General features: G+C 65.7%; 98 protein-coding genes and 1 tRNA gene (1 of these 99 only partly in view). 35 read left to right on the forward strand and 64 right to left on the reverse strand.

The window, feature by feature from the left end; all coding sequences use genetic code 11:
- The 4 genes from ssuC to AC1Q7Q_RS12965 all read right to left on the reverse strand — a co-directional run.
- On the reverse strand, positions 1 to 162 hold the beginning of the coding sequence (ssuC, locus tag AC1Q7Q_RS12950; protein ID WP_043347110.1) for an aliphatic sulfonate ABC transporter permease SsuC. Its footprint begins 648 nt before the window's first position; the window shows 162 of its 810 coding nt (coding positions 1-162); it begins with the start codon at positions 160 to 162; its stop codon lies off the left edge, out of view.
- A 9-nt stretch (positions 163 to 171) separates the two neighbouring features.
- Entirely contained in the window at positions 172 to 1335 is a 1164-nt protein-coding gene (gene ssuD, locus AC1Q7Q_RS12955; protein ID WP_492371638.1) for an FMNH2-dependent alkanesulfonate monooxygenase, read from the reverse strand.
- Positions 1336 to 1347: 12 nt separating this feature from the next.
- Positions 1348 to 1491: a hypothetical protein gene (locus AC1Q7Q_RS12960; RefSeq protein WP_492371637.1), complete on the reverse strand. Its 144-nt coding sequence runs from the start codon at positions 1489 to 1491 to the stop codon at positions 1348 to 1350.
- 63 nt (positions 1492 to 1554) lie between these two features.
- The gene (locus tag AC1Q7Q_RS12965; RefSeq protein WP_492371636.1) at positions 1555 to 2562 is read right to left on the reverse strand and encodes a sulfate ABC transporter substrate-binding protein; all 1008 of its coding nucleotides are present in this window, start codon (positions 2560 to 2562) and stop codon (positions 1555 to 1557) included.
- Positions 2563 to 3000: 438 nt separating this feature from the next.
- Here AC1Q7Q_RS12965 and AC1Q7Q_RS12970 point away from each other — a divergent pair, with 438 nt between their 5' ends.
- Complete coding sequence (locus AC1Q7Q_RS12970; RefSeq protein ID WP_416050504.1) at positions 3001 to 3396, forward strand: cupin domain-containing protein; 396 nt, start codon at positions 3001 to 3003, stop codon at positions 3394 to 3396.
- Between the two features lie 85 nt (positions 3397 to 3481).
- Here AC1Q7Q_RS12970 and AC1Q7Q_RS12975 read toward each other — a convergent pair whose 3' ends face one another.
- Complete coding sequence (locus AC1Q7Q_RS12975; RefSeq protein ID WP_492371635.1) at positions 3482 to 4444, reverse strand: LysR family transcriptional regulator; 963 nt, start codon at positions 4442 to 4444, stop codon at positions 3482 to 3484.
- A gap of 198 nt (positions 4445 to 4642) precedes the next feature.
- Here AC1Q7Q_RS12975 and AC1Q7Q_RS12980 point away from each other — a divergent pair, with 198 nt between their 5' ends.
- From AC1Q7Q_RS12980 to AC1Q7Q_RS13000, 5 genes are all read left to right on the forward strand, one after another.
- Positions 4643 to 5617: a Bug family tripartite tricarboxylate transporter substrate binding protein gene (locus AC1Q7Q_RS12980; RefSeq protein WP_492371634.1), complete on the forward strand. Its 975-nt coding sequence runs from the start codon at positions 4643 to 4645 to the stop codon at positions 5615 to 5617.
- A 126-nt stretch (positions 5618 to 5743) separates the two neighbouring features.
- Positions 5744 to 6970 carry a CaiB/BaiF CoA transferase family protein gene (locus AC1Q7Q_RS12985; protein WP_492371633.1) on the forward strand — a complete coding sequence of 409 codons (1227 nt, stop codon included), beginning with the start codon at positions 5744 to 5746 and terminating at the stop codon, positions 6968 to 6970.
- Between the two features lie 14 nt (positions 6971 to 6984).
- Positions 6985 to 7764, forward strand: a complete 780-nt coding sequence (locus tag AC1Q7Q_RS12990) for an enoyl-CoA hydratase/isomerase family protein (RefSeq protein WP_492371632.1) — start codon at positions 6985 to 6987, stop codon at positions 7762 to 7764.
- Positions 7765 to 7821: 57 nt separating this feature from the next.
- The gene (locus AC1Q7Q_RS12995; RefSeq protein ID WP_492371631.1) at positions 7822 to 8805 is read left to right on the forward strand and encodes a tripartite tricarboxylate transporter substrate binding protein; all 984 of its coding nucleotides are present in this window, start codon (positions 7822 to 7824) and stop codon (positions 8803 to 8805) included.
- A gap of 3 nt (positions 8806 to 8808) precedes the next feature.
- Positions 8809 to 9306, forward strand: coding sequence for a MaoC family dehydratase (locus tag AC1Q7Q_RS13000; RefSeq protein WP_492371630.1), 498 nt, complete (start codon positions 8809 to 8811; stop codon positions 9304 to 9306).
- 135 nt (positions 9307 to 9441) lie between these two features.
- Here the strand turns inward: AC1Q7Q_RS13000 and AC1Q7Q_RS13005 are convergent, their stop codons facing one another.
- Positions 9442 to 10140: a peroxiredoxin-like family protein gene (locus tag AC1Q7Q_RS13005; protein WP_492371629.1), complete on the reverse strand. Its 699-nt coding sequence runs from the start codon at positions 10138 to 10140 to the stop codon at positions 9442 to 9444.
- A 162-nt stretch (positions 10141 to 10302) separates the two neighbouring features.
- Between AC1Q7Q_RS13005 and AC1Q7Q_RS13010 the strand changes: the two genes are divergently transcribed.
- The gene (locus tag AC1Q7Q_RS13010; protein ID WP_492371628.1) at positions 10303 to 11196 is read left to right on the forward strand and encodes a LysR family transcriptional regulator; all 894 of its coding nucleotides are present in this window, start codon (positions 10303 to 10305) and stop codon (positions 11194 to 11196) included.
- A gap of 13 nt (positions 11197 to 11209) precedes the next feature.
- On the opposite strand, the gene AC1Q7Q_RS13015 is transcribed toward AC1Q7Q_RS13010, so the two are convergent.
- The 6 genes from AC1Q7Q_RS13015 to AC1Q7Q_RS13040 form a co-directional block, all read right to left on the reverse strand.
- Complete coding sequence (locus AC1Q7Q_RS13015) at positions 11210 to 12175, reverse strand: LLM class oxidoreductase (RefSeq protein WP_492371627.1); 966 nt, start codon at positions 12173 to 12175, stop codon at positions 11210 to 11212.
- 366 nt (positions 12176 to 12541) lie between these two features.
- On the reverse strand, positions 12542 to 13177 hold the full coding sequence (locus AC1Q7Q_RS13020) for a glutathione S-transferase family protein (RefSeq protein WP_492371626.1): 636 nt from the start codon (positions 13175 to 13177) through the stop codon (positions 12542 to 12544).
- Between the two features lie 42 nt (positions 13178 to 13219).
- The gene (locus AC1Q7Q_RS13025; RefSeq protein ID WP_492371625.1) at positions 13220 to 13849 is read right to left on the reverse strand and encodes a glutathione S-transferase family protein; all 630 of its coding nucleotides are present in this window, start codon (positions 13847 to 13849) and stop codon (positions 13220 to 13222) included.
- 85 nt (positions 13850 to 13934) lie between these two features.
- Positions 13935 to 15236 carry a sulfatase family protein gene (locus AC1Q7Q_RS13030; RefSeq protein WP_492371624.1) on the reverse strand — a complete coding sequence of 434 codons (1302 nt, stop codon included), beginning with the start codon at positions 15234 to 15236 and terminating at the stop codon, positions 13935 to 13937.
- Positions 15233 to 16210, reverse strand: a complete 978-nt coding sequence (locus tag AC1Q7Q_RS13035) for a Bug family tripartite tricarboxylate transporter substrate binding protein (protein WP_492371623.1) — start codon at positions 16208 to 16210, stop codon at positions 15233 to 15235. Before AC1Q7Q_RS13035 ends, AC1Q7Q_RS13030 begins: the two co-directional genes overlap by 4 nt.
- Before the next feature lie 199 nt (positions 16211 to 16409).
- Positions 16410 to 17333 carry a LysR family transcriptional regulator gene (locus AC1Q7Q_RS13040; RefSeq protein WP_492371622.1) on the reverse strand — a complete coding sequence of 308 codons (924 nt, stop codon included), beginning with the start codon at positions 17331 to 17333 and terminating at the stop codon, positions 16410 to 16412.
- Between the two features lie 129 nt (positions 17334 to 17462).
- Here AC1Q7Q_RS13040 and AC1Q7Q_RS13045 point away from each other — a divergent pair, with 129 nt between their 5' ends.
- The 3 genes from AC1Q7Q_RS13045 to AC1Q7Q_RS13055 are packed head-to-tail and all read left to right on the forward strand — an operon-like array spanning position 17463 to position 20016.
- The gene (locus AC1Q7Q_RS13045; protein ID WP_492371621.1) at positions 17463 to 18140 is read left to right on the forward strand and encodes an RraA family protein; all 678 of its coding nucleotides are present in this window, start codon (positions 17463 to 17465) and stop codon (positions 18138 to 18140) included.
- Positions 18137 to 18799: an RraA family protein gene (locus tag AC1Q7Q_RS13050; RefSeq protein ID WP_492371620.1), complete on the forward strand. Its 663-nt coding sequence runs from the start codon at positions 18137 to 18139 to the stop codon at positions 18797 to 18799. Before AC1Q7Q_RS13045 ends, AC1Q7Q_RS13050 begins: the two co-directional genes overlap by 4 nt.
- Positions 18799 to 20016 (forward strand): pyridoxal phosphate-dependent aminotransferase, encoded by a 1218-nt coding sequence (locus AC1Q7Q_RS13055; protein WP_492371619.1) that lies wholly within the window; start codon positions 18799 to 18801, stop codon positions 20014 to 20016. The genes AC1Q7Q_RS13050 and AC1Q7Q_RS13055 overlap by 1 nt, the downstream gene beginning before the upstream one ends.
- Positions 20017 to 20103: 87 nt before the next feature.
- On the opposite strand, the gene AC1Q7Q_RS13060 is transcribed toward AC1Q7Q_RS13055, so the two are convergent.
- The 4 genes from AC1Q7Q_RS13060 to AC1Q7Q_RS13075 are packed head-to-tail and all read right to left on the reverse strand — an operon-like array spanning position 20104 to position 24249.
- Positions 20104 to 21264 (reverse strand): acyl-CoA dehydrogenase family protein, encoded by a 1161-nt coding sequence (locus AC1Q7Q_RS13060; RefSeq protein ID WP_492371618.1) that lies wholly within the window; start codon positions 21262 to 21264, stop codon positions 20104 to 20106.
- A gap of 59 nt (positions 21265 to 21323) precedes the next feature.
- The gene (locus AC1Q7Q_RS13065) at positions 21324 to 22172 is read right to left on the reverse strand and encodes an HTD2 family dehydratase (protein WP_492371617.1); all 849 of its coding nucleotides are present in this window, start codon (positions 22170 to 22172) and stop codon (positions 21324 to 21326) included.
- 48 nt (positions 22173 to 22220) lie between these two features.
- Positions 22221 to 23039 carry an HpcH/HpaI aldolase/citrate lyase family protein gene (locus tag AC1Q7Q_RS13070; protein ID WP_492371616.1) on the reverse strand — a complete coding sequence of 273 codons (819 nt, stop codon included), beginning with the start codon at positions 23037 to 23039 and terminating at the stop codon, positions 22221 to 22223.
- 31 nt (positions 23040 to 23070) lie between these two features.
- Entirely contained in the window at positions 23071 to 24249 is a 1179-nt protein-coding gene (locus AC1Q7Q_RS13075) for a CaiB/BaiF CoA transferase family protein (RefSeq protein ID WP_492371615.1), read from the reverse strand.
- 282 nt (positions 24250 to 24531) lie between these two features.
- Between AC1Q7Q_RS13075 and AC1Q7Q_RS13080 the strand changes: the two genes are divergently transcribed.
- Positions 24532 to 25455: a LysR family transcriptional regulator gene (locus AC1Q7Q_RS13080; RefSeq protein WP_492371614.1), complete on the forward strand. Its 924-nt coding sequence runs from the start codon at positions 24532 to 24534 to the stop codon at positions 25453 to 25455.
- A gap of 41 nt (positions 25456 to 25496) precedes the next feature.
- Here the strand turns inward: AC1Q7Q_RS13080 and AC1Q7Q_RS13085 are convergent, their stop codons facing one another.
- The 3 genes from AC1Q7Q_RS13085 to AC1Q7Q_RS13095 form a co-directional block, all read right to left on the reverse strand.
- On the reverse strand, positions 25497 to 26966 hold the full coding sequence (locus AC1Q7Q_RS13085; protein ID WP_492371613.1) for an aldehyde dehydrogenase: 1470 nt from the start codon (positions 26964 to 26966) through the stop codon (positions 25497 to 25499).
- 83 nt (positions 26967 to 27049) lie between these two features.
- A complete protein-coding gene (locus AC1Q7Q_RS13090) occupies positions 27050 to 27646 on the reverse strand; it encodes a thiamine pyrophosphate-dependent enzyme (RefSeq protein WP_492371612.1) in 597 nt (198 codons plus the stop codon).
- A 4-nt stretch (positions 27647 to 27650) separates the two neighbouring features.
- Positions 27651 to 28196 carry a phosphonopyruvate decarboxylase gene (locus AC1Q7Q_RS13095; RefSeq protein ID WP_492371611.1) on the reverse strand — a complete coding sequence of 182 codons (546 nt, stop codon included), beginning with the start codon at positions 28194 to 28196 and terminating at the stop codon, positions 27651 to 27653.
- Between the two features lie 133 nt (positions 28197 to 28329).
- Between AC1Q7Q_RS13095 and AC1Q7Q_RS13100 the strand changes: the two genes are divergently transcribed.
- The gene (locus tag AC1Q7Q_RS13100) at positions 28330 to 29259 is read left to right on the forward strand and encodes a LysR family transcriptional regulator (protein WP_492371610.1); all 930 of its coding nucleotides are present in this window, start codon (positions 28330 to 28332) and stop codon (positions 29257 to 29259) included.
- 16 nt (positions 29260 to 29275) lie between these two features.
- Here the strand turns inward: AC1Q7Q_RS13100 and AC1Q7Q_RS13105 are convergent, their stop codons facing one another.
- Both AC1Q7Q_RS13105 and AC1Q7Q_RS13110 read right to left on the reverse strand, forming a co-directional pair.
- Positions 29276 to 30238: a Bug family tripartite tricarboxylate transporter substrate binding protein gene (locus AC1Q7Q_RS13105; RefSeq protein WP_492371609.1), complete on the reverse strand. Its 963-nt coding sequence runs from the start codon at positions 30236 to 30238 to the stop codon at positions 29276 to 29278.
- 232 nt (positions 30239 to 30470) lie between these two features.
- A complete protein-coding gene (locus AC1Q7Q_RS13110; RefSeq protein ID WP_492371721.1) occupies positions 30471 to 31469 on the reverse strand; it encodes a tripartite tricarboxylate transporter substrate-binding protein in 999 nt (332 codons plus the stop codon).
- Between the two features lie 275 nt (positions 31470 to 31744).
- Between AC1Q7Q_RS13110 and AC1Q7Q_RS13115 the strand changes: the two genes are divergently transcribed.
- Both AC1Q7Q_RS13115 and AC1Q7Q_RS13120 read left to right on the forward strand, forming a co-directional pair.
- The gene (locus AC1Q7Q_RS13115) at positions 31745 to 32320 is read left to right on the forward strand and encodes a MarR family winged helix-turn-helix transcriptional regulator (protein WP_492371608.1); all 576 of its coding nucleotides are present in this window, start codon (positions 31745 to 31747) and stop codon (positions 32318 to 32320) included.
- Between the two features lie 155 nt (positions 32321 to 32475).
- Positions 32476 to 32817, forward strand: coding sequence for a zinc ribbon domain-containing protein YjdM (locus AC1Q7Q_RS13120; protein ID WP_492371607.1), 342 nt, complete (start codon positions 32476 to 32478; stop codon positions 32815 to 32817).
- 46 nt (positions 32818 to 32863) lie between these two features.
- On the opposite strand, the gene tam is transcribed toward AC1Q7Q_RS13120, so the two are convergent.
- Positions 32864 to 33634 (reverse strand): trans-aconitate 2-methyltransferase, encoded by a 771-nt coding sequence (gene tam / locus AC1Q7Q_RS13125; RefSeq protein WP_492371606.1) that lies wholly within the window; start codon positions 33632 to 33634, stop codon positions 32864 to 32866.
- A 24-nt stretch (positions 33635 to 33658) separates the two neighbouring features.
- Complete coding sequence (locus AC1Q7Q_RS13130; RefSeq protein WP_492371605.1) at positions 33659 to 34012, reverse strand: hypothetical protein; 354 nt, start codon at positions 34010 to 34012, stop codon at positions 33659 to 33661.
- A 98-nt stretch (positions 34013 to 34110) separates the two neighbouring features.
- Here AC1Q7Q_RS13130 and AC1Q7Q_RS13135 point away from each other — a divergent pair, with 98 nt between their 5' ends.
- Positions 34111 to 35049: a LysR family transcriptional regulator gene (locus tag AC1Q7Q_RS13135; RefSeq protein ID WP_492371604.1), complete on the forward strand. Its 939-nt coding sequence runs from the start codon at positions 34111 to 34113 to the stop codon at positions 35047 to 35049.
- Between the two features lie 297 nt (positions 35050 to 35346).
- The gene (locus AC1Q7Q_RS13140; protein ID WP_492371603.1) at positions 35347 to 37035 is read left to right on the forward strand and encodes a methyl-accepting chemotaxis protein; all 1689 of its coding nucleotides are present in this window, start codon (positions 35347 to 35349) and stop codon (positions 37033 to 37035) included.
- On the opposite strand, the gene AC1Q7Q_RS13145 is transcribed toward AC1Q7Q_RS13140, so the two are convergent.
- The 3 genes from AC1Q7Q_RS13145 to AC1Q7Q_RS13155 all read right to left on the reverse strand — a co-directional run bounded on the left by AC1Q7Q_RS13145 (position 37032) and on the right by AC1Q7Q_RS13155 (position 39595).
- Positions 37032 to 38198, reverse strand: coding sequence for a glycerate kinase (locus tag AC1Q7Q_RS13145; protein ID WP_492371602.1), 1167 nt, complete (start codon positions 38196 to 38198; stop codon positions 37032 to 37034). The two genes, AC1Q7Q_RS13140 and AC1Q7Q_RS13145, sit on opposite strands and share 4 nt — an antisense overlap.
- On the reverse strand, positions 38195 to 38578 hold the full coding sequence (locus AC1Q7Q_RS13150) for a VOC family protein (protein WP_183031298.1): 384 nt from the start codon (positions 38576 to 38578) through the stop codon (positions 38195 to 38197). The genes AC1Q7Q_RS13145 and AC1Q7Q_RS13150 overlap by 4 nt, the downstream gene beginning before the upstream one ends.
- A 117-nt stretch (positions 38579 to 38695) precedes the next feature.
- A complete protein-coding gene (locus tag AC1Q7Q_RS13155; protein WP_492371720.1) occupies positions 38696 to 39595 on the reverse strand; it encodes a LysR family transcriptional regulator in 900 nt (299 codons plus the stop codon).
- A gap of 222 nt (positions 39596 to 39817) precedes the next feature.
- On the opposite strand from AC1Q7Q_RS13155, the gene AC1Q7Q_RS13160 reads away from it, so the two are divergent.
- Together AC1Q7Q_RS13160 and AC1Q7Q_RS13165 are read left to right on the forward strand one after the other, a co-directional pair.
- Positions 39818 to 40795 carry a D-2-hydroxyacid dehydrogenase gene (locus AC1Q7Q_RS13160; protein ID WP_492387167.1) on the forward strand — a complete coding sequence of 326 codons (978 nt, stop codon included), beginning with the start codon at positions 39818 to 39820 and terminating at the stop codon, positions 40793 to 40795.
- A 189-nt stretch (positions 40796 to 40984) separates the two neighbouring features.
- On the forward strand, positions 40985 to 41653 hold the full coding sequence (locus AC1Q7Q_RS13165) for a hypothetical protein (protein ID WP_492376189.1): 669 nt from the start codon (positions 40985 to 40987) through the stop codon (positions 41651 to 41653).
- Between the two features lie 41 nt (positions 41654 to 41694).
- Here the strand turns inward: AC1Q7Q_RS13165 and AC1Q7Q_RS13170 are convergent, their stop codons facing one another.
- The 4 genes from AC1Q7Q_RS13170 to AC1Q7Q_RS13185 form a co-directional block, all read right to left on the reverse strand.
- Positions 41695 to 42018 carry an FmdB family zinc ribbon protein gene (locus AC1Q7Q_RS13170; protein WP_492376188.1) on the reverse strand — a complete coding sequence of 108 codons (324 nt, stop codon included), beginning with the start codon at positions 42016 to 42018 and terminating at the stop codon, positions 41695 to 41697.
- Between the two features lie 118 nt (positions 42019 to 42136).
- Complete coding sequence (gene fmdA, locus AC1Q7Q_RS13175) at positions 42137 to 43369, reverse strand: formamidase (RefSeq protein WP_492376187.1); 1233 nt, start codon at positions 43367 to 43369, stop codon at positions 42137 to 42139.
- A 151-nt stretch (positions 43370 to 43520) separates the two neighbouring features.
- The gene (locus AC1Q7Q_RS13180; RefSeq protein ID WP_174427428.1) at positions 43521 to 44033 is read right to left on the reverse strand and encodes an AmiS/UreI family transporter; all 513 of its coding nucleotides are present in this window, start codon (positions 44031 to 44033) and stop codon (positions 43521 to 43523) included.
- A gap of 231 nt (positions 44034 to 44264) precedes the next feature.
- Positions 44265 to 45479, reverse strand: coding sequence for a helix-turn-helix transcriptional regulator (locus AC1Q7Q_RS13185; RefSeq protein WP_492376186.1), 1215 nt, complete (start codon positions 45477 to 45479; stop codon positions 44265 to 44267).
- 323 nt (positions 45480 to 45802) lie between these two features.
- On the opposite strand from AC1Q7Q_RS13185, the gene AC1Q7Q_RS13190 reads away from it, so the two are divergent.
- Both AC1Q7Q_RS13190 and AC1Q7Q_RS13195 read left to right on the forward strand, forming a co-directional pair.
- On the forward strand, positions 45803 to 48553 hold the full coding sequence (locus AC1Q7Q_RS13190) for an ATP-binding protein (RefSeq protein ID WP_492376185.1): 2751 nt from the start codon (positions 45803 to 45805) through the stop codon (positions 48551 to 48553).
- On the forward strand, positions 48550 to 49839 hold the full coding sequence (locus tag AC1Q7Q_RS13195) for an EAL domain-containing response regulator (RefSeq protein WP_492376184.1): 1290 nt from the start codon (positions 48550 to 48552) through the stop codon (positions 49837 to 49839). The genes AC1Q7Q_RS13190 and AC1Q7Q_RS13195 overlap by 4 nt, the downstream gene beginning before the upstream one ends.
- Here AC1Q7Q_RS13195 and AC1Q7Q_RS13200 read toward each other — a convergent pair.
- The 4 genes from AC1Q7Q_RS13200 to AC1Q7Q_RS13215 all read right to left on the reverse strand — a co-directional run bounded on the left by AC1Q7Q_RS13200 (position 49836) and on the right by AC1Q7Q_RS13215 (position 54498).
- Positions 49836 to 51092: a serine hydrolase domain-containing protein gene (locus AC1Q7Q_RS13200; RefSeq protein ID WP_492376183.1), complete on the reverse strand. Its 1257-nt coding sequence runs from the start codon at positions 51090 to 51092 to the stop codon at positions 49836 to 49838. The two genes, AC1Q7Q_RS13195 and AC1Q7Q_RS13200, sit on opposite strands and share 4 nt — an antisense overlap.
- A 222-nt stretch (positions 51093 to 51314) precedes the next feature.
- Positions 51315 to 52304, reverse strand: a complete 990-nt coding sequence (locus AC1Q7Q_RS13205) for a Bug family tripartite tricarboxylate transporter substrate binding protein (protein ID WP_492376182.1) — start codon at positions 52302 to 52304, stop codon at positions 51315 to 51317.
- 69 nt (positions 52305 to 52373) lie between these two features.
- Complete coding sequence (locus tag AC1Q7Q_RS13210) at positions 52374 to 53528, reverse strand: CaiB/BaiF CoA transferase family protein (protein ID WP_492376181.1); 1155 nt, start codon at positions 53526 to 53528, stop codon at positions 52374 to 52376.
- Entirely contained in the window at positions 53518 to 54498 is a 981-nt protein-coding gene (locus tag AC1Q7Q_RS13215) for a hydroxymethylglutaryl-CoA lyase (protein WP_492376180.1), read from the reverse strand. The genes AC1Q7Q_RS13210 and AC1Q7Q_RS13215 overlap by 11 nt, the downstream gene beginning before the upstream one ends.
- A gap of 285 nt (positions 54499 to 54783) precedes the next feature.
- Between AC1Q7Q_RS13215 and AC1Q7Q_RS13220 the strand changes: the two genes are divergently transcribed.
- The 3 genes from AC1Q7Q_RS13220 to AC1Q7Q_RS13230 all read left to right on the forward strand — a co-directional run bounded on the left by AC1Q7Q_RS13220 (position 54784) and on the right by AC1Q7Q_RS13230 (position 59786).
- Positions 54784 to 55686 (forward strand): LysR family transcriptional regulator, encoded by a 903-nt coding sequence (locus tag AC1Q7Q_RS13220; protein WP_492376179.1) that lies wholly within the window; start codon positions 54784 to 54786, stop codon positions 55684 to 55686.
- 381 nt (positions 55687 to 56067) lie between these two features.
- Positions 56068 to 58797, forward strand: a complete 2730-nt coding sequence (locus AC1Q7Q_RS13225) for a UPF0182 family membrane protein (protein ID WP_492376178.1) — start codon at positions 56068 to 56070, stop codon at positions 58795 to 58797.
- A gap of 125 nt (positions 58798 to 58922) precedes the next feature.
- On the forward strand, positions 58923 to 59786 hold the full coding sequence (locus tag AC1Q7Q_RS13230; RefSeq protein WP_492376177.1) for a cytochrome c: 864 nt from the start codon (positions 58923 to 58925) through the stop codon (positions 59784 to 59786).
- Positions 59787 to 59834: 48 nt separating this feature from the next.
- On the opposite strand, the gene AC1Q7Q_RS13235 is transcribed toward AC1Q7Q_RS13230, so the two are convergent.
- Together AC1Q7Q_RS13235 and AC1Q7Q_RS13240 are read right to left on the reverse strand one after the other, a co-directional pair.
- Entirely contained in the window at positions 59835 to 60959 is a 1125-nt protein-coding gene (locus tag AC1Q7Q_RS13235) for an AAA family ATPase (RefSeq protein ID WP_492376190.1), read from the reverse strand.
- 77 nt (positions 60960 to 61036) lie between these two features.
- Positions 61037 to 61747, reverse strand: coding sequence for an RNA ligase family protein (locus tag AC1Q7Q_RS13240; protein WP_492376176.1), 711 nt, complete (start codon positions 61745 to 61747; stop codon positions 61037 to 61039).
- A 537-nt stretch (positions 61748 to 62284) separates the two neighbouring features.
- Between AC1Q7Q_RS13240 and AC1Q7Q_RS13245 the strand changes: the two genes are divergently transcribed.
- A complete protein-coding gene (locus tag AC1Q7Q_RS13245) occupies positions 62285 to 62926 on the forward strand; it encodes a hypothetical protein (protein WP_492376175.1) in 642 nt (213 codons plus the stop codon).
- A 109-nt stretch (positions 62927 to 63035) separates the two neighbouring features.
- On the forward strand, positions 63036 to 63398 hold the full coding sequence (locus AC1Q7Q_RS13250) for a hypothetical protein (RefSeq protein WP_459371228.1): 363 nt from the start codon (positions 63036 to 63038) through the stop codon (positions 63396 to 63398).
- 179 nt (positions 63399 to 63577) lie between these two features.
- On the opposite strand, the gene clpB is transcribed toward AC1Q7Q_RS13250, so the two are convergent.
- The 11 genes from clpB to AC1Q7Q_RS13305 all read right to left on the reverse strand — a co-directional run bounded on the left by clpB (position 63578) and on the right by AC1Q7Q_RS13305 (position 77705).
- The gene (gene clpB / locus AC1Q7Q_RS13255) at positions 63578 to 66166 is read right to left on the reverse strand and encodes an ATP-dependent chaperone ClpB (protein WP_492376398.1); all 2589 of its coding nucleotides are present in this window, start codon (positions 66164 to 66166) and stop codon (positions 63578 to 63580) included.
- A 197-nt stretch (positions 66167 to 66363) separates the two neighbouring features.
- A complete protein-coding gene (locus AC1Q7Q_RS13260; RefSeq protein ID WP_492376399.1) occupies positions 66364 to 67293 on the reverse strand; it encodes a MaoC/PaaZ C-terminal domain-containing protein in 930 nt (309 codons plus the stop codon).
- Positions 67293 to 69458, reverse strand: a complete 2166-nt coding sequence (locus AC1Q7Q_RS13265) for a D-(-)-3-hydroxybutyrate oligomer hydrolase (RefSeq protein WP_492376400.1) — start codon at positions 69456 to 69458, stop codon at positions 67293 to 67295. Before AC1Q7Q_RS13265 ends, AC1Q7Q_RS13260 begins: the two co-directional genes overlap by 1 nt.
- A 121-nt stretch (positions 69459 to 69579) precedes the next feature.
- On the reverse strand, positions 69580 to 71127 hold the full coding sequence (locus AC1Q7Q_RS13270; protein WP_492376401.1) for an acyl-CoA synthetase: 1548 nt from the start codon (positions 71125 to 71127) through the stop codon (positions 69580 to 69582).
- A gap of 62 nt (positions 71128 to 71189) precedes the next feature.
- Complete coding sequence (locus AC1Q7Q_RS13275) at positions 71190 to 72266, reverse strand: branched-chain amino acid ABC transporter permease (protein ID WP_043347191.1); 1077 nt, start codon at positions 72264 to 72266, stop codon at positions 71190 to 71192.
- Positions 72267 to 72283: 17 nt separating this feature from the next.
- On the reverse strand, positions 72284 to 73315 hold the full coding sequence (locus tag AC1Q7Q_RS13280; protein ID WP_174427409.1) for a branched-chain amino acid ABC transporter permease: 1032 nt from the start codon (positions 73313 to 73315) through the stop codon (positions 72284 to 72286).
- A 73-nt stretch (positions 73316 to 73388) separates the two neighbouring features.
- On the reverse strand, positions 73389 to 74153 hold the full coding sequence (locus tag AC1Q7Q_RS13285) for an ABC transporter ATP-binding protein (protein ID WP_492376402.1): 765 nt from the start codon (positions 74151 to 74153) through the stop codon (positions 73389 to 73391).
- Entirely contained in the window at positions 74146 to 74991 is an 846-nt protein-coding gene (locus tag AC1Q7Q_RS13290) for an ABC transporter ATP-binding protein (RefSeq protein WP_492376403.1), read from the reverse strand. The genes AC1Q7Q_RS13285 and AC1Q7Q_RS13290 overlap by 8 nt, the downstream gene beginning before the upstream one ends.
- Positions 74991 to 76175, reverse strand: a complete 1185-nt coding sequence (locus tag AC1Q7Q_RS13295) for a substrate-binding domain-containing protein (RefSeq protein WP_492376404.1) — start codon at positions 76173 to 76175, stop codon at positions 74991 to 74993. Before AC1Q7Q_RS13295 ends, AC1Q7Q_RS13290 begins: the two co-directional genes overlap by 1 nt.
- Before the next feature lie 148 nt (positions 76176 to 76323).
- Positions 76324 to 77103, reverse strand: coding sequence for an enoyl-CoA hydratase/isomerase family protein (locus AC1Q7Q_RS13300; RefSeq protein WP_492376405.1), 780 nt, complete (start codon positions 77101 to 77103; stop codon positions 76324 to 76326).
- On the reverse strand, positions 77100 to 77705 hold the full coding sequence (locus AC1Q7Q_RS13305; RefSeq protein ID WP_006161576.1) for a TetR/AcrR family transcriptional regulator: 606 nt from the start codon (positions 77703 to 77705) through the stop codon (positions 77100 to 77102). The genes AC1Q7Q_RS13300 and AC1Q7Q_RS13305 overlap by 4 nt, the downstream gene beginning before the upstream one ends.
- A gap of 229 nt (positions 77706 to 77934) precedes the next feature.
- On the opposite strand from AC1Q7Q_RS13305, the gene AC1Q7Q_RS13310 reads away from it, so the two are divergent.
- Complete coding sequence (locus AC1Q7Q_RS13310; protein ID WP_492376406.1) at positions 77935 to 78858, forward strand: alpha/beta fold hydrolase; 924 nt, start codon at positions 77935 to 77937, stop codon at positions 78856 to 78858.
- On the opposite strand, the gene crcB is transcribed toward AC1Q7Q_RS13310, so the two are convergent.
- From crcB to AC1Q7Q_RS13345, 7 genes are all read right to left on the reverse strand, one after another.
- Positions 78840 to 79220 carry a fluoride efflux transporter CrcB gene (crcB, locus tag AC1Q7Q_RS13315; protein WP_492376407.1) on the reverse strand — a complete coding sequence of 127 codons (381 nt, stop codon included), beginning with the start codon at positions 79218 to 79220 and terminating at the stop codon, positions 78840 to 78842. The two genes, AC1Q7Q_RS13310 and crcB, sit on opposite strands and share 19 nt — an antisense overlap.
- Positions 79220 to 79735, reverse strand: a complete 516-nt coding sequence (moaE, locus tag AC1Q7Q_RS13320; protein ID WP_492376408.1) for a molybdopterin synthase catalytic subunit MoaE — start codon at positions 79733 to 79735, stop codon at positions 79220 to 79222. The genes crcB and moaE overlap by 1 nt, the downstream gene beginning before the upstream one ends.
- A 1-nt stretch (position 79736) precedes the next feature.
- Positions 79737 to 79994: a molybdopterin converting factor subunit 1 gene (gene moaD, locus AC1Q7Q_RS13325; RefSeq protein WP_043347211.1), complete on the reverse strand. Its 258-nt coding sequence runs from the start codon at positions 79992 to 79994 to the stop codon at positions 79737 to 79739.
- A gap of 14 nt (positions 79995 to 80008) precedes the next feature.
- Positions 80009 to 81250, reverse strand: a complete 1242-nt coding sequence (locus AC1Q7Q_RS13330; RefSeq protein WP_492387168.1) for a molybdopterin molybdotransferase MoeA — start codon at positions 81248 to 81250, stop codon at positions 80009 to 80011.
- A gap of 217 nt (positions 81251 to 81467) precedes the next feature.
- The gene (gene thrC, locus AC1Q7Q_RS13335) at positions 81468 to 82916 is read right to left on the reverse strand and encodes a threonine synthase (RefSeq protein ID WP_492376382.1); all 1449 of its coding nucleotides are present in this window, start codon (positions 82914 to 82916) and stop codon (positions 81468 to 81470) included.
- Between the two features lie 8 nt (positions 82917 to 82924).
- The gene (locus AC1Q7Q_RS13340) at positions 82925 to 84235 is read right to left on the reverse strand and encodes a homoserine dehydrogenase (protein ID WP_006161584.1); all 1311 of its coding nucleotides are present in this window, start codon (positions 84233 to 84235) and stop codon (positions 82925 to 82927) included.
- Positions 84236 to 84289: 54 nt separating this feature from the next.
- The gene (locus AC1Q7Q_RS13345; RefSeq protein ID WP_183031328.1) at positions 84290 to 85522 is read right to left on the reverse strand and encodes a pyridoxal phosphate-dependent aminotransferase; all 1233 of its coding nucleotides are present in this window, start codon (positions 85520 to 85522) and stop codon (positions 84290 to 84292) included.
- 318 nt (positions 85523 to 85840) lie between these two features.
- Here AC1Q7Q_RS13345 and AC1Q7Q_RS13350 point away from each other — a divergent pair, with 318 nt between their 5' ends.
- The 5 genes from AC1Q7Q_RS13350 to AC1Q7Q_RS13370 all read left to right on the forward strand — a co-directional run bounded on the left by AC1Q7Q_RS13350 (position 85841) and on the right by AC1Q7Q_RS13370 (position 90309).
- Complete coding sequence (locus AC1Q7Q_RS13350; protein ID WP_150983650.1) at positions 85841 to 86221, forward strand: Mth938-like domain-containing protein; 381 nt, start codon at positions 85841 to 85843, stop codon at positions 86219 to 86221.
- Positions 86222 to 86366: 145 nt separating this feature from the next.
- Positions 86367 to 86831 (forward strand): peroxiredoxin, encoded by a 465-nt coding sequence (locus tag AC1Q7Q_RS13355; protein WP_150983651.1) that lies wholly within the window; start codon positions 86367 to 86369, stop codon positions 86829 to 86831.
- 371 nt (positions 86832 to 87202) lie between these two features.
- Positions 87203 to 88924 (forward strand): PhoH family protein, encoded by a 1722-nt coding sequence (locus AC1Q7Q_RS13360; RefSeq protein ID WP_043347227.1) that lies wholly within the window; start codon positions 87203 to 87205, stop codon positions 88922 to 88924.
- A gap of 209 nt (positions 88925 to 89133) precedes the next feature.
- A complete protein-coding gene (locus AC1Q7Q_RS13365) occupies positions 89134 to 89556 on the forward strand; it encodes a hypothetical protein (RefSeq protein ID WP_492376381.1) in 423 nt (140 codons plus the stop codon).
- Between the two features lie 75 nt (positions 89557 to 89631).
- A complete protein-coding gene (locus tag AC1Q7Q_RS13370; protein ID WP_492376380.1) occupies positions 89632 to 90309 on the forward strand; it encodes a C40 family peptidase in 678 nt (225 codons plus the stop codon).
- Between the two features lie 105 nt (positions 90310 to 90414).
- Here the strand turns inward: AC1Q7Q_RS13370 and AC1Q7Q_RS13375 are convergent, their stop codons facing one another.
- The 8 genes from AC1Q7Q_RS13375 to AC1Q7Q_RS13410 form a co-directional block, all read right to left on the reverse strand.
- Positions 90415 to 91425, reverse strand: coding sequence for an inorganic phosphate transporter (locus AC1Q7Q_RS13375; RefSeq protein ID WP_416048916.1), 1011 nt, complete (start codon positions 91423 to 91425; stop codon positions 90415 to 90417).
- A 13-nt stretch (positions 91426 to 91438) separates the two neighbouring features.
- A complete protein-coding gene (locus AC1Q7Q_RS13380; protein WP_043347240.1) occupies positions 91439 to 92065 on the reverse strand; it encodes a DUF47 domain-containing protein in 627 nt (208 codons plus the stop codon).
- Between the two features lie 211 nt (positions 92066 to 92276).
- Positions 92277 to 93668 (reverse strand): replicative DNA helicase, encoded by a 1392-nt coding sequence (locus AC1Q7Q_RS13385; RefSeq protein ID WP_043347242.1) that lies wholly within the window; start codon positions 93666 to 93668, stop codon positions 92277 to 92279.
- 256 nt (positions 93669 to 93924) lie between these two features.
- Complete coding sequence (gene rplI / locus AC1Q7Q_RS13390) at positions 93925 to 94377, reverse strand: 50S ribosomal protein L9 (RefSeq protein ID WP_150983655.1); 453 nt, start codon at positions 94375 to 94377, stop codon at positions 93925 to 93927.
- A gap of 31 nt (positions 94378 to 94408) precedes the next feature.
- Positions 94409 to 94687 carry a 30S ribosomal protein S18 gene (rpsR, locus tag AC1Q7Q_RS13395; RefSeq protein ID WP_006163606.1) on the reverse strand — a complete coding sequence of 93 codons (279 nt, stop codon included), beginning with the start codon at positions 94685 to 94687 and terminating at the stop codon, positions 94409 to 94411.
- 3 nt (positions 94688 to 94690) lie between these two features.
- A complete protein-coding gene (priB, locus tag AC1Q7Q_RS13400; protein ID WP_043352030.1) occupies positions 94691 to 94990 on the reverse strand; it encodes a primosomal replication protein N in 300 nt (99 codons plus the stop codon).
- 74 nt (positions 94991 to 95064) lie between these two features.
- Positions 95065 to 95439, reverse strand: coding sequence for a 30S ribosomal protein S6 (gene rpsF, locus AC1Q7Q_RS13405; RefSeq protein ID WP_006163598.1), 375 nt, complete (start codon positions 95437 to 95439; stop codon positions 95065 to 95067).
- Between the two features lie 101 nt (positions 95440 to 95540).
- Positions 95541 to 96539: an asparaginase gene (locus AC1Q7Q_RS13410; RefSeq protein WP_492376379.1), complete on the reverse strand. Its 999-nt coding sequence runs from the start codon at positions 96537 to 96539 to the stop codon at positions 95541 to 95543.
- 229 nt (positions 96540 to 96768) lie between these two features.
- Here AC1Q7Q_RS13410 and lexA point away from each other — a divergent pair, with 229 nt between their 5' ends.
- From lexA to AC1Q7Q_RS13425, 3 genes are all read left to right on the forward strand, one after another.
- Complete coding sequence (gene lexA, locus AC1Q7Q_RS13415) at positions 96769 to 97425, forward strand: transcriptional repressor LexA (RefSeq protein WP_006163593.1); 657 nt, start codon at positions 96769 to 96771, stop codon at positions 97423 to 97425.
- A gap of 108 nt (positions 97426 to 97533) precedes the next feature.
- Complete coding sequence (locus tag AC1Q7Q_RS13420; RefSeq protein WP_170301734.1) at positions 97534 to 97704, forward strand: hypothetical protein; 171 nt, start codon at positions 97534 to 97536, stop codon at positions 97702 to 97704.
- Between the two features lie 105 nt (positions 97705 to 97809).
- A tRNA-His gene (locus AC1Q7Q_RS13425) sits at positions 97810 to 97885 on the forward strand.
- Between the two features lie 308 nt (positions 97886 to 98193).
- Here the strand turns inward: AC1Q7Q_RS13425 and AC1Q7Q_RS13430 are convergent.
- Positions 98194 to 98472: a hypothetical protein gene (locus tag AC1Q7Q_RS13430; RefSeq protein ID WP_492376377.1), complete on the reverse strand. Its 279-nt coding sequence runs from the start codon at positions 98470 to 98472 to the stop codon at positions 98194 to 98196.
- Positions 98473 to 98474: 2 nt separating this feature from the next.
- A complete protein-coding gene (locus AC1Q7Q_RS13435; RefSeq protein ID WP_492376376.1) occupies positions 98475 to 99143 on the reverse strand; it encodes a class I SAM-dependent methyltransferase in 669 nt (222 codons plus the stop codon).
- A 358-nt stretch (positions 99144 to 99501) separates the two neighbouring features.
- Between AC1Q7Q_RS13435 and AC1Q7Q_RS13440 the strand changes: the two genes are divergently transcribed.
- Positions 99502 to 100443 (forward strand): DUF808 domain-containing protein, encoded by a 942-nt coding sequence (locus AC1Q7Q_RS13440; RefSeq protein WP_492376375.1) that lies wholly within the window; start codon positions 99502 to 99504, stop codon positions 100441 to 100443.
- Positions 100444 to 100592: the final 149 nt, after the last annotated feature.

The following is a 100592-nucleotide window of genomic DNA, read 5'->3' on the forward strand; positions in this document are numbered from 1 at the left end:
GTCGAGCGGCGCCGGCAGGATGCGGTTGGACAGCCAGCCCAACTGCGAGGCCAGTTGCCAGGCCGCCACCAGCAGCACCGGCACGATCCAGGGCGCGGCCGAGCGAGCGGCATGGCGCAGCCAGTCAGGGTTGCGCGCGGGCAGGGTCAAGGGAGCGGACATGGTTGCCTCCTAAGCGCGCGCCGCGCGCGGCACGATGCCGGTTGCCATGACTTCGCCGAAGGGGCCGGACAGCACCTTGCCCTGCAGCTTGTCGCGCACCGAGCGCGGCAGCAGCGGAAAGACCAGTTCGGCGAAGCGATAGGCTTCTTCCAGATGCGGGTAGCCGGACAGCACGAAGGTATCGATGCCCAGCGCTGCGTACTCCTTGATGCGCGCCGCCACGATGTGCGGGTCGCCCACCAGTGCCGTGCCCGCGCCGCTGCGCACCAGGCCCACGCCGGCCCACAGGTTGGGGCTGATCTCCAGCTCCGCGCGGCTGCGTGCGCCGCCACCGGCATGCAGCGCGGCCATGCGGCGCTGCCCTTCGGAATCCATCTTGCCGATCACCGCCTGTGCGCGCGCCACCGTCGCATCGTCAAGCTTGCTGATCAACCGGTCGGCCGCGGCCCATGCCTCGTCCTCGGTCTCGCGCACGATCACGTGCAGGCGGATGCCGAACTTCACGCTACGCCCATGGCGCGCCGCGCGCTGGCGCACGTCGGCGAGTTTCTTGGCGACCTCCGCCGGCGGCTCGCCCCAGGTCAGGTAGGTATCCACCTGCTCGGCCGCGAGCTCGTGCGCGGCGGCCGAGGAGCCACCAAAGTACACCGGCGGATGCGGACGCTGCAGCGGCGGGAACAACACCTTCGCGCCCTTGACCTTGAGATGCTTGCCCTCATAGTCGAGCTCGGCGCTTTCATGGCTGGCGGCCAACACCTCACGCCAGATACGGATGAACTCGGCCGAAGCTTCATAGCGCTCGGCATGGTCCAGGAACAGGCCATCGCCCTCCAGCTCTGATACATCGCCGCCCGTCACCAGGTTCACCAGCAGGCGTCCGCCCGAGAGGCGGTCGAATGTCGCCGCCATGCGCGCGGCCAGCGTGGGCGCCATCAGCCCCGGGCGCACCGCCACCAGGAAGCGCAGCCGGGAGGTGACCGCGGCCAGCGTGGAGGCCACCACCCACGGATCCTCGCAGGAGCGGCCGGTAGGAATCAGCACGCCTTCGTAGCCAAGCGTATCGGCCGCGGTAGCGATCTGCTTCAGGTAATCGATATTGACCTCGCGCGCCCCTTCGGAGGTGCCGAGGTAGCGGCTGTCGCCGTGCGTGGGGATAAACCAGAAGACCTGCATGTCCGTGCCTCTTCAGCTCTGTTTGTGGATCGTGGCCGTCCGGCCCTCGCCTGCCGCATCCAGGCCGATCACCAGCAAGGCAGCGCCCAGTGCGCCGGTGACTAGCGCCACCAGCAGTACATGCTTGGCAGGGCGCGGCGGGGCGCTGGCTCGCATCGGCATCGAAATAGGAATAGGAGTAGGAAGCGGGGATACGGCACGGAAGCCGGCGGCTACGTCTTACTTCTTGCCAGGCTGGTAGACCTGGTCGAACGAGCCGCCGTCGGCGAAGTGCGCCTTCTGCGCTTTCTGCCAGCCGCCAAAGGCCTCATCGATGGTGAACAGCTTGACCTTGGGGAAGTTGCTCGCATACTTGGCGGCAATCTTCTCCGAGATCGGGCGGTAGTAATTCTTGGCCGCGATTTCCTGGCCCTCGTCGGTGTAAAGGAACTGCAGGTAGGCTTCGGCCACCTTGCGCGTGCCCTTCTTGTCCACCACCTTGTCCACCACCGCCACCGGCGGCTCGGCCAGGATGGAGATCGACGGCGCGACGATGTCGAACTTGTCCGGGCCCAGTTCCTTGATCGCCAGGATGGCCTCGTTTTCCCAGGCAATCAGCACATCGCCCAGGCCGCGCTCGACGAAGGTGGTGGTGGCGCCGCGGGCGCCGGAATCCAGCACCGGCACGTTCTTCAGCAACTGGCCGACGAACTCCTTGGCCTTTTGCTCGTTGCCGCCCGGCTGGCGCAGCGCGTAGCCCCAGGCCGCCAGGTAATTCCAGCGCGCGCCACCCGAGGTCTTCGGGTTAGGCGTGATCACCTGCACGCCCGGCTTGACCAGGTCGCTCCAGTCCTTGATGCCCTTGGGGTTGCCCTTGCGCACCAGGAACACGATGGTCGAGGTATAGGGCGACGCATTGTGCGGCAGGCGCTTTTGCCAGTCCGGCTTGAGCAAGCCCTTCTCGGCGATGGCGTCGATGTCATAGCCCAGCGCCAGCGTGACCACATCCGCATCCAGCCCATCGATCACCGAACGCGCCTGCTTGCCCGAGCCGCCATGCGACTGGCGGATGGTCAGCGTGTCGCCGCCCTTGGCCTTCCACGCCTTGGCGAAGGCGGCGTTCACGTCCACATACAGCTCCCGCGTGGGATCGTACGAAACGTTCAGGAGGGCGGTGTTGGCCCAGGCGGTCTGGGTGGAACCGATGACGGCCAGTGCCGCGAGTCCGATGGCCAGCTTGCGAATCATGTGTCTTGCTCCCGTATTCTCGTCGTGAAATGGCGCGTGCGCGCCGCGTTTCATGGCCCTCCTTGTGTGGGAAGGCTTGCGTCAGGGATGAAGACTACCGAGGGGCCTATCTGAAAGGAACGAATGGTTTCGCCGATCCTTGCACGTTTTCCGCATAAGATTCGACGGAAATATGAACATGCTGGAGGGGGTGGTAGCGCGGCTCGCAGAGGCAAGACACTGGCACCGGCCACCAAAAAAATGTGCATCAAACGACATATCACGCAGGTGAGGCAATTTCACGAGCCAGCTGCTAGCATGTCCGACATTGAGCGGCATGCAGCCGCCCTGCCCACTTGAGCCCGGTTCCACGCGTCACCGGCGTGTTTCGCTTTCCAGGGGACATGCCTTCTGTAGTCCAACGCAGCAGAAGAAGACCATAACGGGAGAAGACAGATGATGAAGATCCGGATTCTGGGTGTGCTGGCGGGCATCGGCCTGTCGATCGCGTCCGGCGCCGTGCTGGCGCAGAACAGCGGCCTCACGCGCACGCTGGTCGGCAAGGCCGACGTTTCCGTGCCGGGGCGCGAAGCGGTAGTGGCGCGCGTGGAGCTGGCGCCAGGGATCTATGCCGGACGGCATACGCACCCGGGAGACGAGATCAGCTATGTGGCCGAGGGACAGGCCGAGTTGCTGGTCGAGGGGCAGCCACCTCGCCTCATCAAGGCGGGCGAGTCGTTCGTGGTGCCCGCGGGCGTTGTGCATGACGCCCACAATTCCGGCACGGCACCGACCCGGCTGATTGGCGTGTACGTTGTCGAGAAGGGCAAGCCGCTGGCCACGCCCGCGCCCTGAGTTCAGCGCAGCGGCATCCCGGGGCGGCCAGCACACCAGCCTGTATCGACGCTGGCCGCCCCGGCTCACCACCTGGACATTGCCGTCAGCGGCCTGCGCTGTTGACGCGGGCCGGCCACTGTCCGTCGGCGATCAGCGCGCGAACCGTTTCCATCAGCAGATCCAGCACCGCAGAGACCGCGATCGACAGTGGCATGGTGGCGGAGCGGCACAGATAGACCGGGCGCGACATGCTCGGATGGGTGATCCGCGCCGCGGACAGCAAGCCATTGTGCAACTCCTCGCAGACCGATGCGTAGGAGAGGATCGTGCACCCCACGCCTGCCGCGGCGAGATTGATGAGTTGCGGTATGGCATTCACCTCCGCCAGCACCGAGAGCGCGACCTGGTGAGCGCGCAGATACCCATCGATCAACGCGCGCAGGCCATGCTCGCCGGCGGGCAGGATCATGGGGAAGCGATGCAGGTCCTTGAACCGCACCGTCTTCGCCAGATCGGCTCCGCGCTTGCGGGCATCGGCGAACTGCCCCGGGGGCGCCAGCAAGACAAGATCCTCGTCGACCACGTGCTCGAACAGCAGGCCGGAGCCAGCGTCCGCCTGGAAGGTCAGGCCAATATCGACGCGCCCGCTAAGCAGATGGTCGGGGATGTACCCGGTGCTGAGCTCCACCACCTGCAACTGGACCTTAGGCCAGCGCCGGATGGCCTCGCGCACCAGCGGCACGGTCAGGATCTTTGCCATGGATTGCGGCAGGCCGATCGCGACCCTGCCCGCGGGATCGGTCACCAGGTCACGTACGTCCTCGCAGGCGACGTCGAGCCGCTTGAGGATATCCCTGGCGTGGCTCTCGAATCTCAGCCCGGCGGCAGTCAGGACGACACCCTTGTGGCTGCGCATGAAGAGGGCCACGCCAAGATCCTGCTCGATGTGCTTGATCTGGAGACTCAGCGCCGGTTGCGCGAGATGCATGTTCTGCGCAGCCCGGGAGATCGATCCCGCCGACACCACCGCCAGAAAGCATCTGAGTCCACGTACATCGATCGGCATAAGCAAGTCTCCGCATGTGACACCACAGGGCCTGCCGGGGCGGCGGCACGATGGCAGCAAGGTCCAGCCGGGTATAGCATGAAAATATACCGCATATCAAAAATCTATCTTGGACATATAGCGGTACCGAAGCCCATAGTGATGCCAGCTGCCGCGCAACGCACGCGGATGCCAAGACCGATAATCCACGGAGACTCAATGGGACTCAGCCGCCGTACTTTCCTGACGGGCGCAGCCGCATCCTTGCTCGCCTCGTCGCTCCACGCCGAGCAATGGCCGTCGCGGCCAATCAAGCTTGTCGTCCCGTTCGCGGCGGGTGGCCCCGGCGACTTCGTGGCACGCCTGATTGCCATACCGCTGGGCAACCGGCTCGGCCAGCCCGTGGTGATCGAGAACAAGCCCGGCGCCGGCGGCAATCTCGGCACGCAGAATGTGCTCGACGCCAACGCCGATGGCTATACGCTGCTGCTGAACACGGTCGGCATGCATGCGGTCAACCCGCTGCTGTTTCCCGACTTGCGGTTTCGCCCGCAACGCGACCTGGTGGCCATCGGCGTGGTTGCGACGGTGCCGAACGTGCTGGTGGTGCATCCAACCAAGCTGGGGGTCAGCTCCCTGGCGGAACTGGTCCGTGTCGGCAAACAACGGCCGGACAATCTCACCTATGCCACCTTCGGCGCGGGAAGCTCTCCGCATATCTATGGCGCGCTGCTGCAGAAGGCCGCGGGCTTCACCGCGGTGGCCGTGCCCTACAAGGGCAGCGCGCCGGCAAGCACGGATGTCATGGCCGGGAATGTGGATTTCCTTTTCGACAGCATGACCACCTCCATCGGCCAGATACAGGGTGGCAAGCTCAAGGCCCTGGCGATCACTTCCGCTGCGCGTTCGCCCCTGCTGCCGGATGTGCCGACGCTGCAGGAAGCCGGCTATCCGGCGCTGGACCTGAAGTTCTGGCTGTCGTTGCAGGCTTCCGCGAAGACGCCGCCCGCCATCGTCGAGACACTGCGCCAGGCCGTGGCGCAAAGCGCGGGCGATCCAGGCTACGGCCATGCGCTGATTGCGCGGGGAGCCGAGCCATTCCACATGGCGCCCGCCGATGTGCAGGCCTATGTGAATCGCGATACCGCCCGATGGACGGCCCTGGCCCGCTCCATCGATATCAAACCCGAGTAGCCGCCCCGACTCACCCGGCATCCCATTGCCACAACACGACGCCGGACCTGCGCCCGCGACTCCGGGCGGCGTCCGCCGTCGATCCGGCCATTGATCCCGCCGTTGATCTGTTTTGGAGACACATCCATGATCGCATTGCAGGGCATTCGCGTCCTCGACTTGAGCAAAGTGCTCGCCGGCCCCTTGTGCGGACAGTATCTGGGCGAACTTGGCGCCGAAGTCATCAAGGTCGAGCCGCTCGGCAGCGGCGACGATACGCGTGCCTGGCTGCCGCAGGATCGCGGGCAGTCCGCCACCTTTCTCGCCGTCAATCACAACAAGCGCAGTCTCGCCGTTGACCTCAAGACCAGCGAGGGCAGGCAGATCGTCCAGACGCTGGCGGCCAAGGCGGACGTCGTGCTGCAAGGCTTCGGCAGTGGCGCCGCCGCCAGGCTCGGTGTTGACTACGACACGCTGTCCGCGTTGAACCCGGCCCTGATCTACTGCGAGATCTCTGGCTACGGACGCACGGGCCCGCTGGGCCAGGAACCCGGCTACGACGTCATGCTGCAGGCATTCAGCGGCATGATCAGCACGATGGGCCAGGCCGGCGGCCAGCATGCGCGCGCCAGCTTTTCGCCGGTGGACCTGGGCACCGGCATGCATGCGTTCAGTGGCATCCTGGCGGCACTGATCGAGCGCCAGAAGACCGGCCACGGCATGCACCTGGAGGTGTCCCTGCTGGATACGGCGATGGGTTTCATGGGCTATCTCGCCCAGAACTATTGGCTCGGCGGCAAGGTGCCGCGGGCCATGGGCACCGCGCATCCGGCCATGGCGCCCTACCAGGTGTTCGACGCAGCCGACGGGCCGGTGATGATCGGCGTCGGCAACGACGCGCAGTGGCGGCGCTTCTGCCCGGTCGCCGGGTTGCAGGATGTGGCCGACGCACCGCGGTTCGCCACCAATGCGGCCCGTGTCGCGCACTTCACCGAAACCGTCGAGATGGTCCAGGCGCGTATTCGGACCCAGCCGGTTGCCTACTGGATCGACGCATTGCGCAAGGCTGGCGTGGCTTGCTCCCCGATCCACACGCTGGACCAGGCGCTGGCGCACCCTCAAGTGGCCGAGCGCGCGCTGATCGCCGAGTCTGAGCATCCGGTGCTGGGCAAGATAAGGAATATGGGCTTGCCCGTGCGCTTTCGCGGCGGCAGCCGGCAAGCGCACCGCGCGCCGCCTTTGCTGGGCCAGCACACCGACGAGATCCTGTTGCAAGCGGGCTATACGCCCGAGTCCATTGAACGATTCAAGGCGCGCGGCGTGATTGCCAGCGCCGATGCCAGCAAAACCGGCGGCCTTTGCACGGCCGCATGACATCAGGAGTCACCATGCCTTCAGTCAATTCAGTCAGATATGAAGTGCGCGACAGGGTCGCGGAAATCCTCCTCGATAGCGCGCCGGTCAATGCCTTGAACGAGGCGATGATCGACGACGTGCTGGCGGCGCTGCGACGCGCGGCCCAGGACGATTCGGTCAGGGCCGTCATCCTGGGCAGCGCCCTGCCCCGGCGCTTTTGCGCCGGGCTGCGCCTCGATGCGCTGCACGGGGCGCAGCCGGCCCGGATCTATGGCCTGGTCGACAAGCTGTACAACGAACTGTGCGACGCGCAATTCAACCTGGGCAAGCCATCCATTGCCGCCGTGAACGGCACCGCCCGCGGCGGCGGCATGACGCTCGCGATCTCCTGCGACATGATCGTCGCCGCCGACACGGCCACCTTCGGCTATCCGGAGATCGACGTCGGGCTGACGCCCGCCATCCACTACACGCACCTGCCGCGTGTGATTGGCCGTCACCGGGCCTTCGACCTGCTTTTCACCGGACGCGCGTTCGACGCCGCCGAAGCCATGTCCCTCGGACTGGTCAGCCGCGTGGTGCCCGAGCAGGACGTCATGCGCGAGGCTAGAGCGCTTGCCCAGACCTTGTGCGCGAAATCTCCGGTCGTCGTCAAGATGGGACGCAAGGCCTTCATGCGCGCCAATGACAACGACTACCGGCGCGGCGTCGCCGCGGCGGTGGAAAGCTTCGGCAATGTGGTGGCAACGGACGATGCAAAGGAAGGTATCGCCGCGTTCGTGGAAAAGCGCAAGCCATCCTGGCAAGCCTGAGCGTGCCGGCATCAACAATCATTTAACAATCGCCCTCAACGGAAGCGGAGTGAACGCATGCGATTCCTGAACACCCTGCGCCGGAGCGCCCCCGCCATCCTTGTGCTGCTCGCAGCGCACCCCGGTGGCGCCAGCGCGAAGGATGCATGGCCCGCCCAGGCCGTGAGGCTCGTGGTGCCGTATGCAGCCGGCGGACCGACCGATGCCTTTGCGCGCGTGCTGGCTGAGCAATGGGGCAAGCAGCTGGGCGAGCCGATGATCGTGGAGAACCGCACGGGCGCCGGCACGGTGGTTGGCACCGACTATGTGGCCAAGGCCAAGCCGGATGGCTATGTGGTCCTGTTGACGACGGTGGCGCACGCTGTCAACGAGAGTATCGTGCCCCGTCTGCCCTACCGCACCACGCAGGACTTCGCGCCTGTCGGACTGGCGGCCAAGGCGCCCCTGGTCCTGCTGGTGAACAAGAACTTCCCAGCCAGGAATCTCCCCGAATTCCTGGCGTACGTCAAAGCGCATCCTGGGCAGATCAACTATGGGTCCGCCGGCAATGGCAGCGCACCGCATGTCGCGACCGAGCTGCTGAACCTCAAAGCCGCGCTGAAGACCACGCACATCCCGTATCGCGGCACCGGGCCCGCCATGACCGACCTGATCGGCGGGCAGATCGGCTTCATGATCGACAGCGCGCCGACGGGACTCGCGCAGGTCCGCGCGGGAACAGTGCGGCTGATTGCCACGTCGATGCAAGCGCGCCTCGCACAGACACCGGACACGCCGGCCATCGCCGAAGCGGTACCCGACTACGAAGCCTATACGTGGAATGGCGCCTTCGTCCCCGCGGGAACGCCGGCGGCGGTGATCACCACGCTCAATGGTGCGTTGCGCCGTGCGCTTGCCGACCCCGGCCTCAAGAAGCGAGCCTTCGAGATGGGCCTGGTTCTCGAGTCCGATCCGACGCCGCAGGCACTCGCCGCGCACGTGGGCAGTGAGATCGCCAAATGGCGGACCGTCGCGCAGGCGGCCGATATCAAGGAGCCGTGAAGCATGACCCGACCCGACTTTGCAAGCGCATTCGACCCCAGCCAGCACCGCATGTGCGCACAGCGGTATTTCGAGGATTTCACCGTCGGGGAGCGCTTCGTACTGCCATCCCGCACCATGACCGATGCCATGTTTGCCGCGTTTCAACTCGCCAGCGGCGATAACCATCCCGTGCACTACGACGTGGAATACTGCCGCGCGCACGGCATGCCGCAACTGCTCGCCCATGGCTTCCAGGTCGTGATCCAGACGGCCGCCGGCGCCGGGCTCTTTCCACATATGGTCGAGGAATCGTTGAAGGGGTTCATCGACCAGAGCAGCCGCTTCCTGCATCCCGTCTTTGCCGGCGATACCCTCTACAGCACGCTGGAAGTCAGCGAACTCGCGCCGAACCGGAGCACCGGCGTGCTGACGATGCGTTCCACGGTGCATAACCAGTCCGCGATGCTCGTGATGGAAGGCACACAGCGCTACCTGTTGAAGAAGCGCCAGCCGGACTAGGTTCCTGCCGCAACCTGGAGCCCAGGGCCAGCGGTGCTCTCCTTGCGGCACCAGGGGACGCAGCCACACCTGCCGCGCACTCCCTGGGCCGCCGTGGCTAGCCGGCGGTACAATTCCGCCGGTCTTGCTCACCCATCACACCGACACAGGATGGTGCTGCCCTTGCCTGCCGCCCTTGGCGTGGCGCAGCGCCGGCAACATCTCGGAAGGCTCCGGCCGGTGCGTGTAGTCAGGATTGACCTCGGCATACAGGATGGTCCCATCCTGCCCGATCACGTAGCGCGCCGGCATCGGCAGCGTCCAGCTCGCGTCGCCATTGAAGGCGGGCAAGTCGTTCTTCAGTTGCTTGTACAGATCCACCAGATAGTCCGGCAGTGCGAAGCGCAGGCCAAACGCGGCAGCCACGTCGTTATGCGTGTCGCTGAGGATGGGAAAGCTGAGCTTGTTGGTGCGCACGGACTTGCGGCTATTGACCGCGTTCTGCGGCGAAATGGCCACCACGCTGGCGCCGGCTTCCCTGAACGCCGGCACGGCCTCCTCCAGCGCCTGCAGTTCCATATTGCAATACGGGCACCACACCCCGCGGTAGAAGCTGACGATGAGAGGCCCTTGCGCCAGTAGTTCCTCCGAGGGAACCGGTGCGCCCTCCGGGTCCGTCAGCGTGAAGACGGGCGCCTTGTCCCCCGCCTTCAGCGCGCGGCTTGCTTGTCCCGAGGCAATCAGTTGAGCGGTGGCCCGCTCCATGATGGGATGGATTTCCGGCGGTGCGAAATACGGTGCCTTGCCGGCCTTGAAGTCCGCCTTGAAGGCGTCGAGTTTTTGCTGCAGTGACATGATGACTACTCCATCTGATCCAAGTAAGCTGCTCGATGCGAAGGTGCACGTCGCTGGAATCATGTTCGGTCAAGCCGCTTCACGGCGGTAGGCGAGCCGCGGGAATATGATTCATTCTTTCTGGGCATAACCCGGCGGCAATCCAATGAGAGGAAGCGCATCGTGGACAGGATGACTGCCATGGAAACACTGGTTGCCGTCGTCGAGGCAGGCTCTTTCTCGGGCGCCGCGCGGCTGCTGAAGGTCGGGCAGCCCTCCGTATCGAAGTCGGTCGCACAACTGGAAGAACAGCTCGGCGTGCGGCTGCTCGTGCGGTCCACCCGCGGCCTGTCGCCGACCGAAGCAGGAAAGAATTTCTACGAACACGCCAAGCGCGCGATCGAGCAAGCGGATGCGGCGGAGCATGCGGCCAGGGGCTCGGGCACCAGTCTCTCCGGCCGCCTGCGCGTGACCGCGGCCGTCACCTTCGCGCGGCTGCATATCGTCCCGCACCTCAAAGCCTTCCTGGCCGAGCATCCGCAACTGGTGGTGGACGTGCTGCTGGAGGATGGCAATATCGACCTGCTTGAGCATGGAGTGGATGTCGCTCTGCGCATGGGCGCGCTGCGAGATTCGGCCATGACCGCCAGGAAGATCGCGCAGAGCCGGCGGGTCGTGGTCGGCACGCCGCGCTACTTTGCCGCTGCCGGCGAGCCAAAGGTGCCCGCCGACTTGCTCGCGCATGAGGCCATCGTCTACGACCGTGAGGGCGGCGGCGATGCCTGGGCATTTCGCCGGGACGGCGCCGAGGTATCCGTCGGGGTGTCCGGCCGCTTGCGGGTCACGGCCGCCGAGGGCGTGCGCGCCGCGGTGCTCGCGGATATCGGTGTGGCGATCGGCTCCGAATGGATGTTCGCGCCGGAACTGGCCAGCGGCGAAGTCAGACAGGTGCTCGCCGAATGGACGCTGGCACCGGTCGACCTCTGGGCGGTATTTCCGACCGGCCGCATGGCCAGCGCGAAGGTCAAGGCTTTTGTCGCGTTCGTGGAAGCGGCACTGCGCCGCGACATCGCTTAGCGAAGAGAAAAAACTAGTCCGCGTGAAATGCCGGCAGGACCTCGACGGCCAATTCTTCAATCACCTCTCGCGGCGCACGTTCGGATGCCTGCAGGTTGAGCGAAACATGATGCGTGCCGCTGCCGCGCATGTCCCGCAGCAACTCCCTCAGCCCATTTCGCCCGGTGCGATAGCCAAGCGAGATTGCGGTAGGCGGCTCGCCGGCATCGGCGCTCAGGTCCAGTTGCATCGCCACGCCAAAGGCGCGGAACTGCCCGGGCGCGGCACGCTCAACCGCCGCGCGCCACATGCGATAGCGCTCCCGCTGCACCGCAGGCTCGCGGTGATAGGTCATCCAGCCGATGGAATGGCGCGCGATCCAGTCGACGCTCTGCCCGCCCGAGCCCACGGCCAGCAAGGGAATGGGCGCGGGGAGCTTGGGGAGCACGAAAAACTCGGGCGTGTCGTCATGGAACTGATCCGGGATCACCCGCGAAGGCTCTCCCACCGCCGCCGCCACCGTCTCCCAGTGACGCAGGTACAAATCGCGCCGTGCGGCCGTAGCCTGCCCAAACGCAGCGTACTCGGCAGGACGGTCGCCAGAGCCCAGGCCGAGCACGAAGCGGCCCTGCGACAACGCGCTGACTGAAATCGCCCCTTTGGCGACATGCAACGGATGCCGCAGCGTCAGCACGATAGCGCCGCTCACCAGCGCGATGCGCTCGGTCTGGCTGGCCAGCGCGCCAAGGAACACCCAGGGATCGAGATGCCCGACCGGGTCCGGGTAGCCGACGCTGTTCAGCGGCACGTCGCGCACCCACAGCGCGCGGAATCCGAGCGCGTCGGCGAGCTTGGCCAGCGCCACCTGCTCGCGGAAGTCCGCGACGACCTGACCGGATTGCAGCATCGGCAAGGTCAGGCCAAGCGAGAGGCGGCCTTCCTGGAACACGCGGTCTTGCACGGCGGCGTCATGCGGCGAAGGGGCTTCTGTCTGAGGCATTCGAGTCCTCCGGATATACCTGCGGGTCGCTGGCCCGTCTGCGGGGACCGTCTTGCATATTAGCAGTTGCCACGCGCTGGCCGCTGCGCACAACCGGATGAGCCGGGCCGATAGGAACCGATAGCGCCGGGCGGACAAGCGACAAGAAAAAAGCCCGCCCCACTTGCGTGGCGCGGGCCAAGTTTCCGTATTCTGGAAACGGGTAGACAAGTCATGAAGAGCGCCCCCGCATCTCCATGACGGAAATCATATTAGCGGGCGGCACCATTCGGGTTCTTGACCCATGTCAAATGGGCGTCCGGTTTGTGCGAAGGTAGTGCGAAGGCGGTGTGGCGATTGTATGGAGCTTGTACGGATTTGCCGGCGTCAAGCCAGGTCATCCAGCTTGACCGCAAAGCCGCGCTGCACGCCGGGACGCGCAAACAGGGCGTCGTACCAGCGCCCGACATTCGGAAACTGCTCCAGCGAGACCTGATGGCGCTCGTGGCGCCAGGCCCAGCCCAGGATCGCGAAATCCGCCACGGACAGGTCGCCGGCCACGTACTCCACCTCCGCCAGCCGCCGGTCCAGCACGCCGTAAAGGCGCCGCGTTTCTTCCGAATAGCGCTTGAGCCCATAGTGCCGGTCGACCTCCGCCTCAACCGTGCGGAAGTGATGTACCTGGCCCGGCATGGGCCCAAAGCCGCCCATCTGCCACATCAGCCACTCCAGCACCGGCACACGGTCACGCAAGCTCGCAGGCAGGAACTTGCCGGTCTTCTCGGCCAGGTAAAGCAGGATCGCGCCGGATTCGAAGACGCTGATCGGCTGTCCATCGGGGCCATCCGCATCGACGATGGCCGGGATCCGGTTGTTGGGGCTGATGCGCAGGAAATCCGGCTGATGCTGCTCGCCCTTGGTGATGTTCACCGTCTTGACGGCATAAGGCAGCGCCATTTCCTCGAGCGCGACGCTGATCTTGCGTCCGTTCGGCGTATTCCAGGTGTGCAGGGTGATAGTCATGGAAATCGGTTCGCGATCGGTTCGTGATGAGGGGATCCAGGCTCAGCTCAAGGGCGCCGCAACGTATTGGCGGAAGCCGGCGCGCTCGCCCACGTGCGCATACCAGCGTTCGAGATTGGGCAGCGCGGGACGATCGATCTGGGCGTCCAGGCCGAACCAGCGGCGTGCGTAGGCGCCCAGCACCAGGTCGGCCAGCGTGAAGCCGCCGCCTTCCATATAGTCGCGGCCTTCCAGGTGCTGGTCGAGCAAGCGCCACAGCCCGGCCACCACGCCGGCTTCGGCCGTCAGGCGAGCCACGTCGCGTTCGGCGGCGGGCGTGCGCACGAAACCCCAGAAGACCGGCCGTTCCGCCGGCTGCAAGGTCGACAGCGCCCAGTCCAGCCAGCGGTCCACGCTGGCGCGCACCTTAGGCCCGGCCGGGTACAGCGCACCTGACTTGCCGTACTCCATGGCGAGGTAGCGCAGAATGGAATTCGACTCCCACAGCACAAAATCGCCATCGATGATGGTCGGGACGCGCCCGTTGGGATTCATGGCGAGATAGTCGGGCTCGTTGTTGCCGCCGAACTGCATGCCGGCGTCGATCCGCCGGAACGGCAAGCCAAGTTCTTCGCAACCCCACAGTACCTTTTGCACATTGACCGAATTCGCACGGCCCCAGATCGTCAGCATTCGATGTATTCCCGTTGGAGATTCCCGCGTTTCGCGCAATCTTCAACGATACACCAAGGTGCGGATCGGAGCCGCGGCCGGGTCGTTACCGCTGCGGCATATCCGCCGCCGAATACCCCAGGCTGACCGTGGCATCCTCCGGAATCTGCGGCATGCCCGCATTCCATACCAGCCAAGCCTCACGCATCGCCGCCAGCCGCTGGGGCTCGCGCTTCGCCAGGTTAGCGCGCTCGCGCTCATCGCGGCTGAGATCGAACAGGTACTCGTGTCCGTCCACCTGCAGATACTTCCAGTCGCCGTCGCGCAGCGCGCGCTGGTCGCGGTGGTTCATGCGCCAGTGCAGCGGGCGGTGGAAGCGGTGCGCCGCGTCGCGCAGCAACGGCATCAGCGACACGCCGTCCAGCGGGTAGCCGGGATCGGCCTGCACGCCCGCCGCATCCAGCATCGTGGCCGACCAGTCCATCGTCATGCAGTGCTGTGCGCTGGTGCCACCCGGCGCGATCATCGCGGGCCAGTGCGCGATCCATGGCACACGGATGCCGCCCTCGGTCAGGTCCATCTTGCCGCCCACCAGCGGCCAGTTGTCCGAGAAGCGCTCGCCGCCGTTGTCGCTGGTGAAGACGATCAGCGTGTTGTCGAGCTGGCCGAGCTGGCGCAGCGCGTCCACCAGCCAGCCGATGCCCTCGTCCATGTGGCCGATCATGCGCCGGTAGGTGTGGATGTTGCCGCCGTCGAGATGGAACAGGTTGTTGCTGACCTGCGGCGCCAGCGCGGCGTCGTCGCGGGTTTCCCACGGCCAGTGCGGCGCGGTGTAATGCAGGCTCAGGAAAAACGGCGCGCCCTCCCCGCTCATGCGCGTCACGTAATCTACCGCGCGCCGCGACAGCAGATCGGTCAGGTAGCCGGGTTCCTGGTGCTGCGCGTCGTTGTGCCACAGATCGTGACGGCCGCTGGAATCACAATGCGTGAAGTAATCGACACCGCCCGCCATGGGGCCAAAAAATGCCTGATAGCCCGACAGCAGCGGCCCGAACGCTGGCGCAAAGCCCAGGTGCCATTTGCCGATCAGCGCCGTGCGGTAGCCCTGCGCCTGCAGCAGCGAGGGCAAGGTGGGATGCGCCGGCGGCAGGCCCAGCGTGTTGCTGCCCCGGCTTTTGCTGTTGATCGGCTCCTCGGCCGCGCCGCGCAGCCGGTACTGGTAGCGCGCCGTCATCAATGCAAAGCGCGTGGGAGAGCACACCGGCGAGTTGGCATAGCCCTGCGTCAGCATCAGGCCGTTGGCGGCCAGGCTGTCGAGTACCGGAGAGACCGGCTCGCGCCCGCCATAGCAGCCCAGGTCCGCGTAGCCGAGATCGTCGGCGACGATATAGATCAGGTTCGGTTTCATTCGACTTTCATGCCGGTGGCAACAATGAGTTGACGATATCGCTCGGACAGGTCCGACAACCGCCGCGCGGCCGCCGCGCCGGTGATGCCTTCGGGCTGCAGGTCCAGCGCCTGCATGCGAGCCTGCACATCGGGCCGCGCCAGCGCATCGGCGATGGCACGCTCGAGCACGCGCACCACCGGCTCCGGCGTGGCCGCCGGCACCATCGCCACATACAGTACCTCATGCTCCAGTTCCTTCATGCCAAGCTCGGCCACGGTAGCAATGCCCGGCGCCAGCCGCGAGCGCTGGTGGCTGGTCACCGCCAGCGCCGTCACCTTGCCCGCCTTGACGAAGGGCAGCATGCTGGGCGTGGCCAGGAAGCCGCCATCCACTTCGCTGCCCACCACGGCGGTCACCGCCGGCGTGCTGCCCTTGTAAGGCACATGGTTCAGCTTGAGGCCGGTGGCGCGCTGGAACTCCTCGATGGCCAGGTGGCCCGGGCTGCCGCTGCCGCCGGAGCTGAAGTTCAGGCGCTTTGCCTTGGCCTGCTTGACCAGGTCCGGCAAGGAAGCGATGCCGGACGACGGCGACGTGCCTACCAGCAAACCCGAACTGGCCAGTATCATCAAGGGCTTGAGCTCGCCGGGCCGGAACGGCATGGCGCTGTAGATATGCGGATTGACGGTAAAGGTGGTATCGATGCCGAACAGCACCGCGTAGCCATCGGCAGGGCTCTTGGCCACCGCGCCCGCGCCCAGGTTGCCGCCCGCCCCAGGCTTGTTCTCTACCACAAAGGCCTGCTTGAGCTCGCCCTGCAGCACCTCGGCCACCGAGCGGGCGAGCAGGTCTGACGGGCCGCCCGGCGGGAATGAGTTGACGAAGCGCACCGGCTTGGCCGGATAGCGCTCCTGGGCGTGCGCAGCGAGTCCCGGCGCGCAGAGCAGGAGCACAAGGGTTGCGGCCCGCAGCGGGGCGGCAAGGCGATGGAACATGGCGTGGTCTCCGTTGTTATGTGTGCACTGGCACTGCGGCGCCTCACGGCGCCATCATGCCGGACAACTCTACTTGCCATGCCGTCGATTGTTCTAATCAATCATTTCCGGCCCCATCGACGGTCCATCGCGGCCCACCGGCCACGCCGGGATGGACAGGTTGCGCGCGATGTCACACGCCACGCGCCGAAGCGCCCGCTCAAGCCCTGGCCTTGCGCAACCGCGCCGTTGCTTTCCCGGCCGAAAGCGCAGCGACGACGTTAGCCACCATCGGGTTTTCCCGCGTGGTGGACCACGCCATCGCGGTGGTCACCACGTTCACGGGCTCCTTCAGCGGCCGGACCACGACATTGTCCGGCGCGGCCTTCTTCAAGGAGGCGGGAACGAGCGCGATGCCCTGCCCGCACCCGACGAAGGCGATCTGCGAAGACACCGTGCGCACCTGGTGCAGCACCCGCGGCGAGAAGCCCGCAGTGCGGCAGGTCGCGATGAGACTGTCGTAGTAGACCGGGCTGACCTGCCGGGCAAACATCACGAACTCCTCATCTGCCAGCGCCGCCAGCCTGACACGTGGCACCTCGGCCAGGGCGTGCGACCGCGGCAGCGCGACCGCCAGCCGGTCCTGCTTGAGAGCAATGGACTGGATCGACGGGCCCAGCTCCCCTTCCAGGCGCGCGAAGGCCAGATCGACATCACCGCGCTCCAGCGCGGGCACGGCGTCGACGCTATCGATCTCCGTCACGGAAATGGTCAGCTGCGGGTACGCGGCCTTGAGATGGTCGATCAGCGCAGGCAGCGTATCGAGCATCGCGGACGAGATCGCGCCGATCGTCAGGAGCCCGGTCTGCCCATGCACGGCTTCGCGCACCGCCACGTCGAGCCGCTCCAGCTGCTCCGCGAGCTTTTGCACCGCCGGCAGCAGCGCCGCGCCAACCGGCGTGAGCTGCGCGCCTCGCCTTGAGCGCTCGAAGAGCTTCACCTTGAGTGCCTGCTCCAGTATCTGGATCTGCTCAGTGACGGGCGGCTGGGACATGCCCAGCCGTTTGGCGGCACGCCCGAAATGCTGCTCCTCGGCGACAGCCAGGAACACCCAGAGGTGACGGACAAGCCGGAAATTGATCATGGCTTCCTTGATAGGTTTTACATATGGATAGCTTACCGGATTCGGAATTTACAGATTGATCTCCATCGCCGAAAGTGCAAGCCTGGCAACCGCTGGTAACCCCCTGGCAACCCGCTTAGCAGGCTCGAAATGACCTCCCCCACCTCACGCTCCTTGCTCGACCGCCTCGCCGCACTCGATACCAACACGGTGTCGGATGCCCTCGATTTTTACAGCCTCCCCGGCGCGACCTTCGGCATTCGCCCGCTCTGGGACTGCCCGAAGATCGTTGGCCGGGCCAGCACCATCCAGCTGGGCCACAAGACGGATGCCCAACCGGCGGTGCACCTGATCACCCCGGTCGTCGCCGCGATCCACACCGATGACCGTGTGCTTGTGATTGCAGGCGGCATCGATGGCGTCTCCTGCTGGGGCGACATCCTGGCCAATGCCGCCACCGCCAGGCAGGTGCGCGGCTCGGTGATCGACGGCCTGAGCCGCGACATCGAAGGCAGCGAGTCGATCGGCTACCCCGTGTTCGGGCGTGGTGTCACCATGATCAGCGCGCGCAACCGGGTTGTGCAGGTGGGTGCCGGAGAACCTGTCAACTTTGCGGGCGTGGTTGTTCATCAGGATGACTACGTGCTAGCCGATCGCTGCGGCACGGTGTTCGTGGCGGCCGAGCGCATCGAAGACATCGTGGCGCTTGGCGAGCGCATTGCACGTCGCCAGGACTCGATGGTCAAGGCCGTGCGCGCCGGACGCTCGGTCGCTGAAGTCATGCATGACAAGGAATTCGACGCCATCCACAGTGGAAATACCCAATGAACGCAGCAGACAAAGAACTATCGGCCTTGTTCGCAGGCCTGGATACACCGGGTGTGTCCGACGCCATGGACAAGCTGGGCCTGCCCGGCCAGTGCCTTGGCATTGCGCCGCTGGACAACTACGCCCAAGTCGTGGTCGGGCCGGCCTACACCGTCAGATACGTGTCCGCCAGCACGCCGCCGGGCACGGTCGGCGACTTCATCGATGACGTGGCCGAAGGCGACGTGGTGGTGATCGACAACGACGGCCGCACCGACTACACGGTCTGGGGCGACATCATGACCCAGTACGCCGGCGCGCGCGGCATCGCGGCTACCGTCATCGACGGTGTGTGCCGGGATGTGGCCAAGGCGCTCGGCGACGGCTATCCGTTGTTCACGCGGGGCCGGTTCATGCGCACCGGCAAGGACCGTGTCCAGGTCGAAGCGATCAATGCGCCGGTCTCCATCGGCACGGCGCGCGTCTGCGCCCGCGACATCGTCGTGGCGGACGCCAACGGGGTGGTCGTCGTCCCGCGCGACCGGGCTCGCGAGGTTGCCGAACTGGCACGCCAGATCGAGTCCGTGGAAGCGCGGATCCGCGAGCACATCGCCAATGGGAAAACCCTCGGGGAAGCCCGCGCGGCATTGGGCTACCACACGCTGCAGAGGAAGGCCTGATGACAACCGATGTACAACGCTTGAATGAGAACCTGGCCAGCGCCCTGCCCTCGGCCACTTACCGGATGATGGACCGCGTGGCGGCAAAACGCGCATCCGGCGCGAAGGTGATTTCGCTCAGCGCGGGCGAGCCGGACTTCGATACCCCCGTGCATGTCTGCGACGCCGCGGTCGACGCGATTCGCCAGGGCCACACCCGGTACACGCAAGTCGCTGGCCTGCGCGCCCTGCGCGAAGCCGTTGCCGCCAAGTTCAGGCGCGAGAACGGGCTCGACGTGGCCTGGCAGGACACCATCGTCTGCAGCGGCGGCAAGCAGGTGATCTACAACGCCCTGGCGGCCACCCTGAACGAGGGCGACGAGGTCATTGTGCCCGCGCCTTACTGGGTCAGCTACCCGGAGATGGTCCAGCTGTGCGGGGCGCATGCCGTGGTGGTGCCGTGCGATGCGGACGTCGGGTTCAAGCTGACGCCGGCCGTCCTCGCCGCGGCGATCGGCCCGGCGACACGCTGGCTTATCCTGAATTCGCCCTCCAATCCCACAGGCGCGGTCTACACGCACGGCGAGCTGGCGGCGCTTGCCAAGGTGCTGCTGGCGCACCCGCATGTGCTGATCCTGTCGGATGACATTTACGAGCACCTGACATTTGACGGCGAGCGCTTCCATACCATCGCCGCGGTCGAGCCACGCCTGGCGGCGCGCACGCTGACGATGAACGGCGTATCCAAGGCCTACGCCATGACCGGCTGGCGCATCGGCTTTGGCACTGGCCCGCGCTGGCTGCTTGAGGCCATGGAAAAGCTCCAGGGCCAGCAAACCTCCGGCGCCAGCGCCATCTCCCAGCACGCCGCGCTGGCAGCGCTCAGCGGGCCGCAGGCGTTCGTCGCCGACACGCGGCGGATATTCGAGGCGCGGCGCAACCTGATGGTCCGGCTGCTCAACGAAACACCGGGGATGGCCTGCGCGGTACCCGGCGGGGCGTTCTATGCATTCGCCTCCTGCGCAGGCCTGCTCGGCCGGCGCACGCCCGCCGGCACGTTGCTGAGCACGGACGAGGACGTTGCGCTTGCGCTGCTGGACGAGGCCAACGTGGCCGTCGTGCACGGCAGCGCCTTCGGCCTTGCGCCCTACATCCGCCTTGCCTACGCGCTGGACACCGAGTCGCTGCGCCAGGCATGCCAGGCGATCCAGCGGTTCTGCATATCACTGAGTGGCTGAGCGGCTGAGCGGCTGAGCGGCTGAGCGCTGCGCGGCGTGGCGCCAGGCACCGGCGCTACGCTGCCATCCAACCCTCCCAACGAAGCGTCAAAACGACCTCGGCATGCCAAGGATGTGCTCCCCGACATAGGACAGGATCAGGTTGGTCGAGATCGGCGCGACCTGGTACAGGCGGGTTTCGCGGAACTTGCGCTCCACGTCGTATTCCGCGGCAAAGCCAAACCCGCCGTGATACTGCAGGCAGGCGTTGGCGGCCTCCCAGGAGGCATCCGCGGCCAGCAGCTTGGCCATGTTGGCTTCGGCGCCGCAGGGCTGGTGCTCGTCGAACAGCCTGGCAGCCTTGAAGCGCATCAGGCTCGCCGCCTCCACGTTGACGAACGCCCTTGCGATGGGGAACTGCACGCCCTGGTTCTGGCCGATGGGCCGGCCGAACACAATGCGCTCGTTGACGTAGCTGGTCACCTTGTCGATAAACCAGTAGCCGTCGCCGACGCACTCCGCGGCAATCAGCGTGCGCTCGGCGTTCAGGCCATCCAGGATGTACTTGAAGCCCTTGCCCTCCTCGCCGATCAGGTTCTCCGCCGGGATCTCCAGGTTGTCGAAGAAGAGCTCGTTGGTCTCGTGATTGACCATGTTGAGGATCGGCTGCACCGTCAGGCCCTTGCCGATCGCTTCGCGCAGGTCGACGAGGAAGATGGACATGCCTTCCGACTTCTTCTTGCACTCCGCCAGCGGCGTGGTCCGCGCCAGCAGGATCATGAGATCCGAGTGCTGCACGCGCGAGATCCAGACCTTCTGCCCGTTGACGACATACTTGTCGCCCTTGCGCACGGCGGTGGTCTTGATCTTGGTGGTATCCGTCCCGGTGCTCGGCTCGGTGACCGCCATGGATTGCAGGCGCAGCGCGCCGCTCGCGATCTTCGGCAGGTACTCGCGCTTCTGCTGCCCTGAGCCATGGCGCAGCAGCGTGCCCATGTTGTACATCTGGCCGTGGCAGGCGCCCGAATTGCCGCCGGCACGGTTGATCTCTTCCATGATGACCGAGGCTTGCGTGAGGCTCAGCCCCGAGCCGCCGTATTCCTCGGGGATCAGGGCCGCCAGCCAGCCAGCGGCGGTCAGCGCATTGACGAATGCCTCGGGATAGCCCCGGGCCTCGTCGATCTTGCGGAAATACTCCGACGAGAACTGCCCGCACAAGTCGCGGATGGCTTCGCGGATTTCCTGGTGTTCATCGACTTTGTTCAGCACGAGATGTCTCCGTGAGTGTTCGTCTTTGCCTGGTTCGGCTGGATCTGGAGGTGCCTGGCTTAGCCAAGCTCAGCGGTGGCGGTCATGGCGAGAGCGCCGCTCGCCTGGCGAATCCACAGCGCGACCGTCTTGCCGTCCTCGCTCAGCTTGCCGCAGGCCTGGAAACGCTGGGGCACATGGGTCGGCCGCACGCCCTTGAAGGAAAAACTGCTGACGGTGGCGTCCGGCAGGTTCCTGCGTACCAGGTCAAGGAGCAGCACGGCCAGCAACGGGCCGTGGACGATCAGGTCCGGGTAGTGCTCGACCGTGGTCACGTAGTCGTGGTCGTAGTGGATCCGGTGGCCATTGAAGGTCAGCGCGGAAAAGCGGAACAGCAGCACCGGGTCGGGCACGATTTCGCGGGACCAGTCCTCGTCCGTGCGCGCGGCGATCGGGTCCGGCGCGGCCGCGCCCGGGATGGCTTCCTCGCGGTAGACGATGTCGTGCTCCTCCGTCACCGCAAGGCCCTGCGGCCCCGAGTACCGATGCTCCACGGTCACAAAGGCCAGCGAGCCGGTGCGGCCCGCCTTGGCGCTTACATCCAGGATGGTGGAAGTTTTCGACACAGCATCGCCCAGGCGCAGCGGCTGGTGAAAACGCAGGCGCCCGCCGGCCCACATGCGGCGCGGTAGCGGCACGGGCGGCAGGAACCCGCCCCGATTGGCGTGGCCGTCGATGCCCAGCTCGGACTGCCGGTGCAGCGGCAAGAAGTAGAGCCAGTGCCAGAGCGGGGGCAAGGCATCGCCGTGCACGGGCGCCGCGTCTTCGCGGTCCAGGGTCGCGCTAAGCGCCTTGACGGGAAACGCGGTGATGTCGTCCTGGGACTCGGTTGACTTACCGATCCACGCCTTCAGGTTGGCAGTGTCCATCAATCTCTCTGTGGTTATGTTCTGGTCATGGTCAGTCGTTGATGCGGATCAGGCCGGCGCCCGGCCCGCGCGCTCGAGCAGGCTCATAGCGCGTGCAATGACAGGCGCATCGATCATCTCGCCGTCGAGCTGGAATGCGCCCGGGCCTGACCTTGCCTGCTCGACCACTCGCGTGGCCCAGGCAAGCTGCGCTTCGGTTGGCCGGTAGGCGGCGTTGACCTCGCCCACCTGAGCAGGGTGAATGCAGAGCTTTGCCCCGAAGCCCAGGCGCCGCCCGCGTTCGGCAGCGTTGCGCAGCGCCTCGGCATCGGAGAGCGCAACCGTCACCCCGTCCACCGGCGGCGCAATGCCCGCGACCCGCGACACGAGGACGAGCATGGAGCGGAAAAACAGCAGCTCCTGGTCGTCGCCCTCGATGCCCAGCTCGGTGCGAAAATCCACGGTCCCGAAAATCAGGCGGTCGACGCCCGGTGCACCGGCCACCTCCTTGACGTTGGCCATGCCCCTGGCGGTCTCGATGAGCGGGAGCACCTGCACGCCGGGCCGAAGGTGCCTGGTCACCAGCGCGACGTCCGCCGCGCTTTCCGCCTTCGGCAGCACGATGCCCGTCACGCCTTTCTCGCGGCAAAGGCGCACGTCATCCTCAAACCATTCGGTCTGCGTGGCGTTGATCCGCACCATGGCGCAGCCGCCGTCGGCCAGGTACGCCTCCAGCAGCCCCCTAGCCCGGCACTTGTCCTCGTCGGACACCGCGTCCTCGAGGTCGAGAATGACCGCGTCCGCGCCCGAGGCGTTGGCCTTGGCGAAACGCTCGGGACGATTGGCGGGCACGAAGAGATAGGAACGGGCGATAGCGGCGGCGGCCATGGGATCTTTATCCGGGATGGAAGGCATAGGGTCAGATCGCGCCTTCGGCACTGAGCCGAACCACGTCGTCCGCGGTGTAGCCAAGTTCGAGCAGGATGCTCTTGCTATGCTGGCCGAGCGCGGGAATCGCGTCCATCCGCGGCGCGAACGACTGTGGCGTGCCGGGCGGCAGCAGCGCCGGAATGATGCCCACGGGCGACGGCACGGACGTCCAGCGCTCGCGCGCCTTGAGCTGCGGATGGTTCCAGACGTCGCGCATGTCGTTCATGCGGGCATTGGCGATCTGGGCGCGCTCAAGCCGCTCGATCACCGCCTCGATGGTCAGGGCGGAGAACACCGTCGTGATGATGTCGGTGAGCGCCGCGCGGCTCTGGGTGCGCAGGGAGTTGGAGACAAAGCGTTCGTCGGTTGTCAGTTCCGGCCGCTCCAGCACGACGCGGCAAAAGGCATCCCACTCGCGCTCGTTCTGCAGGCCCAGGATGATGGTCTTGCCGTCGCCGGCGACAAACGGGCCATACGGGAAGATGGTGGCGTGAGAGGCGCCGGCCCGCGGCGGTGGCGTGGCGCCATCGAACGCGTAGTAAAGCGGATAGCCCATCCACTCGACCATGCTCTCCAGCATCGACACGTCGATATGCGCGCCCTTTGCGCTCCTGCCGCGCTGCAGCAGCGCCGCCAGGATGTTGGAGTAGGCATACATGCCAGCCGCGATATCGGCAATGGAGCAGCCAGCCTTGACGGGGCTATCGGGGGTGCCGGTGATCGAGACGAAGCCGGATTCCGCCTGGATCAGCAGGTCATAGGCCTTCTTGTCCCGGTAGGGGCCATCGCTGCCATAGCCTGAAATATCGCAGACGACCATGGCGGGATAGCGCTGCGACAGCGCCGCATAGGAAAGGCCGAGCCGGTCCGCCGCGCCCGGCGCCAGGTTCTGCACCAGCACATCGGCCTGGCCGAGGAGCTTGCCCAGGATGGCCGGGGCCTCGCTGTGCTTGAGGTCCAGCGCCAGGCTTTCCTTGGAACGGTTGGTCCAGGCGAAATGCGAGGACAGGCCATCCACCCGCTCATCGTAGCCGCGCGCGAAATCACCCACCTTGGGCCGCTCGACCTTGATGACCCGGGCGCCGAGGTCCGCCAGTTGCCGGGTACAGAACGGCGCGGCAATGGCGTGCTCGAGGGAAACGACGGTGATGCCATCCAGGGGACGCATAGCAGCCTTGTTCAGTCTGGGCCCGCCTGCCCTGCGCAGTGCAGCGGCAAACGGGAGAAGTGGGTCCACGGCGCCCCGGCCCGGCCGGAAGTCGCCACGCATGGGCAGCACGCCTGGTGCAATGCGCACCGAAGCTAGTCTCCCAGAGTGGAGGGCATCGGACCATCTCGTTTTCTCGAACCAGCCATTCGCTTCAATGGAAACCATCGCTTTGCCAGCGGGCCCGCCGCATGAATTGCGGCACCGGCGACCCCTTGGTACAGTGGCGGCGAAGGAGTATCCATGCACTTTGACTTTGCCGACCTCAGGCTCTTTGCCCGCATCGCCGAGGAAGAAAACCTCTCTCGCGGTGCGAAAAAGGCATTTCTGTCCCCCGCCGCGGCCAGCGCGCGCCTCAAGTCCCTGGAGGAGCAATTGGGCACCCGGCTGTTCTACCGGGAGAGCAGGGGGCTGGCGCTGACGCCCGCCGGAGAACGGCTGCTGCGCCATGCGCGGGTCATCGAGCGGCAGTTCGAACACGTGCGCAGCGATTTCGAGGAGTTCTCGAAGGATTCCGTCGGTCACATCCGCATCTTCGCGAACACTACCGCGGTCACGGAGTTCATGCCGGAAGTGCTCTCGCGCTTCATGGCGGTGCGCCCCGCCGTGACCGTCGACCTGCAGGAGCGCCTGACGCGGGACATCATCCGCGGCGTGCTCGACGGCAGCGCCGACCTCGGCATCATCTCCGGGCCCGTGAACCCGGAAGGGCTTGAAGTGGTGCACTTCAGCACGGACAAGCTCGTGCTTGCCACGCCCGTCGGCCATCCCCTCACGCAAAAGAGCAAGGTCTCGCTCGCCGACACCCTCGAGTACGAGCACGTCAGCCTGCACGAGGGCAGCACCCTGCATGCTTTCCTCACCGATCTGCTCCACGAGCAACGGCGCAAGCTGCAGATCCGCATCCAGATTCGCAGCTTCGAAGCCATGTGCCGCATGATCGAAGCGGGCGTGGGCATTGGCGTGGTGCCGCTGTCCGCGGCGCTGCGGCACCGCCAGACCATGAAGCTCGCCATCGTCGAGCTGGACGAACCATGGGTGATCCGCGAGCGCGCGGTCATCGTGCGCGAACTGCAGGGGCTGCCCGGCTGCGCGCGCGCCCTGATCGACGAGCTGATCAGCGTGGCGCAGGCTGCCGGCGGGAGCCCGGCAAAGCTGATCGGTTAAGCACGTGAACGTCTCGCCGATCTCTCCCACCAATCTGGCGCCTACCGCATGGCAAACGGATTGCCGGAGCCCGCGCCGGTATTGATCCAGACGCTCTTGGTCTGGAGATACGCCCGGATCGCGTCGATGCCGTTCTCCCGCCCCAGGCCGGAATCCTTGTAACCGCCGAAGGGCGACATGACGCTGACCGCCCGATAGGTATTCACCCACACGGTGCCGGCCTGTATCTTCTCGGACATGCGGAATGCCCGGCCGATATCGCTGGTCCACACGCCCGCCCCAAGGCCGTAGCAGCTATCGTTGGCGATCGCTATCGCCTCGCTTTCATCCTTGAACTTCAGGACGGAGAGCACCGGGCCAAAGACCTCCTCGCGCGCGATGCGCATTTGCGGCGTCACCCCGCAGAAGATGGTCGGCTCGACAAACCACCCTTGCCCGCACGACGCAGGCTGCCCGCCCAGTACAAGGCGGGCGCCCTCGTCACTGGCAATCCGGATGTAGGAAAGCACCTTGTCGTACTGCGCCGGCGTGGTGATGGGGCCGACCTGCGTCGAGGCATTCATGGGGTTGCCAAGCTTTGCCGTCCTGGCCAGTGCCACCAGCTTCTCGACGAAGGCATCGTGGATGTCTTGCTGCAGCAGCAGGCGGGAACCGGCAATGCAGGTTTGTCCGCTGGCCGCGAAGATCCCGGAGACGGCGCCGTTGACGGCATCGTCCAGATTGGCGTCGTTGAACACGATGTTAGGCGACTTGCCGCCAAGCTCCAAGCTGACATGCTTGAACTGCGCCGCGCACTGTTGGTTGATGACGCGGCCGGTGGCATCGGACCCCGTGAACGTGACCTTCCTGACCAGCGGATGCGTGACGAGCGGCGACCCGACCTCCGCGCCGAAACCCGTCACGACGTTGAAGACGCCGGGCGGAAAGCCTGCCTCCTGAAACAGGAGCGCCAGTTCCAACGCGGAAACCGAGGTGAACTCCGACGGTTTGACCACCACCGTGCACCCGGAGGCCAGCGCCGGCGCAATCTTCCACGCCAGCAGCATCAGCGGGGAATTCCAGGGCGTGATGGCGGCCACCACGCCCAGGGGCTCGCTGCGCGTGTAGTTGAAGTAGCCCTTCTTGTCGAGCGGGATGACCGTGCCCTCGATCTTGTCGGCCAGGCCGCCAAAGTAGTAGAACCACTGCGGCAGGTACTTTACCTGCCCGCTCATCTCGGCGAGCAGCTTGCCGTTGTCCTGCACTTCGAACTCAGCCAGGCGCTCCGCGTCCCTGGCGATCAGGTCGCCGAGCTTGCGCAGCAACGCGCCACGCTGGGTGGCTGTCAGCGCCGCCCAGGGGCCCGCGCGGAACGCACGATCGGCTGCGCCGGCCGCGCGGTCCACATCGGCCGCCGTGCCGCGGGCTACCTCTGCCCAGGCTTTACCCGTGAAAGGATTCTGGGTTTCGAACCAGCGACCGTCGCTTGCATTCACGAAGGTCCCGTCGATGAACATTTGATATTGCTTCATGGTGCAATGTTGTCCGGTCAGATTGAAAGCGCAGGATGGACTCGCAGGATGGAGCCACAGGATGGCAAGCTGCGGCGGGACGGCTAGAACGGCGCGAAGCCCAGATGCTGGCGGAACCGGTTCTTGACAAACACGCCATCGCGCGGCGGCAAGGCGCGCTGGTGCTCTTCGGCGGCGATGCTCACCTGCGCCACGGTCATGCCGTCGGCGTTCCTGATTGCCTGCACCAGCGTCTGCACTTCTTCCATGTCAAAGATCTCCAGCGTGGACGGCACGCCGCACGCCTTGGCCACCTTTGCCAGGTTGGTGCCCAGGCTGGTGTGGCTTTGCTGCATGCCGGTCTCGCCAAAGTGGCCGTTGTCCAGGATCACCACCGCGAGGTTGTTCGGGTTCTGCGCCGCGGCGGTCGCCAGGCTGCCGATGCCCATCAACTGCTCGCCATCGCCGGTGATGGCGATCACCTGCTTTTGCGGTTGTGCCAGGGCCAGCCCCAGCGCCACCGACGTTGAGCCGCCCATGGCGCCCCACAGGTAGAAATTGCCCGGGCGGTCGCCGGCGGCAAAGACGTCGTACGAAGGCGAGCCGAGACCGGTCACGACCAGCGCATCGGGAAACTGCCTGAGCAGCGTGGCAACAAATTCGCGGCGGTCGATCGCCGGCTTGGAGGTCAAGGTAGTCATAGGTTCAGCGCACCCAGTTTTTGCGGCCGATGAGGCTTTGAGAAAGAAGAATCGCCACGCGTTGCCCGGCGTCGAAGGCGCTAGCCAGGCCCGCGTCGACCAGTTCGGCAGCGTCTTGCGGCGAGTCCACGCGGTACACCGTGATGCCCATCAGCTTGAGCGCCGCCTCGGTAACCAGTCCCATCGGCCCCTGCCAGGGATTGAACTCGGCGTACTCGCCACGCATGGTCACGATGGTGAAAAACGGGAACCGGCAGCTTTCCAGCAGCGAGAACATGTTCACGCAGTTACCCACGCCGCTGCTCTGCATGAGCAGGACCGCGCGCTCGCCGCCCAGCCACGCGCCGCTGACAACGCCGACGCCCTCCTCCTCGGTGGTGAGGACAATGTCGCGGATCGCCGGGTCGGCCTTGGCCCGCTTGATGACGTGCGAGTGCCCGGCATCCGGCACATAGGCAATTTGCCGGACCCCGGCTTGCTTGATGACTTGGAAGATGTCCTCTTGCCAGGCAAGAGGCTCAGGATTTGGATTTGGATTTGGATTTGTCATGGGAAGTGATCTGGGTAGGGAACAACGCTGTTATCATAAAATTGAATGGAATCTCATATGAAATAGAATAATTTGATTCCTACATCAGTAATTTGGATAGCCGGCCAACCACCAGAATCACAGGATCACGCCCATGGACATCAAGCAGCTTCGCGCCCTCCTGGCCATTGCCGAGACCGGCAGCGCCACCAAGGCCGCCGAGCTTCTTCGCATCGTGCAGCCGGCCGTTTCCCGGCATGTGCGGCTGCTTGAGGAGGAGTTCGGCGTAGAGCTGTTCGAGCGCGAACGGCACGGCATGGTCCTCACCGACGCGGGCCGGACGCTGGTTGAGTACGGGCGCCGCGCACTGCGCGAGCTCGACCGGGCCAAGGCGGAGATCCAGCCGGTGGCCGGGGCGATCTCCGGCATGGCCGCCGTCGGCCTGCTGCCCAGCACGTGCGAGCTGCTGGCCGCGGAGCTGGTCGCTACCGTCAAAGGCAAGCACCCGCAACTGGTCGTGCGGCTCAACGTGGGTTACGCGGGCAACCTCCTGCAATGGCTGGAGGCGGGCGACGTCGAGATCGCGCTGCTGTACGACATCAAGGCGTCCCCCGGCTTGCAGGTCGAGGCGCTGCTCGACGAGCAGCTCTGCCTGATTGGCGCCCCCGGCACCGTGCCCGCGGGCGCCGCGCATACCATCGAGAGCCTGCGGGACCTGCCGCTGGTGCTGCCCAATGCGCCGCACGGCCTGCGCACTGTGGTCGAGCATGCGTGCGCGGTGGCGGGGGTGACGCTCACGATCGCCGTCGAGACCAACTCCCTGAGCGTGCAGAAATCCCTGGTTGCCAAGGGCTTTGGCTATACGGTGCTGCCCAGCTCCGCCGTCTCCGAAGAGCTGGAAAAAGGGACGCTGGCCGCGGCGCCGATCACCTCGCCCAACCTTTCCCGGCGTATCGTGCTGGCGCATCCGGCCACACGCCGGATGTCGCCTGCCGCAAGCTTCGCCTCGGCGGAACTGGTCACGCTGATCAAGCGCCTGGTGCTGGATGGCGCCTGGCCGGGCGCCACCTGGATTGGCGCATAGCCTGCCGGGCCCGCATTCAGTCCGCCTGGATGTTGCCCGCCTTGATGACCTCCGCCCAGCGGCGCGTCTCCGCCTGCACGAACCTGGCGGCCTTATCCGGGCTGGAATCCACCACGGGCTGCACGCCGATCTTCTCCATCCGCTCCCGCACTTCAGGATCCTTGACGGCCTGCTGCAGGGCCACGCTCAACTTTTCGATCGCGGGCGCGGGCGTGCCCCGCGGCACCATCACCATGTTCCAGATCGATGCCTCGTAGTTGGGAAAGCCCGCCTCCTTCATCGTCGGAACATTCGGCAGCACGCTGGAACGCGTACTGGTGGTGACCGCGAGCGCCTTCAGGCGCCCGGCCTTGATCATGGGCGCGGAGGTGGATACGGCATCGGTAATGAACTGCAGGTCGCCGGACATCACGGACTGGATCGCCTGGCTGGCACCCCGGTAAGGCGCGTGGACGACGTCCAGGTGCTCCTGGTACTTCAGCAGCTCCACGGCCATATGCAACGCGCTGCCCTTGCCGGCGGAGCCGTAGCTGTACTTGCCGGGGTTCTTCTTGATATCGTCGACCAGCTCCTTTGCCGTGCTGGCTTTCACCGATGGGTTCACCGAGAGCACCATCGGCACGGCGGCCACGATGGACACGGGCACGACCGCGCCGCTGTCATAGGGAAGCGTCTTGTATAGCGACGCGTTGATGGCGTGCGAGCTGGTGCCGAACAGCAGCGTGTAGCCATCGGCCTTGCTCTTGGCGACGGCGTCGGTGGCAATGCTGCCGCCCGCGCCTGCCCGGTTCTCGACCACGATCGGCTGGCCCAGCAGCATGCCAACCTTGTTGGCGACGATACGCGCCACCAGGTCCGTGCTGCCGCCCGCGGCGAAGCCAACCACCATGCGGATGGGATGGTCGGGGTATGCCGGCTGGGCGTGCGCGCCAACGCCGACGAGCGCACCCACCCCGACTTGCACAATCAAGCGTTTCATGTCTCTTCCAGATTGTTATGGTGCGGGCTCGGGGCAAATCGCCAAGCCCGTGGAGACGATGGTAGCCAGCGGGTGCGTGAATGGTGAAATAGAAAATGACGCTGCTGCCATCAGCGAACGACATGCCTGCAGCGCGCGCCCAGGCGGCGCCGAACGCAAAAACGCCGCGCTGCGGTTGCACGGCGGCGTGCTTGCCATGGCGGCGAGCCATGGCCCGCTGTCATCTCCAACGTTAGTCCGCTTCCACCTTCATCGTTCTCAGCAGCGGTTGCCATTTGTCGCTTTCCGTCTTGAGCCAGCCATGCAGCCCGTCCGGCGTCTGCTTGTCGACGGGCACGATCTCGGCGCCAAGGTCATCGAGGCGCTTCGCTACCATCGGGTCCTGCAAGCCCTTCTGCAGCGCCTTGGTCAGGCGCGCGGTGACAACTGGCGGCGTGCCCTTGGGCGCGTAGACACCATGCCAGACTTTCATCTCGAAGCCCTTGAGGCCGCCCTCCTGCAGCGTCGGGGCATTGGGCAGCGCCTTGATGCGCTTGGGCGTGGTCACGCCGTAGAACCTGAGCCGGTTGGCATTGATATGCGGCAGTGTCGATGTGGTCTGGTCACATAGCAGGTCGACCTGCCCGCCGAGCAGCGCCGTGAGCGCCGGCCCGGTGCCCTGGTAGGGAATCGCGTTCAGCTTCACATGCACTGCCTCCTCGAACAGCAGCCCGCACAGCTGGGATACCGCCCCCAGGCCGGCGTTGGCCAGAGATACCTTGTCCTTGTTCTGGGCGACGTACTTCACCAGGTCTTGCGTGGTGGCCGGGGGCAGGTCCTTGCGCCCGAGCAGGGTCATCGGGACATCCGCGACTTGTCCGATGTACTCGAAGTCCTTCAGCGGGCTGTACGACAGCTTTTTGTACAGCGCGGGCGCCGTCGCCATCCCGTTGTGGTGGATCAGGATCGTGTAGCCATCCGGCTGGGCCCGCGCGACATAGGCCGCCGCGACCGTGCCGCCGGCACCGAGGCGGTTCTCCACGATCACGCTTTGCCCGAGATCCCTGGACATCGCCTGCGCAAGTGCCCGCGCCACGACATCCGTCGGGCCGCCCGCCGAAAAGGGAACCACCAGCGTGACCGGCTTGGATGGGAACGCATCCACGGCCATCGCGCCCGAGGCAAGCCCCGCCGCAAGCGGTCCGAAAACCATCCACTTCAAGCCAGTGCCTACGTGCTTCATCGCGGTCATGCCAATCATCGTTGTCTCCGAAACTCAGGCCGGCAAGCTGGGGCGCTTGCCTGTTCTAGGGTGTTGGCCGAAGGTTGCCGGATAAGCCGGTGCGAGAGAATCAGGATTATCTGAACGGGTCATACGGCGTGGCCGAACGCGCGCCAGCGGCGGTGTAGCATTCGTCGCATTTCTTGACGCCGTGGCGCCGCTGGCCTGTAATGCGGCTTCTCGCGCGCCGCCTTGCCAGGGCGCGCGATCACGAACCTATGATTCGATTCACCTGGGCCGCCTCCATGCCAGCTTCCAATCCCGCCTCCGATCGCCTGAGCCAGCCGCAATCGATCGAAGACCTCCTGCTCTACCGGCTGAGCTGTCTGCTGGCGGATGCCGGCGGCATCGTGATCCGCTATTGCGAAGGGCAATTCGGCATTACCCGCAGGGAATGGCGCTTGCTTGCGCTGCTGGGCGCGCACGGCGCGATGAGCTCGTCCGAGCTGGCGCAACTGGCCCACCTGGACCGTCCCCGCGCTTCGCGCACGATCACGGCGATGGTGGACAAGAAGCTGATCAGCCGGGTGGCGCGGCCCGATGATGCGCGGCAGGTCACGCTGGCGCCGACCGCTGCGGGCGAAGCCCTGTACGGCGAGATCTTCCCGCTGACGAAACAGGTCAACCTTGAACTGCTGGATGCGCTCGAAGACAAGGAAGTGGCACAACTGGATGACATGCTGATGCGGCTGGAGCAGCGCTCCCGGCAGATGGCCGCGCGCGGCGGCCTGCCGCTAGCGGACCGGCGGCGCGGCGGCAGCGGACGCAACCGCCAGGCGCGGGCATTGCGCGATGCGAAGGAAGCCAGCAACGGCAACTAGGCCGGCCTGGCGCACCAACGTCCCGCGCGTCTGCGCCTCGTGGCGCGCCAGCGTAACGCGGCCGCTGGGAAAAGCTAAGCGGCTTTGGGCGGCAACGCCGCCCGCTATACTCTAGCCCCTCAAAAGCCTCAAGCCTCAAGTAACCGGAAGCCGTCATGCCCACTATCCCCGCCTGCCCCCAATGCGCCCTGGAGAACACCTACCCCGACGGCGACAACTACGTCTGCGCCGACTGCGGCCACGAGTGGGCCATGGTGGCCGCCGCGCAGGATGATGACAGCGACCAGGCCGTGGTGAAGGATGCCAACGGCGCCGTATTGAACGACGGCGACGCCGTGGTGCTGATCAAGGACCTGAAGGTCAAGGGCTCGTCCATCACGCTGAAGATGGGCACCAAGGTCAAGAGCATCCGGCTGGTGGGCGGCGACCACGAGGTCGATTGCAAGATGGACGCCGGCAGCTTCATGCTCAAGGCCTGCTACCTGCGCAAGGCCTGAGGCTGCTTGAGACTGCGCACGCTGTTGGTTGCGGCCCCGGTTCCGGTCAGCGCGTGGCCACGATGAAGAACCGCGGGAACGGCAGCAGCACCGTGCCGTCCGCCATCGGCGGATAGGCGCACGCCACTTGCGCGGTGTAGCGTTCCAGGTAGGCAGCGCGCTCGGCTTCATCCAGCGGATCCAGGAAGGGACGCAGGCCGGTGCCCTTGAACCACTCCACGATCGCGGCAGGGCCACCGGCCAGCGCGTGGTGGTAGGTGGTGTGCCAGACATCGACCGCTGCGCAATGCGCGCGCAGCAGTTCGTAGTACCAGCCAGCCCCCTGCAGCCCGGTACGCGCCTGCGAAGCGGCGGCCAGCTTGGCGGCCCACGGGCCGTCGGCGGCGACTTCGCGCATCAGGCGGTGCGCGGGCGTGTCCAGCGTGTCGGGCACCTGGATCGCGAGGCTGCCGCCGGGCGCCAGCTTGGCGGCAAGCGCGGGCAGCATGCGGCCGTGGTCGGGCAGCCATTGCAGCACGGCATTGGCGAGGATCACGTCGTAAGGGCCCGGGTCATACCAGGTTTCGATGCGGCTCACCTCGAATTTCAACGCCGGTAGCCGCTTGCGCGCGGCTTCGACCATGTCGGCCGAGCTGTCCAGCCCGGTCACGCTCGCGCCGGGAAAGCAGGCGGCCAGCACTTCCGTCGAATTGCCCGGGCCGCAGCCGATGTCTACCGCGACGCGCGGCTCGCGCCCCGGCACCGCGGCCAGCAGGTCGCGCACCGGACGGGTACGTTCGTTCTCGAATTTCACGTATTGCCTGGCTGACCAAGTCATTGCTGCTCCTTTGCGGGTTCGGTTCTAGTGTCTCGGAATATCGGGAGTATCTGGCGCATCTGGAGCATCTGGCGTCGCGGCCTGCCCGGCCTGCTGCAGCGCGGCCCTGCCCTTGGCGGTCAGCGCGACGATGGCCTGCGCGCGCGGCACGCCGGGCCGGGACGCCATGCCGACCAGGCCGGCCGTCGTCGCATCCTCCCACGCGGACAGCCTTGGGCAGGACGTGCGCCATGCCTCCATGGTGTCGGCAAAGGTGCGCGGCATGGCGTCTAGCCACGCCAGGAACGCAAGCAGGTTGCCTGGGTGCGACGACGCGGGAAGATTGGCGTCCTTGTCGTTGTCTTTGTCGTTGTCATTGCCCAGATCTTGTTCTTGCATGGCCGTGCTCCGTGGATGCCCGATGCATGCCGTCAGGATAGAGCCGAACTGCTATGATTTCCAATGCATATTGAACACGTTTTCAATACCTTGGGAGTATGGCAATGATTGAGCTACGCCGGCTGCGCGCCTTCGTCGTGCTGGCCGAGGAAGGCCACGTCACCCGCGCCGCCGAGCGCCTGGGCATGCAGCAGCCGCCGCTCACGCGCCTGTTGCGCGGGCTGGAGGAGGAGCTGGATGTTTTGCTGATGCGCCGCCTGCCGCGCGGCGTGCGCCCGACAGAGGCCGGCCTGGCATTGCTGGAAGAGGCTCGCGCCGTGCTGGCCCGGGCCGAAGGCGTGGCCGACGTGGTGCGCCGCGCCGCGGCCGGGGAGCAAGGGCGGCTGGCGGTGGGCTTTACCAGCTCCGCCGCCCTGCACCCCTTCGTGCCCGCCGTGCTGCGCCGGTTTCGCGAGAGCGTGCCGGGCGTTGCCGTGACGCTGGAGGAAGCCGGCACCAGCGAGCTGGTGGACGCGATCCTGCACGAGCGGCTGGACGCCGCGTTCGTCCGCTCGCCGGTGGGCAGCACCGCCGGGCTGGTACTCGACGACGTGCTGGACGAGCCGATGCTGGCGGCGTTGCCGGCCGCGCATCCGCTGGCGGCGCAGGCCGGCGCGCTGCCGCTATCAGCGCTGGCGCGCGAGCCGTTCATCCTCTATCGCCGCCCCACCGGGCCCGGCTTGTATGACGCGATCCTGACCGCCTGCCGCGCCGCGGGCTTCAGCCCGCTGGTGGCGCAGGAAGCGCCGCGCCTGCCGGCCACGCTGAGCCTGGTGGCAGCAGGCCTTGGCGTGTCCGTGGTGCCCGCGTCCATGCACCGCCTGGGTGGCGAGGACATCGTCTATCGCCCGCTGGGCGAGAGCCCGCCGCTGAGCGCGCCCCTGCACCTCGCGATGCGCCAAGGCGCGCTGCCGGCAGCCGTGACGCGCTTTCGCGCGATGGTGCGCGAGATGGTGGTGGCTGCGCCAATCACGCCAGCGCGCGCAATGCGCCGTTGAAGGCATGTGTGGCGGTTTCCCATGCGTTCTTCCTCGGGCTTCGCAGCACGTTCCGAGCGAGCGGCCGCGAGGCCTTCATTGTCCAGACAGCGGGAATCTGTGTTCGCCCTGGTAGACAAGTTTGGCCTACAGCTTCGCCCGCATGCCTGCCCGGGGGCTACCAACGACGCGCGCGCCCGATTGGCTCCGCGCGTTCGTGGTTGTAGCAGACATAGTGCGCGTCGAAGCCTTGCTTCAACTTCAAATGGCGTCGCCGTAAACGAGCATTGAGATCCTTCTCAATCCATGGATTAAACAATGCTCCCCAACTTAACCATCAAGGCACGGCTCGCCATTGCAATGCTCGTGCTTTCCGTCTTGCTGCTCGTCGTCGGTGCACTGGGCTTGCTCGGCATGTCGCGCAGCAATGCGGCGAACCACGCCACGTATGCCAACCAGATGCCGAGCGCCATGGCGATCGCGGAAGCTGATATCTGGCTGGGCCGGGTCCGCACGGCGCTGTTCAGCGCTGGCATGGATCCCGAATCTCCCCACGCTGCCGAACTGCTGACCCGCACGGAGAAATTCCTCGCGCAGTCAGAGTCCGCCTGGCAGCGTTACCTGTCCTTGCCGCGCGACGCGGAAGAAGAGCGGCTGGCCCAGGATGTCATTGCCAAGCGCAAGGCGCTGTACGTCGCGCTCGATGCCTTCGCCGCCGCCGTCAAGTCGGCCGACCACCAGAAGATCATCGAGGCGGGGGTCGCGCAAACGCCGTACTACGCTGCGCTGCAAGCCAGCGGCGAAACGCTCAGCCAGTTCCAGTCAGCCCTGGCCAAGCGCAGCTATGAGGCTGCCGAGGCGTCCTATGCCACCTTCAGGACGATCACCATTGCCGCGTTGCTGGCGGGGCTGGCGCTGGCCATCTATAGCTGGGTAGCCCTGCGTCGCGCCATTGCGCGCCCGCTCGACGCGGCGCTCGCGCACTTCGGCCACATCACCGCGGGCGACCTGAGCCGCCCCGTTGAAATCCGCTCGCAGGATGAAATGGGCCAGTTGCTGTCGGGCATCGCGAAGATGCAGGACGGCCTGGCGCAAACCGTCTTGTCCGTGCGCACGGGCAGCGAAACGATCGCGGCGGCCACCAGGCAGATTGCCGCCGGCAACATCGACCTGTCGTCGCGTACCGAACAGCAGGCCGCATCGCTCGAAGAAACCGCGGCCAGCATGGAAGAGCTCACCACCACCGTCAAGCAGAACGCGGACAACGCGCGCCAGGCTGCGGTGCTGTCGGCCACGGCATCGGAAACCGCCAATCACGGCGGCGAAGTGATCCGCGACGTGGTCGCGACCATGAGCGAGATCAACGAGAGCTCGGCCCGCATCGCTGACATCATCAGCATCATCGAGGGCATTGCCTTCCAGACCAACATCCTCGCGCTGAATGCGGCCGTGGAAGCAGCGCGCGCCGGTGAGCAAGGCCGGGGCTTCGCGGTCGTCGCGGGCGAGGTGCGCTCGCTCGCGCAGCGGTCCTCCAGCGCCGCCAAGGAGATCAAGGACCTCATCGACAAATCCTCGGCGCGCGTGACGACCGGCACCGCGCTGGTGGACCAGGCGGGCTCGACCATGACCGAGATCATCCGCGACATCCAGCGCGTCTCCGACATCATGGGCGAGATCTCCGCCGCGTCCGTCGAGCAGACCGCCGGCATCGACCAGGTCGCGCACGCGGTGAGCCAGATGGATGAAGTGACGCAGCAGAACGCGTCGCTGGTGGAGCAAGCAGCGGCGGCAGCGCAATCGCTGGAAGAGCAAGCCGCCAAGCTGAACGACACGGTGGCCGCGTTCAGGCTGGGCAACCATGGCGTAGCCGGCGCGGCGAGTGCGCCGGCGCCCCATGCCGTGCGAGCCGCAAGCCGGCCCGCGGCGTCGTCGCCACGCCGCGCCGCGCCGGTGGCACCGCGTGCCGTTGCGGCTTCTGCGCCGGCGTCCGACTGGTCGTCCTTCTAAGCGGAACGCCGCGCGGCCGCATAAAGCCGGGCCAACTGCGCGGCGGCGGCCTCCAGCAGCGCCCCGCCCTGCGCGATCGACCAAGCCAGCGACGCAGGGCCGGCCTGCACCGAGAAGCAGCCATCGAATGCCTCGCGCAGCAGCGCGCCATCGGCAATCGCTCCCGATAGCAGGGTCACGGGCACGCCGTGCCGGCGTCCCAGCGCCGCGACCAGCGCCGGGCCCTTGCCAAGCAAGGTCTGGCGATCTGAGCGGCCTTCGCCGGTCAGGATCCAGTCGTACCCGGCCACCGTCGCCAACCCGGCAGTGTCGAGAATAAAGCGGCCTCCCGGCAGCAATGGCGCGCCAAGCAGCCGCAAGGCAAAGCCCAGCCCGCCCGCAGCGCCCGCGCCCTGCGCTTGCGCTGCGTGGCAACCGAGCGCCAGCTCGCAACGGGCCGCGAACTCGCCGATTACCTCGTCCGCTTGCGCGAGGTCCGTCACCCCTTTTTGTCCGCCAAACATCATGCTGGCGCCATCCGGCCCGCACAAAGGGCTGGTGACGTCGGTGAGCGCCACCAGGCGCAGCCCATGCAGCAGGCCCGCATCGACCCGAGGGCGCAGGCTGCGGATCGATGCAAGATTGTCGGGCACCGGGTCGACACGCTCGCCCGCGGCATCGAGGAAGTCGAACGCCAGCGCCGAGAGCATGCCGGCGCCGGCATCGTTGGTCGAGGAGCCGCCCAGGCCAATGACGATGGTGGCGAAACCTCCCGCGGCAATCCCGCGTATGGCCTGCCCTACCCCGCGCGTGGTGCGCGCGCCGGGCGCCGCCACCGCATCGGGAAGGCCGGCCACGGCCGCCACATCGAAGATCGCAAAGGTGCCAAGCGCCGCGTTCTCGCAGGCGGCAAACGGCATGCGCACCGGCTGGCCGTTGGCATCCGTCGCCTCCACCGCATGCCAGCGCCCGCCGCATGCCGCGGCCACCGCGGCGGCCGTGCCTTCGCCGCCATCGGCAATCGGTACCTGCGTGACCACGGCGTGCGGCAGCGCATGGCGGATGCCGCAGGCCATATGCCGGGCCACCGCCGGCGCGTCCAGGCTGCCCTTGAACGAATCGGGCGCGAGCAGAACGCGCAGCGCTCGCGCCGGCACGTTATTCAACGCCGTCGCGCCGGTCACGGCGCGTCCAGCTCGGAGATCTCGATCAGGTTCAGGTCCGGATCGCGCACGTAGACGGAGCGGATCTTCTGCGTGGCGCCGGTCCGCGCGACCGGGCCCGCAACAATGGGCCAGCCGGCGGCGCGCAGCCGCTCGATCACCGCATCGAGCGGGATCGACGCAATGAAGCACAGGTCCAGCGCGCCGGGCACCGGCAGGTGCGCCTTGGGCTCGAACTCCGCACCGCGCACATGCAGGTTGATCTTCTGGTTGCCGAAGCGGAACGCCACGCGGTTCTCGCCGAAGGTTTCCAGCTGCATGCCGAGCACGCGCGTATAGAAATCGATGGTCGCGCCGGCATCCGTGCTGGTCAGCACCAGGTGGTCGAGGTGGTCAATCATGTCGCGCTTGCTCTCTGTGCGGTTTAGCCGGGAGCCATCATGGCAGTCGCGCGGGCACATGAACATGTCGGATTGCGCCAGCACCCTTTCCGAAAACGCAAGGCTGAAGCGGCCGCCTCAGTGCGGCGCCAGCAGGTGATCGAACAGCTTGCGCGCCTCGGGCTGCAGCGCCGCGACCGATTTCACGCCAAGCCACAGCGTGCGCGAGGCCCACGGATCAGCAAGGCGGATGGCGCGCAACCCGGCGCCAAGTATCTCGGCGCGCACGGCGCCCTCCGGCAAGACCCCGATGCCAAGGCCCGCCTCGATCATGCGGCAGATCGCATCGAAACTGCTGACCTGCACGCGCAGCTTGAGCACGCGCTCCAGCGCGGCCGAGGCGTCGGCCAGCCGCTGCAGCAGCGAGCTGCCCTGGTTGAGACCAACGAAATCGAATTCGAGCGCATCGGCAAAGGCCACCTCGGCGCGCGCCGCCAGCGGATGATCTGGCGGCACCAGCACCACCAGGCGGTCGCGACGGTATTCGAACTTTTCCAGCGTGCCGGCCGCGACGTTGTCGGCAAACACGCCGATATCCGCCTGCCCGCCCGCCACCGCCGCGATCACCTCGCCGCTCATGCGCTCCTCCAGGCTGACGCGGATCAGCGGCTGCGCGTGCAGGAACACGCCCAGGTCCCGCGGCATGAACTGGATGATGGCCGAGGTGTTGGCCCACACGCGCACATGCCCCCGCACGCCGATGGCGAAATCGCTCATGTCGCCCGCCAGGCGATTCACGGTATCCAGCACCGCCCGCGCATGGCCGACCAGCCCAACGCCGGCCGGGGTGAGTTCAAGCCCGCGCGGCATCCGCACGAACAAGGCGCAATCGGTGGTCTTTTCCAAGTCGGCAACACGGCGGCTGAGCGCCGACAGCGTCATGTGGGTGCGCTCGGCGGCCTTGGTGAAGCTGCCGCTCTGCGCCACCACCAGGAACAGGCGCAGGGACTGCAGGTCGAGATGGGCGGGATTGATCACGCGAAAGCGTCCGGTGGGCGGCGGCATCGATGGCGGCCGGATGGCCAGGGCCGTCAAGCCATGCCCTGAGGTTTGAGAATCGGGAAAGGCTAGTGGACGAGAACGGCATTGTCAATTTGGGCGCCCGGGGCCACCATGGCCGGTCCACGTGCTCCGGCCGATGGCCAGAGGCGTGGCGCATTCACCACCCAGGCTTACCGACAGGCAAACACCACAAACCCCATGAATCCAACCCAGACCACGCCGGAAGTCGTTTTCCTGGACCGCGGCACGCTGGCCCCCGAGACCGTGCTGCGCGCGTTGCCGTTCGCGCACCAGCTGACGGTCTTTGACGCCACCGCGCCGCATGAAGTGGCCGCGCGCATCGCCAACGCGCAGATCGTGATCACCAACAAGGTCAAGCTGCCGGCCGAGGTGCTGCGCGAGGCCGCCAGCCTGCGCCTGGTGGCGATCGCGGCCACCGGCACCGACCACGTCGATCTGCGCGCCTGCGCCGCCCGGGGCATCTGCGTGTCGAACGTGCGCAACTATGCCGTGCATACGGTGCCCGAGCACACCTTCGCGCTGATCTTCGCGCTGCGCCGCAGCCTGCATGCCTATTGCGACGCGGTGCGCTCGGGCCGCTGGCAGGCCTCGGGGCAGTTCTGCTTTCACGACTATCCGATCCACGACCTGGCCGGCTCGACCATCGGCATCGTCGGCGGCGGCACCCTGGGCCGCGCGGTGGGCGAGATCGCCCGGCTGCTGGGACTCAAGGTGCTGTACGCCGCCCGCAAGGGCCAGCACAGCGCCGACACGCAACACACGCCCTTCGCGGACATGCTGCGCCTGAGCGACATCATCACGCTGCACTGCCCGCTGACCCCCGCCAACGCGGGGCTGATCGGCCGCGAGGAGTTCGCGCAGATGACGCGCCACCCGCTGCTGATCAACACCGCGCGCGGCGGCCTGGTCGACGAGGCCGCACTGGTCGACGCGCTGCGGCAAGGACAGGTTTCCGGGGCTGGTTTCGACGTAGCCACCCAGGAGCCCCCCAGCCCCGGCCACCCGTTCCACGCGCTGCGCGACCACCCCGCCTTCCTGCTCACGCCGCACGTGGCCTGGGCGAGCCGGGAGGCCATCCAGGCGCTGGCGGACCAGTTGATCGACAATATCGCGGCGTTCGCGGCCGGCTCGCCGCGCAATGTGGTGGCGGGCTAAGCCCTCTCCTGCCCCGCCCCCCTGCCCCCCTGTCCCATGCGCATGGGACCCGCCAGCCGCAGCGGCCACTGGCGTGCACCCCGGCATCGGGCCAGACAACGACGATAGCGCTCGTGCGACGCCCGGATCCGTGCCGGATAGCCGCTTCGCGTCTATATTGTTCCTGTTCGGGATCACGACGGAGGGAGCATGCGTGCGCAATGCGGCAGGCTTGTGCTGGGGGCAGCGACTGCCTGCGCGCTGGGCCTGGCCCTGAATTCCGCGCCGTGTTTCGCCCAGGCCGGTGGGGGCGCGCCAGTGCCTTTCGTGCGGATCGTGCTTGCCAGGCAGGTTGCCGTTCAGGTTCCCAAGGACTGGACCATCCTGTCCGGGGCCCGGGGACGGACCCACGGCACCATCGCGGACGCGGTGGGGGGTGTCTCCATCGTCCCGGCGCCGGCGGGCCAGACGGTCAACCTCCTGCATGCCGTATCCAATGTGCAGAATCCGTACGCGGCCGTGATCGTCAACTCGATGGCGCAAGCGCCGGTCACGCCCGAGCAGGTCCGCCGGTTCGACAGGTCACTGCTTCTGGCATACGCGGCGAGCTTCGAGCGCAGGATGCGCGACTCCCTGAAGACATCGGGCAGGGAGATGCTCTCCATCGACGAGCCCCGCATCGAAAGAATCGGTGGCTGGCCGGCGATTGCAATCAACTACGTGCGCACCGGCGCGCAAGGCACGATCTACGTGCAGCATTTCGACATCTATACGCCGGACCAGGAACTGCTGCTCATCCTCTCGTGCCGCGACACGGCGCGCGGCGCATGGCTGCCGCTGCTGGACCAGGTGCGCGGCTCGATCGTCGTTGGCGAATAGCCTGGATGGCGATCGGCCTGGTTCCCATCGGGCTGGTTCCCCTAGTGGCTGATCATCCAGGGCCGCGTGCCGGGAAAGGACTTGGCCGCGCCCGGCTTGCCGGCCAGGCCGACGCTGCCGCCCGAACAGCCACAACCCGGCCCATGCCGGTGCCCCTGGGAACTCAATGGCGCGTGGGCGCTGCGCTCGTTGCCCGCGTGCGCGACGCGGCGGGACGAGGGCATCAGGGCCAGCATGGTCGCGGTGACCTGGCGCCGGGCCGCGTGGCCGCAGCCGGGGCATGGCTGCGGCGCGTCGCGCTCGTCGATGCGGCGCACCGCGGTGAAGCTGCCGCACGCCTCGCAGGCGTATTCATACATGGGCATACAGGTCTCTCCGCTTGGTGGAAAGTGGCAAGCGCGGGCCCCCTTGGGTAAGGAGGAGGAAGGCGGGAGCCCGCGCTCGCCGGGACTTCACATCTCTGGCTGGCGCTCAGATCGGCATTCAGGCCGCATCCTGCGAAAGCAGGACGTCGGCACCGCCCTTGATATGCACAGTCGGTCCATTGGCCTGCGGCCGGATATCGAAGTCGAAGATCTGCGTCGGTATCCAGAGCGTGGCGCAGGAGTTGGGGATGTCCACCACGCCGCTGATATGCCCCTGCACCGGCGCCGTGCCCAGGATGGCGTAGGCCTGCGCGCGCGAGTAGCCAAACTTGGTCAGGTATTCGATCGCGTTCAGGCAGGCCTGGCGGTAGGCGACGTTGACATCCAGGTAGTGCTGCTTGCCTTGTTCATCGACCGAGATGCCTTCGAAGATCAGGTAGTCGTTGTAGGTCGGCGTGATCGGGCTGGGCTTGAAGATGGGGTTCTTGATGCCGTACTTCGCCATGCCGTCCTTGATCACGTTCACCCGCATGTGCACCCACCCCGCCATCTCGATGGCGCCGCAGAAGGTAATCTCGCCGTCGCCCTGGCTGAAGTGCAGATCGCCGACCGACAGCCCTGCCCCATCCACATACACCGGGAAGTACACCTTCGAGCCACGTGACAGGTCCTTGATGTCGCAGTTGCCGCCATGCTCGCGCGGCGGCACGGTACGCGCGCCCTCGGCTGCCGCCCGCCTGCCGGCGTCGCCAACGAGCTTGCCCATATGGGCGGTCGCGGCAAACGGCGGGTTGGCCAGCGGCGGCACGCGATCGGGGTCGGTCTTGATCAGCCCTGTCTCGCGTTCGTTCCAGGTATGGAGCAGCTTGGGATCGGGCAAGCAGCCGATCAGCCCGGGATGGATCAGCCCGGCGAACTCCACGCCGGGCACATGGCGCGACGTGGTGTAGACACCGTGGAAGTCCCAGATGGATTTCTGCGCCAGCGGGAAATGGTCCGTCAGGAACCCGCCGCCGTTTTTCTTCGAGAAGAAGCCGTTGAAGCCCCACTGGCTTTCGGGCTTGGCGCCTACGTCCAGCAGGTCGACCACCAGCAGGTCGCCCGGCTTGACGCCGCGCACGCCCACCGGCCCTGAGAGAAAGTGGACGATGGACAGGTCGATGTCCCGCACGTCATCCGCCGACTCGTTGTTCTTGATGAAGCCGCCGGTCCAGTCATAGGTTTCCAGGATGAACTCGTCGCCGGGATTGACCCAGCAGGCCATGGGAATGTCCGGGTGCCAGCGGTTGTGGACCTGTTCGTTCTCGTACGCCGATTGCGCGAGATCGACCTTGATCAGGGTATCTGCCATGTGCCTGTCTCCTTGGTGTGTGTCCGGTCAGTCGCCGGATTGCGGCCTTGAAACGATGCAGCCGCCTTGGCTGCATGCCTGGATCAGCGTTGGTCGCGTGCGGCTGCCCGCCGCCGCGCTGTGGTCGATCTTTGCGGTACGTCTTTGCGGTCTATCTGAATGATTCGCTCAGCAGCAGATAGCCTGGCAGCCAGCCGGTGGCGATACCTGCCAGGACAGTGGCAACGCCGGTGAACTTCAGGATCGGGCGCTGCATCGCCAGCAGCAGGAAGTACAGGAACCACAGCACCCCCCAGCCGACCCAGCACCAGGCGAACCAGGTATCCCAGACGGAGTTGGCATGGCGCAGCGCATCAATGGCGACGGGAATCACCGTGACCGACACGAACAGGCTGAACCAGCCCAGGCCACGTCCGTCCGCGCCGTTGAAGCGGTTGAGCGCAACCCACAGGTAGGTGAAGGTGAACAGCAGCGTCAGCGCGCCGGCCTTGATGGATGCGCTGTCCGCCTCGCCGCCGAAGATCAGCCGCAGCGACACCAGCATCGTCACCCCGCCGGCAAAGATATTGACGACCCAGATCTCACGGTCGCCAATCTTGCCCAGCAGCCACAAGCCGTTCAGGCACAGCACGGCACCTACGTAAAGCAACGTCAGGCCTAGCATGGCGTATCTCCTGCGTGACGGGTTCTGGTTGTTCTTTTTCTGTTGGCGCCGGCTGCCTCGCGGCGGCCGCGTGGCGACGGGTCAACTATAAGCAGGCCCGAGAAGATGCGAATCCTTCACGACGAGGATTCCGCGCATCATGTGGCTGGGTGAGGTGGCCTCACCCAATTGAATGAGGCAATGGATAAGGCAGCGGACAAGGCAACGGCGCGATGGCCAGGTGAGGGACGTTCAGGCCGGCGGGCAATGCTGCGCGTGCAGGCGCACCAATTCCATCTGGCCATGGGTGTTGGTCTTCTGGAAGATCTGCTTGAGGTGGCTGCGCACCGTGTTCTCGGACACGTGCAGTACCTGCGCCAGGCTGGCGATGGAGTGGCCGGCGAAGACCAGCGCGTTGACCCGCGCCTGGGCCTCGCTCAGCTTGAACTGGCGCGCGAACAGGCAATCGTGGTGCGCATGCTCCGCACCCTGCCGGCGCGCGCTGACCACCACCAGCGCGCGCTCCTCGCCCAGCCCGTTGCGCATGGATGCACCGGCGGGCTGCAACGTGAGCGTCGTGGGCAAGGCAAAGCCGGGCGCGGAAACCGACAGCACCTGCGTGGGCACCAGCGTGGCGTGGCCCGGGTGGGCGTCGCGCATGTCACCGGCCTTGGGGGGAAGTCCCTGGGAAGCCCCGGCTAGCGTGGCCAGCATCTCGTGCAAGGTGCGGTGATCGGTCGGCATCACCGCGGCAAGATACTCGCCATCCCGGTACAGGCCGCTGCCCTGCCCGCACAGCGCCTGCGCGCTGCGGTTGCAGTAGACGATGCGGCCATCCTGCTCCACCAGGAAGGTCGCGTTAGGATGGCCGTCGATGACGCACATCAGCGCCTGGCTCAGGTCGGCGGCGCTGTGGCGGTGCCAGCGGTTTTCCAGCGACAGCGCCATATGCGCCAACAGGCCGCGGAACTCCGCCTTCTCCTTGCTGGCAAAGCGCCGCTGGTCTTCGCGCCGGTACAACTCAAGGTAGTAGACGACATCCGCCTCGCGCGCCACCACCCCGCACAAGCGATGCAGATAACGATGGGGCCGCAGCAACGCCTGGTAGTAGTCCGTGCGGACCAGGTCGCCGCTGCCCAGCATGTCGTCGCCGCTGATCACCTGCAGGGGCTGGTAGGCCGTGCTGGAGAGGAACCACGGGTTGCGCGCGGAGTACTGCGCAAAGGTGCAAAAAAACGCCGGGTCGTCCGGGGCGCCGTGCAGCACCGCGCCCTGGCCGCCGGCCAGGTGCCGCCGCGCCAGCACGGCCGTGCCCGCGGCGAACTGATCGCGCACCAGCGCAACCACGCCGCGCCAGCCATCATCATCGCGCGCGGCGTGGATACGGTAGATCAGCTCCCCGGCCTGGGGATCGGCGCTATCGGCGCTATCGGCCTTATAGGCGCTATCGGCATTCTGGGCGGGCAACCGCGCTTTCTCCATGGCATCGGGCACAGCGGATTCGGGCAACGGCGAGCGCTATGCGGCGCTGCCCGCGGCCTCTTCGATATGAAGACTGCCGGCCAGTGTTTGCGCTGACACCCTAAATGTCAAGGCGCCGCGCCATGCTGCCGCGCAGCATCCGTACGGCATGCTGCAGCGCGTTCCGCACCATTTGCCGCGCCGCGCGCATGTCATTGCGCGAGGGGCGGATTCAGACAATAATCGGAGCGCCCGCTGCCAGCCATCCGTCCCGACCCGGATCGCACACCCGCCTCCCGGAGCCGCATCGCACCCGACGCCACCACGCCATGCGCATCAAACGAGAATATCAATCCTGGGTCGCGAATGAAACGCTGGAGGATTACGCGCTGCGCTATGCGGCACGCTCTTACCGGCGCTGGTCGCCGTTCACGCTGGCCAACACGGCCATCGGCGGCGTGTCCTTCCTGGCGCTGGAAGCCATCGGCGCCAGCGTCACGCTCAGCTTTGGCTTCCAGAACGCGTTCCCGGCCATCCTGCTGGTCTGCGCGCTGATCTTCCTGATCGGGCTGCCGGTGGCATACCACGCCAGCATGGCCAACGTGGACATCGACCTGCTCACGCGCGGCGCGGGCTTCGGCTATGCCGGGTCCACCATCACCTCGCTGATCTACGCGTCCTTTACCTTTATCTTCTTCGCGCTGGAGTCGGCCATCCTGGCCCAGGCGCTCGCCATTGCCACCGGCCTGAACCTGACAGTGGGCTACCTGGTCTGCTCGCTGGTGATCGTGCCGATGGTGTTCTTCGGCGTCACGCTGATCAACAAGCTGCAGATGTGGACACAGCCGCTGTGGGCGGTGCTGCTGGTGCTGCCCTTCGCCTACATCCTGCGCCACGATCCCGGCGTGCTGGCGCAATGGGCGGCATTCACCGGGCGCGATGCGGCCTCGCCGGCGTTCAATATGCTCGCGTTTGGCGCGGCCACCGGCGTGCTGTTCTCCCTGATGGGCCAGATTGGCGAGCAGGTGGACTACCTGCGCTTCCTGCCCGACCGCACGCCGCAGAACCGCTGGAGCTGGTGGAGCGCGCTGCTGCTGGCGGGCCCGGGCTGGATCGTGATCGGCGGCCTCAAGGTGCTGGCTGGTAGCCTGCTGGCGGTGCTCGCGCTGCGAGCCGGCGTAGCCGCCAATCACGCGATGGAGCCGATCCACATGTACGTGTGGGCATACGGGCAGGTATTCGATCGGCCCGAGGTGGTGCTCGCGGTGGCGATGCTGTTCGTGCTCGTGTCGCAGATCAAGATCAACGTGACCAATGCCTATGCGGGCTCACTGGCCTGGTCCAATGTGTTCGTGCGGCTGGCGCACTACCATCCGGGCCGCGTGGTCTGGCTGGTGTTCAACGTGCTGATCGCACTGTTGCTCACCCTGCTGGGCATCTTCAGCACGCTGGAGGCCGTGCTGAGCGTGTATTCCAACCTGGTGATCGCCTGGCTCGGCGCCCTGGTGGCCGACCTTGTCGTGCTCAAGCCGCTGGGCATCAGCCCGCGGCACATCGAGTTCCGCCGGGCCTACCTGTATGCGTTCAACCCGGTGGGCTGCGGCGCCATGCTGATTGCCTCGCTCGCCGGCATCGGCGCTTACTCCGGCTTGCTTGGCGCGCTGGCGCAAGCCTATTGCGCCTTTATCGCGCTGGGCGCTTCGTTCGCCAGCGCCATCCTGATCGCTTATGCGACCCGCGGCCGGTACTACATCGCGCGGGAAGACCCACACCCCCTCGACAAGCACACCGACGAGCCGATCCGCTGCTGCATCTGCGAGCGCGACTACGAAGCACCGGACATGGCGCACTGCCCCTTCTATGCGGGGCCGATCTGCTCGCTGTGCTGCGGCCTGGACAACCATTGCCACGATGCCTGCAAGGCGCCTGGCACCGCCGCGCAAATGCAGGCGGCGCCGTGGCAAGGCAGCTTCCTGCGGATACTGCCGCCGCATTTCCTGCGGCGGCTGGCGCGCTTCCTCGGCCTGTTCGTGATTGCCGCGGCGGCCATGGGCGCCGTGTTCCTGCTCGCCTACCGGCTGATCGGCGAAGGCCATGCCTCGCACGCCGACGGGATCGGCGGCCTGCTGCTGCGCGTGTACTCGGCCACCCTGCCGCTGCTGGCTTTCGGCGCATGGTGGATCGTACTCTCACACGAAAGCCGCGAACTGGCACAGGCGGAACTGATGGAGTCGCTGCGCCATCTCGAGTCTGCGCGCAAGAACCTGGTGGACGCGGAAAAGATGGCCTCTCTCGGCGGACTGGTCGCGGGCGTGGCGCATGAGATCAACACGCCGGTGGGCATCGCCGTCAGCGCCGCCTCCTACCTGCAGGACCGCACCAGCGCCACGCAGGCGCTGGTGGCGAGCAACGAGCTGGCACCCGAGGCGCTGCAGCGCTACCTGTCGGATGCCGCGCAATCCGCCCGTTTGCTGTTGTCCAACGCCAACCGCGCGGCCGAGCTGGTGCAGAGCTTCAAGCAGATGGCGGTCGACCAGACCAGCGAAAAACGGCGCAGCTTCGACCTGGGCGACTATATCCGCGAGACCGTGGTCAGCCTCGACCCGCGCCTGCGCGACACGCATGTGCAATTACTGATCGACTGCCCGGCCGGCATCGCCATGAACGGCTACCCCGGCGCGATCGCGCAGATCCTCACCAACCTGGTCATGAACTCGCTGGTGCACGCATTCGGCAGCGGCGACACAGGCCCTGTGCGCGGCACCATCCGCATCGCCGCCCGGCTCGCCGCCGGTGACGAAGTCGTGATCCGCTACGCCGACGACGGCGGCGGCATTCCCGATGCCCTGCATGAGAAGATCTTCGAGCCCTTCTTTACCTCGCGCCGCGGCAAGGGTGGCAGCGGCCTGGGCCTGCACCTGGTCTACAACCTGGTGACGCAGCGCCTGGGCGGCACCATCGCCGTGGGCCATGCGGTGGGCACCGATGGCGGCGGTACCGTCTTCACCCTGCGCATGCCCCGCATCACACCCTCGGCAAAGGCCACCATCCCGATCGTATCCGCCAGGACTCTGCCATGAACTCCTCTTTGTCCATGCCCGCGTGGCAGGTCCTGCTGGTCGACGACGACCCCGACGTGCACGAGATCACGCGCCTGGTACTGATGGACCTGACCTTCTCCGGGCGCAAGATCCAGTTCCACAGCGTGTATTCCGGCGAAGCCTGCAGGGCCCACCTCGCCCGTCACCCCGATACCGCGCTCGTGCTGCTCGATGTCGTGATGGAAACCGACGATGCCGGCCTGGCCACGGTGCGCTACATCCGCGAGCAACTGCGCAACCCCGACCTCCAGATCGTGCTGCGCACCGGGCATCCCGGCATGGCGCCGGAGCGCGAGGTGGTGACCGGCTACGAGATCAATGGCTACTTCCTCAAGACGGAGATGACCGCGCAGAAGCTGACCTCCGTCGTCATCGGCGGCCTGCGCGCGTACCAGTACGTCAAGGCCTTGCAGCAAGCCCATGCCCTGCCCAAGCCAGTACCGCGGGCGCCCGAGCTACCCACCTCCGAGGCAGCTAGCGACGCGCAGGTCGAAGCTGCCATCGAGCAAGCGCTGCACAGCGGCCAATACCGGCTGCAAGCCGTCTCCCAGTTCGACCTGGGCTCCGCCGCCATTGCGGCCATCGCGCTGCTGCCGGCGTGGCCGGGCCCCACCGGCTGGATGCCGCATGCCGAGATCGCCAACTACGTGCGCAGCCCGGGCCTCATTGGCGCGATCAATGCCGTGCTGCTGCGCCGCGCCTGCGAACTCGCGCTAGCCTGGCACTCGGATCCGCAAGCCGCCCTATCCGGCCCGGCCCGCGTCAGCGTCCCCATCCTGCTGCCGCTCATGGCCGGCGCCGAGGAGTCCGAACTGCTGGCGTTGCCGGAGCTGCTCCGCCAATACCTGCGCGAGACCGCCCAGGCCGGCAGCGGGCTCGACCTGCAATTGCCGGGCATCCTGCTGGGCACCGCCACGGAAGCCGCCCGCCTTGCCTGCGCCCGCATCCAGGAGCAAGGCGCATCCGTCACGCTGGCCGACGTCGGCAACACGCCCATCTCGCTGGCCAACCTGCAGCGCTTGCTGCCCGACCGGCTGCAGATTCCCCAGGACTACGTGCGTAACGTGGCAACCGATGCCAAACGCGCCGCCATCGCGCGTGCCGTGATCGCGCTGGCGCACACGCTCGGCATGCAGGTACTGGCCAATGGCCTGGCCAGCTCGGAAGAACTGCAGTTCTTCAAATGGGAGGGTTGCGACATTGGGCAGGGGGACGTGCTGGGCAGCGTTTGGGAGACCACGGGTCGCGGCTCGCCAGGCGCTTAGCGTGCCGCGGCACCCGGCTCGGTGATGGCGCTGTAGACCAGCGTGCGCAGCTGGCGGCGCACCGGGTAGGCGGACGACGGCAAGAGCTGGGTCAGGAACAGTCCGATCAGGTCCTCCTGCGGATCGACCCAGAAGAAGGTGCTGGCCGCTCCGCCCCAGAAGAAGTCGCCGGCGCTGCCGGGAATCAACGTGGTCGCCGGCGTCACCGTGGTGGCGAAGCCAAGCCCGAAGCCAACGCCATCATAGGTGGCTTCGCTGAACATGGAGCGCGACATGCGCGGCAGGTCCACCCCGCCCGGCAGATGGTTGGCGGTCATCAGCGCCAGGGTCTTCGGCCCCAGCAGGCGCACCCCATCGAGCTCACCGCCTTGCAACAGCATGCGTGCGAAGCGCATGTAGTCAGCCGCGGTGGACACCAGGCCGCCACCGCCGGAGATGAAGCTTGGCGGTTTCAGGTAGGGGCTGGTGCGGGGATCGTCCTGCAGGACCGGCGCGCGCGCGGATACTACCTTCGAACCGAGCGAGCCGACGGCGTAGCAGGCGCAAAGGCGCGAGGCCTTGTCTTGCGGCACGTGGAAGGCAGTGTCAACCATGCCCAGCGGATCGAATATGCGTTCCTTCAGGAAGGTCTCGAAAGGGATTCCGCTGATCTTGCCGACAAGATAGCCCAGCACGTCGGTGGCAACCGAGTAGTTCCAGGCCTCGCCCGGCGAGAACTCGAGCGGCAGCTTGCCCAGCTTCGCGATCATGTCGTCCAGCGTGCCGCCGGTGGCGAGTTCGCCCAGCATCTGCTTGCGGTAAGCGGCGTCGACGTTGGTGTTCTGCTGGAAACCATAGGTCAGGCCGGACGTATGGCGCAGCAGGTCGACCACCAGCATCGGGCGCGCAGCCGGGCGCGTCTGGAAGCTCTCCATGAAGCCCCCGGCATAGACGCCCAGGTTTTCCCATGCCGGGATGTACTTGCTGACCGGATCGTCCAGGGCGATCTTGCATTCCTCGACCAGCATCATGACCGCCACCGAGGTGACGGGCTTGCTCATCGAGTAGATGCGGAAGATCGAATCCTCGGCCAGCGGAACCTGCCGCTCGCGGTCAGCCAGGCCCAACACCGAGTTCAGCGCCAACTCGCCGCGCCGCCACACCTGGATGAGCGTGCCGGGCAACTTGCCGGTCGCGATATAGGCGTCGTCGATGAAACGTTCGACCCGCCCAAGCCGCTCGCGGGACATCCCCTGTGTTTGCCTGCCTTGCATATCCGTGTCTCCTCATTGATACCGTAGGTGAAATGCCGGCTCGCTGGCTGGAAATGCCGCTCGCTCGCACCTCGCCATCATGACATCGGCGCCTCCCCACGCCAAGCGGGCTGCGCGGGCAGCGGCAACATTCAATGAAACCGGAGAAGCGGTGGGCCGGCGCCTGCCGCACGGATCGCATCGACTCACCGAAGGATGCGATGAGGTATGCGGCCCCTGCCCTTACTCCAGGGTCACATTGGCCTTCTTGACCAGGGCCGCATAGCGCGCCGCTTCGCTCTGGAAGAACCTGGCGGCTGCCTCCGGCGTGCTGGGACTGATCGTATTGCCCTGCTTCTTCATCACTTCCAGCACGTCCGGACTGGTGAAAGCCTTGGCGAACAACGTGTTGAGGCGCTTGACCTCGGCCGGCGGCAGCCCTGCGGGGCCTACCACGGCAAACCAGCCCTCGACCGCGTAGTTGGGCAAGCCTTGTTCTGCGATGGTCGGAATATCCGGTGCGGCCGGCGAGCGCGTCGCGCCGCACAGGCCGATCGCGCGCAGGGTGCCGCTCTTCAGGTGGGGCGCCACGGCGTTCAAGGCCACGACCCCCATCTCCACCTGGCCCGCTATCAGGTCGGTCATCATCGGTCCGGTGCCTTTGTAGGGCACATGGCGAGCCTTGACATGCGCCTCATCGAGGAACATTTCCGCGGCGAGCTGGATGATGGTGCCGTTGCCCGACGACGCATAGTTGAGCGAATCGGGCTTGGCCTTGAGCAAGGCAATGAGTTCCTGCACGTTCCTGGCGGGAACCTTGGGGTTGACCACCAGGACCAGCGGCGTGGAGCCGATCACGCTGATGGGCGTGAAGTCCTTGATCGCGTCGAACGGCATCTTCTTGTACACGCTCGGGTTGATCACGTGGTTGTTGGAGAACAGGCCCAGCGTGGTGCCATCGGGTGGCGCCTTGGCCACCGCCGCCGCGCCGGTCATGCCGCCGGCGCCGGGAAGATTCTCGATCACCACTGGCTGGCCCAGGCTCTTGCCCAGCGCAGGCCCGGCAGCGCGTGCGATCGCGTCCACGCCCGAGCCAGCGCTGATCGGCAGGATCAGGCGCACCGGCCGGCCCGAGCCTTGGGCCAGCACGGTGCCGGCCGGCAAGGCAAGCATAAGTGCGATCGCCGAAACGGCCATGCCGAGTGCTGCCCGGCGCGAAAGGGGGAATGCCATGTCTGTCTCCGTATGTTTATCGTTCTGGTCCGCGTGGCCGTCCGAAGCCACGTGGCAATGCGGGAGGATTCAGTCCGGGGCACGCCCGCCCAGGCCGGACAGGATTTCGTCGTTGTGCTCGCCAATGCCCGGCAGCGGCATGCGCACGCCGGGCCTGCGTCCGCCCATCAACAGCGGCAGCAGCACAACGTCGGTGGTGCCGCCGTCCTCGGTCTGCATCGGCACCAGGCCACCGCTTGCTCTCAGGTGCGGGTCATCGAGCAGTTGCTCCGGACGCATGATGGGCGCGTAGGGAATGCCCGCGGCTTCGAGCTTCGGCGCGAGCGCTTCCACGCGATGGTCCTTGAGAATCTCGCCAAGCCGCTCCAGCAATGCCGGGCGTACCGCCACCCGCATCGCGTTGGTGGCAAGCGCCGGATCAGCGGCCAGGTCGGGACGTTGCAGCACGTCGCACAAGGTGTTGAACTGCTTGTCGCTGACGGCCCCGATGAAGAGCTGCTCGCCTTCGGCCAGCGTGAACACGTCATAGACGCTCCAGGCGGACACGCGCGACGGCATCGGCGGCGGCGGCTCGCGGGTCATCGAGAACTGCTGCATATGCTGGGACGACAGGAACACGCAATTCTCGAACAGCGCGCTCTGCACTTCCTGCCCCTTGCCGGTACGGTCGCGCTCCCGCAGGGCAGCCATCACGCCGATGGCGCCGAACATGCCGCCCATGATGTCGTTGACCGAGGTGCCGGCGCGCAGCGGGCGGCCCTTGGGCCCGGTCATGTAGGACAGGCCGCCCATCATCTGCACGACTTCGTCGAGCGCCAGGCGGTGTTCATAGGGACCGGGCAGGAAGCCCTTGTGCGAGACGTAGATCAGTCCGGGAAACCTGGCGGACAGCGTCGCGTAATCCAGCCCGCATTTCGCCATCAGCCCCGGGCGGAAGTTCTCCAGCAGCACGTCGCACTGGCCAACCAGCTCCGCTGCCGTGGCCTGCCCTTGCGGGGTGGTGATATCGATGACGACGCTCTTCTTGTTGCGGTTGAACGAGCGGAAGAAGCCAATGCCAAGGCCGGGCAGGTTGCGGGTCTTGTCGCCACCGGGCGGCTCGACCTTGATGACTTCGGCGCCCAGGTCCGCGAGGATCATGCCGCAGGTCGGGCCCATCACCATATGGGTGAACTCAACCACGCGGACGCCGGCGAGCGGCAAGGAGGCATGTTCAGCGTGCATGGTTCTCTCTCAGGCGGACAGCCGCATCGGCAACCGATGCGGGAAATGTCTTGGGCAGGCCGGCGCGCCACAACGTGCCGTGCAGGGTTTCATGGGGCAGCCAGCCGGCCACGCGCTCGCGCAGCGCCAGCAGACGGCTGATATCGATGCCGGTATCGAAGCCCATGCTGCCCAGCAGGTAGGCCAGGTCTTCGGTAGCGACATTGCCGCTGGCGCCGGGCGCGTGCGGGCAGCCGCCGATGCCGGCGAGGCAGGCATCGAAGCGGGTCACCCCGACCTCCAGGGCGGCATGGACGTTGGCCAGGCCAAGCCCGCGCGTGTCGTGGAAGTGGCCGCACCAGAAGCGGTCGCCGGCCATAGCCGTGGCGCGTTCGAACAGGCGGCGGACCATGCCGGGATCGGCGTAGCCCACCGTGTCGGCCAGGCTCACGCGATCGGCGCCCGCGTCCAGCAGGGCCTGCATCAGCCGCAGCACCTCGTCCGGATCCACATGACCCTGGATCGTGCAGCCAAAGGCCGTGCCCACGCCACCTTCGATCAGCGTGCGGGAGCCGGCCGCGTCGCGCTCGGCGCGGATCCTGGCGACTTCGGCTACGACTTCGTCGGGGGTCTTGCGCAGGTTGGCCAGGCTATGCGCATGGCTGGCGGAAAGCGGTACCAGCATCAGGTCCGCGCCGCTGGCGATGGCGTTCTCCGCGCCCCGCAGGTTCGGCACCAGGACCGAGACGAACAGCCCCGGCAGCGACCTGGCAAAGTCCACGAGTTCCGCGGTATCGGCAAGTTGCGGCAGCAGCTTCGCCGGGACGAACGAGCCGACTTCGATCTCCCGCTGGCCCGCCGCATAGGCCGCCTGGATCCACTCGCGCTTGGCGCAAGTCGGCAGGATGGTGGCGATGCTTTGCAGCCCGTCACGCAGCCCGACCTCGCGGATCACGGCTTGGCGCGGTGCCGATGGAATGTGCGTTGTCATTGGATCTGTGTCCCCTCGGAGATTAGTGCTTCAGTCTGGCCTATGCACTCTATGTTGTTCCAGCCTAGGCCAGAAGCGGTAATCAAGAAGCACCAGCATTCCGGATTGGAACATCTAAGCGAATCACTCCGAAGCGTGCTCAAGCCAGCGGCCCGCCGACTGCCGCACACGAGGCGCCAAGTGCCACCGCTCGTGTCCAGCCCGAGGAATTTCCGGTGATGACAAGAAACGTTAAGATGGCCGCACTTAATTTCCAGACTGGAAATCCACCGTTGAAGGCTTTCGATGCGTGATCTAGACCTCACCTCCCTGCGCCTGTTTGTTGCGGTTTGCGAGACCCGCAACATGGCGCGCGCCGGCGAACAGCAGCACATCGTGGCTTCGGCCATCAGCAAGCGGCTGGCGCAGCTGGAAGACACGGTGGGCGTCACGCTGTTCGAGCGGCGCCGGCGCGGCGTGATCCCGACCGCGGCGGGTGAGATCCTGCTTGAGCACGCTCGCGCCATGCTGGCCGCGGCTGATCGCGTGGAGCGCGACATGGCCGACTACGGGACCGGCATCAAGGGGCAAGTCCGCTTGCTGGCCACCGTATCGTGCATGGCCGAGTCGCTGCCCGACGATATCGCGAGCTTCCTGCAGGTGCCCGAGCATCGGGACATCCGCGTCACCGTCGAGGAAAGCCTCAGCCGCGACCTCGTCCGCGCATTGCGTGAGGGATCCGCACCGTTGGGTATCTGCTGGGATGCCGCGGATCTGGAAGGATTCCGGACCCGCCCCTATCGCAGCGATGCCCTGGCGGCCATCGTGCATCCCGAGCATCCGCTCGCTAGCCAGGCGGATTGCACGTTTGAGCAAACACTGGAGTTCGACCACATCGGGCTGCCCGGGCAGACGGCTGTGCACACCATGCTCGCGCGCGCCGCGGCCATCATCGGCAAGCCGATGGCGTACCGCGTGGTGGTTTCCTCGTTCGATGCGTCCCTGCGCTGCGTGCGCGCGAATCTGGGTCTTGCCATCATGCCCCGCGAGGTGGTCGAGCCCACTTACGCCGGCTTTGGCGTACGGGTGGTCCCGCTCACCGATACCTGGGCGCAGCGCCGCTTCGCGATCTGCATGCGCGACGAGGCAAGCCTTTCGCCAGCGGCAAGGCTGCTGGTGGACTACCTGGAACAAAAGGCGGCAGGCTGACGGCACGCCTGCGCGCATCGCCTTGCGCAGTCGGCGCAGACTGGTATCACGATGACAAGGCGTACAACAAACCGAGGGCTAGCAGCCATCCGGTCAGTTTCAGGTAATACCCGCCACCGTGATGAGGTTGGCCTGTGCGTAGTGCATTGCGGCTGTGCGGCATCATGTTGCTCACCGGTTTGGACAGTCCACAGATTAAGAACTCGTCCATGCAAATGGCGTAGAAAGCTATCGGCCAGGCATAAACAGCCCGTAAATGTCCATCTGCTGCCGGATGATTCCCCACCTACAATGAATTGTCGGGCCGGGCCAGCTTGGACCTTTGCCTTGTTGCGGGCAGCCGCAGGCTACGGATGACGGTCCGGCAAAGGAGCATGATCGATGCGCTCGCCAGGGATATCCGGCCTGCGCCTGAGGCGCATTACCGCCAGGGTTGCGGTTGGCATCATCGGCCTGATCGTCATCGGCCGCCTCACCGGCATGCTGGTTGACTGGCTGTGGTTTTCCTCCATCGGCTATGTCAACGTCTTCTGGACGGTCCTTGTCACCAAGGTGCTTCTGTTCGCCGCTGTCTTCGCTGCGTCGGCTGGCGCGATCTGGGTGTCGGGATCGCTGGCGCACCGCTATGCGAGCCCGCCCGGCTCCTGGAAGGCAGAGGTCTTGAGCGAGCTGGTGGGCGAAGTCGCGCCGCACCTGCCCTGGCACGCCGCCATCGCCGGTGCCGCCGTCCTCCTGGGCCTGCTCCTCGCCACCAGCGAAATCCCGGACTGGGACCTCGTGCTTCGCTACCTCAACCAGGTGCCCTTTGGCAAGGCCGATCCGATCTTTGGCAAGGACATCGGCTTCTATCTCTTCTCGCTGCCCGCCTATCTTGCGCTGAGGAACTGGCTGCTACTGCTGCTGTGCTGCAGCGCTGCGGCGGCGGCCACGGTGTACGGAATGCGCGGCGACATCGCCTGCATGCGCTCGCCGCGCGGGCTTTCACCCGCGGCCGCGGCCCACGGCTCGGCCCTGCTGGGCCTGTTCTTCCTGCTGCAGGCCTGGTCCTACTGGCTCGACCGCTTTCTGCTGCTCTACGGGGACAACGGCGTGGTGGTAGGCGCCAGCTATACCGATATCCATGTGGGGCTGCCAGTCCTGTGGCCGCTGATCGGCCTGGCCACCGCGGCCGCAGCCGCCTCGTGGGCCAATATGCGCTGGCGGGGCTATCGCATTCCTGCCGCCTCGGCGCTATCCGTGTTCGGCAGTGCATTGGTACTGGTGCTGATCTACCCGGCGCTGTTCCAGCGTTTCTATGTCAAGCCGAACGAACTGCAGCTGGAGACGCCCTATATCGCCCACAACATTGCGCTGACGCGCGACGCCTATGGCCTGGCGCAAATCTCGGTAAAGCCGTTTCCCGCCGAGCAGAACCTCGATCTCGCCGCGCTGCAGGCCAATCGCCCGACCATCGACAACATCCGCCTGTGGGATCTGCAACCGTTGCGCGATACCTACGCGCAGTTGCAGGAGATCAGGACCTATTACAAATTCCTGGCGACGGACATCGACCGCTACCGGTTCGACGCCCGTTACCAGCAGGTGATGCTCTCGGCGCGGGAGCTGGAGCCGTCGCTGCTTCCTGCCAATGCCCAGACCTGGGTCAACCTGCATCTCCTGTTCACCCACGGCAATGGCGTCGTGATGTCGCCGGTCACGGAGAAATCCGCGGAAGGCCTGCCTACGCTTTACCTGAAGGATATTCCGCCTGTCTCCAACGGCGGCCCGCCCATGGTCGAGCCGCGCCTGTACTTTGGTGAAGGCGGCAAGGGCTATGTGATCGTCAACGGCAACGCGCCCGAATTTGATTACCCCAAAGGCGATGAGAACGTTTATACGACCTACCACGGGCGCGACGGCGTCGCGATCGGCAGCATGGCGCTGCAGGCCCTCTTCGCCTGGCAATTCGACGATCCCAACATCCTGGTGACCAGCTACATCACGCCCGCGAGCCGGATCCTGCTCCATCGCAATATCCAGGACCGGGTGCGCACGATCGCCCCGTTCCTCAGCCTCGACCATGACCCCTACATCGTCGTCGGCGGCGGGCGGCTTTTCTGGATCCAGGATGCCTATACCACCAGCCGCTGGTTCCCATACTCCCAGCCGGGCACCGGTGACGGCGACAATTACATCCGCAACGCGGTCAAGGTGGTGATCGATGCGTACAACGGGACAGCCGATTTCTACATCAGCGACGCCGCCGATCCCGTCGTACGAACGTACCAGCGCATTTTCCCGGGCCTGTTCAAGCCGCTGGGCGCGATGCCGCAAGACCTGCAGCAGCATATCCGCTACCCCGAAGACCTGTTCCTGATCCAGGCGCAGGTCTACCGCGCCTATCACATGGAAACGCCGGAAGTCTTCTACAACCGCGAGGACCTCTGGCAGTTCCCGCGCAAGCAGGCCGACATCGATGCGGGCACCGGCCCCGGCATGCCCATGACGCCCTACTACATGATCGTGCGGCTGCCCGCGCAGCCGCGCGCCGAATTCGTGCTGATGCTGCCGATGGTGCCCAGCCAGCGCGAGAACATGATTGCGTGGCTGGCGGCGCGTTGCGATCCGCCTGACTACGGCAAGCTCGTCGTCTATGCCTTTCCCAAGGACAAGCTGGTCTATGGGCCATTCCAGATCGAGGCGCGCATCCAGCAAAACACCGAGATTTCGCAGCAGATTTCGCTGTGGAACCAGATGGGGTCGCGCGTCATCCGCGGCCACCTCCAGGTCGTGCCCATCGACAACTCGATTCTCTACGTCTCGCCGCTCTACTTGCGCGCGGAGTCCGGTCAGTTGCCCGAACTGAAACGGGTGATCGCCGCCTATGGCGACCATGTGGTGATGGAGGAAACCTTGGGCGCGGCCCTGGCGGCGCTCTTCAAGGAGGCGGCCCCGGTGGCGGCCGCGCCCGGTGGCGCACCAGACGGCCGCGCCCGCGAGGCACTCGCCCACTATGACCGCGCCATGGAGCGATTGAAGGCAGGCGACTGGGGCGGCTTTGGCGCGGAACTCGATGCGCTGAAGCCACTGCTCGAAGCGCTCGGCGCCGGGCGCGCCGATACGCAGAAATGACGAACGATCATGCAAACGACCGCGCCCGCCGCCGAGCCGGCGAAAAAGGCCGACGCTCGCTTGCAACGGCTAGAATGATCGCCAACCACCGCCGCACATTGTTCGCTCGCCCTGGAGGAAGACCCATGAAAGTCTGGATCGCAATGGCCGTTGGTGCGCTTGGATGCGCCATGGCGTTCCTGGCGGGTCCGGCTTGCGCCGCGGACACGGCGACGCTGACCATTGCCGCCGGTGCGCAACAGCGCAACTGGACGCGGGATGCGCTGCTGAAAGACCGCCGCCTGACCGACGTGACGGTGGACGACGACAACCTGAAACGCCGCCTGACGTTCAAGGCGATTCCCTTGGCCGCCCTGCTGCGCGGCATGCCGGTGACGGCCGACGCGAGTGCGACGACCGCAGCCAGCGATGGCTATGTCTCTCACCTGCCGACGCGCCTGTTGCTGGCCGATAGCGCCGACGAGCCGCGCGCCTGGCTCGCGGTGGAAAATCCTGCCGCGCCGTGGCCGACGCTCAAGGGCCAGGACATCGGGCCGTTCCGCCTGATCTGGACAGTGCCGGCGGGCCGCGCCGCTTCCCTTGTCAACGAGAGCCTCTGGACGTACAGCATCGTGCGCATCGACATCACCGCGCCGCCGGCGGAGCGCTTTGCGGCCATCCGGCCCGCCCCCGGCCTGCCGGCGGACGGCGCGGTCATGCGCGGCTTCGCGACGTTCCAGCGCGTTTGCTTCTCGTGCCACTCCCTCAACCGGGTCGGCGACGCGCACCTTGGCCCCGATCTGAATGTGCCGCACAGCGCCGTCGATTATCTGGGCGACGACAAGCTGGCCACGCTGATCCGCGACCCGCAGTCGCTGCGCTGGTGGCCCAACGCGCGCATGTCGGCGATCGACGAAAAAACGCTGTCCGACGCGGATCTGAAGGACTTGCTGGCGTATCTGCATCACATGGCTGGGCGCAAGGTGGCTGCGCCTCCCGCAGGTTCCTGAGTCCTGATGCGCCCGTGCCGCATGGCATGGCACGGGCCAGCATCCGGTTCAATTGGCGATGTGATAGGTGACCGAATGCGCCTCAACCGGCGACACCACCTCCCACCTGTGGAGCATTCTCTCGATGGCGGCGTTGGTCAGCGTGGTGTCGCGCTTGCGGTTGCGCGACAGGATGGTCTGCTCCGCGGCCTCCAGATAGACGACATTGACTTCGGCGCCGTACGCGAACAGCAAGTCGAGGGTTTTCGCGCGCATCTGCCGGCTCAGGTGCGTCGCGTTCCAGATGAACGGCCTGCCCTCGCGCAGCAGCGCTTTTGCCTGGTCGACGGCAAAGTGCATCGCCGCGCCCTCGTTCTTCCCGTATTTCAGCCCGAGGGCCTCGCGTGCGTCGTCAAACCCCACAACCGGCAGACCGACGCAGCATGTCTTGATCCAGGTGCTCTTGCCTGTGGCCGGCAGGCCGCTCAGGACCGTCACGGTGGAGCCCGCCTCGCGGTGGTAAGCATAGTCCGGATGGACGTCTTCGCCCCGGAGGTAGCGCATCCGAGTCCAGCGGTCCGCGAAGGCGCGCGGCTGGCCGTAGCATCCCTCCTCGCGCGCCAGCTCGCGAAACAGCGCGATGTCGACCAGCACGTCTTCGCTGTCTGCGCATACCCGCCCACGCATGTCGGCCTCGGCCAGCGCCGCCAGCTCGCGTATATCGAGTTCCAGCGACAGGCGCCGCACCACCATCTCGGCGGACTCGCCGGACCGGCTTCCCCGGATGGCATAGAACGGCAGCTGATGCACGTGGATCAGCCGGCAAACCGCTTCGCGCAAGGCAAAGGGCACACCGCTGCGCCACAACAGCACGCGCGCATCGACCGCGCCGCGCGCCGAGTGGCCCGGCTGGCCGATCGCCCCGGTTTGCGGGTCTACCCGCGTGGTGGCTGGCTTGGCGATGTCGTGCAGCAGCGCCGCATGGAACAGGACAAAGCGGCGCTCGGGAGTGGCCATCGCATAGTCATCCAGCCCCACCAGGGACTGGACCACCAGCTTGGTATGGGTCCAGACGTCGCCCTCCGCGTGATAACGCGGATCCTGCGGCGTGCGGCGCAACGGCTCCAGGCATGGGAATGCCGCCATCAAGGCCTGCCAGTCCGGGTCGACACCCGGGGCAGGCACGAGTGCCATCAGGCTCGTGTAGGCAGGCGCCCGCAGCACAGGTGCCGTGCGCAGCGATTGCTGGTTCGCTGCGGTCAACAGGTCGGTCATTTCCATTGCGGCTCTCCTGCGCGCTCACGCATGTGGTTCTGCTCGAACGCGTGGTTGTGCATCCAGTGCGCGTCCGTCTGCACATGCCCGCTGCGCACGAACTTCGCCACGCAGCGCCTGAAACCGGCATAGGGGAACGCGCCCGCGATCCGGACCACATAGCCCTCCATCCGCTCGCGCTCACGTTCGCCCCAGAGGGACTGGATCGCCGCGGCGTCGAACACGCCGTCGTAAAGCACCGGCACCGGCTCGATACCGAGCAGGGCAAACCACTCCAGCGTTTCATCCCAACCGAGACATACATTGCGAGCGTTCCAGATCGAGAACCCAAGGAAGAACGAAGCCAGGTCGCGGTAACGGATCGAATGCATGGCGAACAGGTTCTCGCCGCAGACGCGCCAACCCTGCGGAATATCCATGCGCATCGCGCCCCAGAATCCCTTGAGCCAGTCACGGCTTGGATGATGGCGGCTGTCCAGGCTCCTGGCGTGCATGCCCGTGCGGTAGAGCGAGGTGTTTTCTCCGTCCATCTTGGACGTGACAATCACGCGGCAGCCCTGGAAGGCATCCAGGGACTCGATCCTCCGGTCATCGTCGCTAAGTCCTGGCGACCACGGCAAATGCAGCGTGCGCGGATACTTCACGCGATCGGCAATCGGGTCGGCAGGGTTGGTTTCCCGAAGCGCTTCGGGTTCTTGCATCGTCATTTCGAACTCCAGAAAAGATTGGAGCCGACGATGGGATGGCGCGTGGTGGCATTGGCGGTGCCCCGGCAGGCAACTCAGGCCTGGGACAGCGTAAGCGCTTGAGGCAAGCACAGCAGGCGAAGAGCGCGGGCGCGCCATCGGCACTCTGCGTGTGCAGGTATCGTCGGCATCAGAGGGTGATGGCGGACGTGCGGGGCACTTTACTCTCCAGGAACAAGGGGTGAACGATCAACTGCACAAGCGTGCAGGTGCCGGATATTACACAGGCGGCGCGGCTGCGTAAATCGTGCGTTGTTCGCTTTCCACACCACGCCCGCCCGGAGTTGCGGCCCGATTGGCGCTTTGCAGCGTGGCACGGGCGGGCCGTGCGCGCCCAATCCCGGCATAATCCGCAAGAGATACCCAGACGAGCCGGCGCAAAACATGAACGACTGTCCCCGATGCGCTCAACCAGGGCTTGCCGCTTCCCTTGGCGAGGTTACCCATGACATTGCGGCCCCAATACCAATCAGGAAGCCGGTCGGCAAGCCGCCGATCTTGCCGGCGATACTTCTGCCAGCCGCCCTTGCGCTGGCACTCGGCCACGGCCACGACGGCTGGGCGGCGCCCCAGGCCGAGCAGCCCACGCTAAGCATCGAAGAGCGTGCGACGGAGCCGCCCCAGCTGTTCCCCCCGACTTACGATGAAGCGGTCACGGCGCTGATCCGTGCGTTTGACGTCGGCGCCATTCTTGCGGCTGGCCTGGACCAGGCCTTTGCCAGGCTGCCGGCGAAAATCGGGCCCATCCCCAAAGAGCGCTACACGCGATGCGCCCGCGCGAAGCTCTCGCCCGAGGTGGTCGAGGCGGCAGTCCGGCCCGCGCTGGCACCGGAGATCCAGGATGCCGGACTGGCGATGCGGCTGGCGCGCTTGCTGGGCTCGCCGGTCGGGCGCAAGACCAAGGAGGCGGCGCTGTCGGGCAAGGAGATAGCTGAAGCCGGCATTACGGGTGCCGACCTGCTCGAATTCAACCGCTTCATGGAGAACCCCGCATTGAAGGCCTTCCTTGAGCAGGGCGGGCTGCGCCGGGTCAAGGATGCCGTGACCCGTGCAATCAGGGTGGAAAGCAAATCGGCCTCGGACGCTTGCGTCAAGGAGCTGATGCCCCTGTACCGCCTCACCAACGAGCGCTCGGCCTGATGCCCCCCTTGCGTCCGGCACGCCGTGAAATATCGTTACAGTTGTAATCCCCTGCAGTGCGGCGGCATGGCTAGAGTCAGCTTATTGCGACTGCAAGATGAGGATCGACATGCAGCAAGGTAACTTCTACGCGCTGGGGCTTGGCGCATTTGTTCTGGCGCTCGCCCAGCCCGCATTGGCACGCGTCGATGTGGACCTGAACGTCGGCGTGCCTGCGCCGGTGGTGGTGGCGCCGGCCTACCCCGCGCCCGTGTATCAGGCTCCGCCCGCCTATCCCGCCCCCCCGCCGCCCGCGGCCTATCCTGCGCCGGCTCCGGTCTATGGGCCCCCTCCCGGTTATGTCGGATATGGGCCGCCAGTGGTGGTGGCGCCGGCGGTGGTGATCGGGTGGCACGGTGAGCGCTACTGGGATGGACGGCGCTGGTGGGGTCGCCGCGACTGGTATGCCTACCATCACCCCTACCGGCGCTGACGAGCGCATCTCCGGGATGCATGTGATACATGTGATGCAGGCGTGACCCGAGGGTGGCGCGGATGCAACGGCCCGGACCGCATTTTATTAATGTTGATTACAAAGAAAAACCGCCCCGGCAAAGGGGCGGTTTTTCGTTCTGGCGTACTGCCGTGGTAGTGCCGTGGTAGTGCCGTGCCTCAGTGGCCCTTCGGACCGAAGGTGTACTCCCCATCCTGGTAATCCACCGGCACCACATCCTTGGCGGCGAACTTGCCTTCGAGGATGAGACGCGCCACCGGGTTCTCGATCTGCTGCTGGATCGCACGCTTGAGCGGACGCGCCCCGAACACCGGATCGTAGCCAGCGCTGGCGATCTTGGCCAGCGCAGCTTCGCTCACCTCCAGCGTCATGTCCATGCGCGCCAGCCGTGCCGTCAGCCGCTCCAGCTGGATGCGGGCGATCGACTCGATATGCTGCTGGTCGAGCGAATGGAACACCACCACCTCGTCGATACGGTTCAGGAACTCGGGCCGGAAATGCGTCTTCACTTCCTGCCATACCGCGCCCTTGACCGCTTCGTGCGGCTCGCCGGTCATTGCCTGGATGATGTGCGATCCCAGGTTCGAGGTCATCACGATCACCGTGTTCTTGAAGTCCACCGTGCGGCCCTGGCCGTCGGTCAGGCGACCGTCGTCCAGCACCTGCAGCAGCACGTTGAAGACGTCCGGGTGGGCCTTCTCGACTTCGTCGAGCAGGATCACGCTGTACGGCTTGCGGCGCACGGCCTCGGTCAGGTAACCGCCCTCTTCATAGCCCACGTATCCCGGCGGCGCGCCGATCAGCCGGCTCACGCTGTGCTTCTCCATGAACTCGCTCATGTCGATGCGGATCAGGTGGTCCTGCGAATCGAACAAGAACTCGGCCAGCGCCTTGCACAGTTCGGTCTTGCCCACCCCGGTGGGGCCGAGGAACAGGAACGAGCCGTAGGGCTTGTTCTCGTCCGACAGGCCGGCACGCGAGCGCCGGATGGCGTCCGACACCAGGCGCACGGCCTCGTCCTGGCCCACCACGCGGCGGTGCAGGTAGTCCTCCATCTGGATCAGCTTCTCGCGCTCGCCCTGCATCATCCGGGACACCGGGATGCCGGTCGCGCGGCTTACCACCTCGGCGATCTCCTCGGCGCCTACCTGCGTGCGCAGCAGCTTGTTGGGCTGCTTCTGCTCGCTGGCTTCGGCGACCGTGGCGGCCTTGAGCTTGCCTTCCAGTTCTGGCAGCTTGCCGTACTGCAGCTCCGCCACCTTGTCGAGCTTGCCTTCGCGCTGCAGGCGCGTGATCTCCAGGCGGATCTTGTCGATCTCTTCCTTGAGCGCGGCTGCGCCCTGGGCGGCACCCTTCTCGGCCTTCCAGATCTCTTCGAGGTCGGCGTATTCCTTCTCCAGGCGACCGATTTCCTGCTCGATCAGTTCGAGCCGCTTCTTCGACGCCTCGTCGGTTTCCCGCTTGACGGCCTCGCGCTCGATCTTGAGCTGGATGGTGCGGCGCTCGAGCTTGTCCATCACCTCCGGCTTGGAGTCGATTTCCATCTTGATGCGCGCGCCGGCTTCGTCGATCAGGTCGATGGCCTTGTCGGGCAGGAAGCGGTCGGTGATATAGCGATGCGACAACTCCGCCGCCGCGACGATGGCCGGGTCGGTGATCTCCACGCCATGGTGCAGCTCGTACTTCTCTTGCAAGCCGCGCAGGATGGCGATGGTGGCCTCCACGCTGGGTTCGTCGACCAGCACCTTCTGGAAGCGGCGCTCCAGCGCGGCGTCCTTCTCGATGTACTTGCGGTACTCGTCCAGCGTGGTGGCGCCGATGCAATGCAGCTCACCGCGCGCGAGAGCCGGCTTGAGCATGTTGCCGGCGTCGATCGCGCCCTCGGCCTTGCCGGCCCCGACCATGGTGTGCAGCTCATCGATAAAGACGATGGTCTGCCCTTCGTCCTTGGCGATGTCCGACAGCACGGCCTTGAGGCGTTCCTCGAACTCGCCGCGGTACTTGGCGCCGGCCAGCAGCCCAGCCATGTCGAGCACCAGCACGCGCTTGCTCTTGAGGCTTTCCGGCACTTCTCCGTTGACGATGCGCTGGGCCAGGCCTTCCACGATAGCGGTCTTGCCCACGCCCGGCTCGCCAATCAGCACGGGATTGTTCTTGGTGCGGCGCTGCAGGATCTGGATGGTGCGGCGGATTTCGTCGTCGCGGCCGATCACGGGGTCGAGCTTGCCGATGCGGGCACGCTCGGTGAGGTCCACGGTGTACTTTTTCAGCGCTTCGCGCTGGGTTTCGGCGTCGGCGCTGTTGACCGAATCGCCGCCGCGCACGGCTTCGATGGCGGTCTCGAGCGATTTGCGCGAGAGGCCGTTTTCACGTGCGATGCGGCCGGCCTCGCCCTTGTCATCGGCCACCGCGAGCAGGAACAGCTCGCTGGCGATGAACTGGTCGCCGCGCTTGATGGCCTCTTTCTCGGTGGCGTTGAACAGCGCGCTGAGTTCGCGCCCGACCTGGACCTCGCTGGTGCCCTGCACCTGCGGCAGGCGCTTGATGGCGGCATCCAGCGCGGTGGTCAGGCCGCCGACGTTGACGCCGGCACGCGCCAGCAGCGCACGGGCGGCGCCGTCGTTCTGCGCCAGCAAGGCGCGCAGCACGTGCAGCGGGTCGATGTATTGGTTGTCGTTGCCGATCGCCAGGCTCTGGGCATCGGCCAGCGCTTCCTGGAATCGGGTAGTCAGTTTGTCAAGTCGCATTTAGGAGCCCTCTTTTTCGGATGAGTGCCCGATGCGGTAGGCAAGGCGCTTGCGCCCCGGCCTGCCGATCCCGCCACGCGGGCCGGACACTGGTGTCTGATCGAAAGATAAGGCTTTGCGCGTGCATTTCAAGGCCTGACTGCACGGCCCTTGATGTGGCGCAGGAAATACGTTGCACCTTGGCCACCCACGCGGCTTCAGGCGGCCGCCAGCGACCGCTTGTCCTCCAGGTTGCGCACCAGCACCAGCGCCTCCCCGGCCAGCACCACGCGGCCATCGTCGCCGGTGACCACCGTGGCCAGGTTGACCAGGTCCTTGTCGCCGCGCAGGCGCACGATGCGCACCGATGCGCTCAGCAGCTCGCCCAGCCGCGCGGGCGAGCGCAGCCGCAGCGACTGCTTCATCCAGCCAGTGCCGCGGCCCGGCAAGCGCGTGCCCAGCAGATCCGAGAACATGCCGGCCAGCAATGGCAGCGGCACGATGGTGCCCTCGAAGCCACGGCTGTGGGCGAACACCGGGTCGGTATAAAAGGCATTGCCATCGTCGGTCAACGCCACGTATTCATCGATATCGCCCGCGCTGAAGCTGCGTACCGCCGAAGCCTCCTGGCCCACGCTCAGGTGATAGAGCGCACGGTCGCCAGCTGGCTGCCCCACAAGCTGCCCGGCGGATTGCGCAACTTCGTCGGCATCCTGGCGCTGGGCCTCGGCCAGCGATTCCGCGCTGGCGTCGACCAGCAGCACCGCGTCGCCATGTGCCGTTATCTGCTCATCCGTGACGGGCGTGCGGTTGCGACCACGCTGCACGCAGCGCACCGACGTGTCCAGCGCGATCCGGTCGCGCCCGGGCGTTTCGTTCAACACCAGCACGGCGGCCACGCCGTCGCCGACAAAGGTGGGACGCGGGAACATCAGCGTTTGCGCGATGGGCAGCACCGGCCGGGGGTTGCTGCGCTGCATCTGCGCGCAAAGCAGCGAGAACAGGAACATGCCATGCGCGACCGTGGCGCCAAAATGCGTCGTGCGGGCGAACGCCGGATCGCAGTGGATGGGGTTGTCATCGCGCGAGAGCGAGGCGAAGCGGTCGAAATCTTCTTGCGTCAGAACGCGTGGGCGGGATGCCTTCATCAGTTGGGTACCTCTACGGTGCTGCCGTTGACCGTGATCCGGTCCGCATCGGCGGGCGTTGCGGCAAACGGCGGCAGGTTGGTGGGCAAGATGGCGGGTGCCGGCGACGCGGTGCCACCGCGCGCGACCGTGCGCACCACCTGCGAGGGTGGCAGCGCGCGGCCGTTGGCGAGGTTGTCGTAGACCGCGTCGAGCGCCCGGTTCAGGTAGACGTGGAGCGGGATGAAGCGGTTGTCGTAGCCCGCTACCGCGCCGATGAAACTGTCGAAATGCTGGCCATTGGTGACTTCCATATAGGACAGCTTGCTGGCGCTGCCCTCCTGGAGCCGGTTGTAGCCGAGATAAGGCCGCGACGTATGGTTGACCGGCAGCAGCGCATCGCTGCGGCCATGCACGATGATGGCCGGCTTGCCGTGCAGGTTGCCCGAGCGCAGCGTCTGGGCCAGGCCCGCCTGCAGCGCCTGGGCCTGCGCGCCGGTGCCGGTGAGCAGGCCGCGCAGGCAGCGGGCGCCGTCGAGGTTGGCATCGGCCACATTGTTGCTCGGCGACTGGGAATAGATATCGCGCAGCGGGCCGCCGGGATTGTTGTCGTTGATCAGCTGCACGCCGGCCGCCGGCGGCACGCCATTGCCTGTCGCGTACAGCACATTGAGCGTAGCTGGCGCAATCGCCGCCGGCGTCAGGACTGCCGTGCCGGTCGCGGCAAAGCTGAAGCCGCACAAGCGATCCGCCACGCCGGCCCGCGCGAGCGCGTTGGCAAAGGTCACCGAGACTGCATTGGCCACCTCAAACAGGGCCAGCGACGGATGGAGCACATCGGACTCGGCTTCCCAGCCAAAGGCGTGCAGCGCCTGCAACGCGCTGACGGACTGGCTGGCGGCATCCGGCCCGGTCACCAGGCCCGCGTTGGCCAGCGACTGGCAGCGGTTGAGCGCCGGCTGCGCCAGCCCGACGGTGGGCAGCGCGTACAGCGCCACACCCGGCGCATTCACCAGCGCGCTCGCCTGCGAGGTGCAGAGCTGCAGCAGGTTGGCCGTGGTGGTGTAGTCATACAGCGGGCGCCCGGACAGGCTGACCGGCACGCCGCCACGGGTGACGGTGACGCCCGTGTTGCTGGGCAGGTTGAGGTTCGGCTCGCCCACCGCCACGCCGTCAATCAGGCCCTGGGTGTCCTGCTCCGCCGCGGCAATCGCCGCGCCGCCGCCGTTGGACACGCTGGACGCGATCACCACGACCTTGTCCGGGCCCAGGCTGCGCTGGCGCGTGCCATTGGTGGTCACGTTGCCAAAGCGGTCGTTGATGGCCCAGATGGCGAAACTGGCGGCCTGCAGCGTGAACGTGCCCCAGTCCTTCTCGGGGTTGCGCTGCGAGTGCGCGTGCTTGAACGCCAGCCGGTGCGGCGCCAGCGCATTGAACGCGGCCAGGCTGGTGTTGGGAAACGGCGCGGCAAACTGCGCGTTGGCGCCGGCCGCGGCGCGGCTGGCGCGGGTGCCGTCGATCAGCGCAACGGTATCGGTGTCCAGGTCGTGCGGCGCGGCACCGGTGCCTTTGTCCGTGTAGGCGACGGCGCAGCCGCGCTTGAGTGCCCACTCGCCGGTGGAGATCGCGCCATAGACGCCGCGCGAGCCGGACGACGTGGCGGTGATCAGGCACGGCTTGGCCAGATTGAAGCTGTCGGGAATCTGCACCAGCATGGTTACGTTCTGCTGGCCGCTGCCATCGTCGGAGAAGGCCAGGTACTCGCGCCCGGCGACCTTGCCCTGCCCCGTCGTGACGTTGCCTTGCGCGTCCACATTGGGGCCGTACAGCGAGCCATAGCCACCGCCCGCCGTGGTATCCACCAGCGCGCGGTAGTTGGTGTAGATAGCGTAGCGGCGCAGCTCGGCCGCGGTGGGCGCGGCCGGATTCAGCGGCAACGGCGCGGTGGCGGAGCCCAGGCCGTCCTTGCCGAGGCCAGCAGTGAGCAGGTCGTCCGTGTTGCCGTCGTAGGTCTTGATCGTGACCGCGCCGATATTGGCCGGCTTGGTATTGGGATTGGTATTGCCGCTGCTGGTGTTGTTATCGCCCGAGCCGCACGCCGCCAGCAACAAGCCCGCTGCCCCTGCCAGCGCCAGGCGCGCGCCGTATCTGGTCAAATCGCTATGCCCTGCAAATCCGCGCAACATGTTGTGCCCCCTTACTGCATGCCGGCCCGGCATGCTGGATCGATCGGAACGCAATACAGAAACGACAGAAACGAGAATTTCACGAGACAGCCACTGCATGACTTCACACGGCGCGCCGCCCTCACTGCGACTGGAAGCGCGCGCGCAGCTTGTGCTTTTCCACCTTGCCCGACGGCGTGCGCGGCAGCGCCTCGATCATCCGCACGTGGCGCGGCACCTTGTAGCTTGCCAGCGCGGCGCGGCAATGCGCGAGCACGCCTTCGGCATCGAGCGCCATGCCGGGCTTTGCTACCACCAGCGCCATGCCGACCTCGCCCCAGCGCGCATCGGGCACGCCGATGACAGCGGCCTCGGATACGGCAGCAAGCTGAAACAGCACATTCTCCACTTCGGCCGGGTAGACGTTCTCACCGCCGGAGATAAACATGTCCTTGGCGCGGTCGACGATGTAGTAGTCGCCCTCCTCGTCCATGTAAGCGATATCGCCCGAATACAGCCAGCCGCCACGGATGGCGGCCTCGGTGGCCTCCTGCAGGTTCCAGTAGCCGGGCGTGACGCCCGGCCCCTTGATCAGCAGCTCGCCACGTTCGCCGGACGCCACGTCGCGGCCCTGCGGATCCACCACCCGCGTCAGCATGGAGCCGACCGGCTTGCCGATGGTGCCGATCTTGCGGCGCGCCGTGGCTTCGTCGCACACGAACACGGTTGGCCCGGTCTCGGTCATGCCAAAGCCGAAGCAGATCGTCACGCCCTTGGCCAGGTAGGCCTCGAGCAGCGGCCGCGGCACCGCGGAGCCGCCCGCGGACATATTGCGCACGCGGGAAAAATCCGCCGCCGCGAAGCCGGCATGCTGGCTCAGGAACAGGTAGACCGCGGGCACGGCGAAGAACATGGTGATGCCCTCCCCGGCGCTGGCATCGAGCTTGCGCAGCGTCACCTCGGCGTCGAACTGCCGCATGATGTGCACGGTGCCGCCGGCATGCAGCACGGGATTGGCGTACAGGTTCAGCCCGCCGGTATGGAAGAACGGCAGCACGTTCAGGAACACGTCGTCGCGCGTGATCTTGTTGGCCAGCATGGCGTTGACGGCGTTGAAAAACACCATGCCGTAGGTCTGGATCACGCCCTTGGGCCGTCCCGTGGTGCCCGAGGTGTAAAGCAGGTGCCAGACCTCGTGCTCATCGCGGCACGGCATCTCGATGACACGCCCGGAACTACCCGCCAGCATCGCTTCGTACTCGGTCCAGCCGCCCGGCACGTCCGCGCTCTCGTCGTCAGCCAGGTGCAAAACCGCGCGCAGCGGCAAGGTGTCGGCAAGCGCGGCGGCGGTGGCAAGAAAGCCATCACCGGCCACCAGCACGTCGGGCGAGCAGTCGCGCAGGATCGGCAGCAGCTCCGCGGCCGCCAGCCGCCAGTTCAGGCAGACCATCACCATGCCGGCCTTGGCGCAGCCATAGAGCATCTCGAAATAGTCCGAGCTGTTGTGGGCCAGTACGGCCACGCGGGCCCCGGGCGCCAGCCCCAAGCGCTCGCCCAGGTATTCCGCGAAGCGGCTGGCGCGCTCGTCGAACTGCCGGTAGGTCACCGTGCGGCCGCTCTCCACGTCAACCAGGGCGACTTTGTCCGGCGTATGCAGGGCATTCTTGTGCAGCCAGTCGACTACGTACATGGTCTGGGATCTCCGCTTGTGGATGTTCTTGTTATCTTGCTAGCCTTTTATTGCATGCAGATCTACGACGCCACCTCGTGCTCGGCGCGATCGCCGCGCAGCCGCCCGACGATGCCTTGCGGGAAGTAATACACGCTGAGGATAAACAACAAGCCGAGCCACAGCAGCCAGCGGTCCGGATGCAGCAGCCCCGACAGCAGCGGGATCGCCGCGGTGGCATCGCTCGCCAGCTTCATCACGTCCTGCAGGTAGGTCTGCGCCACCAGGAACAGCGTGGTGCCGATCAGCGCGCCGTACAGCGTGCCCATGCCACCGATCACCACGATCAGCAGGATATCGACCATGATCTCGAAGGACAACGAGGTGTCCGGGCCGTTGTAGCGCAGCCAGAGCGCCATCAGCACCCCGGCCAGCGTGGCGAACCCGGCCGACAGCACGGTGGACACGGTACGGTACACCACGGTGCGGTAGCCAATGGCCTCGGCCCGGAAATCGTTCTCGCGGATCGCCTGCAGCACCCGGCCGAACGGCGAGTTCACCACGCGCAGCAGCAACAGGAACAACACCAGCGCGCTCGCAAACACGAAGTAATACGAAAACAGCTTGCCGTTGAGCGGCACGCCAAGCCACTCGGCGTCGCCCAGCGAAAAGCCCGGCGTGAACACCTCCGGCACCTTGAAGCTGATGCCATCCTCGCCGCCGGTCCACTCGGAGAGCTGCGACACCAGCGTGGCAAAGGCGGTGGCTACCGCCAGCGTGATCATGGCAAAGAAGATCGCCCTGACCCGCAGCGAGAACAGCCCGATCAGGAAGGCCAGCAGCATCGACACCAGCAGCGCGCCCAACGTGCCGAGCGCCAGCGCGCCCCACCCCGGCTCCAGCCGCGACATGGCGATCGCCACGCCATAGCCGCCAATGCCGAAAAACATGGTGTGGGCAAAGGAGACGATGCCGGTATAGCCGAGCAACAGGTCGTAGCTGGCCACCAGCACCACGAAGATGCAGATCTTGGCCGCCATATTGAGCGCGCGCGCACCAGGAAACAGGAAAGGCGCGCACGCCAGCGCCAGCAGCATGGCCACCAGGATCACGGTCAGCACGCGGCTTCGTGGCAGGTCGCCGGAAAGCAGTCGGGTCATGGTTTTTTCCTAGGCGCTCAGCGCTTGGCTACCGGGTAAAGGCCCTGCGGACGCCACAGCAGGATCATCACCATCAGCAGGATGTTCGAGAACAGCGCCACCTTGGGAAACAGGAAGCCGGTGTAGTTGGCCATCAGGCCCACCAGCAAGGCGCCGACAAAGCAGCCGGTGGTGGAGCCGAGCCCGCCGATGATGATCACGATAAAGATCAGCACATTGACCTGGGCCCCGATGGACGCGGTAATGTTCTGCTGGTACAGCCCCCAAAGCACGCCGCCCATGCCGGCCAGCCCCGCCCCCACCACGAACACGCCGATGAACAAGAGCCGGATGCGGTAGCCGAGCGACTCCACCATCTCGCGGTTCTCCACGCCGGCGCGGATCAGCAGGCCGATGCGCGTGCGGTTGAGCACCAGCACCATGGAGATAAAGATCACCAGCCCGAGCACCACGGCGATGAGCCGGTACTTCTCGATGGCCGCGTCGCCCAGCAGCACCGCGCCGCGGAAGGTGGTGGGCACCTGCAGCGCGATGGTCTCAGCACCCCAGATCGCCTTGATCAGCTGCTCGGCCACGATCATGCCGCCCATGGTGATCAGGATCTGCTTGAGGTGCTGGCCGTAGACCGGGCGCACCACGATGCGCTCGAACAGGAAGCCAATGGCGCCCGCCGCCGCCATCGCCGCCAGGATGGCCAGGCCAAACACCGCCAGGTTAAGCCACAGGCTGTCTGCCTCGACCCAGGCGCCCAGCGGCAGTAGCACGGATGCCGCCACATAGGCTCCCAACGCGATAAACGCGCCGTGCCCGAAGTTGAGCACGTCCATCAGCCCAAACACCAGCGTCAGGCCCGACGACACCACGAACACGATCATGCCCATGGCAAGGCCGGCGATGGTCAGCGTCAGCCAGGTCGAACCGCTGCCGATCAAGGGGTAGGCCAGCAGCATCAGCAGCGGCGCCAGCGCCAGCGGGGTCCAGTCGAGCCGGACCTTGGGCAGATCGGCCGGTGTCGCCGGGGTGGTGGGTAAGGAGCTTGTACTCGCCATTGTCTCGGTCCTGACGATATCTTGTGATGTGTCTTGTTATTTGTCTTGTCCTGCTGGCCACTATTGATACGCGCTACTGGTGCGCCGCCAGCGACAATCCGAGCAGCCGCTGCTGCAGGCTTTCGTCCCCCGCCAGCGCTGCCATCGTTCCCGTATGCACCACGCGTCCGTCATCCATCACGGCAACGGTATCCCCCACCGACTTGGCCATGTGGAAGTTCTGCTCCACCAGCAGGATCGATACGTCCGTCTGCTTGAGCTCGCGGAACACCGTGATCATGTTCTGGATGATGGCCGGCGCCAGGCCCTTGGTCGGCTCGTCCACGATCAGCAGCTTGCGCGGCTCGATGATGGCGCGCGCCACCGACAGCATCTGCTTCTGCCCGCCGGACAGCACGCCGGCGCGCTGGTGCCAGAAGATCTTCAGCGCGGGGAACATGCGGAACACCCAGTCAAGCCGCTGCCCGTCGATCGCGCCGCTGCGCGCGGCCAGCCGCATGTTCTCGGCCACCGTCAGCTCGGAGAACACGCTCATGTTCTCCGGCACATAGGCGATGCCGGCCTGCGCGATGGCGGGCGTGCCGCGGCGCGTGATGTCGGCCCCGTCGAACACGATCCGCCCTTCGCTCGCCTGCCACAGGCTCATGATGGTGCGCAGCGTGGTGGTCTTGCCCGCGCCGTTGCGCCCCAGCAGCATGGTCACGCCGCCGCGCGGCACGGCAAAGCTCACGCCGTGCAGGATGTGATATGGCCCGATATGCGTCTGCACGCCATCCAGGCTCAGGATGGGTGCTGCGGATGCTGGGGATAATGCGGGTGCTGCCGGTGCTTCAGCCATGACTGCCCTCCTGCTGCGCGCTCTCGTCGCCGGCAGCGATGCCCAGGTACGCCTGCTGCACGATCGGCGAGGCGATCACCTCGGCCGGATCACCATCGGCCATCAGGTTGCCGTTATGCAGCACGATGATGCGGTCGGCCAGCGAGCGCACCACATCCATCTTGTGCTCCACCAGCAGCACCGTCTTGCTCTTGTCGCGCTTGATCTCCTGGATCAGGCCGAGGATCACCGGCACCTCGTCCACGCTCATGCCGGCGGTCGGCTCGTCGAACATGAAGATGCGCGGCTGCAGCGCCAGCAGGATGCCCACCTCCAGCTTGCGCTGGTCGCCGTGCGGCAAAGAGGCCACCGGCAGGTGGCGCTTGTCGGCCAGGGCCACCCGTTCGAGACAGTCCTCGGCCTGCTCGCGGACCGCGCGGTTTGCGCTCCACACGCTCCACAGATCCAGCCCGATGCGCCGGCGCGACTGCACTGCCAGGCGCACGTTCTCGAACACCGACAGATTGGGAAACAGGCTGGTCAGCTGGAAGGCGCGGCCAATGCCGCGCAGCGCCTTGTGCGGCACCGGCAGGCGCGTCACGTCCTCGCCGTCGAGCAGGATCTGCCCGGCGCTGGGCGGCAACTGGCCCGAGATCAAGTTGAAGTACGTGGTCTTGCCGGCCCCGTTGGGGCCGACGATGCAGGTCAGCTCGCCGGGATGAAACGCGCAGGACACCGCGTTGACCGCCACGTGGCCGCCAAAGCGGATGGTGAGATCTCGCGTCTCGAGCGCGGGCGGCCCCGCCACCGCCCGCGAGAGCGCTGCCGTTGTATCGATGGAAGCGGCGCCCACTGTCATCACCGCTTGTTGCGGATCGGCACGTTCATTTCTTCCGGCTTGATCTCGCGGACCAGCTCGGGCACCCCCCAGGCGAACGCGGGATCGACCTTGATCTTGAAGTGGTACATCGACTGCAGCGCCTGGTGGTCTTCCTTGCGGAAGGTCATCTTGCCCTTGGGCGTCTCGAACGACATGCCCTCCATCGCGCCGATCAGCTTCTCGGTGTTGGTGTCGCCATTGGTCTTCTTGAGCGCCTCGACCAGCGCGATGCCAGCCGTCATGCCGCCGGCGGTGAAGAAATCGGGCGGCGACTTGAACTTGGTGTAGTGGTTGGACACCAGCCACTCGTTGGCCTTGTTCTTGGGAATGCCGAAGTAGTAATACGTCGCGCCTTCCATGCCGGGGAAGTTCTTGTAGTTGCTCATGGCGGGCAGGATATTGCCGCCGGTGGCGATCTCGATGCCGTAGCGCTTGGGATCGAGGTCGGCAATCTTGAACGGGTTGCCGGCGCCCGCCCAGATGATGAAGATGATCTTGCGGCCCGGCTTGTCCTTGAGCGAATCAAACAAGCGCTGCGCCCCGGCGGTAAAGTCCGTCGTGTTGGTCGGCAGGTATTCCTCGTGCACGATCTTGGCGTTCTTGAGCGCGCCCTTGAAGGCCTTCACGCCGTCACGGCCAAAGGCGTAGTCCTGCGCCAGGGTGGCGATCTGCACGCCGGGCTTGTCCAGCGCCACGGCGTTGGAGATGGCATCCTGCGACGAATTGCGGCCGGTGCGGAAGATGTAGCGGTTCCACTTCTCGCCGGTGATGGAATCCGCCACGGCGGGCTCGACCAGCAGGATCTTCTTGTACTCCTCGGCCACCGGCAGCATCGCCAGCGCCGTGCCGGAGGACGTCGGCCCCACGGCGATATCCGCCCGATCGTCGCTATACGCCGCGGCAAGCTGGGCCTTGGCCACGTCGGGCTTGCCCTGGGTGTCCTTCTCCATCACCACCAGCTTGTTGCCATTGACCATCATGGTGCCGTTGGTGGCGTAATCCAGCCCCATCATCAGCCCGGTCTGGGTCTGCTTGGCGTAGGCCTCGAGCGCCCCGGTCTTGTCGTAGACGTGGGCGATGCGGATGTCCTTGGCAAGGGCGCCGCCGGCGGCCAGCAGGCTGGCCAGTGCGATGGCGCCAGCGGCTTGGTGCTTGAATTGCATTCTTGTCTCCTCTGAGGGTGTCGCTTGTCGTTGCAAGTGCAGATCCTGCCTGCTTGTTGCTGCTTCGCTTTCCTGTACTCGTTCCTGCGCTCGTGTCTGTGCTCGTGTCTGTGCTCTTTCCTGCCGTCCTGCCTTTCCGTTTGCTGCCTTAGCCTGTGCAGCCATCGCCAAGGAAGCGGCGCATGCCTGCCGCAGCCTCGGCGCTCGTCACCTGCGCCACGAACGCCACGCGCTCGCGCTCCAACCCGGCGGCCAGCACATCGGCATCCCAGCGCAGCAGCGCGCGCGTATGCGCCACGCTGCCCGGTACCTTGTCCTTCAGGCCGGCCGCCAGGGACAACGCCATCGCCTCGGCCTCGCGGGCCGGCGCGAGATGCGTCGCCAGGCCCAGTGCCACGGCCTGGCTGGCCGTCAGCGTGGTGTTCTCAAGCTGGATCGCCCGCGCGCGCGCGGCGCCGATCAGTTGCGGCAGCATCGCCGTCCAGCCACCGTCCGGGCTGAATCCCACCACGGTGTAGTAAGGCGCAATGCGCGTGCCCTCGCCCAGCACCGTCATGTCGCAGGCCAGCACCAATCCCAGTGAGCCTCCCGTCAGCCAGCCCTCCACCGCCGCGATCACCGGGCGGCGCAGCGCCGCCAGGCGCAGGATGGCTGCGTTGAGCAGGCCGAGCAGACGCTGCGCATACTGCGCCAACTCCGCGCTTTGCGGCACAAAGGCGGCAAAAGCACCGACATCGCCGCCCGTGGAAAAAGAGCGCCCCGCATGGCTCAGCACCACGGCGCGCACCTCCGGGTCCGCCTCCATGCGCTCCAGCGCGGCCAGCAGCGCTTCGAGCAGTTCCGGCACCAGGCTGTTGTGCCGCTCGGCGCGATTGAGCCGAAGCACGGCCGTGCCGCCAACACGTTCGACCAGCACCAACGCGCTCATCGCGCCGCCAGCCCGTGCGAAATCATGTCGAAGGCCGTATCGACCACCTTGTCCATCGACGCCGGCCGTTTCCACAGTGCATAACGCATGCCTAGGAAATTGCTGATGCCGATCAGGCACCACGCCCGCACTTCAGCGTCGCCCGGCGAGATCTCACCCTGCTCCTCGGCCTTGCCCAGGCGCCGGCTGTAGACGTCGGCGAACACCTGGAAGTAACTGCTGTAGATGGTCTCGTCAACCGAGTAGGAATCGAGCACGATGCGGTACAGATTCTTGTGGCGCGACACAAAGGACAGGAAAGCCTTGAGCCCGAGCCGCTCGGCCTCGATCTGCGTCTGCGCCGGCCCCACGTGCTTGCGCAAGTGGGCCCGCACCAGTTCCAGCATGTGCTGCACCAGCGCGCGGAAGATGTCTTCCTTGTCCTTGAAATAGAGATAAAAGGTGCCCATGGCCACCTCTGCCTCCTGCGTGATCTCTGAGATCGAAGCCACGTAGTAGCCCTTCTCGCCGAACACTTTCTCGGCGGCGCGCAGCAGCGCTTCGCGGGTCTTCTGGCCGCGCGCGGTCTTGGGCTGGCTTACGCCGGATTCGGTAAGGGACATCGGGGCTCCGCGTTGGCTGGTCAGACCGGGAAACGGCAGTCAGGCAGCGGCATTGCACCGCGGAAACTGCCTCCTCCGGCGACCCTCAAAACATGATAACTGATTCATGTTTCATGATATAAAGTTAGCGATCCGTATGTCAATACATGGCTTACCCGGAGCTTTGGCCACGCACGTGGCCAGGCCATATGCCCAGACTGCAAGTTCGCCATTGGATGCTTCGCACGCGATGACTAACGCCGAGCCCGCCCCCGCCTTCGATAGCCACCCTGCTTGCGGTTCGCGGCCCGGCTGGCGGGAGGCCGGCGATGGCCGGGCACTGCTGTTGCTGCACGGTTGGTCGCTATCCGGCGAGGCGTTCGAGGGGCAGCGCGCGCTGGCGCGTGATGGCTATCGTGTGATCGCCCCGGACCATGCCGGGCATGGCTTGTCTGCTGCACTGCCGCACGCCGGACAAGCCAGCCTTGCGCAGCTTGCCGCCGATGCTGCCGGGTTGATCGGGTACCTGGGATTACGGGACGTGGTGGTGATTGGGTGGTCGATGGGCGCCATGGTGGCCTGGGAGTTGATGCGCGGTGAGCCCACCCTGCCCCTGGCGGCAATCGGCGCCATCGACATGACACCGCGGCTGGCCAGCGCGGCGGACTGGCCGCATGGCCTGCATGCGCACTACGACACCGCGCAGGCAGCCCACATGGCCGCGCACGTGCGCCGGGACTGGCCGCGCCTGATCGATTCGGTGCGCGCCGGCTTATGGGCTGCCGGCAGCAAACCCGATGCGCACGAGACGGACCGGATCGCCGGCATCATGCGCCAGTGCGCGCCGGATGCGCTTGCCGCGTTGTGGGAAGACATGGCCCGCCAGGATTACCGCCCGGCGTTGCGCCAGGCTCGCCTGCCGTTATTCCATCTGGTTGGGGAGCGCAGCCGCCTCTACGCGCCGGCAGTGGGACAGGCTACGCTGGCACTGCAGCCGGCTGCCCGGCTTGTCACCATCGACGGCACCGGCCATGCCCCGCATATGGAACGGCCGGCCGCCTTCAACGCCGCGCTGGCGCAGATGCTTGCGTGGCTGGATTCATTGGAGTCATTGGATTCATTGGAGTCCTCAGGCTCATTGGCTTCTACGGGCGCTCAGGCCAGCAGCCGGTAGGTCCACAAGCCCAGTACGGTCAGCAGCAGCGAGCCGCCAAGGTGCGCCAGCAGGTGCACCGCCGCCCAGCCATAATCGCCCGCCATCAGGTTGCCCACGACCTCGCTGGAGAACGTGGAAAACGTGGTCAGGCCGCCCAGGAAGCCGGTCACCGCCAGCAAGCGCCATTCGGGTGACAACTCCACATGCGCACCGAAGAATCCCACCGCCAGACCGATCAGGTAGCCGCCGACCAGGTTGGCCGTCAGTGTTCCATAGGGCAACGCTGGGTTGGCGGCATTCCACAGCACGGAGAACGCCCAGCGCAGCCAAGCCCCCACCGCGGCCCCGACCCCGACCGCCACAAAACCGAGCGCGCCCATCAGCGCTTGAGACCCAAGGGCTCCACCGGCTCCGCCTCGCCTTCGCCGCTGGCATTGAGCGAGCGAATGCCCCAGCGCGCCAGCGCGGACGCATCGGTCACGCGCGCGTCGACCCAGCGCGCGCCGTCCGGCGTCTGCTCCTTCTTCCAGAACGGCGCCTCCGACTTGAGGTAATCCATAATGAATTCGCAGGCGGCAAAAGCATTGCCGCGATGGGCTGAGGCCACCGCCACCAGCACGATCTGGTCCAGCGGCAGCAAGGGGCCAACGCGATGCACAATGGTGACGCCAAGCAGCGCCCAGCGCTCCCGCGCCACCGCTTCGATCCGGGCCAGCGCCTTTTCGGTCATGCCGGGATAATGCTCCAGCTCCATCGCGCTGACCGCGCTGCCGTCGTTCATGTCGCGCACCGTGCCAACAAAACTGGCCACCGCGCCCACGCCTGGCTGCTCGCGGCGCAGTGCCGTCACCTCGGCGCCCAGGTCGAAATCCTCGCGCTGTACTCTGACGCTCATTTCAGCCTCCGGTCACGGGCGGAAAAAACGCCACTTCGCAGCCCTCGGCCAACACGCTGTCCGCACTGGCCACCTCGTGGTCCACGGCCATGCGCAAGGCACGGCCCTCGGCCAACACCTCGGCCCACGCGCCGCCGCGGGCTCCAAGCCAATGGCGCAGGTCCGCCACGGTAGCCACCTCGGCCGGCACCGCGACACGCTCCTGCCCCAGGCCCAGCTGCTCGCGCACGCTGGCAAAAAAACGGAGTTCGATGTTCATGGCGGTCTCGCTCCTTATGCCAGCAGGCCGTCGAAACCGATGTACTGCACGGTATCTCCCCGCGCGATCGGCTGGTTGGGCGGGTTGTCGACCAGGCCCTCGCCCCACACCGTGGAAGTGAGCACACCCGAGCTCTGGTTGGGGAACAAGTCGAGCCCGCCGGCCTGGTTGAGGCGCACGCGCAGGAACTCGTTGCGGCGGTCGCCCTTGGGCAGGTCGAAATCGGCACGTAGCGGCAGCCGGCGCGGCATCACGTCCTGCACGCCTTGCAGCCGCAGGATGAAAGGCCGCACAAACAGCAGGAAGGTGACGAAGCTCGAGACCGGATTGCCCGGCAGCCCCAGGAAAAATACCGGCGCCTGCCCAGTGCGCGCCACCTCGCCGAAAGCCAGCGGCTTGCCCGGCTTGATAGCGATCTGCCACAGGTTGAGCCGGCCTTCGGCCTCGACCGCCGGCTTGATATGGTCTTCCTCGCCCACCGAGACGCCGCCCGAGGTGATGATCAGGTCATGCCCCTCGGCCGCCCGGCGCAAGGTGTCGCGCGTCGCGGCCAGGGTGTCAGGCACGATGCCGAAATCGCTGACCTCGCAGCCGAGGTTTTCCAGCAGCCCGCGCAGCGTGAATCGGTTGGAGTTGTAGATGGCGCCCGGCTTGAGCGGCTCGCCCGGCATGGCGAGTTCGTCGCCGGTAAAGAACACGGCCACCTTGACGCGCCGCACCACGTCCAGCGACGCCTGCCCCACCGAGGCCGCCAGGCCCAGCGCCTGCGGCGTCAGGCGCGTGCCGGCCGGCAGGATCACGCTGCCGGCGCGGATGTCCTCGCCGGCCCGGCGGATCCACTCGCCCGGCTGCGGCGTGTGATTGACGATCACATCCTCACCCTGCGCCACGCACTGCTCCTGCATGACCACCGCGTCGGCCCCCGGCGGAATCAGCCCACCGGTAAAGATGCGCGCCGCCGTGCCAGCCGCCAGTGCCGTGCCGACATGGCCGGCGGGGATGCGCTGGGCCACGCGCAGGCGCGTGCCTGGCGCCGTCAGGTCGGCGCTGCGCACCGCGTAGCCATCCATCGAGGTGTTGTCAGCCGGCGGCACGTCCAGCGTGCTCGACACCGGCGCAGCCAGCACGCGGCCATTGGCGTCGAGCGTGGCGATGCGCTCTGCCTCGGCGAGCGGGCGGGCGCCGGCCAGCAAGGCTTCGAGGGCCTGGGCCATGGTCAACATGGGGGGGCGGGCGGGCGCGGCGGCTTCGGTCATGAGGAAAACGGGTAAGTGAGACAGCGTAGTCAGCGTAAGCAGCGTAGGCAGTGTCAGACCGCAAACCCATGGCCATTCAGCGCCCATGGGAAACGGCCCGCGTACCGCCCCCGATACATCCGGAGCAATGCGAGGGCCGTGCGATTTCTGCTCGGCAAGTCTGATTGTAGCGAGTTGGCGCGCTGCCGGCAGGAACACCGCCGGCAGCGCCCGGGGCTTACAGGCCGGTGTGGCCGGCGATGTAGGCCTTGATGCGGTCGGCATCCGCCGGCATCACCTCGAAGCGCTGCGGCAGGTTTTCGATGCCTTCGAAGGCTGCCGGACGCTCCGGCTCATGGCCAAGCGCCTCGCGGATGGTGTCGGCGAACTTGGCCGGCAGCGCGGTCTCCAGCACCAGCATCGGCACACCGGGCGTGAGATGCTCGCGCGCGACCTTGATGCCATCGGCGGTGTGGGTGTCGATGGTGATGCCGTAGCGCTCGGACAGGTCGCGGATGGTGGCGAGGCGATCTTCATGCGTGCTGCGGCCCGAGACAAAGCCGAAGGCGCGGATGCGCTCGAATTCCGGTGTGCCGGACAGGTCGAAGCCACCCTTGGTGTCGACGTCTTCGCGGAACATCTTGGCCAGCTTGTCGCCATCGCGGCCCAGCAGGTCGAAGACAAAACGCTCGAAGTTCGACGCCTTCGAGATGTCCATGCTCGGACTGGAGGTGTGATACGTCTCGGCCGACTTGCGCACGCGGTAAGTACCGGTGCGGAAGAACTCGTCGAGCACGTCGTTCTCGTTGGTGGCAACCACCAGCTTGTCGATCGGCAGGCCCATCATGCGCGCGATATGGCCGGCGCAGACGTTGCCGAAATTGCCCGACGGCACGCAGAACGAGACCTTCTGGCCCGGGCCGTCGGTAGCCAGCAGCCAGCCCTTGAAGTAGTACACCACCTGGGCCACCACGCGTGCCCAGTTGATCGAGTTGACCGTGCCGATCTTCTGGCGAGCCTTGTAGCCGAGGTCGTTGGAGACCGCCTTGACAATGTCCTGGCAGTCGTCGAACACCCCTTCCACCGCCAGGTTGAAGATGTTCGGGTCCTGCAGGCTGAACATCTGCGCGGTCTGGAACGCGCTCATCTTGCGGTGCGGGCTGAGCATGAAGACACGGATGCCGCGCTTGCCGCGCATGGCGTATTCCGCAGCGCTGCCGGTATCGCCGGAGGTAGCACCCAGGATGTTCAGCTCCTGTCCGGCACGCGCGAGCGCGTACTCGAACAGGTTGCCGAGCAGTTGCATGGCCATGTCCTTGAAGGCCAGCGTGGGGCCATTGGACAGGCCCAGCAGCTGCAGCTGCGTGCCGCCCTCTTCGCCCAGCGTGCGCAGCGGGGTGATGTCGGCGGTGTTGTCGCCAGGGCGGGCGTTGCAGTACACCTCGGCGGTGTAGGTCTTGCGCGTCAGGGCGCGCAGGTCCTCGGCCGGGATGTCGCCGCAGAAGCGGGACAGGACTTCAAAGGCGAGATCGGCGTACGACAGCTTGCGCCAGGCTTCCAGCTCGTCGGCCGTGACCTGCGGGTACTCCCGGGGCAGGTACAGGCCACCGTCCGGCGCCAGGCCGCCCAGCAGGATCTCGGAGAAGGTTTGCGGCATCTCATGGCCGCGCGTCGACTGGTATTTCATCGGTGCGTTCAGTTCAGTTCTTCCATGCGCAGGCGCGTGACGGCCGACAGCACGGTCGGCAGCGCCTCGATCTTGGCGATGGCGGCGTTGACCTGCTTCTCGAGGGTGAGGTGCGAGAGCATGATGATGTCGGTCTGCGGCTCGCCTTCACGCGACTCCTTCTGCAGCATGGCATCGATGGAGATGCCGGCGTCAGCCAGGATGCGGGTGATGTCGGCCAGCACGCCGGTCTCGTCCGCCACGCGCATGCGCAAGTAGTACGAGCTGGTGACTTCCTCGATCGGCAGCACCGGCACGCTGGACAGTTCGTCCGGCTGGAAAGCCAGGTGCGGCACGCGGTGCTCGGGGTCGGCAGTGTGCAGGCGGGTCACGTCGACCAGGTCGGCGATCACGGCCGAAGCGGTCGGCTCGGCGCCAGCGCCCTTGCCGTAGTACAGCGTGGCGCCCACGGCATCACCTTGCACCAGCACGGCGTTCATGGCGCCTTCCACGTTGGCGATCAGGCGCTTGGCCGGCACCAGCGTCGGGTGCACGCGCAGCTCGATGCCGTTTTCGCGACGGCGCGTCAGGCCCAGCAGCTTGATGCGGTAGCCCAGCTCTTCCGCGTAGCGGATATCCACGGCCGACAGCTTGGTGATGCCTTCCACGTAGGCCTTGTCGAACTGCACCGGCATGCCGAAGGCGATCGAGCTCATCAACGTGATCTTGTGCGCGGCGTCGATGCCTTCGATGTCGAAGGTGGGATCGGCCTCGGCATAGCCCAGCGCTTGCGCTTGCTTGAGCACGGTGTCGAAGTCCAGGCCCTTGTCGCGCATTTCCGACAAGATGAAGTTGGTGGTGCCGTTGATGATGCCGGCGATCCACTCGATGCGGTTGGCGGTGAGGCCTTCGCGCAGCGCCTTGATGATGGGGATGCCGCCGGCTACCGCGGCTTCGAAGGCGACGATCACACCCTTCTTGCGCGCGGCTTCGAAGATCTCGTTGCCATGCACGGCCAGCAGCGCCTTGTTGGCGGTGACCACGTGCTTGCCGTTCTCGATGGCCTTGAGCACCAGCTCGCGGGCGATGCCATAGCCGCCAATCAGCTCGATCACGATGTCGATCTCGGGGCGGGTGACGACCTCGTTGGCGTCGGCCACCACCTCGACCTGCCCACCGGTCAGCTCGCGGGCGCGCTCGGTGTTGAGGTCGGCCACCATGGCAATCTCGATGCCGCGCCCGGCGCGGCGGCGGATTTCTTCCTGGTTACGTTGCAGCACATTGAACGTGCCGCTACCGACGGTACCGATGCCAAGCAGGCCTACTTTGATGGGATTCATGGACGATCTGACTCTGAGTTGCTGAAAAATGGATTGCGCCGCAAGCGTGCCGGTTCAGGCCGCGCGGCCGTGGCGTTTGCGGTAGGTCTCGAGGAAGCGCCCGACGCGGCTGATGGCCTCGCGCAGGTCTTCCTCGTGGGGCAGGAACACGATACGGAAATGGTCGGGCTTGCCCCAGTTGAAGCCAGTGCCCTGCACCAGCAGCACCTTGGACTCCTGCAGCAGCTCATAAATGAACTCCTGGTCGTCCTGGATCGGGTACATCGACAGGTCGAGCTTGGGGAACAGGTACAGCGCGGCCTTGGGCTTGACGCAGGTGACACCCGGGATCTGCGTGATCAGCTCATGGGCAAGATCGCGCTGGCGGCGCAGGCGCCCGCCTTCGCCCACCAGGTCGTTGATGCTCTGGTAGCCTCCCAGCGCGGTCTGGATGGCCCACTGGGCCGGCACATTGGCGCACAGGCGCATCGAGGACAGCATGTTCAGCCCCTCGATATAGTCCAGCGCGGGCCGCTTGTCGCCCGACACCACCATCCAGCCGGCGCGGTAGCCGCACGAGCGGTAGTTCTTGGACAGGCCGTTGAAGGTCACGGTCAGCACATCGGTCGACAACGCGGCGATGGACGTGTGGCTATGGCCGTCGTACAGCACTTTGTCGTAGATCTCGTCAGCAAAGATGATCAGGCCGTGTTCGCGCGCGATCGTCACGATGGACTTGAGCAACTCGTCCGAATACAACGCACCGGTGGGGTTGTTCGGGTTGATGACGACGATGGCCTTGGTATTCGGCGTGATCTTGGCGCGGATATCGTCCAGGTCGGGCATCCACTCATTGGCCTCGTCGCACACATAGTGCACCGGGGTGCCGCCCGACAGGCTCACCGCCGCGGTCCACAGCGGGTAGTCCGGCGCCGGGACCAGCACTTCGTCGCCGCTGTTGAGCAGCGCATTCATGGACATCACGATCAACTCGGAGGCACCGTTGCCAACGTAGATGTCGTCCAGCCCCACACCCTCGATATTCTTCTGCTGCGTGTAGTGCATGATCGCCTTGCGCGCGGCGAAGATGCCCTTGGAGTCCGAGTAGCCAGCCGAATTGGGCAGGTTGCGCATCATGTCCTGCTGGATCTCTTCCGGCGCATCGAAGCCGAAGACGGCCAGGTTGCCGATGTTCAGCTTGATGATCTTGTGGCCTTCCTCTTCCATCTGCTTGGCCTTCTCCAGCACCGGGCCGCGGATGTCATAGCAAACATTGTTGAGCTTGTTGGATTTCTGGATCGGTTTCACGGCGATGTTGGCAGGAGGCAAGCGCCGCCGGGTAGCGGCGGCTATCTAGGGAATCTGGGTGGAAATGGAGCGGCCCGGGTAGCCTGTGCGCTGCGTTGCAACGCAAAACGTGGCAGGCAGGGAGGCAAAAGCTATAATTTATCGGATTATGACAGACTTCGGCAGGGATTCTTGCATTGCAGCGTACGCCGCCGGTACCACGGGGCCGCGGCAAAGCCGCCCGGCCCGCCTGCCTCAAAATGCTCTCAACCCGCCCTGCGCTGCCCCGGCCGAGTCGCCGCGCGCGCCGCGAAGGGCAGCGCCAGATAAGGTTCGCCCTTGAAACTCCACGCTGACCAGCCCAATGCCCTCAATACGGTAACGTCGTACGGCCCGGGCTATATCGAAATCAATATGGTGCGCCACACCCAATCCGTGCTGGTCATGCCCGAAGGCGAGATCCGGCCCTGGCCGGTGCAACGCTTCGAAGACCTGGAACCCGCGCACTTCGAGGGCCTGCTGGCGCACTCGCCCGAGGTGGTGCTGCTGGGCACCGGCAGCCGCCTGCGCTTCCCGCATCCCCGGCTGACCGCCTCACTGGCGCGCCTGCATGTCGGGGTGGACGCCATGGATCTGCAGGCCGCCTGCCGCACATACAACATCCTGATGGCTGAAGGCCGCAAAGTGGCGGCCATCCTGCTGCTGGAGGAACCTGCCTGAGCCCGCCCGGCGGCCCGGGAGGCCGGTTCTCGCAAGTTAGGCACACGCCACGCTTGAAGTTAGCCGCCCTGCCCCCATCTGCCGCCACCATGGTGACCGCACTCACGCAGCCACCCCCTTCCTGTCCCTCCCAGGAGCCATAAGAATGACAACAGCCAGTCTCAGCCAGCCCGTACCCGATTTCAGCGCGCCCGCCACCGGCGGCACGTTCAGCCTTGCCGCCCAGCGTGGCAAAACCGTCGTCCTGTATTTCTATCCCAAGGACAACACCCCGGGCTGCACCACCGAAGCCATGAACTTCCGCGACCAGCATGACGACTTCGTCAAGGCAGGCACGGTGGTCTTCGGCATCTCGCGCGACAGCCTGAAGTCACACGAGAACTTCAAGGCCAAGCTGGAACTGCCCTTCGAGTTGATCTCCGATGGCGATGAAGCCGTGTGCCATCTGTTCGATGTCATCAAGATGAAGAAAATGTATGGCAAGGAAGTGCGCGGCATCGAGCGCAGCACCTTCATCATCGACGGCAAGGGCATCCTGCGCCATGCGCTGCGCGGCATCAAGGTGCCCAACCACGTCGACGAGGTGCTGGAAATCGTGCGCGGACTCTGATCCGGGGCTTGATCCACGGCGATTCGGCCCGGCGCTTTAATGCGGCGCAGCAACACCTTCAAAAGTCCTCTCGGCAAGCGATTGCAAAAGAGAAAACCTTCGGATACATTGACCTTTAATGAGTTCAAGATCCGGATGCCACGCTGCTTCATCGTCCCGGCCCAGGCGCACCCTGCCACAGGCCGGTAGCGGACCTGCCGTGTCTCCGGTCCGAAAAAAAGCCGCCAAACCTGCTACCCAGGTTGGCGGCTTTTTTGTTTGTGTGTTTTGTACGCACAGGACACGATCCCCAAGTACGCGGCGCCATGCGGCCGCGCCGGTGTCCTGCGCCGTTTTCCAGCCGTCTTCTCCCCCTGAAAGGAAAGCCTAGCATGCCGCTGCCGACCATGCCCGCCAAGCCTGCCCAATTGCTTGACCCGAGCGAATTCGCCCCGGTGACCAAGCTGACTAAGGCCAAATCAGCGTCGCAGGGTAAGAAACCTGTGCCGGCGCTGGAGCGTGTGGCCTTGCTGGAAACCGGAACTAGCAAAGCGGAAAATGCGCCGGCCGTGGTGGCCAGCGCCAGCGGTTCGACGCGAGCGCGCACCAAGGATGCGCCGCCGTCCGCGCTGAAGTCCGTGCCGTCGCTGGCCGCCGTGCCCAAGGCTCCCGCCAAGGCCCCCGGCACGACCAACCGTCGCATGCAAAAACACACCGGCCCCAGCAAGCTGTTCGTGTTGGACACCAATGTGTTGATGCACGACCCGTCCTCTCTGTTCCGCTTCGAAGAGCACGACGTCTATCTGCCGATGATGACGCTCGAGGAGCTGGACAACCACAAGAAGGGCATGAGCGAAGTCGCGCGCAACGCCCGCACCGTCAGCCGCACCCTCGATGCGCTGGTGGGCGGCACCGACGGCGTGCTCGACGACGGCTTGCCGCTCGCCAAGCTGGGCAACCGCGACGCGCAGGGCAAGCTGTTCCTGCAAACCAAGCTCAATGAGATCAAGCTGCCCGACGGCCTGCCGCAGGGCAAGGCGGACAACCAGATCCTGGGCGTGGTCAGCGCCCTGCAGCAGCAGTTCCCGGAGCGCCAGGTGGTGCTGGTGTCGAAAGACATCAACATGCGCATCAAGGCGCGCGCGCTCGGCCTGCCCGCCGAGGATTACTTCAACGACCAGGTCCTCGAGGACAAGGACCTGCTGTACTCGGGCGTGATGCTGCTGCCCAACGACTTCTGGGCCAAGCATGGCAAGGGGGTGGAAAGCTGGCAGGACCCGAAGTCCGGCGCGATGTTCTATCGCCTGACAGGCCCGCTGGTGCCTTCTTTCCTGGTCAACCAGTTTGTCTTCCTGGAACCCAGCGACGGTAGCCTGCCGCTGTACGCCCAGGTCAAGGAGATCAACGGCAAGACCGCGCTGCTGCAAACGCTCAAGGACTACACGCACCACAAGAACAATGTGTGGAGCGTGACCGCCCGCAACCGCGAGCAGAACTTCGCGCTCAACCTTCTGATGCATCCTGAGATCGACTTCGTCACCCTGCTGGGCCAGGCCGGTACCGGCAAGACCCTGCTGGCGCTTGCCGCGGGCCTGGAGCAGGTGCTCGACCAGAAGCTCTACAACGAGATCATCGTCACCCGCGCCACCGTGCCGGTCGGCGAGGATATCGGCTTCCTGCCGGGCACCGAGGAAGAAAAGATGCAGCCCTGGATGGGCGCCTTCGACGACAACCTGGAAGTGCTGCAAAAGAGCGACGACAGCGCCGGCGAGTGGGGTCGCGCGGCCACCCAGGAACTGATCCGCTCGCGTATCAAGGTCAAGAGCATGAACTTCATGCGCGGACGTACTTTCGTCAACAAGTTCGTCATCATCGACGAGGCCCAGAACCTGACGCCCAAGCAGATGAAGACGCTGGTAACGCGTGCCGGCCCCGGCACCAAGATCATCTGCCTGGGCAACATCGCGCAGATCGACACGCCTTACCTGACCGAAGGATCGTCCGGCCTTACCTACGTGGTCGACCGGTTCAAGGGCTGGAGCCACAGTGGCCATGTGACGCTGGCGCGCGGTGAACGCTCGCGCCTGGCCGACCATGCCGCGGATGTCCTCTAAGGGGCGGGGGCGCATCATCGCTGAAGACTAAGCTTTCGCAACCTCTGGCACCATCGGATGCCTTGTAGGACCACGACCGGCAGATTTGCCTGCCGGCGTGGCCTAGCATCAAAGCATCCGGAGCGCCCGCCATTTCGGCATCTCGCGTGCCGGCGCTTGGCGGGCGCTTTTTTTGCCCCTCCCGGCTTGTTGGATCGATGGAGACATTGATGGACAACCACCTGCACCACACACCGCTGCGGCTCGCGCTGGCCAGCAGCGTCGCAATTGCCGCGGCCGCGTTGCTTGCGGGTCCCGCGCTCGCCGCTGACGAAATGGTAATCCGCACCATGGGACCCGTCAGCTACGTCTGCGGCGGCATTGCCGCGGACGAACAACAGCAACTGGCCGCGCAGCAAAAGAACTTCAACATGGGCCTGCTGTTCACCCAGGGGGAGCGCGGCGAATTCCTCGCCGACGTGGCCGTCAAGATGACGCGCGAAGGCCACGAAGTGGCCAGCTTTACCGCTTCCGGGCCCAAGTGCCTGATCAAGGCCCCGCAAGGCAGCTACAATATCGAAGCGACTTATAAGGGACAGGCCAAGTCGGTCAACGTGAGTACGGGCACCTACAACGCGCAATTGCGCTGGTAAGGCGCCAGGGGAGGCACCCTCGCCGCGCTGCACCCCTCACGCCACGGCTCCTGGCCCGGGATCGGACCAAGAAGGATGCCTCTGCGCCAGATAGCCCCTGCCGGAAGACGTGTGCCCAGCCTGGCCCACGCCTTCCACACTGCCCGCCTGCCCCTGCTTTGCGCGGCGGCATTGCTGCTCGCCGCCTGCGCTTCGACGCCGCCTGGGCGCTATAGCGCCCAGCCGCGGCCGGCAGGCACCCCCATGGTGGATCCCAGCGCCGGGCTGGAAGAAGTCTCCATCCAGGCGATGTCGCTGGTTGGCACGCCCTATCGCTACGGCGGCAATACGCCTGACTCGGGCTTCGACTGCAGCGGCCTGGTCCGCTATGTGGTGCTGCGCGCCGCCAACGTCAACCTGCCACGCACCACCGAAGCCATGGGCGACCGCGGCGTCTCGCTGGAGCGCAGCCAGGTGGCCTCGGGCGACCTGGTTTTCTTCAATACCACCGGCCGGGCCAATTCGCATGTCGGCATCTATGTCGGGCAGAATCGCTTTGTCCACGCCCCCTCCACCGGCGGCACGGTACGGCTCGAGGACATGACCAAGTCGTACTGGGCCTCCCGGTACAACGGCGCGCGGCGGGTTGCATCGGGAATCAACCAGGCGCCGGCATCGGTCGCGCCCCCGGCCGCACCAGCAGCACCGCCGCCTTCCGTTGCGCCCCCGGCCCCCGTGGATGACGATCCGATTGCCGCGTTCGCCAATCGATAGCCATCGCAATAGCCATCGGCTCCGGCATTCCCGACAAACAAAAAGCCAGGCATAGCGCCTGGCTTTTTGTTTGCTTGTCGAGCGAGAATCCGATGACCCGGAGGCTTAGAGGATCTGCCGGCCAATCCACCATGCGATGGCGGCCATGAAGGCGGATGCGGGAATCGTCAGCACCCAGGCCCAGACGATATTGCCGGCCACGCCCCAGCGCACCGCCGACATCTTCTGCACCGAGCCCACGCCGACAATGGCGCCGGTGATGGTATGGGTGGTCGACACCGGCACGCCCAGCGCCGAAGCAATGAACAGCGTGATCGCGCCGCCCGTCTCCGCGCAAAAGCCGCCTACCGGCTTGAGCTTGGTGATCTTCTGGCCCATGGTGCGCACGATGCGCCAGCCGCCAAACATGGTGCCCATGCCGATCGCCACGTAGCAGGAAACGATGACCCAGATCGGCGGCTCCGCACCGCCCTGCGCCACGTGGCCGCTGGCGATCAGCAACATCCAGATGATGCCGATGGTCTTCTGCGCGTCATTGCCGCCATGGCCCAGGCTGTACAGCGATGCCGAGACCAGCTGCAGCCTGCGGAACCAGCGATCGACCCGCGACGGCGGCGTACGGAAGAATGTCCAGGCCACGATCACCATCATCAACGAGCCGAGCAGGAAGCCCAGCAACGGCGAAATGACGATAAAAGCCACGGTCTTGAGAAGACCGCCGCCCACCAGTGCGCTGGTGCCGCTCTTGGCCACCGCAGCCCCAACCAAGCCACCGATCAGCGCGTGCGAGGACGACGAGGGAATGCCGTAGTACCAGGTGATCAGGTTCCAGGCAATGGCACCCATCAGGGCTCCGAAGATCACGTAGTGATCGACGATGTTGACGTCGATCGTGCCAGTGCCGACGGTTGCCGCCACCTTCAGGTGGAAGATGAAAATCGCCACCACATTGCACATGGCCGCCATGGCCACCGCGTGGTGCGGCTTGAGCACGCCCGTCGACACCACCGTGGCAATCGAGTTGGCGGCATCGTGAAAGCCGTTCATGAAATCGAACAGCAGGGCGAGAGCCACCAGCAGGCCAATGACCCACAGGCTCATTTGTATTGTTTGCATGCCGATTTGTGCCTCAGGCGTTTTCCAGGACGATGCCTTCGAGAATGTTGGCGACGTCCTCGCACTTGTCGGTAATGGTTTCGAGCTGTTCGTAGATCGCCTTCAGCTTGATCAGGCGCTTGACGTCCGTTTCGTCGCGGAACAGCTTGGACATGGCGGCGCGCATCACGCGATCAGCCTCGGACTCGAGCTGGTCGATCTGCTGCGCGGTCTTCAGGATGGCGCCGGCATTGCTCATGTCCTCGAGCAGGCCGACCGCGATCTTGACCTGGTCGCAACACTGCACGCAGATGGAGGCCAGCTTGCGCGCCTCATCGGTCAGGCTGGTCACGTCGTACAGCGAGATGGTTTCAGCCACGTCTTCCATCAGGTCGAGGATGTCGTCCATGGTGGTGATGAGCTTGTGGATCTCATCGCGGTCCAGCGGCGTGATGAAGGTCTTGTGCAGCAGGTCGATCGTGTCGTGCGTGATGCGGTCGGCTTTCTTTTCCGTGGCCTGCACGCGGCGAGCGTGGGCCTCGGCATTGGGCAGGTCGTTGACCAGCACTTCCAGCTCGCGGGCGGCGGTCACCGCGCAATCGGCATGCTGGTTGAAGTATTCGAAGAACTTGCCCTCAGTGGGCATGAATCGGCCGAACATGGAATGTTCCTTGTCGAAGCGCGGGGGCGCCGCGGGTAGTTACTGAATCAGGCGGATACGCATTAAACGACAGCCGCCCGAGGGCGGCTGTCATCAAAACGCAATATTTTACAGGTTTGTGCGGCGATGCCGGGGGACTTTGACACGCGGCAGGCACGATCGACTGTGGCCACCGAGCCACGATGCCCGGCAAGCCGCGCCAAGACTGGCTTCAGTTGTCGTTGTCGAAGAAGGCGGGGCCACCGCTGAAGTTGTCGAACTTGGTGAACTGGCCCAGGAACGTCAGCCGCACGGTGCCAATCGGGCCATTACGCTGCTTGCCGATGATGATCTCGGACGTGCCCTTGTCCTGCGAATCGGGGTTGTAGACCTCGTCGCGGTAAATAAACAGGATCACGTCGGCATCCTGCTCGATAGCGCCGGATTCACGCAAGTCGGACATCACCGGGCGCTTGTTCGGGCGCTGTTCCAGGCTTCGGTTCAGCTGCGACAGTGCAATCACCGGGCAGTTGAGTTCCTTGGCCAGGCCCTTGAGCGAGCGCGAGATTTCCGAGATTTCGGTGGCGCGGTTTTCCCCGCCGCCCGAGCCCGACATCAGCTGCAGGTAATCGATGACAATCAGTCCGAGCTGGCCGCACTGGCGCGCCAGCCGGCGCGAACGGGCGCGCAACTCCATCGAGCTCAGTGCCGGCGTTTCGTCGATGAACAATTGCGCATCGTTCATGCGCTGGATGGCGTGCGTGAGCCGCGGCCAGTCTTCGTCAAGCAGGCGGCCGGTACGCAGGCGGTGCTGGTCAAGCCGGCCGACCGAGCCCAGCATACGCATGGCCAGCTGCGTGCCCGCCATTTCCATGGAGAACACGGCCACCGGCAGGCCCTGCTCCACCGCCACGTGCTCGCCGATATTCAGCGAGAAAGCGGTCTTACCCATGGAGGGGCGCCCCGCCACGATGATCAGGTCGCCGGCCTGCATGCCACTGGTCATGCGGTCCAGGTCGATAAAACCGGTAGGCACGCCGGTGACGTCGGTGCTCGAGTCACGGTGGTACAGCTCGTCGATGCGCTCGACCACCTGGGTCAGCAGTGGCTGGATTTCCTGGAACCCCTTCTGCCCGCGCGAGCCTTCCTCGGCGATGGCGAACACCTTGGATTCCGCCTCGTCGAGCAGCTCCCGCACCTCGCGCCCTTTGGGGGCGAAAGCCGCGGTAGCGATATCGTCGGCCACCGTCACCAGCTTGCGCAGCACCGAGCGCTCGCGCACGATCTCCGCATAGCGGCGGATATTGGCCGCGCTAGGCGTGTTCTGCGCCAGGGAATTCAGATAGGCCAGGCCGCCCACCTCTTCCGCCTTGCCAGCGCCTTGCAGCGACTCGTAGACGGTGATGACGTCGGCCGGCTTGGTAGCGGCGATCAACCGGGAGATGCTCTGGAAGATCATCCGGTGATCGAAGCGATAGAAATCGGCTTCGTTCAGGAAGTCGGCGATACGGTCCCAGGCGGCATTGTCCAGCAGCAGGCCACCCAGCACCGATTGCTCGGCCTCGATGGAATGCGGCGGTACCTTGAGATTGTCTAGTTGGGGGTCTGCGACAGGCGCGTTCATAGGGGGGGATTATAACGGTCGACGCCAGCGAGCCGGCGGAGAATTCGCAGCCGGCTGTTGGGGCATCCTGCCGTGTGACGGCGGGACAACCGGCCCCGCCCCGTAGCAGTCGGGCAATCAGGCAAGCAAGGGGCGCGGCCAAACAAAAAGGCAGGAGCGCGATGCTCCTGCCTTTTTGTTTGGTCAAGCAAGCGGCGCTGGCATCCGGCTCCCACCAGCCCGAAGGACAAGTGGAAACCGGCAGCAAGGCCGATGCTTAGGCGTGTTCGCCCAGGACGGAAACCGTCACGTCGACCAGCACGTCGGTGTGCAGCGAGACGCTGACCGGGTGGTCGCCAACAACCTTCAGCGGACCATTGGGCAGGCGCACTTGCGCCTTCTCGACCTTGAAGCCTTGGCCAGCCAGGGCTTCAGCGATGTCGGCGTTGGTCACCGAACCGAACAGGCGGCCGTCCACACCCGACTTCTGGGTGATCTGCACGGTCAGGCCATTCAGCTTTTCGCCTTCAGCTTGCGAAGCTGCCAGCTTTTCAGCGGCTGCCTTTTCCAGTTCGGCGCGCTTGACTTCGAACTCGCTGATAGCGGTCTGGGTAGCGCGGCGGGCCTTCTTGTTCGGGATCAGGAAGTTACGGGCGTAGCCGTCCTTCACGCGAACGATGTCACCCAGGTTGCCCAGGTTGATGACTTTTTCAAGCAGAATAATTTGCATCGTGTTTTCTCCTTAACGGACCTAGGGCCGATCAGTTCTTGTGCAGGTCGGTGTAGGGCATCAGCGCGAGGAAACGCGCGCGCTTGATGGCCGTGTCGAGCTGACGCTGATAGTGCGCCTTGGTGCCGGTCAGGCGGGCCGGCGTGATCTTGCCGTTGTCGCCGATGAAATCCTTCAGGGTGTCCAGATCCTTGTAGTCGATCTGTTCCACGCCAGCCACGGTGAAGCGGCAGAAGCGCTTGCGCTTGAACAGCGGGTTTTGCTGTTGGAAGCGCTTCTTGTTCTTGTTGTCACGTTTGACGAATGCCATGATTCAATCCTTTTCGAATGCTTTACATCCAGTGATGTGAAAGACGAGAGCCTTGCTGTTGCGGTGCCTGCGGGCCAGGAATCCTTCGCAGTCGAGCATCGCGCCGAGCGGAGTACGCTCAAGCCGCTGGCCGATCTGACCAATTCCCATGGCGGCGATGGCGAACTCCACCTGCCTGGGCGTTTGCGCCTCGACCGTCTCGCCCGCGTACTGCAAGATGCAGTTGACCACGGGGACCCCGGCCGGGGTGTAACGCAAGGCATCGCGTTCCGCGAGCGTTGCGCAGAGCCTTAACTGGTTCAACGCACTCTCCCGCACCGATGCCCGCACTTGCCGCCGCGGCGATCAACGCCGGCGGCAACCACAACAGTCCGCACTTAGGCGGCCTGGACTTCGCTGGTCTGTTGCGCGGCCTTGCGAGCTTCTTCGCGCTGCACTTCCTTCATCATCGGGGACGGTGCGGTTTCAGCCTTCTTGGTCTGAACGATGAGGTGGCGCAGCACTGCATCGTTGAACTTGAACGCGTGTTCGAGTTCAGCCAGGGTTTCCTTGCCGCATTCGATGTTCAGGCAAACGTAGTGAGCCTTGGCCAGCTTCTGGATCATGTAGGCCATCTGACGGCGACCCCAGTCTTCCACGCGGTGGATCTGGCCTTCCTGGGACGTGACCAGCGTCTTGTAACGCTCGATCATGGCCGGGACTTGTTCGCTCTGGTCCGGATGGACGATAAATACGATTTCGTAATGACGCATTGACGCTCCTTTTGGATAAGCTGCCCGAGCGCCATGTCCGGTGCAGCAAGGTTGAATAGCCTTAAAGTATAGCGTGCTTTTACCATCCGGAGCAAGCCGCCTCAGTTTTCGGTGAATAGCGCCTGCAGCGCCGCCGGATCCTTTGCCAGTCCTGGCTCCGCAGCCAGAGCCAGCGCCAGGAGCACACGCGCCTTATAAGGATTGAGGTCGCCGGCCGAAACAAAAACGCCCGACGCCGGCCGGGGAGGCGCTGGAATCGCCACATGCCCCGCCCCTGTGCGCGAACTGCGCACCACTGCCACGCCGGCGCCGGCAGCATCGGTTAGCGCCTCCACCAGCGACTGGTGAACCGACCCGTTGCCAGCGGCCGCCACGACCAGGCCCGACACGCCCGCCTGCGCCAAGGCATCCACCACGATCCGCCCCGGCTCCGCATAGCTAGCCACGATCTCGACCTGCGGCCATGCGCAAGGGACCGGCCAGGCCTTGGCCGGCAAGCGACTGGGGGTACGCACAAAGCGCACGAGGTTGTCCTGAACAAAACCAATCGGCCCGGATACCGGCGACACAAACGCATTCACCGCCGATGTGTGCGCCTTCATCACGTCGCGCCCCGCGTGAATCTCCTGATTGATCACCAGCAGCACGCCCTTTGCCGTCGCGCCAGCATCCGCCGCTACGCGCACCGCATCCAGCAGGTTCAACGGGCCATCCGCCGACAACGAGGTCGACGGTCGCATCGCGGCCGTCAGCACAACTGGCACCCCACCCACGCAGGCCAGGTGCAGCAGCATGGCCGTCTCCTCCAGGGTATCGGTGCCGTGCGTAATGACGATGCCCGACACATCGGGCTGCGCAGACCAGAACGCCACGCGCTCCACCAGCCTGGACCAGAGCGCGAACGACATGTCCTTGCTATCTACCTGCGCAACCTGCTCGGCTTCGATCCGCGCCACCGTGCCCAGCGCCGGCACCGCATCGAGCAGCGCCGTCACCGGCACCGTCGCCGCCTGGTACTTCGCGCTGCTGGCTGGGTTGGAAGAAGAACCGGCAATGGTGCCGCCGGTAGCGAGCACGACGACACGAGGCAGGAGAGACATGGCGGAAATGAGCTCGGGAGCCCCAGAAAAGTTGAACAGTGCGCAACGCAAGACGCTTCAGGTGCCGCGGATTGTAACCCTCCGCCCACTCGCCACGGCACGCGCCAAGACCCGCGGGACGCACCTGTCAATGCGCAAACTCCCAAAAATTCCGCTTGCACTTCACTCGATACTGTATAAAATCACAGCATACTGTTTAAACATACAGTGCCTTCAAACACCGGCGACCATGGCGACCCTGACACCGCGACAGCAGCAGATTTTCGACTTGATCCGCAGCAGCCTCCAGCACACGGGCTTTCCGCCCACGCGCGCAGAGATCGCCGCCAAGTTCGGCTTCTCCTCACCCAATGCAGCCGAGGAACATTTACGTGCCCTGGCCCGCAAAGGCGTGATCGAGCTCACCCCCGGCGCCTCCCGCGGCATTCGCCTCAAGGTCTCCCGTAGCGACTCCGAGCTACCCGACCAGTTCTCCCTGCCTATGGCTGGCGTCATGCAGCTAACCCTGCCATTGGTCGGGCGCGTCGCAGCCGGCAGCCCGATCCTTGCCGCCGAACACATCGACCGCCAATACCAGGTCGACGCATCGGTGTTCGACGTGCAGCCCGACTACCTCCTCCGGGTGCGTGGTCTCAGCATGCGCGACGCCGGCATCCTCGATGGCGACCTGCTCGCCGTCAAGCGCGCCAGCGAAGCCGCCAACGGCAAGATCGTCGTCGCCCGCCTGGGCGACGACGTCACCGTCAAACGCCTCAACCGCCGCGGCGACACCATCGAGCTGATCGCCGAGAACCCCGACTTCCCCAGCATCATCGTGCAAGCCGGCCGCGAAGAGTTCTCACTAGAAGGCATCGCTGTCGGCCTCATCCGCCCCGGCGCCTTCTGACGAGTGCGGCTGAGGCGGGCGATCCCCGTACAAGCCGACACCCGATTGTGCCAACGCACCCGCGTAGCGGGTACCGCTAACTGTTGTTGCAAGTCACCAGGTGTAGCCATGCTGCCAGCCAACCGCCTCTCCGCCCGTCGCCCCGTCAAGCCCGTGCCCTTTCGCCAATCAAAAGGCGTGCGCATCTACCAGGGCGCGCAACGACGCACCATGGTTGGCAGCATGGCCGCTATCTGCCGAATGCTCGAGCTGGAGGAATCCTCCAAGCTGGCCGGTTAAACAGGTGGCACTAAAAAAAATTTGTGCAGAGTACTAGCCATCCGGCTTTTGGCATTGTATGATCTTGTTCTTCGTCGTTCGGCACCAAGCAGAACGACATCGACGGTGGCTGTAGCTCAGTTGGTAGAGTCCAGGATTGTGATTCCTGTCGTCGTGGGTTCGAGTCCCATCAGCCACCCCAGAATTCTTATTAGTATCAACGGCTTACGCTTTACCTAGTCGTTTCACGATACGAACTTTCCCACGGAAAGCGAAATTTTCCCACGGCGCCCTTGGCGCCGTTTTCGTTTTCTGCACTCGCGCGCGCCAAGATCCCTTCTTCCCCCTCTTGCTGTGGCCCACAGCGGTGGATTATTGCTGCCCACGCGCGAGAGTGGCCTCTACCCCTCCAGCTGGGCTTTGGTGCCGGACTGCCAGCCTTGGGGGCAGGCACTGAGCCAGTTCATCGACGAGGGCCCGCGAGTTCGGGGGGCGCGCCCGACGGCTCAATTAATCGGCAAGAGGAAAGCCGAAGACATCCCGCTCCAGGTCTTGCTCGAATGCCACCGTCCATGGGGCCCCAGCTCCGCCAGGATAGCGCCGAGCCTCGCCGCCGGCTACACGGGCGACGATGACCTCCCGCAAGATACGATTCGGCCCGCCGCTCAACGGAGTGCCTTCCTCCGCAGCCACATCGAAGTCCTCTCGTACAAATCCATGCAGTGCGCAAGCCGACTCGAAACCCTCGCGCTCATCCACTGGCAGTTCGTGGAATAACTTTTGAACCATGGCTATCTCCCAAAGCCTCGCCCGGATCCGGGCATGAGCATTTCGGACATCCCGGGACCGCTCGGCCATGCCATCTGCAAGGCAATCACGCTCCAGGAAATCGAGTCCCGGCCCTGCGTATCCTTACGCTGCCCGCAGTAGCTTTCGGTCAGGCCAACCGCTCGGCCAAGCGCCAGCGTCTCATCGGCAGAAACGTCGAACATCCTTCGACCTCGGGGAATAGGTCCGTGGCGGAGCGACATGATGATCGTGGCGCCCGGCGCTAGCAGCTCCGCGATCGAGTTCATCGCAATGGGTCGTTCGGTGGCATCCAGATGCATCCATACGGCAGTCAGCAGTATCAGCTCAAAATGCTCTCGCCTGGATCGCATCGCCGACAGGTGTGGCAGTGAATCATCCACCCACTCGATCGGCAATGCCGCGTGAATGCGTTGCCCCTCTCGACGCAATTCGCCCGTGGGTTCCACGGCCACAACCCGATGTCCCAAGCGGGCGAGCGCGGCCGCATCGCGGCCTGACCCTGCTCCGATATCCAGAATATTGCTGAGCTCACGTGGAAATAGGTGCAGTACGTCTCGGTGGATATCGTCGAACTGGAGGCTCTCGTACTGCTGCACCAATGCGGCCGCGTTCTCGCCATATCCGGCAGTACTTGCTGCTGCTTTTCTCATTCATGTCCCCTTCTCACTCCCAATGGGGGCGCTTCTGTGCTCATGTTCGGCAAGAGAGGCAGCGTGCCCCCCACCGACGGCGGATAGCAAGCAGGCGTGTAGTTTGGCATATTTCAATTACTCGTTGCTTGACCCCGACGAGACTTCCCGTAGACCGCCCTGCTATCCCGCCGGCGGTCTTTTTTTTGACGGATGCCCCAGGCGGCTCCGATTCACATCCTGAATTGCCAGCCCCCTAGAGGCGCGACGCCGGAATGGCGATGGTTCGCATCGCTTGCGACGCCTGTGGCACAGTATCGCGCTATGCGCCCTCCGTGCGACGGGGTGCTTTCCTTACGTCTACTTGGGAACCTTGGATATGGCCGGCACCAGCCTGCTTCTGCTGATCGACGACATCGCCTCCATCCTCGACGATGTAGCCACCATGAGTAAAGTTGCGGTCAAGAAAACAGCCGGCGTACTAGGCGACGACCTGGCCTTGAATGCGCAGCAGGTCAGCGGCGTGAAGGCAGAGCGCGAATTACCCGTTGTGTGGGCTGTAGCGTTGGGGTCCTTTCGCAACAAGGTGATTCTGGTGCCGGCAGCTCTGGCGATCAGCGCTGCCGTGCCCGCAGCCATCGTGCCACTGCTGATGGCTGGCGGCGCCTTTCTTTGCTACGAGGGATTCGAGAAGATTGCGCACCGTTTCCTGCATAGCGATTCCACTCAGGGGCAAACCGATTCCGAAGCGTCACAAGCGGCAAATCCCGAGACGGATATGGCTGCCTATGAGCAAGCCAAGATTCGCGGTGCGGTGCGCACTGATTTCATCCTGTCGGCGGAGATCATCGTGATCTCGCTCGGGACGGTATCCGGTGCGACATTCGGCACCCAGGTGGCCGTGTTGTCGACCATCTCTTTGATCATGACAGTGGGCGTCTACGGCCTGGTGGCGGGCATCGTCAAGTTGGACGATGCTGGCCTGTATCTTAGCCAGAAGGCTTCCGCCGGCGCGCGAGCCATTGGCCGCGGCATCCTGCGCCTGGCGCCTTGGTTGATGCGCACGCTGTCCATGATCGGCACAGCGGCGATGTTCCTGGTGGGGGGCGGGATTCTGGTTCACGGTATTCCTGCCGTGCATCATCTGGCAGGGCCCACGACTGAGATGCTGGCTGGGGTACCTATGATCGGAGCAGGCCTGGGAATGCTAGGCCCGGCATTGATCAATGCACTGACGGGCATCGTAGCGGGTGCACTGGTCACGGCTATAGTCGCCATTGCGAAACTTGGCATGCGCGCCCTGCGACCATCGGCGAGCTAATTTATTTCTTGCTTTCGAGATATTCGAAAGCAGATGCCGCAAAAGCAAAACCCCCCAGTACTTTCGTACTGGGGGGTTTCAAGGGAGAGCCTGGCGATTACCTACTTTCACACGGGTATCCGCACTATCATCGGCGTGGAGTCGTTTCA

This window comes from Cupriavidus sp. GW823-FHT07A04 (assembly GCF_058794615.1).

Excerpts from the sequence above, each read along its gene's own strand:
- ssuD (WP_492371638.1), bottom strand. The coding sequence starts at position 1,335 with ATGCAGGTCTTCTGGTTTATCCCCACGCACGGCGACAGCCGCTACCTC.
- AC1Q7Q_RS12960 (WP_492371637.1), bottom strand. The coding sequence starts at position 1,491 with ATGCGAGCCAGCGCCCCGCCGCGCCCTGCCAAGCATGTACTGCTGGTG.
- AC1Q7Q_RS12965 (WP_492371636.1), bottom strand. The coding sequence starts at position 2,562 with ATGATTCGCAAGCTGGCCATCGGACTCGCGGCACTGGCCGTCATCGGT.
- AC1Q7Q_RS12970 (WP_416050504.1), top strand. The coding sequence starts at position 3,001 with ATGAAGATCCGGATTCTGGGTGTGCTGGCGGGCATCGGCCTGTCGATC.
- AC1Q7Q_RS12975 (WP_492371635.1), bottom strand. The coding sequence starts at position 4,444 with ATGCCGATCGATGTACGTGGACTCAGATGCTTTCTGGCGGTGGTGTCG.
- AC1Q7Q_RS12980 (WP_492371634.1), top strand. The coding sequence starts at position 4,643 with ATGGGACTCAGCCGCCGTACTTTCCTGACGGGCGCAGCCGCATCCTTG.
- AC1Q7Q_RS12985 (WP_492371633.1), top strand. The coding sequence starts at position 5,744 with ATGATCGCATTGCAGGGCATTCGCGTCCTCGACTTGAGCAAAGTGCTC.
- AC1Q7Q_RS12990 (WP_492371632.1), top strand. The coding sequence starts at position 6,985 with ATGCCTTCAGTCAATTCAGTCAGATATGAAGTGCGCGACAGGGTCGCG.
- AC1Q7Q_RS12995 (WP_492371631.1), top strand. The coding sequence starts at position 7,822 with ATGCGATTCCTGAACACCCTGCGCCGGAGCGCCCCCGCCATCCTTGTG.
- AC1Q7Q_RS13000 (WP_492371630.1), top strand. The coding sequence starts at position 8,809 with ATGACCCGACCCGACTTTGCAAGCGCATTCGACCCCAGCCAGCACCGC.
- AC1Q7Q_RS13005 (WP_492371629.1), bottom strand. The coding sequence starts at position 10,140 with ATGTCACTGCAGCAAAAACTCGACGCCTTCAAGGCGGACTTCAAGGCC.
- AC1Q7Q_RS13015 (WP_492371627.1), bottom strand. The coding sequence starts at position 12,175 with ATGCCTCAGACAGAAGCCCCTTCGCCGCATGACGCCGCCGTGCAAGAC.
- AC1Q7Q_RS13020 (WP_492371626.1), bottom strand. The coding sequence starts at position 13,177 with ATGACTATCACCCTGCACACCTGGAATACGCCGAACGGACGCAAGATC.
- AC1Q7Q_RS13025 (WP_492371625.1), bottom strand. The coding sequence starts at position 13,849 with ATGCTGACGATCTGGGGCCGTGCGAATTCGGTCAATGTGCAAAAGGTA.
- AC1Q7Q_RS13030 (WP_492371624.1), bottom strand. The coding sequence starts at position 15,236 with ATGAAACCGAACCTGATCTATATCGTCGCCGACGATCTCGGCTACGCG.
- AC1Q7Q_RS13035 (WP_492371623.1), bottom strand. The coding sequence starts at position 16,210 with ATGTTCCATCGCCTTGCCGCCCCGCTGCGGGCCGCAACCCTTGTGCTC.
- AC1Q7Q_RS13040 (WP_492371622.1), bottom strand. The coding sequence starts at position 17,333 with ATGATCAATTTCCGGCTTGTCCGTCACCTCTGGGTGTTCCTGGCTGTC.
- AC1Q7Q_RS13045 (WP_492371621.1), top strand. The coding sequence starts at position 17,463 with ATGACCTCCCCCACCTCACGCTCCTTGCTCGACCGCCTCGCCGCACTC.
- AC1Q7Q_RS13050 (WP_492371620.1), top strand. The coding sequence starts at position 18,137 with ATGAACGCAGCAGACAAAGAACTATCGGCCTTGTTCGCAGGCCTGGAT.
- AC1Q7Q_RS13055 (WP_492371619.1), top strand. The coding sequence starts at position 18,799 with ATGACAACCGATGTACAACGCTTGAATGAGAACCTGGCCAGCGCCCTG.
- AC1Q7Q_RS13065 (WP_492371617.1), bottom strand. The coding sequence starts at position 22,172 with ATGGACACTGCCAACCTGAAGGCGTGGATCGGTAAGTCAACCGAGTCC.
- AC1Q7Q_RS13070 (WP_492371616.1), bottom strand. The coding sequence starts at position 23,039 with ATGGCCGCCGCCGCTATCGCCCGTTCCTATCTCTTCGTGCCCGCCAAT.
- AC1Q7Q_RS13075 (WP_492371615.1), bottom strand. The coding sequence starts at position 24,249 with ATGCGTCCCCTGGATGGCATCACCGTCGTTTCCCTCGAGCACGCCATT.
- AC1Q7Q_RS13080 (WP_492371614.1), top strand. The coding sequence starts at position 24,532 with ATGCACTTTGACTTTGCCGACCTCAGGCTCTTTGCCCGCATCGCCGAG.
- AC1Q7Q_RS13085 (WP_492371613.1), bottom strand. The coding sequence starts at position 26,966 with ATGAAGCAATATCAAATGTTCATCGACGGGACCTTCGTGAATGCAAGC.
- AC1Q7Q_RS13090 (WP_492371612.1), bottom strand. The coding sequence starts at position 27,646 with ATGACTACCTTGACCTCCAAGCCGGCGATCGACCGCCGCGAATTTGTT.
- AC1Q7Q_RS13095 (WP_492371611.1), bottom strand. The coding sequence starts at position 28,196 with ATGACAAATCCAAATCCAAATCCAAATCCTGAGCCTCTTGCCTGGCAA.
- AC1Q7Q_RS13100 (WP_492371610.1), top strand. The coding sequence starts at position 28,330 with ATGGACATCAAGCAGCTTCGCGCCCTCCTGGCCATTGCCGAGACCGGC.
- AC1Q7Q_RS13105 (WP_492371609.1), bottom strand. The coding sequence starts at position 30,238 with ATGAAACGCTTGATTGTGCAAGTCGGGGTGGGTGCGCTCGTCGGCGTT.
- AC1Q7Q_RS13110 (WP_492371721.1), bottom strand. The coding sequence starts at position 31,469 with ATGACCGCGATGAAGCACGTAGGCACTGGCTTGAAGTGGATGGTTTTC.
- AC1Q7Q_RS13115 (WP_492371608.1), top strand. The coding sequence starts at position 31,745 with ATGCCAGCTTCCAATCCCGCCTCCGATCGCCTGAGCCAGCCGCAATCG.
- AC1Q7Q_RS13120 (WP_492371607.1), top strand. The coding sequence starts at position 32,476 with ATGCCCACTATCCCCGCCTGCCCCCAATGCGCCCTGGAGAACACCTAC.
- tam (WP_492371606.1), bottom strand. The coding sequence starts at position 33,634 with ATGACTTGGTCAGCCAGGCAATACGTGAAATTCGAGAACGAACGTACC.
- AC1Q7Q_RS13130 (WP_492371605.1), bottom strand. The coding sequence starts at position 34,012 with ATGCAAGAACAAGATCTGGGCAATGACAACGACAAAGACAACGACAAG.
- AC1Q7Q_RS13135 (WP_492371604.1), top strand. The coding sequence starts at position 34,111 with ATGGCAATGATTGAGCTACGCCGGCTGCGCGCCTTCGTCGTGCTGGCC.
- AC1Q7Q_RS13140 (WP_492371603.1), top strand. The coding sequence starts at position 35,347 with ATGCTCCCCAACTTAACCATCAAGGCACGGCTCGCCATTGCAATGCTC.
- AC1Q7Q_RS13150 (WP_183031298.1), bottom strand. The coding sequence starts at position 38,578 with ATGATTGACCACCTCGACCACCTGGTGCTGACCAGCACGGATGCCGGC.
- AC1Q7Q_RS13160 (WP_492387167.1), top strand. The coding sequence starts at position 39,818 with ATGAATCCAACCCAGACCACGCCGGAAGTCGTTTTCCTGGACCGCGGC.
- AC1Q7Q_RS13165 (WP_492376189.1), top strand. The coding sequence starts at position 40,985 with ATGCGTGCGCAATGCGGCAGGCTTGTGCTGGGGGCAGCGACTGCCTGC.
- AC1Q7Q_RS13170 (WP_492376188.1), bottom strand. The coding sequence starts at position 42,018 with ATGCCCATGTATGAATACGCCTGCGAGGCGTGCGGCAGCTTCACCGCG.
- fmdA (WP_492376187.1), bottom strand. The coding sequence starts at position 43,369 with ATGGCAGATACCCTGATCAAGGTCGATCTCGCGCAATCGGCGTACGAG.
- AC1Q7Q_RS13180 (WP_174427428.1), bottom strand. The coding sequence starts at position 44,033 with ATGCTAGGCCTGACGTTGCTTTACGTAGGTGCCGTGCTGTGCCTGAAC.
- AC1Q7Q_RS13190 (WP_492376185.1), top strand. The coding sequence starts at position 45,803 with ATGCGCATCAAACGAGAATATCAATCCTGGGTCGCGAATGAAACGCTG.
- AC1Q7Q_RS13195 (WP_492376184.1), top strand. The coding sequence starts at position 48,550 with ATGAACTCCTCTTTGTCCATGCCCGCGTGGCAGGTCCTGCTGGTCGAC.
- AC1Q7Q_RS13200 (WP_492376183.1), bottom strand. The coding sequence starts at position 51,092 with ATGCAAGGCAGGCAAACACAGGGGATGTCCCGCGAGCGGCTTGGGCGG.
- AC1Q7Q_RS13205 (WP_492376182.1), bottom strand. The coding sequence starts at position 52,304 with ATGGCATTCCCCCTTTCGCGCCGGGCAGCACTCGGCATGGCCGTTTCG.
- AC1Q7Q_RS13210 (WP_492376181.1), bottom strand. The coding sequence starts at position 53,528 with ATGCACGCTGAACATGCCTCCTTGCCGCTCGCCGGCGTCCGCGTGGTT.
- AC1Q7Q_RS13215 (WP_492376180.1), bottom strand. The coding sequence starts at position 54,498 with ATGACAACGCACATTCCATCGGCACCGCGCCAAGCCGTGATCCGCGAG.
- AC1Q7Q_RS13220 (WP_492376179.1), top strand. The coding sequence starts at position 54,784 with ATGCGTGATCTAGACCTCACCTCCCTGCGCCTGTTTGTTGCGGTTTGC.
- AC1Q7Q_RS13225 (WP_492376178.1), top strand. The coding sequence starts at position 56,068 with ATGCGCTCGCCAGGGATATCCGGCCTGCGCCTGAGGCGCATTACCGCC.
- AC1Q7Q_RS13230 (WP_492376177.1), top strand. The coding sequence starts at position 58,923 with ATGAAAGTCTGGATCGCAATGGCCGTTGGTGCGCTTGGATGCGCCATG.
- AC1Q7Q_RS13235 (WP_492376190.1), bottom strand. The coding sequence starts at position 60,959 with ATGGCACTCGTGCCTGCCCCGGGTGTCGACCCGGACTGGCAGGCCTTG.
- AC1Q7Q_RS13240 (WP_492376176.1), bottom strand. The coding sequence starts at position 61,747 with ATGACGATGCAAGAACCCGAAGCGCTTCGGGAAACCAACCCTGCCGAC.
- AC1Q7Q_RS13250 (WP_459371228.1), top strand. The coding sequence starts at position 63,036 with ATGCAGCAAGGTAACTTCTACGCGCTGGGGCTTGGCGCATTTGTTCTG.
- clpB (WP_492376398.1), bottom strand. The coding sequence starts at position 66,166 with ATGCGACTTGACAAACTGACTACCCGATTCCAGGAAGCGCTGGCCGAT.
- AC1Q7Q_RS13260 (WP_492376399.1), bottom strand. The coding sequence starts at position 67,293 with ATGAAGGCATCCCGCCCACGCGTTCTGACGCAAGAAGATTTCGACCGC.
- AC1Q7Q_RS13265 (WP_492376400.1), bottom strand. The coding sequence starts at position 69,458 with ATGTTGCGCGGATTTGCAGGGCATAGCGATTTGACCAGATACGGCGCG.
- AC1Q7Q_RS13270 (WP_492376401.1), bottom strand. The coding sequence starts at position 71,127 with ATGTACGTAGTCGACTGGCTGCACAAGAATGCCCTGCATACGCCGGAC.
- AC1Q7Q_RS13275 (WP_043347191.1), bottom strand. The coding sequence starts at position 72,266 with ATGACCCGACTGCTTTCCGGCGACCTGCCACGAAGCCGCGTGCTGACC.
- AC1Q7Q_RS13280 (WP_174427409.1), bottom strand. The coding sequence starts at position 73,315 with ATGGCGAGTACAAGCTCCTTACCCACCACCCCGGCGACACCGGCCGAT.
- AC1Q7Q_RS13285 (WP_492376402.1), bottom strand. The coding sequence starts at position 74,153 with ATGGCTGAAGCACCGGCAGCACCCGCATTATCCCCAGCATCCGCAGCA.
- AC1Q7Q_RS13290 (WP_492376403.1), bottom strand. The coding sequence starts at position 74,991 with ATGACAGTGGGCGCCGCTTCCATCGATACAACGGCAGCGCTCTCGCGG.
- AC1Q7Q_RS13295 (WP_492376404.1), bottom strand. The coding sequence starts at position 76,175 with ATGCAATTCAAGCACCAAGCCGCTGGCGCCATCGCACTGGCCAGCCTG.
- AC1Q7Q_RS13300 (WP_492376405.1), bottom strand. The coding sequence starts at position 77,103 with ATGAGCGCGTTGGTGCTGGTCGAACGTGTTGGCGGCACGGCCGTGCTT.
- AC1Q7Q_RS13305 (WP_006161576.1), bottom strand. The coding sequence starts at position 77,705 with ATGTCCCTTACCGAATCCGGCGTAAGCCAGCCCAAGACCGCGCGCGGC.
- AC1Q7Q_RS13310 (WP_492376406.1), top strand. The coding sequence starts at position 77,935 with ATGACTAACGCCGAGCCCGCCCCCGCCTTCGATAGCCACCCTGCTTGC.
- crcB (WP_492376407.1), bottom strand. The coding sequence starts at position 79,220 with ATGGGCGCGCTCGGTTTTGTGGCGGTCGGGGTCGGGGCCGCGGTGGGG.
- moaE (WP_492376408.1), bottom strand. The coding sequence starts at position 79,735 with ATGAGCGTCAGAGTACAGCGCGAGGATTTCGACCTGGGCGCCGAGGTG.
- moaD (WP_043347211.1), bottom strand. The coding sequence starts at position 79,994 with ATGAACATCGAACTCCGTTTTTTTGCCAGCGTGCGCGAGCAGCTGGGC.
- AC1Q7Q_RS13330 (WP_492387168.1), bottom strand. The coding sequence starts at position 81,250 with ATGACCGAAGCCGCCGCGCCCGCCCGCCCCCCCATGTTGACCATGGCC.
- thrC (WP_492376382.1), bottom strand. The coding sequence starts at position 82,916 with ATGAAATACCAGTCGACGCGCGGCCATGAGATGCCGCAAACCTTCTCC.
- AC1Q7Q_RS13340 (WP_006161584.1), bottom strand. The coding sequence starts at position 84,235 with ATGAATCCCATCAAAGTAGGCCTGCTTGGCATCGGTACCGTCGGTAGC.
- AC1Q7Q_RS13355 (WP_150983651.1), top strand. The coding sequence starts at position 86,367 with ATGACAACAGCCAGTCTCAGCCAGCCCGTACCCGATTTCAGCGCGCCC.
- AC1Q7Q_RS13360 (WP_043347227.1), top strand. The coding sequence starts at position 87,203 with ATGCCGCTGCCGACCATGCCCGCCAAGCCTGCCCAATTGCTTGACCCG.
- AC1Q7Q_RS13365 (WP_492376381.1), top strand. The coding sequence starts at position 89,134 with ATGGACAACCACCTGCACCACACACCGCTGCGGCTCGCGCTGGCCAGC.
- AC1Q7Q_RS13370 (WP_492376380.1), top strand. The coding sequence starts at position 89,632 with ATGCCTCTGCGCCAGATAGCCCCTGCCGGAAGACGTGTGCCCAGCCTG.
- AC1Q7Q_RS13375 (WP_416048916.1), bottom strand. The coding sequence starts at position 91,425 with ATGCAAACAATACAAATGAGCCTGTGGGTCATTGGCCTGCTGGTGGCT.
- AC1Q7Q_RS13380 (WP_043347240.1), bottom strand. The coding sequence starts at position 92,065 with ATGTTCGGCCGATTCATGCCCACTGAGGGCAAGTTCTTCGAATACTTC.
- AC1Q7Q_RS13385 (WP_043347242.1), bottom strand. The coding sequence starts at position 93,668 with ATGAACGCGCCTGTCGCAGACCCCCAACTAGACAATCTCAAGGTACCG.
- rplI (WP_150983655.1), bottom strand. The coding sequence starts at position 94,377 with ATGCAAATTATTCTGCTTGAAAAAGTCATCAACCTGGGCAACCTGGGT.
- rpsR (WP_006163606.1), bottom strand. The coding sequence starts at position 94,687 with ATGGCATTCGTCAAACGTGACAACAAGAACAAGAAGCGCTTCCAACAG.
- rpsF (WP_006163598.1), bottom strand. The coding sequence starts at position 95,439 with ATGCGTCATTACGAAATCGTATTTATCGTCCATCCGGACCAGAGCGAA.
- AC1Q7Q_RS13410 (WP_492376379.1), bottom strand. The coding sequence starts at position 96,539 with ATGTCTCTCCTGCCTCGTGTCGTCGTGCTCGCTACCGGCGGCACCATT.
- lexA (WP_006163593.1), top strand. The coding sequence starts at position 96,769 with ATGGCGACCCTGACACCGCGACAGCAGCAGATTTTCGACTTGATCCGC.
- AC1Q7Q_RS13420 (WP_170301734.1), top strand. The coding sequence starts at position 97,534 with ATGCTGCCAGCCAACCGCCTCTCCGCCCGTCGCCCCGTCAAGCCCGTG.
- AC1Q7Q_RS13430 (WP_492376377.1), bottom strand. The coding sequence starts at position 98,472 with ATGGTTCAAAAGTTATTCCACGAACTGCCAGTGGATGAGCGCGAGGGT.
- AC1Q7Q_RS13435 (WP_492376376.1), bottom strand. The coding sequence starts at position 99,143 with ATGAGAAAAGCAGCAGCAAGTACTGCCGGATATGGCGAGAACGCGGCC.
- AC1Q7Q_RS13440 (WP_492376375.1), top strand. The coding sequence starts at position 99,502 with ATGGCCGGCACCAGCCTGCTTCTGCTGATCGACGACATCGCCTCCATC.